Source organism: Bacteroides intestinalis, assembly GCF_003464595.1.
Classification (GTDB): Bacteria; Bacteroidota; Bacteroidia; order Bacteroidales; family Bacteroidaceae; genus Bacteroides; species Bacteroides intestinalis_A.
The window spans coordinates 57,672-164,989 of the sequence record NZ_QRZF01000012.1; the positions used below are offsets into that span (position 1 = coordinate 57,672).

Here is a 107,318-nt window from a genome sequence, read left to right on the forward strand (position 1 = left end):
AGGCTTAGTTACTTTCAGTGTGAGGGTTTCTTTGGTGATACCTTCTTTCCCGTCCGAAACGCGAGTACGGCGTTGTGCTACTTGCTTGCCCACAGCATCGTATAGTGTGGCCGAGAGTTCCAGTTTCTCACGGGTAGCTATATGTTTCTGTACTTCCATATCAACGGCTATGGTGGCTTGTCGGTCAGTCAGAGAAGTAGCATACCAGCCTGTGCCCCATTGTGCAAGATGTATTTCGGGTGCAGCAATAATCCATACGTCACGATATATGCCCGACCCTGTATACCAACGGGAATCAGCATAACGGCTATGGTCTACACGTACGCTCAATACATTGTCACCTTCTTTCAAATACGGGGTCATATCGTAAAGGAACGAGATGTAACCATTGGGGCGTTTACCAAGCAGGTGACCGTTCAGATAAACTTCACTACGGTTGTATACTCCTTCGAAGTAAATGTAATGGCGTGCGGCATCATCCGTAATCTTAAAATGTTTACGATACCAAGCTATTCCACCCGGTAAGTAGCCCGTACAGCTGGCCAGTGAGGGCGACAATTGTCCTTCAATGGACCAGTCGTGCGGCAGCGTAAGTTTGCGCCATTGAGTGTCGTCGAAGGTGGGATTTACGATGGTTGAGTCGTCAGTCAGCCGGAAGAGCCATCCGTCGTTGAACTTAGAGGCGTCACCGAATGAGACTTGCGCCCGAACAGGGCAGGCTACCAGAAAGGCTGCCACGAGAACAGCCAGTGTAAGAGCATTTTTCATGGGGTTATGATTATTTAGATTCATTGTTGCAAATATAAGCGATATCGACCTCTCATGCCTGGCATAAATCATTCAGCTTAGGGGTATAAATCATGCAATACCTGGATTTGTGCATTCGGAATAGAGATTTTATTTCTATTTTTGGCTTGCAATAGAAAGCTGATAGAGATAACGGACCAAGAGTCACACTTTCTGATCTTGTGTTTGGGGTTTGGTTTAGGAAGAGACTGTGTATTCCTCCTGCCTGATCATTTTGCTACCTTGCAGCTTTAATCTGCCGGCCGTATTGCCGAAACCGTAAACTTTGCCAACTTCTTGCCACCGTATTGGCACAATTGTGCCATAAGCGTGGCAATGTTGTGCCAATGCGATGGCAAAGTAGTGCCACTGCGGTGGCAAAAACGTGGGTCTATAGATGGGAGGTGGCCAACCTGTAGATGGGGGAGATTGCTACCATTCGTAGTCTTCTACGTAAGCATCAAACTCTTGTTTTCCGGTTGCACCGCACTGTTTTAAGATTTTCTGTACGTCCCTTTGTTCGGCAGGGCTGAGGAGGCGTTCGCCTTTGCGGATGCGGTAGTAGGTTCTTCGGCTGAAGTATTCTATCAGGTGGATTATGGCGAGTTGTCTTTGTTTGTGGGGCAGGTTATCAAGGATATTCATGCAGCCTTTGGCATATTGCACCTTTTGACTGGAGCGATAATGGGGACATGCACCCTTCAGTTTAGCCTGGTATTTGGGGCTGATGACTACCCAGTATTCCGCACTGTCCGGCACTTCTTGCTCTACCAGTTGCCGCAGGCAGGTAGATGCTTTGGGGCACTGGCGGTTGAGGCATAAGGGATAATTGTAGGGTATGTTCGTAAAATGATGTTCTTCTTCCATAGTTGTGAGTTGTTTTTTCCTTAGTGTGTCTGTTTGTGTGTAATGATTGCTAAGGGATACTGCAAAAGTAGTTATTTTATTCTGATATATTTTACGGGCACTAATATTTTTCTATCTTTGCCTGTACTTAAATCTGGTGGCATGGAATTTTCAGAACAGTTAGTTGTTGAGCAGTTGAAACAAGGTAATGAGGAAGCCTATAGATATCTGTATCGAAATCATTATAGTATGCTATGTCATGTGGCTCGTGAATTTGTGGGAGATGGCTTTCTGGCAGAGACACTTGTAGGTGATGTGATATTCCATATTTGGGAAGTTCGCGAGTTTTTGGATATACAAATCTCTTTACGCAGTTATTTGGTACAGGCGGTCCGTAATCGCTGTAAGGACTACCTGTCCTCTAAAAAAGAACGAAGCGAAGTGACTTTTTCAGCCTTGGCGGATAATGAAGATATCAGAGAACGATATATTATTTCTGAAGAAACGCCTTTGGGTTCATTATTGGAACGGGAATTAGAATATGAAATTTATCGTGCTATTGATGAATTGCCTGAAGAATGCCGGCAGGTTTTTCGAAAAAGCAGGTTCGAAGGAAAAAAATACGAAGAAATCTCACAGGAAACGGGAATCTCTATAAATACCGTTAAATATCATATAAAGAATGCTTTGGCTACCTTGTATGGTAAGCTTGGCAAATATCTGCTGACTATCTTTTTTTTCTTTTTCGGTTGAAATAGTGAGAAAAATTAAATTTAGACTACCCTATCAAATAAAAAAATCGTCATCCTTATAGAGATACCAATATGGAAACAAAAACAGCACATATAGATGAACTGATTTCCACCTTCTTGTCAGAAGGGTTGGAGGCAGATGTTTTGGAAGAATTGAAAGCATGGATTGCCGAATCGGAAGAAAATCGTGTGCACTTTATGAAATGCCAGGAGATCTGGTTCTCTGCAGTGCAGGAACAAGAAGGAAAATATTATGATCAGGAAAAGGCTTTTGAACTGTTTGAGAAACGGGTGGAAAAACAAAAAGCTGAGAAGAGAAAAGCAAGAATCCCGGTGTGGAGAGGCTTGTACAAATATGCGGTAGCAATTTTATTATTCGGTTTTATTTCATATTTCTCATACCAGAAAGGAGAGAACAGTTTGAGAAATGCCTTGGCGGAAATAGAAGTAGAAGCACCATCCGGTTCACAAACTCGTCTCCATTTACCGGATGGCACAACAGTATTACTGAATTCTGATTCTCGTATCACTTATGCACAGGATTTTGGTGTAAATAGCCGTGAAGTGACTCTGCAAGGTGAAGGATATTTTGAAGTAGCACATAATCAGAAGATACCGTTTTATGTCAAGACAGAGGATGTGCAGGTACGAGTTTTGGGAACTAAATTCAACTTTCGTGATTACCCTGAAGACGGGGAAGTTGTTGTATCTCTGATTGAAGGTAAAGTGGCTTTGAAGAATAAAATTCGTCAAGAGGCTGATTTGGTTTTAATGCCTGATGAGCAAATGGTGCTGGACAAGAAGGAGAAAGTGATGAAAAAAGAGTCGATGAATGCTCAGGCAGTATTGCAGTGGGCGGAAGGTTGCCTGTCATTTGATGAAACACCATTGCTGGAAGTCGCTAAAATATTGGAAAGAAGCTATGACGTAGAAATAGAGTTTACTGAAGAATCTTTGAAGGAGCTTAGGTTCTATGGAAACTTTAACCGAACTAAGCAAGGTCTCAATGATATACTAAACGCATTGTCCGCTACCGGAAAAGTGCATTATATGTTGAAAGGAGAAAAAATCGTGTTATATTAATTATTTTGTTAAACCTTAAATATTATTAATAATGAACAGAAGTCCATAAGAGCTAACGAAAAAGGGACATATAGAGTATATATAAGAAAATCGGAAGATGTACGAGACCTCCCGATTTTCACTTCTCGTCCTTCAACTCAGTCAATTAAGTGTAAGGTGCTTTTAAGAAGTGTTACAAAAGTAATGAAAACATTTCTTTAAGAACGCCTTTTATCAGATGTTTTAATCATTAATTTCTAAATTTATGAATTACAGAAAAAAGGCCATTCTTGTGGTCGGGGCTTTGCTATGCCTGAATCTTAGCATGTACTCTCAGGATATATCTCTGAAAATGAGCAATGTATCAGTAAAGAAGGCGATAACGGAGTTACAAACTCAAAGTGGTTATTCATTCGTTTATATTGCAGGAGATATTAATACTGATAGGAAAGTATCAATTGATGCCAGTCAATTGGATGAAGCAGTCAAACAGATACTGAAAGGACAGAATGTTTCCTACGAGATCCAAGGGAAAAATATAATTGTCAGAAAGGGGACTCAGAACCAGAACTCCACAAAAGAACAAAAGAAGCAAAAGATTAAAGGTACAGTGACCGATGTGGAAGGTGAACCGGTAATCGGGGCGACAGTCACCGAAGAAGGCAATCCTTCAAATGGTACGATTACTGATATAGATGGAAATTTTACTCTGGAGATATCTACTGGCAGTACACTGTGTGTATCGTATATTGGTTACAAAGAACTACGTGTGGTCCCTGTAGGTGAGAAACCATTAGCAGTGACTTTAAAAGAAGATACTCAAACTTTGGATGAAGTGGTGGTTATAGGTTTTGGAACGCAGAAAAAAGTGAACCTGACCGGTGCTGTCAGTACGGTAGATGCAGAAACATTTGAAGCACGTCCTGTAGCAACTGCTACTCAGGCTTTGCAAGGGGTCGTTCCAGGCTTACAAATTTCTACCAGTACCGGTGAACTGGATCAGAATATGAACATCAATATTCGCGGTGTGGGTACCATCGGTGATGGTTCAAGTGGGAGTCCACTGATTTTAATTGATGGTATGGAGGGAGATATTAACACTGTCAATCCACAAGATATTGAGAATATTTCTGTGCTGAAAGATGCGGCGGCGGCTTCTATTTATGGATCGCGTGCGCCTTTTGGAGTAATCTTGATTACGACTAAAAAAGGGAAGGCTGGAAAGGCTTCTATAAGTTATAACAATAATTTCCGTATAGCAAGCCCCATTAACTTACCTAAAATGATGGATTCTTATACCTTTGCTAACTTTTTTAATGCTGCATCTTTGAATAATGGTGGGGGTATGATTTTCAATGATGATATCATGCAACAAATGATTGATTATCAGTCTGGGAAGATTGATGGCGGAGTGCCGTCTTCATCAAATGGGCAATGGGGTAAACCGGATTATGACCCTTTTACGAATGCCTATGCGAATACAGACTGGTATAAAGAAGTATATGAAGATAATGTGTTCTCACAAGAACACAACTTAAGTGTGAATGGCGGGGCGGAAAGAGTGGCTTATTATGCTTCTTTTAATTATCTGAATCAAAATGGTTTATTACGTCATGGACATGATGGTATAGAGCGTTATTCAGCTACAGCTAAACTTAATACTACTTTAACCGATTGGTTGAAGTTCAATCTTACTACTCGTTTCGTGAGAAAAGAGAATGAACGTCCTACGGCTTTTAATGGTTGGTTTTATGAATGTTTTGATCGTCTGACATGGCCTAATCTTCCCGTTTATGATCCTAATGGATATTACTTTGATAATAATGCAACAAATCCGGCTATGGTTTTGGCTGAGGGAGGGAATCGTAATACGACTTCTGATCAACATTATTATCAGGCCTCTCTGCTGATAGAGCCAATTAAAGGATGGGTGACTAATATAGATTTTAATTATAGTATATTGGATTACAATATAAAAGAGACAGGTTTGCCAGTCTATAACCATGATGTAAACGGAAATGTGGTTAATACAAATGGTACTTCATACCTGTATAATGAAAATAAAAAAGAGGATTTTTGGAACCTGAACGTCTACAGTACTTATGAACATTCATTTAATGATGTCCATAATTTGAAAGTGATGGCAGGTCTACAAATTGAAGAGATGAAGCAAGAGTATTCTTCGGTTCTGAAAAATGGGCTGATGGTAGACGGTATGCCTCAATTTGATTTGACTACTGGTACGGATGGGAATGGAAAAGAATTAACACCTTCAATCAAAGGTAACTATAATGAATGGGCTACAGCAGGCTTTTTCGGACGAGTGAATTATGACTATAAAGGGCGCTATCTAGCAGAGTTCAATATGCGTTATGATGGAACTTCCCGATTCAGGCGTGGTAGTCGCTGGCAGACTTCTCCTTCGGCTTCTGTGGGATGGAATATTGCTAACGAGGAATTTTGGGAACCATTTAGTAAAACAGTAAATGCACTGAAGTTACGCTTTTCTTATGGTGAGCTTGGCAATCAGAATACCAATTCATGGTATCCGACTTATCGGATGATGTATTTAGGTGCTTATGACGGAGGTTGGATGGAGAATTTGAAAAAGCCCAATACAGCATTAGTAGGCGATTTAGTTAGTACTTCATTGACTTGGGAGACTGTACGTACATGGAATATAGGTTTAGAGTTCGGGATTTTTAATAATCGTTTAACGGGATCATTTGATTATTATACACGATATACAGATAATATGGTAGGTCCTGCTCCTGAATTACCTGGTATTTTGGGTATTAAAGTTCCTAAAACTAATAACTGTGACCTAAAGACCACTGGTTGGGATTTGAATATCAACTGGAGAGATAGGTTGAATAATGGTTTGGGATATGGAGTTGGACTCGTATTGTCAGATGCAAAGACTGTTATAGAAAGTTATCCGGGTAATAGTGCTCACTCTATCGACACTTATATTGCAGGAAGGGAAATTGGTGAAATATGGGGTTTTGAGACTGTAGGGATCGCTAAGAGTGATGCTGAAATGCAGGAACATCTTAACAAAGTGGGTGGTCAAGATGCTTTAGGATTCAATTGGGCTGCAGGTGATATTATGTACAAAGATTTGGATGGTAAACCTGGTATTACTGAAGGAGGACGTACTTTGGAAGATCATGGTGACTTAAGAGTGATTGGTAATAATACACCCCGCTATTTCTTTGGTCTTGATTTGACGGCTGACTGGAAAGGTTTTGATATACGTTGTTTCTTCCAGGGTGTAATGAAACGTGATTATTGGTGTAATGGTGGAACTTTCTGGGGAATCTACACAGGTATGTGGTACTCTATTGGACTTGAAGAGCACAACGATTATTTCCGTGCAGAATCGATCGGCTTACCCGGGCATGAGATTTCCGCTAATTTGGATGCATATTATCCTCGTCCAGTGATGGATAACGGAACAAAGAATCAGAAAGTACAAAGTCGTTATTTACAGGATGCTTCTTATATCCGCTTGAAGAATCTCCAGATAGGCTATTCATTGCCCAAACAATGGATACAGAAGATTGGCTTGAATAAATGCAGGCTTTATGTATCCGGTGAGAATCTTTGGACAGGAACCTCTCTTTCTGCACTGTATGATCCGGAAACAATCAATGGTGGATTTGATAAGCGAGGAAATGCGTATCCACTTTCCAGAACCTGGTCTTTTGGCCTTAATGTAACCTTTTAATAACTTGATAAAATGAAAATAGTAAAAATTATAATGATAAGTGCCGTGGTAACCGGACTTGTCTCTTGTGATGATTTTTTGGACAGGACTCCTCAGTCCAACCTTTCTCCGGAAACTTATTTTACAAACAGCTCTCAACTTAAGGCCTATGCCGACAGAATGTACCCTGATATTCTTCCGTCTCATTCCAATAGTGGTAATAATTATGGAATTTATGGGATAGATGCAGGCACTGATAATCAAACAGGAGCTGAAGCAAGTAATATTTATGCTGATGGACTATGGAAAGTTCCTAATACAGAAAGTAATGACTGGAAGTTTGATTGGATTTATCATACTAATTTTTTTCTTTCGAATGTATTGGTGAAGTATGGTGAAGACTTGAATGGCTCACAGAATACCATAGAAGGAAATATATCAGAAATCAAACACTATATTGGTGAGGTTTACTTCTTGCGTGCTTGCGAATATTTTAAACGTTATTGGAAGTTTGGTGATTTTCCAATTGTAACAGAGCCTTTACCTGACGACAAAGATGTTCTTATTGAAGTTAACAAGCGGATGCCCAGAAATGAGGTAGCACGATTTATTTTGTCCGATTTGGATAAGGCTGCTACTCTTATGAGTGAACAGCAGATGGGTACTAATCGCATTAACAAAGATGTTGCTTTGTTATTGAAGTCAAGGGTTGCGCTATTTGAAGGTACATGGCTGAAGTACTTTAAAGGAACTGCCTTTGTGCCTAATGGTGAAGGATGGCCTGGAAAGAATAAAGAATATAATGCTAATTATCAATATCAGTCGGGAAGTATAGATAATGAAATAACTTATTTCCTTGAGCAGTCTATGGTTGCTGCTAAAGAAGTTGCTGAAAAATATAAAGGAAGTCTGACTGCCAATACGGGTGTGCTACAGCAATCGGCAACTGAACCAGAGAATCCTTATTTTGAAATGTTTGCTAATGAGGATTTATCTTCCTATCCGGAAGTCTTGTTGTGGCGACAATATGGGCGTAGCCTTGTTACCCATGCTGTTGACATTGCAGCTAATCAGGGAAATAATAGAATTGGTGTGACCAGAGGGTTGGTAAATAACTTCTTGATGTCTGACGGAACACCTGTATACAAAAACGGCAGTTATGCTGATGGAAATGAATATTATAAAGGTGATAAAACGATCCATGATGTTCGTCAGAACCGTGATTCAAGATTGGTTGTATTTTTAAAGGAGCCTGGGCAGAAAAGTATTTTGTATGAAAATCCGGAAGGCACAGAAGCATGGATGGAAGAGCCATATCCGTTGATAACCTCCGTAGACGATCAGAGAGGATATCTGACTGGTTATGCTTTGAGGAAAGGAGGCTCTTTTGACCAGTCGAACTATTTGAATATGAACAGTTATTCTGCCTCTATTTGCTATCGGGCAGCTGAGGCATTACTTAACTATATGGAGGCATGTTATGAGAAGAATAGTTCTCTGGATAATCTGGCTAAAGAATATTGGCAGATTATTCGTGAACGTGCTCATGTAGATAGTAATTTTGAAAAGACAATATCACAGACCGATATGAATGAGGAGGCCAAAAACGACTGGGGAGCTTACTCGGGTGGACGCCTAATTGATGCTACCTTGTATAATATCCGCCGGGAGCGTCGGTGTGAGTTGATGGCAGAAGGCTTACGCTATATGGATTTGTGCCGTTGGAGAGCTATGGATCAGATGATAAGTACTCCATATTTTGTAGAAGGAATTCATATTTGGAATACACCAATGGAAAAATGGTATAATGACTTATTGGCTGATGGTTCAGACAAGGCTACTGTATCTTCTCCGACAGTTAGTGAATATCTTCGACCTTATCAGAAAAATAGTAATCAGAAATGTAGTAATGGCTATATGTGGCACATGGCACATTACCTGACCCCTATTATGTATAAGCAATTTTTGGTGACATTGCCAAGTGGTAATAATGTAGAAGATTCTCCTCTTTATCAGAATCCGTATTGGCCATTGGTAGCAGATCAACCAGCAGAAAAGTAATAAAAATATGAGAGGATGTTCGATAATTATATTTATAACTTTTTAATTTCGGACATTCTCTTTTCATAAATATAATTGAAAGAGAAGAATATGAAGAAGTTGATTTTATGGATATTATTTATTTCAATAGGTAAAATTATATATGCACAGCCCAAATTCGATAATGTATTGTACGGTGCTGCTTATTATCATGAATATATGCCATCTGAACGTCTGGACAAAGATATTCAGATGATGAAGGAATGTGGCCTTAATGTGGTGCGTGTTGGTGAATCTGCTTGGGGTTTATTTGAGCCACAAGAAGGGGTTTTTGATTTTAAATGGATGGACCGGATTGTTGATAAAATGTATGCGGCTGGTATTAAAGTTATTTTAGGGACGCCTACTTATTCTATTCCGGCCTGGATGGCAGAAAAGCATCCAGAAGTATTAGCGGTATATCAGAGGGGTGGAAAAGCTCATTATGGTATTAGACAAAATATGGATATTACAAATCCTACTTATCTTTTTTATAGTGAACGCATTATCCGTCGGCTGTTGGAACATTATGCTTCGCATCCTGGTATTATTGGCTATCAAGTAGATAATGAAACTTTAGCGCGTGGAGTTAATAATCAGGATTTCTTTGTGGGATTTCGGAGTTATATAAAACGGAAATTCAATAATAGTCTTGACTCCTTGAACCATGCGTGGGGGCTCAATTATTGGGGAATGAATATACATACATGGGAAGAATTTTATGCCAGAGACGGAGTTACAAATCCTTCTTATAAACTGGAATGGGAACGGTACGGAAGAAAGAAAGTTGCTGATTTTTTAAATTGGCAGGTGGATATTGTGAATGAATATAGGCGAAAGGATCAGTTTGTGACACACTGTTTCATGCCGTTTTTTCATGAAATGGACCAGACAGAGAGTATGCGTCAGATGCAATATCCCGCAATTAATATTTATCATGATGTTCAAGATAAACAAGACGGGCATTTCATAGCTTATGGAGGAGACTTTATGCGTACGGTGTCGAAAGGCAATTATCTTATAACTGAAACCAATGCACAAGGTAGAGGGTGGGATGCAAAAGCACAATATCCTCCTTATGACCGTCAATTACGTCAGAATGTTTATTCCCATTTAGCTTCTGGAGCCAATATGGTGGAATACTGGCATTGGTCAACTCTGCATTATGGACAGGAAATGTATTGGCGGGGAGTGTTGGGGCATGATTTGGTTCCTAATCGTATTTATAAGGAATTTGCTACTGTAGCTGGAGAGTTGAAGAAGATAGGTCAGAAACTTGTAAATCTACGGAAAAAGAATGAAGTCGCCATTTTGTTCAGTCATGATTCATATTATGGCCTACAATTTATGCCTTATACAAATAGAGAAAATTATCCTGTTGAAATGATACATCAAATATTGTTTAATATGAATATAGAGACGGATATTGTTCCATGTGATAATGATGATTGCGATTTCTCTGAATATAAATTGTTGATCATTCCGCCACTGTATGTTGCCTCTGAGTCTCTTTTGAATAAGATTTCGACATTTGTGGAACAGGGTGGCAAAGTAATTATGATGTATAAAAGTGGTTATTGCAATGAATTTGATGCGGCAAGAACAGAGATAGCTCCGGGGCCATTACGTAAAGTATGTGGTTTCTATTATCAGGAGTATTCTACGATAGGGGCGATGAAGTTAAAAGAGAATCCTTGGGGAATAGAATCAAATGCAGCAAGTGAATTTATGGAGTTTATTATTCCGGAGACGGCACAACCATTAGCATATGTTGAGCATTCATTTTTTCAGAAATGGCCAGTTGTGACAAAAAATAATTATGGGAAAGGGAGTTTAGTTTATATTGCTACATATCCTTCTTGGGAACTGTTAGATAAAATCATCTGCCAAGAGACTGAACAAGCTAGATTAAGACATAAAGAGGACTATAAATTTCCAATAATTGTTAGACAGGGTATAAATGATCAGGGAAAGCGGATTCGTTATATATTCAATTATTCTGCTTCTTCCCAGCCTATTAAGTACAATTATAGTAAGAATGGCATTGATCTGCTAAGTAAGAAGACGGTAAAGAAAGATGAACTTATTACTATTGAACCGTGGGACTTACTGATAATCGAAGAAAACTGATTTTAATATAATTATTTGGATAATGGTAAGAAAGATATACTTGCTGGTAGTCTTAGTACTATGTGCAATAACTGGTATGCGGGCACAAGAAGAGCTCTTCCGGATAAATTTAGAAGGTTTATGGCAGTTCAAACTTGATCCGGATGGAGTGGGCATAGCAGAGAATTATGCAGAAAAGAGCTTCACAGAACAGATAATTCTTCCTGGTACAACAGATACAAACAAGAAAGGTAATCCTATAATAAAAAAGGATGAGACAACGAACCTGAGTAGGTTATTCTCTTATGTAGGAAAGGCTTGGTATAAAAAAACAGTCGAAATTCCCCAAAAGTGGAAAGGTAAGTATATTCGGCTTATGTTGGAACGGACGAAGCCAACTTGCGTCTGGATTGATGGAGTAGAGGTAGGGCGGAATGATAATATTTCAACTTGCCAGATTTATGATTTATCTAACCAACTCGTGCCTGGGAAACATGAAATTACTATCATGATTGATAATGGCAAATCTGTACCACCTCAACTGATAGGCTATTCGCATGCATTTACAGAGTCGACACAGACTAATTGGAATGGCATCATTGGCAATATGTATCTGGAAGTAAAAAACAGACTTCGTATAAAGGAGGTGCAGGTATATCCCGATGTGTATAAGAAATCGGTTCGTGTAAGGGTGAATATTGCTTCACCAGAAAAAATAAAAAAGAATACAGAGTTAATTCTATATGCGGAAACTTGGAATACAAAAACAAGGTATAAAACAAAGGCGAAATCATATAGGTTGACAAAAATGCAGGAAGAATACGAATTTGATTATGACTTGGGGAGTGATGCATTATTATGGAGTGAGTTTCATCCTGTTTTATACAAATTACATGTTCAAATAGGTGATGTCGATGAGCAAATAGTTAACTTTGGATTGAGAGAGTTTAAAACTTCCGGTACGCAATTCGCTATAAATGGACATAAGACGTTTTTACGTGGTAAGCATGATGCGTGTGTATTTCCGTTGACAGGTCATACAGTAATGGATGTAGAAACGTGGCAACACTATTTTCGAGTAGCCAAATCATATGGTATTAATCATTATCGTTTTCATTCGTGGTGCCCGCCGGAAGCTTGTTTTCTGGCTGCTGATATGGAAGGTATCTACATCCAGGCTGAATTACCTTTTTGGGGAGCCTTTAACAAAAATGATAAATATCTAAACTCCTTTCTGACTAAAGAGGGAATCAATATACAGAATGAATATGGGAACCATGCATCTTTTGTTATGTTTGCATTGGGTAATGAACTCGGTGGTGATTTGGATGTGATGAAAGATCTCATTAACACTTTCAGGAGCATAGACGATCGGCGACTATACGCTTTTGGTTCTAATAATTATTTAGGGTTTAAGGGGTATTTGCCAGGTGAAGATTTTTTGGTGACGTGTCGCATTGGTGGAGAACAGCCCGGTACTTTCAATACACATGTGCGAGCATCTTTTTCCTTTGCTGATGCTTATGATGGTGGATACCTAAACCATACTTATCCAAATACAACAATGGATTTTTCTTCTGCTATAGCTGGTTGCAAGATTCCTGTAGTCAGCTTTGAAACAGGACAATATCAGATATATCCCAATTATAAGGAAATAGAAAAATATAAAGGTGTACTTTATCCTTATAACATGGAAATCTTCAAAAATAGGTTGGCGGAGGCAGGAATGTTGAAACAGGCTGATAACTTCTTCCGTGCATCAGGAAAATGGGCTGTAGAACTTTATAAGGCAGAGATAGAGATGGATCTGAGAACGGATGGCTTTGGGGGCTTCCATTTGTTGGATCTGCAAGATTATCCTGGGCAAGGTTCAGCTTATGTGGGTATATTGGATGCTTTTATGGATAGCAAAGAACTTATTACGCCAGAGAAATGGAGAGGATTCTGTTGTGAAACTGTGCCATTGTTAATTATAGATAAATTCTGTTGGAGTAGTGACGAACAGATATCAGCAATAATAAAGATTGCTAATTATACAGAAGAATCATTGAATGGAAAATCTGTAATATGGAAATTAAAGTCCTTGCAGGGAAAAATTTTAGATAAAGGTAGCCTGGAGATATCATCGAAAGATGTAGGACTGATAGAAATCGGAAGGATTCATCCTAATATTTCTGATGTGGACAAAGCTCAAAGATTAGATCTGGAAATAAATATAGTGGGAACATCTTATCAAAATACTTACGGACTTTGGATATATCCGTCGAACAATGTAATCAGGCAATTCACGGATATTATTATAACTGATACATTGGGAGAAAAGGTTATAGAAGAACTGAAAAATGGAGGTAAGGTATTGTGGTTTCCCAAGCATAAACTATATGAGAAACAAACTATAGCTGGCCTTTTCCAGACTGACTATTGGAATTATCGAATGTTTAAAACTATTAGTGAAAATAATAAGAAGCCAGTGTCTCCAGGTACATTAGGAATTCTGGTTAATCCAGAGCATCCCCTATTTAATGACTTTCCTACTGATTTTCATACAGATTGGCAATGGTTTTCTATTATTAAACAGAGTTATCCGATGATATTAGATAAATTCCCTTCCCAATATACTCCTATTGTACAGGTTATTGATAACATTGAAAGGAATCATAAATTAGGTTTGCTTTTTGAACTTGCTGTTAATAAAGGAAAGTTGTTGATATGTATGGCTGATTTGAAAACTGTGAAAGATAAACCAGAAGTGAGACAATTTTATAATAGTATACTTCAGTATATGCATTCCGATAGTTTTGATCCTGAATTTCGGTTTGATGTTGATACCTTGATAAATTTACTTCGGAGTGAAACTAAAACTGAGCAGATAGAAATATTAGAAAATAGATCTTATAAATAATTCTTCTTCAGGAAAGATGAATTAAATGGTAAAAAGAATATCTCAAATGGAATTTTGTTATTTAGGAAACAAGTAATTTTTATTTTAGTGTAGTGAAGAATCTACTTCTCTTTTATGAGTAGAGATTCTTCACTATTTTTTATTTTAGTAATTTATTTCTCTTCGAATGTATTGAAAGAGTGCGGTTGAAGTTCAATGTTCAGGTAACGGTCCCGCAACTTCACGGTTACTTTTTTAGCCTCATCATTAAAGTTTCCGGTTATCACTACCTTTTTCTTTTCTGGAGTTTCCACTACCAAGACCGGTGTTCTTCCTTCTGTTGAAGGCTTGTAGGCTATAACGCGTGAACCGGGTGTTACGAACTGGCTATAATGTCTTACAGCATAATACTCCGGTGTAAGAGTTGCCGTACGGGTTTTTGAATCAACATGTATCAAAGCATTCTGTTTCCAACCCCAGGGACTTTCACCGTTATCGCAGAGGGTATTGTTCCAGAAGGTGTACTCTTCGCAGCCATTACCCAGGTAGTGGTTAATCAGATGGAAGGTGTGTTCGCCCGCTCTCCAGTCGAAGGTGCCCCCACCGCATTCGCTTTCTGTCTGCATATACTTGTACTGGGGGTATTTGGCACGTATTTTAGGTAGTATCTGTCCTCCTTCCCACTGAAAGCCAACTCCCTGAACGCTTTGCGGCATGCGTGGATCGGAAAGTATTTTATCAACATAGTCATAGCGGTTGGTATTGAAAGTACCAAGGTAGAGAGCTACTTCCGGATGATGTTTCTTTAATGTGGGCGCCAGATACTCTACGTTGAAACGTACGGTACCCTCAGCTGTCCAGGCACAACCGGGATACGGGGTATAACTGTATGCTTCATTCTGATACATGATCATATCGATGGGAATTCCTTGTTCTTTATAAGCATCAATGAACTTACAGAAGAAGTTGGCATAAGTTTGCAGATAGCGCGGGTCCTGAATCATGTAGTCATTCACTGCCAATTGTTGTGGAAATACGTCATTACGTCTTTCAGTGTTGTCCTCAAAAAGGGCAATGCTGGATTCGGGCGACATCTTGTTTGTCCTGTCACTGCGTACCGGATAATCATTATTTATTTTCATCCAGCTGGGGGGGGACCAAGGAGATGCCCAGAAGGTCATGTTGGGGTTATACTTTTGCGCTGCACGGACAAAAGGAATAATAGCCAGTTTATCACGATTGATATTGAAATACTTCAGTTGGAAGTCGCCTGATACTTCGTCGCAGCTGTACCAGTCGCGGGCATAATCGTTGGCATTCATTGAAATACGGCCTCTTGTGAAGCGTAATTCTCCTTGGGGAGAGAACATTTTTTGTAGAAGATCATCCTGTTCATCGCGAGTAAGCATATTCAGGGCATCCCAACATAGTTCGTTAAAGGTGGTTCCCCATGCTTTGAATGTGGTACCTTCTTCCGTTTCGCTAATATTTAAAAGCGGGGTTTGGTCAGCACTCGATTGTAATTTTACTTTTGCCTGTTTCCAAGTGTTGCCTTCGGTGCTGCTGACCCAATTGAAATTCTGGGCATAGGTATTAGCAGCCAAAGCGGTGAGACAACACAAGAACACTCTTTTGATGTTTTTTTCTCTCATGATAATAGTTTATTTAGGTAATTAATAATATTGCGAATATTGATTGTGATACAATATCAAGCTGGGGGCAAATTACGATAAATAATGAGAAATAATAGGGATACAAAAGAAGCAAAAAGGGATACAAGTCAGCTTTTACCTTGTTTTAGAACAATTGTATCCCTTGATGAAAGCTGTAGAAAGAGCTTCTATCAAGGGGTATAATGAAAAATGTTTTATTATTCTTCTTTTTGCTTCTGATATTCGGTGGGTGTTACATTGAACTCATTTTTGAAACATTTTGTGAAATACTTCGGATTGGTAAATCCTACGGCATAAGCTACTTCTGAGATATTTACAAAAGGTTTTTTAAGTAGTATACAGGCATGCTTTAGCCTGATATTCCGGATGAATTCTATAGATGAAAGGCCAGTCATAACTTTTATTTTTCTGTTTAGGGTAGACTTGGATACGCTGAGTTCCGAAGCAAAAGTATCTATATCAAATTCTGATTCGATTAAATGAGTTTCTATACATTCTACGGCTTTTTTTAAAAACAGTTCATCATTGGTTTGATATTCTAATGCTACGATATTGATTTCAGTGTCTGTCCTGAACTTCTGTTGGCGTTTTTGGTTGGACTTCATTAAGTTGTCAATGCGTGCATAAAGCATCTTTATTTCAAAAGGCTTTGTCAGGTATCCATTTACCCCTGCATTGAAACATTTTACCTGGTCTTCCACCGAACTTTTAGCTGTAAGCATAAGAACGGGAATATGGCTGGTGCTGATGTCTTGTTTGATTGTTTTACAGAGCTCGATACCATCCATTCCGGGCATCATATAGTCAGTGACCATTAAATCTATATCCTTACTTTTCACTGCTTCTAATGCTGCATTTCCATTCGTAGCAGTGAGTATATTATAGTGTGTTGCCAGCTTTCTTTTCATCAGTAGCAAGAATTCTTCATTGTCATCTACCAGCAATATTGTACCTTCTTTCTCTTCTGTTTCCTCTGTTTCTCCATTCGGTACTGTTGATGGCATTTCACTGGTTTCGATAATGTCCTTTATTTCCGGATAGTAATCCCGGTCGATAGGGATTAGAACTGTAAATCTGGAGCCTTCTCCGATGCTGCTTTCTACCTGGATGTCTCCTTTATGCAAGGTCACCAGTTTCTTGGTTAATGAAAGCCCTACACCATTTGATTGAGGCGCATAAGCTGTTTTGTTCACATAGAACGGAGTGAATATCTTGGATATTTCTTTCTGGTCTATGCCTATTCCTTCATCCTGTACCTCTATCCGGAGGAATCGGAAATTATTTTTTAGCAAAGTCGATACATTCAGCTCTACTTTCTTATTGGCAGGTGTATATTTGGCCGCATTCGAGAGTATGTTGTACAGAACCTTGTCTATCTTGTCAAAGTCCATATATCCCCAAATGTCTTTTTCTTCCAGATGAAGACTGAAATGGAGGTTTTTCTTTTCGATGATTGGTCGTATGCCTGTGTGATAGATTTCACGGATAAAGCTGCTGACATTGCCATAGGTAGGGGTGAGTACAAACGAGTCGTTCTCCACTTTCCGGAAATCGAGCACTTGCTGGATTAAGCGTTTTAGGCGGAGCACATTACTCTTCAACATATGTACATCTTCCTGTGGAGAAAACTTTGTTTCTTCTAGGTTGTCCGCTACGCAGCTGATGGTAGTAAGTGGGGTGAGCAGTTCATGGCTTATATGGGTGAAATATTCCAGTTTAGTCTTGGTCAGTTCTTTTTGGAATCTAACCTGGTCGGACTGCCTTACCCTATGCAGGTAATAGAACATGATGGAGTAAAGAATCAGGATGGTGAGAGTTATATAGGTACCATATGCCCACCATGTCTCGTACCAAGCCGGCTTTTTATAGATACGTAGTTCTGTGACGTCGTCTTTCCAATAGCCGTATTCGTCTGTAGAGCGCACTTTGAAAGTATGGTATCCTTTAGGGATTTTATTGTAGAAAGCCGACCGGTTACCGGTTTCGGTGTATACCCACTCCTTGTCCACGCCATCCATCTTGTAGGCGTATCTTATTCTCGATGTTGCTGTAAATTGAAGAGCGGAGAAGAAGATTTCAAGATTGTTATCTTCGGGCTCTAACCAGACGCTTCGGGTTGATAAATCTTTCGACTGGCGCTGGGGATTGAAGAAGAAAGAATTATTGGATACTTTGATATCTGTTATGATGACCGGGTTGGAGTTGATCTTCTTAGATGGGAATTTTGAGGAAGCCATCGATACAAAGCCACCATGCCCACCGGCATAAAGCTTGCCGTTGAACAGGTCTATGACGTCCTTCTTGAACGAGTTTATCTGAACGGATTCGTCTGAATTTGAATAATGAATGTATCTATCTGACTGGATATCGTAGGCAGTCAATTGTCGGTTTGTTAGTATCCAAAGGGTATTCCTGTCATGTTTCATCCCTAAAATAGACTGTCCGGTCATTCCACATGAGTTGCTGAAGTCCTTCATTGTCTCTGAGTTGAGATCCATTTGCAGGATGGAACCTTGAGTAGTGGCAATCCATAGGTGGTTTTCCTGGATGACTATCTTATCAATATTGTTACTGGGTAAGGATGAATTCTGGGTTGAGTATTGTTTAATTGGTTCCAGTTTATCTCCTAAAGAAACCTTATGTAAACCGGAATCTTCGGTTGCCAGCCAGATGTTACCATATCCGTCTTCTGCAATAGATGTAATGTTGGGCAGAGAGAATTCGGGGATAATGAAATCTTTACCGTCCGGTTTTAGATAGAGCTGTCCGGTGGTAGCTACCCATAAATTTCCCTTACTGTCTTCATAGATGGATGTAATGTTGCCTGTAGCACCTTTTGGTGTATATAAGTCTTTTGCCAGTAGGTACTCGATTTCTCTTTTACTGTTTAGTTTTGCTTTGTAGAGAGTGGGCTGGTCTCTGCATCCCAGCCAGAATTCTCCCGGTTGTTTCGAACGCAGGATATATCCTACATTATGCACTCCGGGATTGGTATTCGAATAGTCATAGAATTTGTCCTGCTCTATGTCATACCAGCAGAGTCCCCAACGTTCCTGATTAAACCAGAGTCCATTGTTGGGGTCAATGCCCAGAGTAGTTATATTCGTGTCGAAACCTACATGCTTTTTCAGTTTGGGCAGGAAATTGTTAGTTATGGCAGGATTTCCCATTAGCAAGTGATATCCACTGTCGTAAGCCCCGGCCCAAAGGTTGCCTTCCCTGTCTTTGATGATCTGGCTGAACATTTTATTGTAATCGAACATATACGAGCTGAGATCCACTTTTTTCAGATGTCCGTCCACCACTTTGAAAGCGTAAAGCTCGTGGTAGCCGAATACCCATATATAGCCGTAAACATCATCTTGTACTACACTGAAGAATGCGGTTTCAGGCAAGTGCAGTTTTTCATTGAAGACTTCTTGATGTGTGTACATGTTGTCCTCCGTTGCATCCGGATGAAAGCGGTAGATACCGTCTCCCCAGGTCAATATCCAATATTGGTCATCTTTGTCCTGGAATATTTTAAAAGGAGTATTCTTTGTTCCGAGTGCAGGAAAACTCATGAATGTATCTGTATTTTTGAGATACTTGTATAAGCCTCCTCCCCATGTACATACCCATATATTGCCGAAATGGTCTTCGTATATTGAGTTTATGCCATTGTTGGGAACCGCTGGGATTAAATTTCCGTAGCGCTTCTTCAACGAATAGTCGGAATTGTAGTGAGAAACCTGATTACGGGTACATATCCATAGTTCTTTCCGGCTATCTACCAACATGAAGTTTATCCATGTATTCTGGATTTCTTCATCAGGGAACGGCCGTATCTGATAGTTACTCTTATCCACCAAATTAACTCCCTGTCTTGTTCCTACCAGCAGGCAATTATCATCTTCAGCGAAACACCAGATGAAGTCATCAGTTAATAAATGCGGCTGATTAAAATCTGATTTGAAAGTCTGGAGTTGGTATCCGTCATATCGTCCTAAGCCGTTTTTAGTTCCTAACCAGATGAATCCGTTCTGGTCCTGATGCAAGTCTATTACTTCATTGGAAGGTAGCTGTTCCAGAAAAGGCATTTGTTTGGCTATTATTTGCTGTGCATATGAGGAAATGCTCATTAATAGGAAGATGACAATGAGAAAGGGGGATACATATATCTGAATTTCTGTACGATGAATTCTGTTTTCCATAATGTTACAAGGTATTTTCTTTGGTGGCGATTGCAAAAATAGGGTATTATTGGCAATACTTCAATCAAAATGGCATTTTTGTGAACCTCCCTGTAAAGTATGGGCATAAAAAAAGGAGTACCGCTGTACTCCAACCTTTGTTAACCTTAAATCTAATACTATGAAAAACACAGTGCAAAGATACGGACTTCTGGGATATCTGCAAATAAAACAAATAAAAAAGAGTGTTTTATAACATGTTTTAGTAAAAGTGTTGTTTTTGTTAAGGCTTACTAAGGATTTGAGTCCCCTCAGTACTTGTTTTCTAAAAAAGAATTATCTTTGCATGGCTGCGAAAATAAGCTGCACTTTTGCATATTAATAAATTTATAAAGAACAACTACTGTGAGCGAAGAAGATATTGTCCTTACTCCGATGATGAAACAGTTCTTGGACCTGAAAGCCAAGCATCCTGATGCCGTAATGTTGTTTCGTTGCGGTGACTTCTATGAAACTTATTCTACCGATGCTGTTGTTGCAGCCGAAATCCTGGGAATTACCCTGACTAAGCGTGCCAATGGTAAAGGAAAGACTGTTGAAATGGCAGGATTCCCTCATCATGCATTGGATACGTATCTACCTAAGCTGGTACGTGCCGGGAAGCGTGTGGCCATCTGTGACCAGTTGGAAGACCCGAAGATGACCAAGAAACTGGTGAAGCGGGGTATTACGGAACTGGTAACTCCCGGTGTTTCCATCAATGATAATATACTGAATTACCGGGAGAATAACTTTCTGGCTGCCGTACACTTTGGTAAAGGAGCGTGCGGTGTAGCTTTTCTCGATATATCTACGGGTGAATTCCTCACTGCAGAAGGGCCTTTCGACTATGTAGACAAGCTATTGAATAACTTCGCGCCTAAAGAAGTACTTTTTGAACGTGGTAAGCGGGGGATGTTCGAAGGAAATTTCGGAAGTAAGTTCTTTACTTTTGAACTGGACGACTGGGTATTTACAGAGACCACTGCCCGTGAGAAACTTCTGAAGCATTTTGAAACAAAGAATCTGAAAGGTTTTGGTGTAGAGCATCTCAAGAATGGTATCATTGCTTCAGGCGCTATCTTGCAATATCTTATCATGACGCAACATACCCAGATAGGACATATCACTTCACTGGCACGTATTGAAGAAGACAAATACGTCCGTCTGGATAAATTCACCGTTCGTAGCCTTGAGTTGATAGGTAGCATGAACGATGGAGGCAGCAGTCTGCTGAACGTGATTGATAAAACGATTAGCCCGATGGGAGCCCGCTTACTGAAACGTTGGTTGGTGTTTCCACTGAAAGATGTATTGCCTATTAATGAACGCCTGAACGTAGTGGAATACTTCTTCCGCCAACCGGATTTCAAAGAATTGATTGAAGAACAATTGCATCTGATAGGTGATTTGGAACGTATTATTTCCAAAGTTGCTGTAGGGCGTGTTTCTCCGCGTGAAGTAGTTGCGTTGAAGGTGGCTTTGCAGGCTATCGAACCTATCAAAGAAGCCTGTATGGAGGCGGATAATGCCAGTCTGAACCGTATTGGAGAGCAACTGAATATTTGTAAGTCCATTCGTGATCGTATTGAGAAAGAAATTAATAATGATCCTCCGTTGCTGATAAACAAAGGCGGTGTCATGAAGCCGGGTGTCAGTGATGAATTGGATGAATTACGCCAGATAGCCTATTCCGGTAAGGATTATCTGTTAAAGATACAGCAGCGGGAAAGTGAACTGACGGAAATTCCCAGCTTGAAGATTGGCTACAACAATGTGTTCGGTTATTATATCGAAGTCCGTAATACGCACAAAGATAAAGTTCCGCAGGAGTGGATACGTAAACAAACTCTGGCAAATGCCGAACGTTACATCACACAGGAGCTGAAAGAGTATGAAGAGAAGATACTCGGTGCCGAGGATAAAATATTGATCCTGGAGACTCAGCTTTATACAGAACTTGTGCAGGCTTTAAGTGAGTTTATCCCTGCCATCCAAGTCAATGCAAACCAGATAGCACGTCTGGATTGCCTGCTTTCCTTTGCCAATGTAGCGCGTGAGAATAACTATATACGTCCTGTTATTGAAGATAACGATGTGCTGGATATTCGCCAGGGACGCCATCCGGTTATTGAGAAGCAACTTCCTATAGGGGAAAAATATATTGCCAATGATGTGATGCTGGATAGCAGTTCGCAACAAATCATTATCATTACCGGTCCGAATATGGCTGGTAAGTCTGCATTGTTGAGGCAAACGGCTCTGATAACGCTGTTGGCACAGATCGGTAGCTTCGTACCTGCCGAGAGTGCGCATATCGGTTTGGTGGATAAGATATTCACCCGCGTGGGTGCCAGCGATAATATCTCTGTTGGCGAATCTACGTTTATGGTAGAGATGAATGAGGCTGCGGATATCCTGAATAACCTGTCTCCGCGCAGCCTGGTGCTCTTTGATGAGCTGGGACGAGGTACATCTACCTACGACGGTATTTCTATCGCCTGGGCGATTGTAGAGCATATCCATGAACATCCTAAAGCAAAAGCACGTACATTGTTTGCTACGCATTACCATGAATTGAACGAAATGGAGAAGAGTTTCAAGCGTATCAAGAACTACAATGTTTCCGTTAAGGAGGTGGATAATAAAGTTATCTTCCTGCGTAAACTGGAACGTGGCGGCAGTGAACACTCTTTTGGTATCCATGTAGCAAAGATGGCGGGTATGCCGAAAAGCATTGTAAAACGTGCGAATGACATATTGAAGCAACTGGAAGCGGATAATCGCCAACAAGGTATTGCAAGTAAGCCGATGGCGGAAGTGGGAGAAACGCGTGGCGGCATGCAGCTTAGTTTCTTCCAATTGGAAGATCCGGTCCTTTGCCAGATACGGGATGAGATATTGAATCTGGATGTGAATAATCTGACTCCGCTGGAGGCGTTGAATAAGCTGAATGACATCAAGAGGATTGTGAAAGGAAAGTAACTATCCGCATGGTTTAGCAGATTAGTGCTATTTTCTGATAGAATTGCATCATACGAATCGATAGGTTTCGCCTATTTTTGCATCATATACTTTGTAAATAATACCTTCAATGAATATGATGAAAAGATGTGTGTTCCTATCTTTGTTTTTACTGGCTTCTTCATACCTGTTACATGCCGGTGAAATTGATGACAAAAGTGTTGTAATCAGTAAGCAACCTAAATTATGGCAGACTTTCTGTTTGTCCGAAGTGCGGCTGCTTCCTGGTAGTCCCTTTTACCATGCCATGCTGGTATCCCAGCAGTACTTGCTGGATGCTGATATTGAACGGATGTTGAATGGGCGTAGAAAAGAGGTCGGCATTCCTGAGAAGAAACCTTATCCCGGTTCGAACCAACCACAAGGAACACGTATCACAGACTGGCATCATTATGTTTCCGGTACTTCCCTCATGTATGCGCAGACGGGCGATACACGTTTCCTTGATCGTGTGAACTATTTGATAGATGAGCTGACTATGTTGGATGTCCGCAGGGATTCACTCTATCAGGTTCAGGGAAAAACTCCCGAACTCCCCTATGCAAAACTTATGAAAGGTGAACTGGTTCTTAATAATCCGGATGAGGCAGGATACCCATGGGGTGGGCTATGCTGGATTCCTTTCTATTGGCAGCATAAAGAATTTGCTGCCTATCGTGATGCCTACCTTTATTGTAATAATACGAAAGCGTTACGACTCTGGATTAAACAGGCAGAGCCTGTCACGGAGTTCATTCTAAAAGTTAATCCCGATCTCTTCGAAGGTTTCCTGGATATGGAGAATGGAGGTATAAACGCTGTCTTTGCTGATTTGTATGCTCTCACCGGTGATGAACGTTACATGGCTGCTTCCATGAAGCTCAATCATCAGAAGGTTATCCTGAATATTGCGAATGGGAAGGATGTATTGTATGGACGGCATGCCAACTTTCATTTACCGGCATTCGAAGGCACAGCCCGACAGTATCAGCTTACGGGAGACGAAGTATGCCGGAAAGCTACTCAGAATTTTGCAGAAATCTATTATAAGGACCACATGAATTGTATTGGCGGAAATGGTTGTTATGAACGTTTCGGACGTCCCGGCGAGATAACCAAACGCTTGGGGTCTACTTCCAGCGAGACTTGTAACACCTATAATATGATGAAAATAGCCTTGAATACGTTTGAATCCACAGGTGATTTACGTCATATGGATTACTTTGAACGAGCCATTTACAATCATATACTGGCGTCACAGGACCCTGAAACAGGAGGGGTGACTTATTATACCATGCTATTACCCGGTGGATTTAAATCTTATAGCGATCGTTTCAATATAGAAGGTATCTGGTGCTGTGTAGGTACAGGGATGGAGAACCATTCTAAGTACGGCGAAGGTATCTATTTCAATAATCATCAGTCGCTCTATGTCAATCTCTTTATCCCTTCAGAGTTGAACTGGAAAGAAAAGAACCTACACCTGAAACAAGAAACCGATTTTCCCCAGGGAGATTGTACGACTCTGACTATTCTTGAGAGTGGTTCTTATGATCACCCTATTTATATCCGCTATCCTCATTGGGCAGGCAGGGAAGTAAGTGTCCGGATTAACGGTGAAGAGTATCCGCTACACGCCCGGGCTGGTGAATATATTCGTTTGCAACATCCCTGGAAAACCGGAGACCGGATTCAGGTGGAAATGAAACAAACGTTCAGACTGGAAGCGGCACCGGATGATCCTTTTATGAATGTAATATTCCGTGGTCCTGTTGCCTATGCAGCCCAACTTGGATCCGATCATATACCTAATGATCATATCAAGTTTTCCCGTCAGAATAATGCTTTTCGTCCGTTGGATGATATTCCTCTCTTTATCGTGAATAAGATGGATTTGGAGAGTTGGTTGAAAGCAGACAAAGCTATCCCTCAGGCATACCGCACTCAAAAGGCGGGTATTCTGAATGGCAAACCCAAAGATGTACTCTTACGGCCTTATTATCAGACCCATCATCAACGTTATTCGCTCTATCTGAATATGTATACTCCGGAAGAAATGGCTTATAGAAAGCGGGTAGTAAGTGATGAGTTGCGCACTTCATCGGATACTGATGAGAAAGCACATCGGCTGATGGCAGAAAAGAGCGAGAAAGCACCTCAGGCAGTCCTGTCCAATGTGTGGGAAGCAACGCGGTTGGGACGTATGACGGATACGGACGGATGGTTCTCATATCAGGTAAAGGTTAATCCGGATGCTACGCAGAACTATCTGGTGGTGACTTATTGGGGAACCGGACAAGAAAACCATGATTTTGATATATTGATTGATGGCCAGAAAATAGCTACAGAGTGTTTGATGAATAAACACCCTCTGACTTTCTACGAGGAAATCTATAAAATACCTGCCGATATGACGGATGGAAAAGAAAAGGTCACTGTCCGATTCCAATCACATCCCGGTAAGAAGGCCGGCGCAGTGTTTGCCTTGAAAGTAACGACAGAGCCTGACCTGTTTCCCGGTTATTCGTTTTATCTCTAATAGAAATTATAGTGAAGACTTTTCTATCTTCACACTGTCCTTCTGTTGTTCTCTATACTGCCGGGGCGGCATGCCGAAGCGTGAAGAGAACAACTTATAGAAGGTACCGCGGTTATTGAACCCTGTCCGGTCCATAATCTCTTCAATGGTGAGATTCTTGGTCAGTAACAAACGTTCGGCCATCGTAAGACGATATTCTTTGATGATATCAGCCGGTGACTTTTCTGTTATCGGCTTCAGTTTCCGGTAGAATTGGCGGGTGCTATATCCCAGGTCGCTACTTAGCAATTCAACGGATAAGTCAGGGTTTGTGATATTCTTTTCTATAGTCTCCAGAACCTTATCCAGGAATTCCTGGTCTTCCTTATGGATGCAGTTCCCATTTTCTACGGTGAAAGAGCTGAATATGGAACTGTAATACTCTTTTAAGTCCGATTCGCGCTGAATCAATCGATAGACCACCTTTTCCAGGTATTTCACGTTGAAAGGCTTCGTTACGTATACTTCTGCACCGGCCTCAATGCCTTTCACCTGATCGTCTTCGTGATGAAGCGCGGATAATAAAATAAGTGGAATATGACTCCATAACTTATTCTGCTTGATTTTCTGAGCGAAAGAAAGCCCGTCTGTTTCAGGCATCATCACATCTGAGATAATCAAATCCGGTTGTTTCTGTTCTAAATTAGCCAGAGCCTCTTGGGCGCTGCCGAAAGATAGTACATTGTATTTATCCACAAATATCTCCGATACAAACCACAGCATGGAAGGATCGTCATCAATGATCATAATCGTGTGTTTGGAAGTGTCGAAATCGGTGGTGGTTTGTTCCAACGTCATAGGTTCCGTGAGGGCGCTCACAGGCGTTGTTTCGTATTCTTTCCGGGGGATATCTGTCTCTTGCGTAGCGGGTGATAGTTCCGGTAAAGTAACTGTAAATGTCGTTACTTCGTTTGGGATACTGCTGACATTGATTTCTCCGTTCAACAAAGTAGTCATGCTCTTGCAAATAGCCAATCCGAGACCGTTTCGTGAATTCTTCCCATTCATTTCAAAGGAATCCAATATCTTGTAGCGGTCGAATATCTTCGAAAGGTTTTCTTTCGCTATACCTTTTCCGGAATTGGATATGCTAAGGGTCAGATGTTGATTCTCTGTCTTCAGGCTAACGGTAATAGTGCCTTCTTCCGGAGTATATTTAAAGGCATTGGAGATCAGATTATTGGCTATCTTGTTGAAACAACTGATATCCGTATTCCATTCAATATCCGGTTCGATATCCAATTGATAATTCAGGTTCTTATTCTCAGCCAGTTCACAGAATGATTCTGCAATATTCCGGAGCTTGTCTGATACCAGTAACCTTTGGATGGAAAGTGCCTTATGGCCGGTTTCCAGCCTACGGAATTCAAGCAATTCCAGAATCAAGCTATTCAGTTTCTCCGTATTCTGCTGTATCATCTTTCCGTACTTGCGGATATATGAGTCTGATTGCGGGTAAGCAAGTATCTTTTCGCATGGGCCGTAAATCAATGTGAGCGGTGTACAGAACTCGTGTGTAATGTTAGTAAAGAAGCGAAGTTTGGATTCGTAAACTTCTTCTTTCTTTTCCCGGTTCAGCTTTTCGATGATGCGGTGTTGTTTCCGACGGTATTGACCGATAATCCTGTAGACAGCAAGAATACAGAGCAAAGCTATGATTATGAAATAGAAGATATATGCCCAGATACTTAAATACCACGGTGGAGTGATCTGAATCAGAAGAGTCTGAGGTTCAGACTCTTTTCCATTCATGTTATTTCTGTATTTTATTAACAGCGTATATTGTCCGGGTGGAAGATTGGAAAATACGGCACTGGCTGACGTTCCACTTTCTATCCACTGGTTACTAACTTCATCCAGTTTGTAAGAATAAGAATAGTTGTTGCCGTTTATGTAATCGACTGCCATAAAATTAATGCAAAAGAAATTCTGACTGTAGTCCAGTTGGAGTATTTCCTTTTCTTTCTTTTTATGAAGAAAGTCATATATATTATATTCTTTTCCGAAGATAGACAATCCTTTCAGGCTTATCTGAGGCATATAATCTGCCATCCTGTATGTATTAGGCTTGATGGTTACAAAGCCGTTTGTACCTCCGAAGAATAAGGTTCCGGTTCGTAAGTCCTTATAAAAAGCTCCGTCACTGAATTCGGTGACTTCCAGGCCGTTTTCCCTGTCGTATGTCTGTCCGGTGTTTGTCTGCGGGTTAAATCTTACTAACCCTTGATTCGTACTGATCCAGAGATTGTTTTGCTGATCCTCTAAAATGCCGTGTACGGTGTTGTTTGAGAACAGGTCTGCCCGGTCATGCCTATGGGAGTAATCCTGATTCAGATGCAGCAATCCTGAACTGGTGCCTAACCAATATCCCTTTTCATTTTTGTAAATAGCGAATATATCATTGGCAGTCTGACTTTTCACAACATCATCAAACTTGTAGGGAGTCATTGCTCCGGTCTCTACATTGAGCCGGTAAGCACCGTAGCCACGATTACCAAACCAGAGTATGGAGTCACTTTCCTGGAAAGAGGTAAAGAAGTAATTGGATGCCATGCGCCCTTTATCCAGAACAATCCTGGTGGCTGATTTAACGGCTGGCGAGCTTCCGTTATTATTCAGAATTACCTTTACGATACCCTCACCAACGGTAGATACCCATAAAGTAGTATCATTCAGTTCATTGATGGAATGTACGTATTTCACTTTCTTATTGTCGGCAACGACTGGGAACTCTTTTAGTTGTTTGCTTTTGTACGAATAATAATTAATGCCGTTTTCGGTACCTATCCATAGTTTGCCTGTAGTGCTGGGAGCAAAGCAATAGACGGCATTATCAGTCAGCGTACTGTTGGCGGTAAAAATACGGTCGAAAGAAGTTAGTGCCTCCTTATCAGGAGAATAATTATTGATACGTACTATGCCACCTCCTTTAGTTCCTATCCATAATGTTTGTTCCTCGTCACAGTAAAGTGCGCGTATGGGGTTGCTAATCTGGTAAACAGGGGTATCCAGCAGCGTGTTTGTTATGGAAAAAGCATCGTTAAAGTACATATACACGCCTTGACCGTCTGTTCCTATCCATATGATATCCTGAAACTTATCTTTCATCAGACAGAAGATTCCCGAATGTATTTCGGTGGATTGCATCTGGTACTTCACTTTCTGGTCGGCCATGTATTTTAATAGAATCAGTCCGCTGCTTTTGAAGCCGATGTAATAGTCGTTCTGTTGCTTGATAATAGAAGATACCTCTCCACGTAATTCGATTTCGGTTTTAAGATCGGCTATATAGTACTCTTGTTGGTTGTTGAAATTATATTCGTATAACGAGTAAGTATCGTCAATGAAATAGACTAAGTGATCTTCTGCAAAAGCCCATAGCAGTTTTCCGGCATGCTTGAACAGATTGTTAGGAGCCAGGGTTACTCCCTGCTCTGTTTTATGAATCTGGTAGCTACGGGTATCATGATCTGATGTGAAGATCCAGAGAATATTATTTTCATCGACAATCGTAGATAATACATGTTCAAAAGCAACTGGCGGAACCTCCAACTTCCGGAAAGCTTGTTTTTCCCGTTGGTAATGATAAAGATATCCGTCATCTTTCACGATGAAGAGTTCGTTATCGTCACTCTTGGTGATGTAGTTATTGTCTTTGAAGTCCGGGAAACTTTGGCAGATTTGCTGTTTGGTGTCCAACCTGTCCAATCCGTAATTGGTTTGTATCCACAATACATTCTCTTCGGCTTCCATGATATGGTTGATCAGATTTCCCGAAAGCAATGTTTCTGAAGAATAGACTGGGGTATATACCTGTATGCGGGTGCCATCGAAAACATTCAGACCGTCACATGAACCGATCCAGATGACTCCTTGATGATCTTGGTAAAGAGACAGGATAGCACTATTGGATAGTCCGTTTTTATTGGAGAACTGTCGTAGGCTATATGCGTAATTCGCCAAAGGGAAACAACATATAAAGCATGAAAGCAACCATATAAACCGGAATACTTTGTGGATGTTTCTCATATTCATATATTCGTTAGACGTCACAAAGATAAGGAATAATGGCAGGATATTGTCTTATAGTCGGACTTTTATGTCCGAAGTCTGTATATCTTTTCTTCTGGAGAACGCTTAATTTTGCATCTGAAAATTAGTAGTATAAATTTAGAAAACAGATCGATATGATAAGAGTCTCTTTGGGAGTGGCAATGATTTTATTGCTGGCATCGACTGCTGTATGCAAAGCAGGGGATTTCAGAAAGGAAACAAATCAGGCATTTGGGTATACTCAGAAAGAAGTCTGGATGGCTTATGACGGATTTAATAAAACCTTTCTGGATTCAAACAAATACATCTATAAAACAGATACCTCCTTCGAACAGGCTGTTGACCGCGGTAATGGTGCCGCAGCTATCTGGTGTCAGCCCATTTATTGGGAGATGGCTATGAATGCATATAAGCTGGCTAAATCGGAGAAAGATAAAAGGAGAACTAAAGAGATGAGAAAGCTTTGTGAGAAGATTTTTGCTGGAAACAAAGCACATTATGCACATTTTGATTTTGATGATAATAATGAGAACACAGGTTGGTTCATTTATGATGATATAATGTGGTGGACTATTGCTCTGTCGCGTGCTTATAAACTATTTGGGGAGGAAGAATATCTTCGACTGGCAGAAGCCAGTTTTAAGCGGGTATGGTATGGTTCGGATAAGGTAGGAGACACAGGATCTTATGACGAAGAGAATGGAGGTATGTTCTGGCAATGGCAACCTATACGGAATCCGAATCCCAATAAACCCGGAGATGGAAAGATGGCCTGTATCAATTTTCCTACTGTAGTAGCCGCCCTGACTCTCTATAACAATGTACCGGAAGGAAGACCGGAGCAAACCGGACAAATTCCGGAATGCCAGTCCAGGAGCCAATATCTGGCGAAGGGCAAAGAGATTTATGAATGGGGAGTTGAGAATCTGTTGGATCAGAAAACAGGTCGTATTGCCGATAGCCGTCATGGTAAGGGTGCTCCGAATTGGAAAGCACATGTTTATAATCAGGCTACTTTTATCGGAGCCTCCGTTTTATTGTATAAAGCTATAGGTGAAAAACGCTATCTGGATCATGCGCTTCTGGCAGCTGATTATACTTTCAATGAGATGTCTTCTGCGGAACATATACTACCTTTTGAGCGTGGAATCGAGCAAGGTATTTATACTGCTATTTTTGCCCAGTACATTGCTATGTTGGTATATGATTGCGGGCAGACTCAATATCTTCCATATCTGCACCGCAATATTTGTTCCGGTTGGTCCAACAGGGATAAAATACGTGGCATTTGTGGTGGTGAGTATACCCAAGCACTGTCAACCGATGTAGTGGTTGACAGTTATTCTGCTTCGGGCATACCGGCACTGATGCTTTTGTTTCCTGCTATTCGATAATAGCAGCGAAACCACCATTCCGTACAAGACGTATGCTGATTTTCTCTCCCTTTTTCAGCGTACGTTCTTTTTTGCGATAATCCATAGCCTGATGACCGGCATTGATTCCATCTTCAAAAGAAGTCATACGATATGTTTTTCCTCCTTTTAGGAAGCTGAAGTCCAAATCGAAAGTTCTTTCTTTCTGTTGGTTATTAGTCATGCCGCCAATGTACCATTTGTCTCCTTTACGTTTGGCAACGATGGCGTATTCACCGGCTTTAGCTTCCAGGGCGATGGTTTCGTCCCAAGTCTGTGGAACCTGAGTAATGAACCGGGTACATTCTTCGTTACGGTAATAAAGTGTCGGATTGTCTGCCATCATCTGGAGTCCGCTTTCAAAGATGACGAACAGGGCCATCTGATAAGCGCGTGTACCTATGCTGGCGGAATTAGGACGTTCGCAGCGATATACTTCCGGCTGCATGCTGAACATGGCTCCGGGGGTATAATCCATCGGACCCACTGCATTTCTCATGAAAGGCAGGTAAACACTGTTATCCGGTTTACATCCGCCCATTTGCTCCATACCTCTTACGCCTTCATATGACAGTACGTTAGGATACTTATATTCTAATCCGGCCGGTTTGAATGAACCATGGAAATCAACAAATAAATGATGTTTTGCGGCTTCCTTAGCCACTTTTTCATAGTAGTTAACCATCCATTGGTCACTCCGATCCATAAAGTCGATTTTGACGCCTTTTATTCCCCAATTTTCAAAGGTTTCAAAAAGCTCGAAGTTATTCTCTACTGCCAGCCAGGTCAGCCAGAGTACAATGCCCACATTTTTCTCTTTGCCATAGCGGATAAGTTCGTGCAGGTCTACGTCCGGGTTGGGAGTATACGGATCTTTTGTACTTTTCGCCCACCCTTCGTCCATGATGATATAGGGCACTTTGTAGTGGGAGGCAAAGTCGATGAAGTATTTGTAGGTATCCAGATTACATCCGGCTACAAAGTTTACGTCCGGACCGTAAGGAGTGGCACCATTCCACCATTCCCAACTGGCTAATCCGGGTTTAATCCAGGATGTGTCTTCCAGTAGATTCTTGTCTGCCAGCTTATAGGTCATCGTATTTTCTATCAGTTGTCTGTCATCCTTGCAGATGACGAAGTAACGCCAGGGGAAATCACGTTTTCCATTCGTTTTGGCTATATAATCCGCTTCTTTGAGAATTTTCAGGCTACGGTCTCCGTCTTCTCCAAATTCAACCGGTACCTTCGGAAATACGGAATACATTCCATTGTTATTATTGCTTTTGAGGAATAGGGCAGGATAGTCCGTCAGATTCGATTCACTGATCAGGATCTTATAGCCTTTTTGTGTATCGATCAGGATGGGCAATAAAGCCATCTTGTCGGTTTCTTTCCAATCTTTGCTTTGTATATGTTGATATGATTCTTCATAAGCTGTTTTGAAGCTGCCCGGCTGTTGGGTATGGAGTAAGTAATTCTCCGGGAAATGCACTTGGAATGTCTCATTCTTTACCTCAACAATTCCTTTTTTGTTGGTGATGAAACGATAGGCAAGTCCGTCATTGAAAGCACGGAATTCCACAGAATAATCTCCCTTGAACTTCAATACAAGCTGATTGTAATTATTGGAGACGGTTGAGTACTTAAGTGGTACAATAGGGGTTAATTCTTCCTGAGTGCTTTTAGAGATTGCTTTTAACAGTTTGGGGTTAGCTCCCAATTGCAGGTTGCCTATTTCCATTTGCAGGCTACCTTTTTCCAGTAATGTTTCATTCTGGTAGGTAATGTCGTAGTCGATTTTATCCGAAAGACTTATGGATATACCAATATTCTTATCCGGGGATGACAACTTATATATCTTTTGGCTATGACCATATAAAGATACACAAAATGCACAAAGTAATAACAGGTGTTTTTTCATGGTAAATAATTGTTTTATGTTTCGGCGTAAAAGTACTGCGTTGTGTAGATTATCCTTTATGTATTTGTGACATTTATGTGTTTTTTTTGCGACATTCGGGCTTTATATACAATAATGTCATATATCCGTATACCGGATGACCTCATGACGCCCTATCTTTACCTCACACTAAAAACATTAAATGCGAATGCTATGAATTTGAAACAATCTCTTATGGTATGTGGTGCTTTTCTGGCACTGACAAACGGAGTCGTTTCAGCCCAGACTACTGCTACGAAAACAGCAAAAGTATATACTGTGGCTGATGCTCACCTGGATACCCAATGGAATTGGGATGTGCAAACCACCATTAAAGAATATGTGTGGAACACATTAAACCAGAACCTGCTTCTACTGAAGCAATATCCCAATTATATTTTTAATTTTGAAGGAGGTGTAAAGTATGCCTGGATGAAGGAATTTTATCCCCGGGAATACGAATTGATGAAGGAGTATATCAAAGAAGGACGTTGGCACATTTCCGGTAGTAGCTGGGATGCCAATGATGCTTTAGTACCTTCGACCGAATCCTTCATCCGTAATATTATGCTGGGACAGGAATACTATCGGAAGGAATTCGGGGTGGAGAGTACCGATATTTTTCTTCCCGACTGTTTCGGTTTCGGCTGGACTTTGCCCACTATTGCCGCTCATTGTAGCTTGATAGGTTTCTCCTCTCAAAAGCTGGACTGGCGTGTACATCCTTTCTTTGGAAAGAGCAAACATCCTTTCACCATTGGAGTATGGAAAGGAATAGATGGTTCTTCTATCATGCTGGCTCATGGTTACGATTATGGAAAAAGATGGAATGATGTAGATTTATCTGAAAATAAAGAACTGATGGAGTTAGCGGAGCGTACTCCTCTGAAAACTGTTTACCGTTATTATGGAACAGGCGACATTGGCGGTTCACCTACTGTCGGTTCCGTACGTTCCGTAGAGAAGGGGGTGAAGGGTAATGGTCCATTGCAAATCATAAGTGCTACGAGCGACCAGCTGTTCAAGGATTATCAGCCTTACAAAGAACATCCTGAACTTCCTGTATACGATGGTGAACTATTGATGGACGTACATGGTACAGGATGTTATACCTCGCAAGCAGCTATGAAACTCTATAACCGCCAGAACGAACTTCTGGGTGATGCAGCCGAACGTGCGGCAGTGGGTGCCGAGTGGCTGAATCTTGCAGATTACCCCGGTACTTTCCTGTCTGATGCCTGGAAGCGTTTTATATATCATCAGTTTCATGACGACCTGACGGGAACCAGTATTCCCCGCGCCTATGAATTCTCCTGGAATGATGAATTAATTTCTCTTTCTCAATTCTCAGATGTGCTGACATCCTCGGTACGCGGCGTTGCCAGCCAACTGGATACTCGCGTAAAAGGCATTCCTGTAGTACTTTACAATCCGTTGGGCTTCTCTGCAAAGAGTGTGGTGGAAGTGGAAGTCAGTATGCCGCGCGCTCCCAAAGGCGTATCTGTTTTTGACGAGGCCGGAAAGAAAGTAGCTTCCCAGTTACTTTCCTATCAAAATGGAAAAGCAAATCTGCTGATCGATGCTGTGGTACCTCCCGTAGGTTACGCTGTATATGATGTCCGTACTTCCGGTGAGAAGGCTACAGAGCTCTCTGCACCGGTCCGTGAAGGCGAGAACTACCGGGTAGAAAACTCCGTATACAGTATGAAGCTGGATGCTAACGGAGATATCATTTCTTTGCTGGACAAGAAAAACGATAAAGAGATTGTGAAGCCCGGAAAGGCTATCCGTCTGGCTCTCTTTACGGAGAACAAATCTTATAGCTGGCCGGCTTGGGAAATTCTGAAAGAAACCATAGACAAAGAACCTATTTCCATTACGGATAAGAATACTGAGATTACACTGGTGGAAAACGGTCCGCTACGTAAAACAATTCGTATCAAGAAGCAGCATGATGAATCGGTTTTCTGCCAATACATCCGGCTTTATGAAGGAAGTCAGGCACCTCGTATCGATTTCTATAATGAAATAGAATGGCAGAGTACCAACGCCCTGCTGAAAGCAGAATTTCCTCTGAACGTTTCTAATGAGAAAGCGACCTATGATTTGGGTATCGGTAGCATACAGAGAGGCAATAATGTCCCTACAGCCTATGAAGTATATGCACATTATTGGACTGACCTGACCGACAAGAATGAAAGTTATGGAGTTTCCATATTGAATGACAGCAAATACGGATGGGATAAGCCCAATGACAATACAATTCGTCTCACGCTATTGCACACACCGGAAACAAAGCGAAACTATGCTTATCAGAATCGTCAGGATTTTGGTTTCCATAGCTTTACTTATAGCTTGATAGGTCATGACGGTAAGCTGGATAAAGCGGAAACCGTTCAGCAAGGAGAATTGTTGAATCAACGCCTGAAGGCTTTCCAGACTGATAGTCATAAAGGTACATTAGGTAAGACTTTCTCTTTCGCTTCATCTGATAATCGGAATGTACTGCTTAAAGCATTGAAGAAAGCTGAAAGTTCTGATGAATATGTGGTACGTGTGTACGAAACTGAGGGTAAGCAGGAACAGAAAGCTACTCTGACCTTTGCCGGAGAGATAACTGCTGCCTGTGAAGCAGACGGAACAGAGAAGAAGATAGGTAATGCTTCATTCGCAGGAAACACTTTGCAGGTTTCTTTAAAACCCTATTCTGTCAAGACATTCAAAATCAAATTGAAACCTTCCGGTTCAGTGGCTGCCACATTGGATTCCGAATATCTTGCGTTGAATTATAACCGTAAGTGTGCTTCATGGAACGAATTCCGTAATGAGGGAAATTTTGAATCCGGCTATTCCTATGCAGCCGAACTGCTTCCTGAATTATTGACTGTGAATCAGATTCCTTTCAAGCTGGGTGAGAAAGATGCTGCCAACGGCATGACTTGTAACGGAGATACCCTGCAAATTCCTGTAGGCAAGGGATATAACCGTATCTATTTCCTTGCTGCCGCCACCGATGCAGATTATGAAGCTACCTTTACCACCGGTAAAACACAGCAGAAAGCCTTTGTTCCCTGCTATACCGGATTTATCGGTCAGTGGGGACATACGAATCATACGGAAGGGTATTTAAAAGAAGCTGAAATAGCCTATGTAGGTACTCACCGCCATGGAGCTACCGAAGATCTTCCTTATGAATTTACCTATATGTTTAAGATAGGCGTAGATATTCCTAAGGGTGCAACTACGGTTATATTGCCTGCAAACGAGAAGATCGTTCTTTTTGCCGCTACTGCTGTAAAAGAAACAATGGAACCGGTGGAAGTAGCTACCCAATTATTCAGGACTGCCGTGAAAGGTTCAGTTACTGTCAAGGAAGCTACCGTTCCCAAGGAGAACATCCTGAAAGAAGCCCATGTGATGGGTTGGTCAGGATATACACGTGAAGGTGAACATCCCCGTTTAATGGTGGATGGAAATAGTGAAACAAAGTGGTGTGATACCAGTATATTACCCAACTACGTGGATTTCGATCTGGGTGAAAACAAGACGATCAGCGGCTGGAAATTACTTAATGCCGGACAGGAAAGCCAATCCTGGATTACAAGTGACTGCTTCCTACAGGTGAAAAATGCTGTTAACGAAGAGTGGAAGACGGTAGACGGAATATTTGGTAACTCAAGTAACGAAGTATCCAGAAATCTTTCTCAGCCGGTAGAAGCACGCTATGTGCGTCTGTTGGTAACCAGACCGACACAAAGCAAAAATGGAAATGCAGTGCGTATCTATGAATTTAATGTGTATTAGATAAAGGCGTTTTAATTGAAGAATCCCCGGTATCCTGCCATGAAGAAGGATATCGGGGATTTTTTATTAGGTGTAGGGGATATTTATTTCTCCTGCATTTTATCCATCAGTACCTTTATCCAGTAACCGCCGATTACAGAACGAGCCTTGAAACCTACCCAAGTACCTGTATCGGTATAGTGCCAGTCGTTCATGGGTACGCGGGAAATTGTTTCATTGGCATATTTATAAACGGGATCAATGAACTTTTCAAATGTAGCCTGATCGGAAGCCATGGTGGCTGTCCACATAATCCAGTCGGATTTGCTATAAGTCTTGCGGTTATCCAGCGGCAGACCGTAAGCATTCTGTTTGGTCAGGTAATATTTGATTTCCTTTTCAGCAACACCGGGGAACAGGTTCAGATTCCACATCTTGTCCCATATCATATTATACTTCTGGCTCCAGGTGTTTTCACGGTCGAAAGCCAGACGGTAGTGGTCACCTTCGCGTGCCATTTCTTCCCATTTTACGGCCATCTTCTTTGCGGTTGCTGCATATCGGTCGGCGACATCATTCATGCCAAGCATACGGGCCATTTCGCTATAGGCAGCGACGCCCATGATTGCTTTTACGGACAGGTTGGCATTGTGTGCCCAGTGTCCGGCAAAGTCATCCGTACATAATTGGTTTTCAGGGTCCTGACCGTATTCTGCAAGGTAGTCAGTCCAGATAGTCAATATATCCCAGTACTGTTTGGCATAATTGGCATTGCCTTCTGCTTTGGCGATGGCTGCTGTCAGAATCACCATGTTACCCCCTTCTTCAAGCGGCATGTCGCCACCGTATACCTGACCATTGGCTACGGGATAGGTACCCAGGTCGTGGGCAGGGAACGGTTTATTCCAGCGTCCGCTTGCACTGTATTCGAAGATACTGGTCATCATGCCTTTCAGGAGGTCGGGATTATATACCAGGAACAAGGGAGCGGAAGGATAGGTCAGATCGACTGTATTGATACATCCATTACTATTGTTTTCTTTAGAGAAGAACAGCAAGTTACCTTTCTCATCTTTAAATAGCTTGTGGGCAGCAATCACCTGGCGATAAGCTAATGCACAAATTTCGGCATATTTGCGACCACCAGCCTGTTCGGCATCATTCAGAATCATGGCATCGTAGGCACGGCAGCGTTGCATTACACTTTCATAATTCTCTTTGGCACGTTCGAATGCATCGAAGATACTCACTTTACCATCGTGTTTCCAGTAAGCCATACGGCGCTGGTACATGTATTCGATGGAATAAATGTCGTCGTAACCTACCATCATGAATCCGGACTTTCCGGTTGCAGATACCATTCCGAGGTTATCGGTATATGCCATGGCGGGCATTTGCTTTGCCTGGCGCGTAGTGATTTCAGCCCGTGTAGGAAGTAACTTTCCACTTGAAGCGAACGTTGCTTTCATCTCGTTGTAGTCGCCCAGGCTGACTGCTGATGTAGCATTGATACTGCCTGCAATGTAAGCGTATCCCCAGTCAATGCAGATATGATCGCCTTTGTGGGCGGTGATGGCCTGGTCGATGCTTCCTGCCTGTAGATAGTTTAAACCGTTGCGACGGATTACTTTGGCGATTGTAGGCTGTATAGGTTTGTTTACTGCCAGTTGCGGAGTGGTTTCTATATATACCTGTACATCGTGCTGTTTCTTGTCGATGGAGCGCACCTGATATGAAATGTAATTGACCGGAGTAGAGATAAGATCCAGATCATCCAGCATCAGGGGTGCTGTAAACACGACATTCAGTTCTACAGGACCACAAGCGAATGTGTAATACGTCTGTGTGGGCAACACGGAGACTGATTTCTGTACAGCAATATTTTCAAAGGCAGTTGTTTTGTTGTTAGGTACGAATAACCCAAAATCTACATAGGCACCTCCGGTCGTATTGTGGCAGTGGGCGGCAATTACATTTTTACCTTTGCGAAGCTTCTTTTTGGTTTCGGCGGTCAGTTCCAGGAGTACGTTGTCTCTCCAGCAATAATCTGTTGCTACCAGGCGTTCGCCATTCAGATAGAGTTCAAAGACATCATCATGCGAGTATTTCAGGTAGAGTGGACGGTTGCTCAGATCTTCGTTCAGATTGAACTCACGACGTACCCAAATGTCCGGTTCTTCTTTCCAGGGTGTACCGATCTGGGATCTCTCGGAACTTCCGAAAGCAGCTTTTCCGGTTTTCCAACCGGTGGCATTGTATTCGATGTCTGTCCAGTTTCCGGCGGGTTGTTGGAAGGTGTAGGTACCTTCCCATATTTCTTCTTCAACCATTGGAAGCATAGCCTCCAACGTTTGTTTTCCCATAAAACGATATACTTTTCCGTCTACGCGTACAGCTCCGATAAGCGGATGCTCTGTTCCGGTCCAATGCTCGGTGCTTCCTTCATTCAGCTTGTCATAGGGCGACCAGATGGAAAGGTATGGATCGGAAGTAATCAGCGGTACGGATGGTGCACGAAGTTCTGTTTTTTGTACAGGTGTGAATAAATCGGCTGCTTGTGATTGGCAGAACAGGCCGATTGCCAACATCGTTGTAAATAGACTTTTCATTTGTTTTTGTATCTTGTTTTTAAATGCTATTTAGTAAATCCAGTTTTCCTTCGTTTACCAGTTTTAGAATCAACTCTCCGAAGAGTGTGTTTTGCCAGGCAAACCAGGCGCGGGTGAAGTTTGCCGGATCGTCTTTATGGAAGGATTCGTGCATGAAACCTGTACCGGCATCTGTGTTTATCAGCATCCGGACGCATTCTTTGATTTCCTGGTCATCCTGACTGGTGAATGCTTTCATCATGATACTCATGGGCCATACCATATTATAACCGATGTGCGGGCCACCGATTCCTTCGCCTGCTTTTCCTTTGAAGAAATACGGATTGCTTTCACTCCATACGAAACGGCGGGTGTTCTGATAGATGGGATCGTTAACATCGACATCACCCAGATAAGGCATAGCGAGCAGGCTCGGTACATTGGCATCGTCCATCAGCATGTGATTGCCGAAGCCATCCACTTCGAAAGCATAAATAGTACCGAATTCCGGGTGGTTGTAAGTCGCATATTTCTTCAGTGCGGTTTCCACTTCATCGGCCAGTGCTGTACATTCCTGCGATAAACTACTGTTCTTGTTTACCGTTGAAAGAATTTCGGCCGCTTTTCTTAGAGAAGATACGGCAAAGAAGTTCGATGGAACCAGATATTGGAAAGTGGTTGCATCATCTGAAGGACGGAAGCAGGACACAATTAGTCCGACAGGATTGACAGGAGCACCCAGACCATCGTTGTTCAGGGTATCGAGAGCACGTTCCGTCTTGCGTTGGAACTTATAAGGACCTACACCATCCTTGCGTTGCTGTTCCTTGAACGTTTTCAGGATATTGGTAATCGCTTCGATCCAGGCTTGATCGAAGACACTGGCATCACCGGTTTCTTTCCAGTACTGATAGGCCAGACGAAGTGGGTAACAAAGTGAATCGATCTCCCACTTGCGTTCATGGAGTTCGGGCTTCATGTCTGTCAGGTCCGACATCCAGCTGCCACCTACCGGACCATCATTATAAGCATTGGCATAAGGATCGATGTTGATGCACATAAACTGCCGGCGGACTACACCTTCCAGCATCTTCTTCAGTTCCGGGTCCTGGTTGGCAAGTTGTACGTAAGGCCACACTTGTGCACCGGAATCACGTAACCACATGGCATGGATGTCACCGGTGTAGACAAAAGTATCCGGTTTGCCATTCAGGAGGCGATAGTGCACGGTGGTATCCAATGTGTTGGGGAAACAGTTTTCGAACATCCATGCCAGCTTGGCATTGGTCAGTAACTTCTTTACCCGCAGGATTTCTGCTTCTACTGCTTGGGACGTGTAGAGGCGTTTTTTTACTGCCGGACGATTTGTTTTGTAGGCAGCGGTTATTTGAGCATGATTCACTACTTTCGTGTTATCTTGCTTCAGAGCAGGCAGTGCTGCTTTGGCAGTGCCACTCATACATAATAGGGCAACTGCGCATAGGCCAATATTCTTCTTTTTCATATTCTTGAAGTATTAATATTTTATTGGTATGATTATTATTGGATAGCTGCGAGACGAGCGTACATTTCTACCATGGCAGCTTGTGTGAGAAGCCATTTCCGTTCGTTCCGGTTATTGCCGGTGAAGTCGGTGTTGAAAAGACCTTTCTCATCGCGAGCATGTTCCCAGGCGTGGTCCAGACTCTTATTGAAAGAATCCAGATAGGTTTTATTGTGGTCTATATGATAAAGTTCGATGAACCCTCTCAGCATGACGGCGGTAAACCATACATCTCCCTGTTTGATCATTCTGAATGCTTCGCCATGTTCCGGGGTATAGTCCGTAAAGAAGTAATTATGGCATGCCTGAGCTATATTTTGTGCATCGGTCAGATACTCCTCTTTCCCGGTGAGTTGATACAGTAAAGAGGCGGATTGCATCATTTGTCCGCTGTTGTAGGCAAACTTGGCTTTACCTATTTTCCCATTCAGGGATATATTGTCAAAGTACAGGTAGTCTGTAGAATCTTGTAGTTGGGCTTGGGTCCATTTGTATAGTTGTTCCCCTTGCTTCAGGTAAGCACTATCCTGGGTAGCCTTAAAGAGTTTCAATGCGAAGACTGAGCCGGGAGCATTGGAACAGGTATTCTTGGAACCTTTCTTTTGTTCGCACCAGTAGATTCCACCACCTAAGTTGTCATCCGTGCCGCTTTCTATAAACTTCCAGATGAGTTTTGCTTTCTGAAGGTATTTATCTTCTTTAGTTGCTGAATAGGTGTCCGTGAAATCAATGCCCAGCCACACATTATCATCGTAGAAACGGTCGGATTGGGGGGCTGTGCGGATGTAGGAAGCGTAAGCTTCGGGTGCTCTCTGGGTATCGAAATACTCTTCCAAGCCTACTAATACCTTCTTGTCGAGCAGTGATTTGTAGAGGGTATCTTGTGTGACTTCATATAAAGCGCTTACTGCGGAGAAGGTGCCGGAATAAGGCCATAAGTAGGAGTATTGGTTGGGCATATTCTTTTGTTCTTCGGATGCCAGATAGGTTGCGGTGTAGTCACCGACATTCGAAGGATAATTTTCGCGAAGCAGGCATGTGCCGGGAGCAGAGTAGTTCTGGTATAGGGAATCCAATGTTTGCTTGGCCCGTGTCAGGGAGAGTTCATTGCCTACGGCTACCTGTTTCCGGGTGTCACAACTGGTCAGTGCGGCTATGCATACCAATAGCCCGAAGAATACTTGTTTTGAGTTCATCATTCTTAATTTAGATTGTTATTTGGTTAATATTTTTGTTTCAGTCGGCAAAGCTTTTTCTTGATATGCAAAGTTACTCGCCGACCTGTAAAACGATATACGATTTCGCGACATTAATGTATTAGAGAGGGGGAATGACACAAAAGGAGATAGATGTGTCATAAAAGCGTAAAGGAAAGGATGACGTTTTAGAGAAAGCATTGCAGACTCTTAAAAGATAGCAATACGTGCATTTGAGTGAACATAAAGATAGATTTAAGCAAGCTTTGCTAACAGACAGTTGAATGAAATTTACTCTTCCAGCAGAGTAAATAGTCTTTTCCGTTGAAAGGAACTATCTATTTGAGATAAATACATAGTCCATTTACCCCAAATAGACTATGTATTTACTCAAAACAAACGGTCTTTTGTATCAAAACAGATAATGTTATTTATGATAAGGCTACACCTTTTGCTCTATAGGGTGTAGCCATCTTGCCAAAAGGGTGATACTAGCCTGTCAAAAGGGTGTAGCCTTGCGGAAAACCTACTTCTTTTTCTTCTAGTTGAACTTTTCTCCAGATTACCTATACTTCTCCGTTTTGTTAGACTTTCGTTCGCTTTGAAGCTTTAAAGCATGGAGACGAGAACTATTAGCTTCATTCTGTTTACTTATAAAGCAAATAGTCCTCATTGTGTATTTCTATAAAATAAAATCCCTGCGATTTTCTTCTTTGCCTTTCCTTCAGTCTGGAAAGAAAGTACTCTCGTGCAATAGGATTATCAAATTGACAAACGGCAAAATAATTATATTACTAAAGTTTAATGGGGAAGTTCGAAGGAAAAGAATTTAATGAGTTTATCTATCAATTCAAATAAATACTCTATTTTTGTTGTGTTCAATGATTTGATGAAGATTTATGAGTAATTACAGATATACATTATCCGATTATCATGCGATTAAAGAAGCAGATATTGCTATTAATGGCATAACTGTGCTTGCCGGAGAAAATGGATGTGGAAAAAGTACACTGTCCCGTTGGCTTTATTACTTGATTAATGGTTTTAACAGGTTTGATGAGTTTGCTTATAACGACTTGTTGAAGCAGATACAAGATTGCTTGCGTAAACCGGATCGAGTGCGTAGGGATATAGTGAATCGAGGAGATGAGAATATCAATGTTACCTATAGCCGCTTGCTGGAGACCAGAGTTGTATATGGTGATATTGAAAGTCTTTTTCATGAGAGTTTGGATGTGTTAGCCTCTTTCCGGAAAGAGTTAGTAAGTTATATGAATAGTGGTGACGAGGGGAATAAAAATCGAATTCTGACATATCTTGCTATACCGTTGGATGGAGGTATTACTTTGGATGATTACTGTGATGACTTGGAGAATGATGTTACAGCTGCATACGTCAATGTTTTAGATGACTTAAAGATGCATCCGGTTGGGAGATTACAAGGGTATATCTATGAATATCTGATTGAAGAAGGAATCTTTGATCCTCCTGCTTCTATTCAGTTATATGAAGACCAAATTCCTCTTTTGGCAGAACGGTGTTTCAGTATGCCTTATATGTTGCATAGAGCAATATATATTGATACCCCTATGGCATTAGCAGCAGAAGGATCAGAGTTAAATCATTGGAAAGAGTTGGCGAATATGATGCTTAGCTCTACAGGAACTAATATACCGGAGCGGAATAGACTTCTTTTAGCCCGGATAATGCGTTCCATTAATGGTAAGATTTCAGTGGATAAGGGATGGTTTAAGAATGAAGAACTGCATTATCATCGTGCTGACGGACTGGATATCACGCTTGCATCTACAGCCACCGGAATCAAGTCATTCGCTTACTTGCAACGTTTGCTTGAAAATGGATACTTGAATGAAGAGTCTCTTTTACTTATTGATGAACCTGAGGCGCATCTTCATCCTCAATGGATTGTAGAATTTGCTCGTTTACTGGTATTGCTTCATAAACAAGTGGGACTCAAAATAATGGTTGCAAGCCATAATCCTGATATGGTATCTGCTATTCAGTCAATAGCTCGTAAAGAGGGCGTATTGCAGAATACCTGTTTCTATCAGGCAGAGAGAGCTTCAGAAGATTCCATGCAGTATGTCTATAAGAACTTAGGCAGCGATATAAGTGAAATCTTTAAGTCATTCAATATTGCTATTTCACGCATACAGGATTATGGTTCAACTGGTTTGTCAGAATGATATTATAGTCAGCCACCCTTTTGCTTGTCATTGTCAAGCCACTTTAGACGATGTTGCTGCAAAAGATTATCAGAGAACGGGATGGTTCGATCCACGTATCACTTGCCTTTCACTGGATGATTATGAGGCTAAAGTACTTAAAGGGAATAATGACTGTACAATGGATGCTGCCATTGGAATAGGTAATTATGCGAATAATCGTGTTACTACTTCCCGGTTGATGCTGGTAGAGTTGAGAATGGGGTATGATAATGTAGATAATTTAAGTGCATCTTCATTGGAGAATAAGATAAGCCATTCTGAAAATCTATTATCGGGCCATCATATAGACAAGAATAACTACTTTATCTTTAAAGACGAAGTGGCGGCTCAGGCTAAAAGCTGGGCTGAGCGAAAAAAGAAAGAAGGAGGAGTATGTCATGTATGGGTTGTCTTGTCTGTAGATGAGTTTAATCACCTGATTCAGTTTGTAGAAGATATGCCTTATGTACCAAAGAATGATTTAGCGCAGATAAGCAAAAGGCTGACAGATTGTATCCTTAATAAGGATTGGGGTGGTTTATGTAAAGAAACGGACTACTGGCGAGAAAAGGCACTTTACTACAAATATAGATATGAATTGGCTGAGTTTGAAGCTATTCGTACTTTGTTGTTAGATACATGGTATGTTATTGAACCCGATCAACTGGGTTTAAATCTACTGTCGGATGATTACTGCTTTTTATGTATAGTCAAGGAAGATCTTTCTTGTTTGAATTCTTAGTAATGATAATAAGCTTATTTTTCCGGTAATCAACTGAAACTACTAAATTCGGTTGATTACCGGAATTACTTCTTATTTACTCTTTACTACCTTACTTTTCCAGATATGGTACGTCCACTCCGCATGGCTGCTGCCCGAAGGTTGTACATCGGGGGCTGCCTTACTGACCGTAAAGTAGAATTCCGGTTCTTCCCAGTCTTGCAGGTGGCCGAAATTATCCCTCAGCAAAGTGGCATTGTGGTTTCTCGGATAGCCGGTATCATCCGGGGTGATCCGGTAAATCGGTGTCCAGTTACCTCTTTGATTGGTGAAGTCAGAAAGGTTCATGTAGTCTATTTCCAATGAAGAATTCAGGTAATTGGGATAATCACTGGGCATAGGCTGTACCGGACGTATCATGACGATTTTATCCGCATCCTTGTCAATTGCAAATTCCGAGTTACAGGTATAATCCCTTGACTGGTTGTCGATGGCCTTTAAACCTGTCTGTACAATTGTTTGCGGGGTACTGATGGAATATGTATCCATATTACTGAAATCCGCTTCGGCCCAGACGATGCGTGTACCACCGATATCACCTACGGTATATGTCAGCAGTAGCTTACCTTTTCCGTCCAGAGATAAGACAGAAGGCTGGCCTACTCCCCATGACTTACCGCCGCCACCTATTTCCTGGTCACCTTCGCTCGACCATGTTTTCTTCACAATCTGCTGCGGATACTTCACCCAGCTATCTGCATCAAGGTCGTTGCTGAACGCGACACCGATTTCATTGTAATATACCCCGTACATATTACTCAGGAAGAACATGGCATACTTGTAGGTAGTATTCTTCCAAGTGAAGCTACCTTCGATAACAGAAGGGTCACAGGTATGATGATCGTCCCATGAACCTGATACACCAGGCTGCAATACACTTTTGGCAGCAGTCTGTGTACCATCCGGATTGATCTTGATATGGAAGATATTATCGACCATGATCAGGTTTTCCGGATTGCCGCAGAAGTATAGGTAAACGGTCCCATCAGCTTGTTTCAAGGCACTTGGGCAGTAAGAGTACTTGCTTTGGCCTTGGAAGCCGAATACGAATTCCGGTTTTGTGATGGTTACGGTAGGTGTAGGTGTTGGCGGGTCTATCGGAGGGGTTTCTCCGGGGTCGGTGTCCGAGCAGGAACACATGAGCCATAAACTTATGAGACCCAATAGATATTTAGTCATAATGCTTATTATTTATTGAAGTGAGCCGGTTGCTTGGTCAGTAACTGGACGAAATGTTGTTTGATATTCTCAGCCTGAATGGAATCTACTGTCAGGTAGTAACGGTTTCCTGCGGCATCGGGAGTAAATTCAGTAGCACCTTGGTCCGTTACGTTTATTTTACCTGCCGGAGAAACGTTGAAATAGGACGGACCTTCAACAGAATACAATACGGAAGTCAGGTCCCATGTAGGACGGTCGTAAGGCATCTGCTGGTAGCTTTTATATGCTTCTACCATTGGGTGCATAGGAGCCCATCCGAAATCGTTTTCAATGCTGCTGCCGGGATAGTTGATGGCGATACCTACTTCGAAAGGAGAGGTCACCAGTGTGGTAGGCCATTCGGAGAATATCTTCTTTGCCGCCGGAATGTCTTTCACTACGTTATATTCAAACAGGTTGGGATTGTTGAAGCAGCCTGCCATGGTACACAGCAGTTTTACTTTTTGGGCAACAAGCTCTTTTCCGGTCAGCGGAGATACATCGTCAGCCGGAGTATCCAACAGGCGTGCAAGGTTCGTGGAGAAACCTACGGAGATGATGGTAACGGAACTGTCCGGTTGCTGTGCCAATAGCTTACGATAGAGGGCAGGCGCTTCCGACAGTTGGTTATAGTCACCTTTCAGTGAGCGCTTGAAAGCCGGTTCACCATTATCCTTCTGGATGAGGCATACGGCTTTGGCATAGTTTGTAGCATCGTTCTCACAGTCGGCTCCGTTGTGTATGATTCCGATAGGGATTTGAGGATAGCCGTACCAGGTATTCATGATGTCGGTGTATTCGGCCGGATAGGTTCCTTCTTTGTTGATGGTGATGCCTAATAAGTCGATATCTCCTGCGTCCAGATACTTGTAAAGCATATCCAGTGCCAATGCATCGTCCACGTCGTTACCTATATCCGTTTCCAGAATAATTTTGGGTACATTCGGGGTGACTTCCGCAGTTTGTTGTTTCTTGGAAGTGCAGCTTGATAGAGCCAATACTAACAAGCCAATCAAATAAAGTTTGCTCTTTCTCATGACGGTATATTTAAAAAATTAGTGACTGGGTGAAATGGATATATAGAGTTCGGGAATCACCTGTTGGAGTGCTTTCTCGTTCTCGTCAAGGTCCGGACGATAGTAAATCTCTTTATCGTTCAGGTCTACATCGGGCAGTCCGAAGCCCATAATGAGGTCCATGTTATCTCCCGGGTCCTGATACGGATGATACAAGTCGGTGATTACCACTACGGGAATCTTTTTGTATTGCCCTGATGCCTTCCCACAGGGGAAGGCAAGAATAAGAGCAATGCATACTATTTGCAGGATTGTTTTATTCATTTGAAATAGTTTTTGAGATTAAACGTAGCCGAATATAGGTCGTATGACCATAGCCAGTTTTCGCCTGTCATGGCGGGAGTTAAGTACATCACCAGTTCATCGTCATTAAGCATGTAACCTTTCGTATCCGTCAGGATACCCGGATTGTGATTTCTCGGGAATCCTGTTTCTTCCGGTCCTGCATGGCCTATTTCAATCCATCCGTCTTCTTCGGTGAAAAAACCTTCTGTTCTTGGTTTGTATGCCAGCCGGCAGACATCCCCTACCCAGGTCGGTATCTCCTTGATGGGGGATACACGGGTTTCCGAAACCATATATATATTCTTGTCGGACATGGCAGGATAGCTGTTGGCGCTCAGGAAAGGAATCGCTTTCTCTTCGCCCAATATGATATTATCCAGATCATTCAATTTTATTTCGCGCATGCAGAAAGGTCCGTTCTCCGTAGTCGAATGATAGAATAATTGTATGGTCGTAGAGTCTTTGACGATTGTTGTACTTTGCCCCACACCCCATTTGGTGGTATCTTCGTAAGCCACCAGCGGATTCCGGTCGAACTTGATATACGGGCCTTCGATGTTCTTGGAAATGGCCAGCCCTATCTGGTTGTGGTTACAGTCCCAGCGGTCTACGCCCAGGTAGGTCATAATCCAGTTGTAAGTTTCTCCTTTATAAGTCGTTTTAAACTCACGTACGTCCGGGTCGCAGATGTGGCAGTTATCCCAACCTGTTTCGGAAGGTTCGATGATCTGTGTGCCGGGTTGCCATACATAGCCTTTTTCCGTGGGGATTCCTTTGTATAGATAAACATAGTCCACAATCTTGAACGGATCACGATTCTCACATACAAAGCCGTACCGGATGCCGTACTGGTCTTCTATAATACTCGGAGCATAGTTATAATGCCCGGCACCGCCGCTGAATTCATACCGGATTTGCGGTGTGAGTGTCTGGGGTTCATTGCCGTCATTGCCCTTGCAACCCAAGAGTGTGAGCAAGGCAAGGTATATATAGGTCTTATAGCTTTTCATCTCTTTAGATTTAGTTCGTTAATAATTGAGTTGTCGGGTATATATATCCAATCTGTCGGATCTATATATCGGACGCGCTGGATCTATATATCCAACGTGCTGGATATATATGTCCTGCACATTGGGTATATAGATGCTGTAAATCAATCCTCGACTTGTATGTTTTTGACAGGCCGGATCATGGCTGCACGTGCTTTTTGTCCGTCGCCCCAACCCCATGTGTCGCGGTAACCACCGGAGTCTCCCAATGACATGCCGCCGTGGGTAGGACTTAATGAATTTCCGCTGCGAACGGCGCAGAGCCAGGTGCGGTCCATCATTCCGGTTTCATTTCTCCAACCGCTTTGGGGCAGGAAGAGGCAACCGAGTTGTTTCAGGTTATCTTTAGTGGCACGTTTGGCAGTAGCCTCGTCAACACCGATAATGATACCGTCGGTCTTAAATCCGGTCTGGGATGCTGTAACCCATGTTGCTCCTTTTGTCCAGAGAGCTGCCATCTCTTCCGTGGTAGGCACACGCCAGCCTTCGGGAGAAGGGTCGTTTTCGGTAGTCCAGTTGGTGCCGTCGTTTGTATAGCTGGAAGGCCAGTTAGCCGGTACCGGATCGTCCTGCGGGCCAGCCGGATAACCTACTTTGCGGTTAAACTGATATAGTTGTCCTATATCATCGGGAGAGGTTGCGAAAGTTCCCGGAGTGCCTACATTCTTGGTAGACCATATAAGGCCGTTTATCAGCACTTCGTCTTCACCCAGTACCATTGTCTCCTGCAATACCTTTGACTTTAATATCCGGGTACCGGAGCTTACTTCAACGATGACCGAACGGTTCTTTACAAAAGAGGTGGTCGGCTTTACAGTAACGGTGATTACTTTTCTGCCGCTTCCTGACGTTTCACTCAGTGTGCACCAGCCCTGGGCTGAGCTATTGGAATTGGTCAGTTCGGCTGTCCACGACTCATTGCCGTTGACCGTCAGTTCATAAGTTCCGCCATCAGCGCTTACAGGTATGGCTACCGGAAATATGGCGAACTCATTGGGATTGCTTTCGATGACATAATCGGAATCGTTTCCGCATCCCCATAACGTCAGCAGTATAATGACTGCTCCTATTAAGTATTTTGTATTGATCATAGCTCAAATGTCTTCAATTAGTATTGGTCATTCTGGTTCAAATTCGGATTGTTGTCCACTTCGCTTTGCGGGATTGGCATGCGGATGGATTTATCGATTATAAAGTTATTGAAGTCGCTGTCGCGTGCTTTCAATTCGTCCAATGTGGCCTGGTCGTTGATACCCCAACGTTTCAGGTCGACCCAACGCACGCACTCCATGGCAAGCTCCAGGGCGCGTTCTATCTTCAGGTGTTCGCGGAAAGCATCCTTGTTGGTGCTGATCTGGGAACCGTTGTAGTATTTGCTATCCTCTATTTTGGGCAGATTGACGCGGTTGCGTACGCGGTTGAGGCATTCAATGGCTTTTGAAGGCGGTGTGGCATTCAGTTCGTTGAGTGCTTCGGCATACAGTAACAGCATATCGGCATAACGCAAGGAACGGAAGTTATTATCATTCCAGTAGTACAGTGGGGAGGCATCTGTGCTATATTTCTTGATGAAAACGCGGTTGCCCCAGTCGCTGTTCCATGGAGAGCCGTATATCAACTGGTTGGGATATTCGGGGAAGTCGGAGGCTGCACCGTCATACCACAGTGTGTAGAACAAGCGGGAATCGTTCTTTCCATCCGTTGTTTGTTCGCGCTTGTAGTAGTCCACCAGCCAGCGTCTTGCTTCGATGTTGTTCCAGCCGATTCCGGTAGGAGCCTGGTTCATTTCAATCTGTGTACCCAGTTGCGCATTCGGGTCCAGGTAGTTGTCTGTCTGGTCGAAGCCCACCTTGTTGGTCAGAGAGAAGTGAATCTCATACAGTGACTCTTTGTTATCTTCCGTATAGTTGCTGAAGTTGTCAGCCCAATTGGGTACCAGTGTGTAGTAGTTCTTTCCTTCGCCATCAACGAGCCATTCGAGGCATCTTTTGGCATCTTCCCATTTGTGATGCTGTGCATAAGCTTTGGCCAGTAATCCGTAAGCGGCGCCTTTCGTTGGGCGGCCGTAGTTATTGGCGTCACGTGTGGAGGGGAGCTTGGTGATGGCATCTTCCAGGTCTTCTTCTATCTGGGTTAAGATTCCATCGGCAGTGGCCTGCATAGGCTTATCGGCAGCTGAAGAAGTGTTTAACACGAGAGGTACATTGTCCCACAAGGCAGTAAGATAGAAGTAATAGAAAGCACGCAGGAACTTAGTTTGTCCAATGAGGTCATCCCTGTGTGTTTCATTGCTGAACGGTACATTGCCAATGTTGTCCAGTACCTGGTTGGCACGGAAAATGGCTGTATAGTGTTCCCGCCATATCTTGGCGTTGACTTCTGAGAAGTTATAATCGGTAAAGATGAACTTGGTGTACTCGTTCAATTCGGTCCATCCGGCATAACTTACGCCTTCGTCCGCCATACCTATCATCTGTGTATAGATATTACGTGTCCAGGTTCCCTGACGGTAGAACATTCCGTATACGGCTACTACACCGGCTTCAACGTCAGATTCCGTCTTCCAGTATACGCCTGTACTCAGGGTATTTTCATTTTGCAGATCGAGCAAAGAAGGGTCGCACGACGTAAATAATGCCGTGACACCGCATAATATATAAAGAGCTATTTTTTTCATTTCAGCAGTATTTAGAAGGTGAATGATAATGCAAACTGAACAGCGCGTGGGTTAGGGAACGAACAATAATCTGCTCCCATAGTGAAGATGCCGCTGTCTGCAAATTCAGGATCCAGACCGGAGTATCCGGTAAAGGTCACCAGGTTCTGTAAAGTAACCGATGCACGGAGTCTTTCCAATCCAATCTTCTTAATGTAACGGGTAGGTACTGTATAACCTAACGTAATATCGCTCAGGCGGAAGAATGAACCGTTTTCCAACCAGCGGTCCTGATCGCTTCGACTGTTGCGGGAGTCTCCGTATACAATACGTGGACGATCGTTGACCGGGTGCTCTTGTGTCCAGGGGATAATACCGTTGAAGTTGTTCTGGTTGTTGGCAAAGTCACCGGCTGCTGCTGCCGAACCGTTCCACACTTTCTGTCCGAAGCGACCGTAACCGTTGATGTTCAGGTCGAAGCCTTTGTAGGATGCACCGAGACTTATTCCTAATTCAAGTTTGGGCCAGGGGCTACCTACTATCTGACGGTCTTCGGATGATATGTTACCGTCGCCGTTATAGTCGTCATACTTAATATCACCCGGCAAAGCATTAGGTTGTATGATCTTACCTTCTGAGTTTACGTAGTTCCGTACTTCTTCTTCTGACTGGAAGATACCATTCATCTTGTAGAGATACCACATACCGAGCGGTTCACCAATTACGGTTTTGGCAAGAGTCGTATTGTAGACTGTTTGTCCGTATCCCAAATCAAGTACTTTATTCTTAATATGCGAAATGTTCAGTGAAGCGGAGTAGGCAAAGTCGCGAATCTGATCGTTCCAGCCGATTTCCATTTCGAATCCTTTATTTTCCAGGCTGCCGGCATTTACGGCAGGTGCACCACCTTCATTACCCGAACTCATCAGGATGGGGAGGTAAACCAAGAGGTCTTTACTCTTTGAATAGAAATACTCAGCACTTAAACGGAAACGGTTATTGAATGCAACCAGGTCGAAACCGACGTTAGCAGTTGTCTTCTTCTCCCAAACCAGGTCGTTGTTGGTTAATTGAGATTGAGTCATACCAATCAATATGTTTTCCGGGCTTCCGAATACGGCACGCGGAGCTGTATTGATAACCGACTGGTAGTCCCAATAACCGATACTACTGTTACCGAGAGTACCGTAATTGGCACGTATTTTCAGGTCATCAATCCAGGGTACATTGAAGAACTTCTCGCCACTGATGCGCCAGCCCAATGAAACGGAAAGGAAGTTTCCCCAACGGTCATTCTTAGGGAGGCGGGAAGTACCGTCACGACGGGCTGTTACTTGTGCCAGGTATTTGTCGGCATAGGAGTAGTTGATACGTCCGAGATAGGATATCAGTGCTGATTCGCCATAGCTACCGCCTGCGGTGGTATTTCCGGTGGCAGCATCCAGAGATGTGATGTACTTGTCGCCTATCATCAATGGATCGAGTTTGGTAATCCAACGCTTTTCTTCGTGGAACTTATTGTAAGTGATACCAAACAGCGCATTCACATCATGTTTACCGAATTTATGTTTAAAATTGTAGGTTTGCTCAATCAGTATATCATGATTCTTGGCACTATCGTAACCCAGATGCGCGGCATCGTCACCTTGTCCCATAACCCAATTACCTTTCTTGCGCAGGGAGTTCGTAACGCCCATATAACTTTTATAGGCAACATTCAGCTTGGCATCGAACATTCCAAAGAGTGAAATCTGTCCGTAGATGTTTCCGGTCAGGTATTCTTCTTCATTGTTTCGTATATACAAGTCCTGCATGGCTACTGAGTTCAGTCCGTAAGAGTTGGCACGGTCTACATCGCCGTATCCGTATCCGCCGACATGTGATTCGTCATATACCGGAATGGTAGGGGACATACCGATGAAGTCGCTCCAGGGATTACCGTTCAGTATCTTCCTGTCGGATTTGGTGTAGTAGAAATTCTCACCGTATGAGAAAATACCTTTCTGCCCGCTGGTATTGATACGGAAGCCGTATTTGTCGTAACCGGTACGGTAGAGAGCACCGTCATCGACCATGCGATTCAGAGATGCGTAATACTTCACAGTTTTGGAACCTCCGGAAAGGGATACATTGTAGTTCTGCAATACACCTGTACCCAACATTTCATCTTGCCAGTCTGTATTTCCATCATAGTGGTTCTGGCGTTTTGTAACGCCTGAAACTCCCGCCAGGATGGCTTCGTCATAAGCACGGTCGTTATAAATCTTGTAAGTCTCTGCATCCATCAGGTCGTAGCGGGGGAGCCAGCTCAGTGTCAGTTGTGAGTCAAACTTCACTTTCAGGTCACCTTCTTTACCTTGCTTGGTAGTGATGATTACAACTCCATTTGCTGCACGTGAACCATAGATGGCTGCTGATGAGGCATCTTTCAATACTTGAATAGACTCAATGTCTTCTACATTGACGCCCAAATCACTGCCACCATAGGCACCGTCGATGATGAATAACGGGTTGTTGTTGGTCAAACTACCCAGACCACGAATGTTGATGGTGGCACTGGAACCCGGTTGTCCACTACTTGTAATCTTTACGCCCGAAGTAAGTCCGCGCATGGCTTCCACCACATTGCCCGAAACACGTTCGGCCAAAGCGTCTTCCTTTACCGTAGAAATGGAACCGAGCAGGTCTTTCTTCTTGACGGAGCCGTAACCAATTACAACTACTTCATCCAACATTTCATTTTCAGGCTCTAATGTGATGTTAATGACATTGTTAGTGCCTACTTTCACCTTTTGCTTGGTAAATCCGATAAAGCTGAATTCAAGGGTAGCACCCTGGTTCACTTTGATTTCATATCTACCGTTGATGTCGGTGGTGGTTCCAAAGGTACGGTCACCGTCCTTCGCCAGAATGGATACTCCGGGGAGGCTTTCCCCGGTATTATCGTTTACAGTGCCCGTGACGCTGACTTGTGCGTACAAATTGAGCGAGCACATGCACAGACAGAATACTATTATTTGAATCGGTCTCATGTATTAAAATTTTAGAGGTTGAACGAAAAATATATTTTAGTTCAGGCAATTCTCTTCTCCTTTTTCACTCCGTGAGAAGTAGAAAAAGAAAGCGTTTATTAATAAGAGTGAGGAGCCGGTTAATTGGCTCCGGAGATGATAATTGCTCCTAAACCGGATATAAACAGAACGAACATGCAAGCCAGAAGAATATTTACCGCGCGGGAAGAACCTTTGAATTCTTTCCAGATAAATATGCCCCACAGGGCTGCGATCATGGGAGCTCCTTGTCCTAATGCGTAAGAGATAGCTGCACCGGCTTTTCCTGCTGCAATATAACTGAGAGCCGTACCCAATCCCCAAATAGCTCCTCCCAGCACTCCGACCATGTGTGTGCTGAACTTGCCTTGGAAATACTCCTTATAGCTCACCGGAGTACCTACAAACGGTTTTTTCATCACGATGGTATTGATAATGAAATTACTTATGAAGATACCTATTGCGAATATAAAGAATGCTGAATACGGAGTAGCCATTGTGGGGGTAGGTGACTCAAAATTGTTCAAGTCCATGGCGGCAGCAACAAACCGATAGAAGAAAGACATCAGTACACCGGCTATAATGGCAATGATAATCCCTTTCTTATTGATGCTGCTTCCTTTCTGATTCATCTTTCCGGCAGCTATGGCATTAAATATGATAGCCAATACGACGAGTGCCACACCACTGAACAGGATTACTGCATCGCCTTTAGGTTCACCGAAATAATTGACGAAAACACCTAATACCAAGGCTATGCCGACTCCTAACGGGAATGCTACCGTAAGCCCTGCCATAGAGACGGAAGCTGACAAAAGGATGTTGGACAGATTGAATATGACGCCCCCTGCAAAAGCACTTGCATAGTTCTCCATACTGATCTGCTTCAAATCTTCAACAAAACCGCGTCCGGCATCTCCCGTGCTGCCCAGGGTGAAACCTAAGAGGAGAGAGAAGGCAAGGATACCGATTACGTAATCCCAGTAGAACAATTCGTAACGCCAGGTTTTCCCGGCAAGTTTCTGTGTATTACCCCACGAACCCCAACAGAGCATCGTGACAACGCAGAAAATAACTGCTAATGAATAACTGTCGACTATAAACATGGTATTAGATTTTTAAATTACTATTTATAAAACATCAATTTCTTTACGATAGGGTAGGGAGGGCTGGGCTCCCATTCGGGTCACAGTGATGGACGCACATTTATTTGCGAATTTAACTGCATCCAACACATCTACATCTTCGGATAAAGCAACGCACAATGCACCACAGAAAGTATCTCCCGCTGCTGTTGTGTCTACGGCTTTGACTTTGGGTACGGGTACTTCATGGAATGTATCTTTTTCTTTGATTAATGCTCCTTTGGAACCAAGGGTGATAACTACGATGTCCACTCCTTTGGCACTGATGATATCCGCAGCCTTGCGTGCGCTTTCCCAATCGGTTACTTTGATACCTGAGAGGATTTCAGCTTCCGTCTCATTGGGAATGATCATGTACAGGTTCTGTAGTAGTTTATTGGAGAGTGCGCGGGCAGGTGCAGGGTTCAGTATCACCTTGATACCTTGTTCGCTGGCTATCTGGGCGGCATATTCCACTGTTTCAATAGGGATTTCCAATTGCATCAGCAGGATATCGCCTTTTTCTATGGTAGGCTGTGCCTTCCGGATGTCTTCGGGACTCAATGAACCATTGGCTCCGGAAGCGATGGCAATGCTGTTTTCTCCGTTCATATCCACCATAATTAATGCTACGCCCGAGGGGAGTGTGGGGTCTGAATAGATATTCTCAACATGAATACCTTCGTCTTCGTACTGTTCTATGGAACGTTTGCCGAACAAGTCATTTCCGGTTTTGGCTATGAAATGCACATTTCCTTTCAATCTGGCAGCGGCTACAGCCTGGTTGGCTCCTTTGCCTCCGGGATTCATCATGAAACTACCGCCTATGATTGTTTCTCCTGGTACAGGAAGACGGTCAGCTTTGATGACCATATCCGTATTACAACTGCCTATTACAATGATATTTTTGCTCATGGTTACTTTATTAGTTTTAAGATTAAATAATTGAATATTGGATACTGTGCTTTCTTTTTCTATTCCAAAAGTATGCGATACTTAGTACATAAGCAAACAAAAAACAATGATTTTTAATACTGGTAAAATGAATATAATTATAAATTAATACATTTAAATGATTGATATATAAATATATAATAAATAGTTGGTTGTGGCGATTATGATATTAGTAATATTGATAAAGCCTATATTATTCCGTGAAAATATTGCTTGCTTTCATTTTTTTCTCTACCTTGCTATCGTAAAAGATGTGTATCTAAAAAAATCTGCTAATACTATGCTAAAGTCCGAATCCCTCATTCATCTGATTAATAATCTCACTAAACAGGAGAAGAAAGAATTCTCCCTGTATATCTCTAATAAGCCGGAGAAGGATTATATCTTTCTTTTCAGGTTGATTGATGATAAGAAGATAAGTGATCCCGAAGAATTGAAGATGGCTTTTCTGGCAGCCAAACCTGCTTCTTCATTCAATACGGTAGTCATTTATTTATTTGATTTGTTGATAGACATATTGACCCGGTTGCGGACAGAACAGGATAGTTATTATCTCTTGTTCAATGAATTGCTGCACGCAAGGGTTTTGTATGAGAAATCCATGTATCAGGAATGTTTCCAAGTATTGAAAAAGGTAAAAGAGAAAGCGGTGTATTATGAGAATCACTTTGCGTTGCTGGTAGCGCAAAGGCTGGAGCTGAACTATCTTCTGACATTGGATTTTGAAGATATGGATGAACAGAAGCTGCTGAATAAGCAATATAAGATGAATAATACATTGAAAAGTATCCGCCAACTGAATGAGCAGTCTTCACTGTACGAGCTCTTGAAGTATAGAATGATAAACAGAGGGGCTTCACGGTCACTTGAGGAAACTCAGAAGTTGGATGACTTGGTAACCAGTGAAATCAGTATTGTAGCAAGTGCAGGCGTTGAGAACTTTGAAATAAAAAAGAATCATCAGCTGTTCCAAGCGAATTACTTTATCACAGTAGGGGATTACAAAGCGGCATTTAACTCGTTTGTAGAATTGAACAAGCTCTTTGAAGAGAACAGTCATTTATGGAATAACCCTCCGGTCTATTACCTGATGACGGTGGAAGGTATGCTGGAAAGTCTGCGTATCATGCACAATTATGAGGGCATGAATTACTTCATTGAAAAACTGGCTAAGCTGTCTTCGCCATCATCCAGTTTCCAGCTGAATGTTACGTATGTGATCTTTATCTATCGGCTGTTTTCGTTTATTGATGCAGGTGACTTCGATAAAGCAGGAATATGGATTGCTGAACATCAAGCTTCGTTGATTGATAAGATGTTACTGCTGAAGGAGCAACAACAGGCGGAAATGTCATTGTATATTGCTCTGATCCATTTGGGAAATGGAGAGTATAGGAAAGCCCGGAAGCGGCTGAGTGCAACTATCGGGAGAGGTCATCTATATTCTCTTCCGTTGTTTCGTACCATTAGGATCGTGAATGTGATGATTCATTATGAATTGGGGGATGTAGACTATATTCAGTCTGAAATTCGCTCTATCAAGCGGGAAATGTCCAAAAACAAGGGATATAATCTGAAGGTGGAATCCTTTTTGCTTAAGTTCCTGAATTATTCTTTCGCTGATACGAATCGGAAAAAGCGTGCGGAGATATGGGAAAGTATGGCGGAAGAAGTCCATGCCTTGTATGCAGATAAATATGAAACTCAGATTCTGCGTAAGTTCGACTTTGTGGCATGGGTTGAGGCTAAGATATTTGAGGTGCCTTTGAGTGATATTCTGAAGCGGGAGCACGCTTCAAAGAGTAAATGGCAGCATAAATAGTATGAATAAGGATGTACAAAATAAGATTTGTACATCCTCATTCATGTTATTTTTATGCTTTCTTCTTTCCGTAGAAGAACATGAAGTACACGCCTATAATCACGAACGGAACGCTGAGCCATTGTCCCATATTCAGTGACATGCTATTCTCGAAATCTACCTGGTTCTCTTTCAGGAATTCCACGAAGAAACGGAATACGAATATCTCTGTGAGGCACAAGCCGAAGAAAAAGCCGCGATGTAACTTCTTGCCATAATTCTTATACAAGAAAATCATCAGCAGGAAGAAGATGAAGTAGGCGATGGCCTCGTAAAGCTGTGCCGGATGACGGGGGAGCATATCTACCCGTTCGAATACGAAAGCCCAGGGTACATCGGTTGCTTTACCTATGATTTCGGAGTTCATGAGATTGGCAAGACGGATGAAGCAGGCGCAGATAGGGGTAGCTACGGCTATCATGTCCAGCACATCCATATAGTGCATCTTCATCTTACGGCAGTACATCCACAGAGCTATCATCAGTCCCAGTGTACCTCCATGACTGGCAAGACCTGCATAACCGGTCCATTTCCAACCACCTTCGGCAGGGAATTGTATAGGCAGTATCATTTCCCAGAAATGATGCAGGTAATATTCCGGCTGATAGAACAGGCAATGCCCTAATCGCGCTCCGATGAGAATACCGAAGAAGCAATAGAAGAACAGCGGTTCGAACTTGTCGTCACCGATTTTTTTGTCTTTATACTGATAACGGACTACAAAATAGGAGCATGCGATGCCAATGACCCACAACAGGCCGTAGTAACGGACGGGTACATGACCGAACAGGTTGAACAGTTCGGGGTTGGGGTTCCAGTTGATGGTTAGTAATGAGAGCATATTTTCAATATATTTGGTTTACAAATGAGTTTATTTACTTTTTATAGCTTGTTTTTTTCCCATAAAAGAGCATGAAGTATATTCCGATGATAACGAACGGAATGCTGAGCCATTGCCCCATGTTAAGAGTCATTGTATTCTCGAAATCCACTTGGTTTTCTTTCAGAAACTCCACAAAGAAGCGGAAGACGAATATCTCTGTCAGGCAAAGCCCGAAGAAGAAGCCTCGGTGCAGCTTTTGGCCGTGGTCTGATTTCTTATATAAGTAAATCATTCCCAGGAAGAAGATAAAGTAGGCGATTGCTTCGTAAAGCTGTGCCGGATGGCGGGGGAGCATATCTATTTGTTCGAATACAAAGGCCCAGGGCATATCGGTTGGCTTGCCAATGATTTCGGAGTTCATCAGGTTGGCAAGGCGGATGAAACAAGCGCAGATAGGGGTGGCTACGGCTATCATATCCAGTACATCCATGTAGTGCATCTTGGTTTTGCGGCAATATAGCCACAGGGCGATGATTAGTCCGAGGGTGCCGCCATGACTGGCAAGCCCTCGATAGCCTATCCATTTCCAGCCTTCGTTCGGAAACTGCTTAACGGGGAGTATCATCTCTATGAGATGATTCTGATAATAACTCCAATCGTAGAAGATGCAGTGCCCTAACCTTGCTCCGAGAGTGATGCCGATTACGCAATAGAAAAAGAGCGGGGTGAACTTGTCCTCACTGATTTTCCTGTCGCGGTATTGGCGCTGGACTATGATGCAGGCAAGTACAATGCCAATGCCCCACAATAGCCCGTAGTAGCGAATGGGGAAACTTCCGAAGAGGTTGAACAGTTCGGGATCGGGATTCCAGCTGATGGTTAGCAGTGATGGCATAAATGTAGCTGATTATATGGTTTATTGTTTCGGTTTTACAAAGCCGATAGGGTTTCTGGGACTGTCCGCCAGTCTTTTCTGGGCTTGCAGCTCGGCAAGGGTTCGGTTGATTAGCTCCAGTTGCATACGAGTGTCTTCGTTGATGTCGTTGTAGTCGGTGAAGACTTCTTCGATGTAGGATTTGAGTTCTCTCAGTTCGTTTTGCAGCTCGGATACTCTGTCAACTGGCGGATTAGCTATAAATCGGCGGACGGCGACGAAAGCACGCATGATATTGATGTTGATTTCAATGGCGGTATCGCTGTTAAGAACACCGGATAGCATAGCAATGCCTTGTTCGGTAAAAGCGTAAGGCAAGTATTTGGGGTATTTTCCCCTTCCTTTGTCTAAGCTTCCAATTTGGAATCTTAGAGACTCCCATTCTTCTGTTGTTAGTTGAAACATAAAATCAGATGGAAACCTTTTGAGGTTTCTTTTAACAGCTTTATTTAAGTTTCCGGTTGCTACTTGGTAGAGTTCCGCTAAATCTTTATCAAGCATCACTTGTTGCCCTCTAACTTCATATATTTTACTTTGTATGATTACTGTTAGTTCCATGTTCATATACTTTTTTATTATTTCAAGGTCACAAATCGTGATCTTGAACGATTACTATTTGAACTTTTCCGCCACCATCCTGTACGTCGGAATATCAATTCCCTGTTCTTCTGCGGCAGCAATCATGTCAAAGAGCAATCCTTGCACTTCACTTTCGTGTCCCTTAGCCATATCCTTCTGCATGGAAGCGGTGCTTTCCGGGTCCAGCTTATCGATAACTTTGAGATTATATTCTACAATGTCTTCCTTGAATTCAATGCCGAGTTTTGCACCCAATGCGGCACTTTCGCGGGACAACCCGATAAACGTATCGCGCACCTCTCCGGGCTTCTGTACTTCGCCCATAGGCACGTCGTAGTAGGCTCCGGTGACAGCCATAGCGGAGATAAAAGACCACTTCACGAAAGTGTCCCGGTTGATGTCGGGAGATATCTCGGCTTTGATGCCGCTTTCCTGCAAATCCTGTTGGATAGTTTCCAACGTTCCACGGGGAACAACCGTGCCTTTGTGTGCACCGTAAACCAGACGGAATATCTTGCCCATTTGCGTGATTTCCCCTTTACCGGACACGAAGCCGACAATGTAGATGCAGCCGTCCAGGACCGTCACTCCGGGCACAAGGCGCTGGATGCGGGGACCTGTACCGTAGACATTGAGAATAGGGATTACAACTGTGTCCTTATGGGCGGAGCGCTTTATCAACTCCGTTATCGAGTCTACGGAATAGCCTTTGACACATACAAAGATGACGTCGGCTTTACCTGTATATTCTTCGGCAGTATAGGCTTTTATGGGTAGTGTGTGTGCGCCTTTCAAGTCGGAGTGCAGACGCAATCCGTGTTCGCGTATAGCAGCCAGATGTTCACCACGGGCAATGCAGGTCACATCTTTTCCGGTAAGGGACAGAAAGGCGGCGATACTGCCTCCCACACCGCCTGTACCGGCTATAAGGTATTTCATATTATTGTTCTCCATTTTGGAATATACTATTTTATGTAGGTTTCTTTTTCCATATAATAAAGTCCTTCGCCGCGGTCACCGTTCTCCAGGTCTTCCAGTTCTACCTTGAAAACACGGTAAGGGAGTCCTGTCTTTGGATGCTTGGGGAGGTCTACGGTCAGTAGATAGGCATTGGCATATTCGTTGGCATTAAAGTACTCTTTTATTTCCTGCTTCATCAATATCTTAACTTCTTCGCCATCTATCCAGACGGTGGTTTTCAGTTGCTCAGGACGGGGTGCCCATTGCGATTCTTTCGCATCTTTGCTTTGGCTTTCTTGTTTAATGTTGCCAAGAGTTTCACCGTGTAATATGGATTCGGGCTTGTTCTCTTTCATCCATTGGTAAAAACGTGTCAGACTCATGGGGCGAACATATATCTGGTAGGCAGGCATAGCACCAGGGATACGGAAAGCATGCAGCCCATAGACCTCCATGCGGTTGTAACGAATATCAAGCGTGGTATCACGGTCGGCGATAAAATTCCATGCCCAGAACTCCAGGCGGTGTTCCGTTTCGGGCAGGCCGTTTTTCATGGCGACGTGTGCATAAGAGGGAAGGTAGATAGAAGCAACTTTTTGATAGTTGCCTTTGAGCACGCGGGCGGTATAGTGTCCGTTTTTGTCAGTGATAGCCTCTATGACATTATTGGATTGTGGATTTTGCCACCAAACACAAGCACTGTCTATCGGTTGTCCGCCATAGTCTGTTACGCGACCGGAGATGGTCACTGAGTCTTGTTGCTGTGCATAGGCGACACTGCACAGAAGCATGAGGAATAGGGTAGGGAAGAATTGCTTCATGGTTGGTTTGCAGTATTATTCTGTGATTAAATCGCCCGCCATTCGGCGGACGATTTATAATGAGTTCCGTAAATCAGACGTTGAACCGGAAGTGCATGATGTCTCCATCCTGCACTACGTATTCTTTGCCTTCCACGCCCAGCTTTCCGGCTTCGCGTACGGCGGCCTCGCTGCCATACTGGATGAAGTCTTCGTACTTGATAACTTCGGCACGGATGAATCCTTTTTCGAAGTCGGTGTGGATAACTCCGGCGCATTGCGGAGCTTTCCAACCTTTCTGATAGGTCCATGCTCTCACTTCCATTTCTCCGGCGGTGATGAAGGTTTCCAGATTCAGCAGTTTGTAGGCCGATTTAATCAGGCGGCTCACACCGGATTCCTTTAATCCTACTTCTTCGAGGAACATCTGGCGGTCTTCATACGTTTCCAGCTCGGCGATGTCGGCTTCGGTCTTGGCGGCTACAATCAGGATTTCGGCATTTTCGTCCTTTACCGCTTCGCGCACCATTTCCACATACTTATTACCGTTCACTGCGCTTGCCTCGTCCACATTACAAACGTACATCACCGGTTTGCTGGTCAGAAGGAAAAGTTCTTTGGCTATTTTCTGTTCGTCTTTGGTTTCAAACTGTACGGTACGTGCACTCTTGCCTTGTTCCAGTGCATCTTTATATTGTATCAGTACGTCGTAAGCCAGCTTGGCAGCTTTGTCTCCACCGGTCTGTGCTTGTTTCTGTACTTTTTGGATGCGGCTTTCAATGGTTTCCAGGTCTTTCAGTTGCAACTCGTAGTCGATGATTTCCTTGTCGCGCACCGGGTTGATGCTTCCGTCTACGTGTGTCACATTTTCATCGTCGAAACAACGCAGCACGTGGATGATAGCATCCGTTTCACGAATATTCGCAAGGAATTTGTTACCCAGTCCTTCACCTTTGCTGGCACCCTTTACGAGTCCGGCAATGTCCACGATTTCCACCGTAGTGGGTACGATGCGCCCCGGGTGTACCAATTCAGCGAGCTTCGTCAGGCGCTCATCGGGCACGGTGATTACACCTACATTCGGTTCTATTGTACAAAAAGGGAAGTTTGCCGCCTGCGCTTTTGCGTTGGACAAACAGTTGAAAAGCGTCGACTTGCCTACATTCGGCAAACCGACAATACCACATTGTAAAGCCATTATCTATTTCGTTATTACTTTGTTTTCTGTCTGCAAAGATAGGTATTCTTCTGTTTATTGCCTTATGGATTGTACATTTTTACCATTGGGAGGTATTTGTTTTCCTCTGGGAGTTAGTGATAAATGCGGGTAGGTTCGTTTTGAGGGAACGGGAATAGAACTTTATCAGTGAAATCCATATCTAAAATATATTTATAATCCGTGTAGAAATGAGTTAAAGACTACTGATGGACTTTTTTATTAGTTTGCTGATAATCAACGGATAGTATTTACCGACTGTTTACTGCAAGATGTAAAAGCATTTACCGCTGCATGTAACGTCCTTTACCCCTTATTGTAACGCCCTTTACCTCGGTATGTAACGCCCTTTACCTCGGCGTGTAAATGGAGTTACCGTGTGGGGGGAACAAAGTTATCATTTGGGGTAAACGGAATTTCCACGAAAGGGGAATGTATACTTAAAGGGGAAGAAAGGTGATTCATATTCCGTCAGTAATAAATCAGACCGGCTAATCATGAGTGATTTAAAATAAAAATATGGCAAAATGAATCAAGGTAAATAATTTATAACTATATTTGCCCCATGTTCACTATAGCGTAGTGAGCTTGTTATATTTAACAAAAGCGTTATTGAAATTATCTTCATACATCAAACTTCGCAACTTTGATTAACACTCGAAGATAATAACAACAACGCTCACGTCTTTGTTATATACCTGCATCTTCTTCCACGAGGGGAGGGGTGCGTCTATATACATAATTGACGTGAGTAGCTGTTGTTTATCCGAGTGTAAGGCATTGCGAAGGCCTGATGTATGGGTAAACAGATACAGCGACTCACGTTTTTTTATGTTAAACTTTAAACAATTAAGTGTATGACAACAGACAAACAAACCCAGAAAGAGACCTACAAAGCCCCTTCCATGGAAGTAATCAAAATGGAGAATGAAGGTGTAATCGCGGCAAGCGGCGAAGGTTACAACCCCGTTCAAACGAAATCTTACTCTAACAGAACTTCTACAGGCAACTATGGCTCTGCATCAAGCAGTGATTTGGAAGATTTAATTAATGACATTCTCACCATAGAAAATTAAGGAGGAACTTTATTATGTTAAGACTACGAAAACTCATGCAAGTTGCCTGCACGGCAACTGCTGCTTTGACCGTATTCAGTTGCAGTCAGGATGAATTTGAAATGACCAATGGGAAAGGGAACACTGCCGCCATTACGGCAACTTTTGAAGGCGTAGGCAGCAATACCCGTACCACGGTAAATGACCAATACCAGATTGTATGGCAAGAGTCCGATGCATTGGCATTGTTCTGTACAGACAATTCTAAAACGTCGCTTAGTTATCAAGATGGTAAGGGAACAACCTCTGCGACTTTCACCGGAAGTGTAGAAAGTGGCAAGACCGCATCTTTCTCCGTCTATCCTGACCAAGAGAATATGAGTGTAAGCAACAATACACTGACCATGACTTTACCCGCTACTCTTGAAAAATATGCCGGTTCAAGCAACGGCCCGATGTATGCAAAAGTAACGGATGCTGATAATTTAAGTGCTCTTTCTTTCAAGCATATGGCAGCCTTGATTAAGCTGACGGTAAATAAAATACCGGCAGATGCCACGACTTTCAAGGTTACTGCATCCAATAATATCGCGGGAACTTGTACGGCGGATTTAAGTGCGGATTACCCTGTGTTAATAGTAAAGGATGAAGGTGCCAGCAAAACAATTACCGCTACTTTTACTGCTTCATCAAGTGTCACTTCGCGTAGTTTCTATATTCCGTTACCTGTGGGTACTTACCAGTTCATCACTGCCGAGCTGACGAATGGAAACGATAAGGTGTACTTTACCAAGACTTTGAATAACAAGACGCTTAACCGTAGAGATTTGTTGGAAGTTCCGGCTTTGGACTGTGTTACGGTAGAGGCAACTACACCAACTGCTCTCAATGAAGCTTTAGAAAGTAGCGATAACCTCCCGCAGACAGCACCAGAGGACAAAATCACTACAGATATAGCAATAACAGGAGACTTTGCCACAGCATCAGAAAACGCTGAAATCAAAATACCTGTAGTAGCAAATTCAGATATTAATCTGGCTTTCCAATCAGTTCCTGCTACGAGCGGTGGAGCATTGCAACTGACGGATAAAAATAAAGAAAATCAAACGACTCCTGCTGAAACCGCTACCAATAAAGTTTCATTGGCAATTCCGGAAGTAAGTGATGACGGAACTTCTGCCCCCTCTGTTGCCATTGATATGCCGCGAACAACCGTTACACTTAGTGCTGTAGGTGCAAAAGCTACCTACAACGAGGTAACTGTCACCACCGCCAAGCAAACATTAGTGGTAAATGCCGGCGTTACTGTTAAGAAACTAATCATCAAAGGCGGTAACGTAGAAATTTACGGAATAGTAGAAGAGTTGGTACGTGAAAATGGTAACGTAGAAATTGTAGAAGTAGCCTCTTTTGAAGCTGCAAGCATCAAAACAGTGACTAATCCTGAGCACTTTAAATTCACTTCTACCTGGGATGGAATATCTCAGATAGAAGCTACAAACGGTAATATCTATACGGCTGCACAATTGGCATATTATCAATCGAAGATAGCCCCCAATAATGTTAATTATCAATCGCTTCCGGTTACATTGACTGCTGGAACAACTACTCTGTATGCTGATGTTGACCTTGCCAATAAACCGTGGCTGGGTATGGTAATCAATGGAAATACATTCGATGGAAACAATCATACCATTAAGAATCTGAACATGGGCCAGTATATTATGAACCAACAGGAAACAAAATATACTCCCCAAGCTTGTATCGGTCTGTTTGCTGTTGTATATGGTGCTGCTACCATCAAGGATATTACACTGGATAAAGTAACCATTCATCCCGATGCTTCAGTTTCTCCCAAATGGGTAGGTGCACTGGTGGGTTATTCAAGAGGTAACGTTACCAAGTATGAAAACTGTGTTGCCCGAAATGTGGACATCTTTACTCATGGTGCAACATCTTACCGTGTAGGTGGTCTGATTGGCTATATCGAAGCATGCGGAGCAGCAAATAATACTGCTACAGCCACGCTGAAAAGCTGTAAGGTAGAGAATGCGACTATAGCAGCATCCTTCGGATATGGAGGGCTGGTAGGTTCCATGTATGACAGTGTGACGTTTGAGGATTGTTCTACAAAAGATATCACTCTGAGTCTGAACGGTGAATGTGATAACACTTACGGATATGTATCCGGCTTTATCGGAGATATCGCTAATAGTGGCACTAAGGCACGGACCATTATCATCAAAAACTGTACTGCGGATGCTTTAACCAATGAAACTGCTTTAAAGGTTCCGATGGGTGGTTGTAAATGGTGTGGTATTGTAGAGCCTGAATCTGTTCCTAACTTTACTATCAAAGTAACGGATAATAACGAATCTGAAAAAACTTTAGTTGCTGGTACGGACTTTAATAAAGTCTATAACATACCATGGGATGGCAGCAGTTCCTTTGAGCCGAAATATGAAAACAATACTTATACCATCACCGCTCCCAGTGAGCTGGCATGGATAGCCAAACAAGTAGAAAAAGGCAATACATTTGAAGGAAAGAATATTCTACTGTCCGCAGATCTGGATATGGGTAATAAGAACTGGAAACCAATAGGTGATAATTCAGCACATAAAACGATTAACATGGATAAACAAGAGGCTGAATACGTGAAAACCGTGAAATACTTCAAAGGTACTTTCGACGGCAACAATAAGACCATCAGTAATCTTATGGTCAATCACAAATATCCTGGAGCTGGTCTGTTTGGTAATGTGCAAAATGCAATTATCAAGAATCTGAATGTCACTAATGCCACTATTAATGGAAGCTCCAAATGGACAGCTGTTATAATAGGCTTCTCCAATGGAAGTCTGACAGTAGAAAACGTAAAGGTCAGCAATTCTGAGATAAACATGGGAAGTGATACGGATGGTGCTGTAAAGCTGGCAGGTATTGTATCTTATATGAATGGAAACAATACTGAAGACATTCATTTGAAAGGATGTTCTGTTTCTGATTTTACAATTGACGGTGGAAGTTATAACATTGCCGGATTGGCGGGGTATATTATTAAAGCCAAATCATTCATAATAGAAAATTGCCAGACAAGCAATATAACACTAAAGGTGTCTGATGCTAAATATGCCAATCGGGTGAACTATAGTTCTGCATTCTTTGGTTGCTTTGGCGTTACAGCAAGTAAGCAAGCCTCTTCTGTTGTATTCAAGAATAATACAGTCAGTGGGACGTACACATATGATGGTACTGCAGTCAACTTGGGTAGTTTCACTATCAGTGATGCTGGCAAGGCAGATGACAGCGATTACAATACTTTTGTCTGTGCTCCACTATTCGGAGATTGTGATGCAACAAGCATGGACATTACTATTGATGATAAAGTTTATACTTATAACAATGGGAAGTACATTCAGAAACAAAACTAAAATTATTTCCTAACAGTTGGGAAGGAGCCTCAAAAGCTCCTTCTCTTTTCAAGCTCCTTTTCCTGTAATTTCTATTTCCTATTTTTCTTGTTTTTCTTCAACAAACAACTGCTGAAAGATATGCTTCAACTGTGCCTCGTCTGCGATAATCTTTTGTAGTTCTTTCAGTCGTTCCGCATTTTTAGAGTTTGGAAACCAAAGTTTCAGATATCCTCCGGGCGCATATTTGTCCATCAGATGTTGATGAAAACGCTGATAGTGCCATTCTTTATCTGCTTCCGGTTGTTGTTTCAGTCCGTATTGTACAGTACGACGCAGAGTGATAGTAGGGTCTATCACACGATCTGCTTCTGCGACTATTCTTCCGTAGATGCTTCGTGGCTCGTGATCCGTAGATGCCCGATGATCTTCCACCGCCTCTCTCATGGTTTCTATTTCTTCTTCATTGAACCATTGGCGGAGAGTGATATCCTGTTTCAGGATCTCTCCTGAGATGAGATGATGTGTGGCACGATCCCGGCAAAGCCCTGTATCATGGTATGCGGCAATGGTATATGCCATGCTTTCGTTCACATTATATTCCTTGGCAAGTGCGAGGCTTTCTTCTATAACGGTATGTACGTGTGAGAGGTTGTGCGCCTTGTCAAAGTGCTCGTAACGGGGAATAATCTCTGTTTCAATGTAGTGGGTTAGGGTAGCGGGTATCATAAATAGGTTTTGTTTAGGCAGGCAAAGTTATGAAAAAAGCCGAAATACATCACGTATTCCGGCTTTCACTTAGTGTACAAAACTTATAAAGGTTTCGGTTTGTTCAATTTGTTTGTTAGAATTTTAAGAGAGTATCTGTCGTTTTTACAGATTTGGATTGTCCATTGTAACCGTCATTTCGGGAACAAGAACATATGCTTTTTGTTTGTTATTCCATTTATAATAAGTGGTAGTGAGAGTTTTTCCCTGATAAGCGTAGCAAACACGAAGGTTATTTTCCCAAGCGTTCTTTCCGCTGTTCCATTTCATAGTCTCGCTTTCAGTCATACGTTTTTGGTCATCATACTTATAACTATGCTTCATATAGTTGGCTAAAGTTCCACCGTCCATTTTGTAAACGGTCTGTCCAACCATCACTCCATCTTTCTCTTCCGAATTGTAAATGAGGTTGTTTTTGTTAGCTGCAGAAGCTGCAATGCTACCAAATAGAATAACTGCTGATAATGCAACTGTTTTTAAAAATACTTTTGTTTTCATGGTTCTATATGTTTTTAAGTTATCTCTTACTATATTCTATCATTATGTCATTAAATTCGCCGCAAAGGTACGGATTAAATTGACATAATCGTGATAAATAGATTAAATATAGTCAAAATGTTAGCATCGGTGAGTTTGTAATGCTTTCTTTTTGCCAATATTGATGACAAAAAAATATCCGGCAGTGATGTTGCCGGATATTCTGGTGAGCAAACTGTATTTTGAATAGATTACTTCAGTTGCTTTCTGATTGTAAGTTAAATAAAGTTATAGTTGGATTTAGTGGGCCTTTAACCAGTTCTTTCCCCATCCACAATCGGCTCTCAGGGGCACGTGCATGCGATATGCGCGTTCCATCTCTTCGATTACAATTTGTTGCACAAACTCTTTTTCAGCCTCTGGAACGCTGAAATTTAGTTCGTCATGGACCTGTAAAATCATCTTAGCTTTCAATTTGTAACTTTGGAAGCGCTCATAGATGCGTGCCATGGCAACTTTGATGATATCGGCAGCGCTTCCTTGAATAGGTGCGTTGATAGCATTGCGCTCTGCATATCCGCGTACGGTTGCATTTCGCGAGTTGATATCAGGTAAGAAGCGTTTGCGATGGAAAATGGTTTCCACATACCCTTGCTCACGCGCCACTTGGATACTTTTATCCATATATTCGCGTACCTGCGGGTAAGTTTCAAAGTATCCGTCAATCAGTTCCTTAGCCTCTTTGCGGTCCACGTTCATACGTTCTGCCAGGCCAAAGATAGAAATACCATAGATGATACCGAAATTGGCGGTCTTTGCCTTGCGGCGCATGTCGGAGGTGACGTCTTTGATATCTATTTTATATATTTTAGCGGCGGTGGCGGCATGAATATCATAACCGCTAAGGAAAGCGTCAATCATATTCTTATCTTCGCTTAGATGCGCCATAATGCGCAATTCTATTTGCGAATAGTCGGCAGAGAAGAACTCGCAACCATCATCCGGAATAAAAGCCTTGCGGATTTCCTTTCCATCCTCGTCACGGATGGGGATGTTCTGCAGGTTCGGATTGCTGGAACTGAGGCGTCCGGTAGCTGTGACTGCCTGGTTAAAGGAAGTATGGATGCGTCCGGTACGTGGATTGATTAATAGAGGAAGAGCATCCACATAGGTTCCCAGTAATTTCTTCAGTCCACGGTATTCGAGTATCTTTCCAATGACCTCATGTTTATTGCGCAGGCTTTCCAGCACTTCTTCCGAAGTAACATATTGACCAGTCTTTGTCTTTTTTGCTTTATCTATAATCTTTAGCTTGTCAAACAGGATCTCACCTACCTGTTTAGGTGAGGCGATGTTGAATGTTTCACCTGCCAGCTCATAAATTTCTTTTTCGATCTCTTGCAGGCGGGCAGTGAAGTGTTCGGACGTTTGCTTCAGTGCTTCGGTATCAATACGCACTCCGTTGCTTTCCATGTTGGCAAGCACACGTACAAGTGGCATCTCTATTTCATAGAAGAGGTGTTCCACGCCTTGTTTCTTTAATTCTTCCTCAAGAACGTTTTTAAGTTTCAGGGTAATGTCTGCATCTTCGCAAGCATATTTGTAAACTTCCTCCGGTGGGAGGTCGCGCATGTTCTTTTGATTCTTTCCCTTCGGTCCGATAAGCTCGTCGATATGGATAGTTTGATAGTGCAGATAAATTTCTGCCAGATAATCCATATTATGGCGAAGTTCGGGTTGCAATACATAATGTGCAAGCATGGTGTCGAAAAGTTCACCTTTCACCTCCACTCCATAATTTTGAAGAACCAGAATATCGTACTTGATATTTTGTCCGACTTTCATTGAATTCTCATTTTCGTAGAGTGCTCGGAATTCATTTACTATTTTTGACGCTTCTTCCCGTTCGGGTGGAACCGGAACATAATAGGCCTGATTTTCGGTGTCGCTGAAACTCATTCCTACCAATTCTGCCTCCATTGGCTCAGCAGAGGTGGTTTCGGTATCTATTGAGAGAATTTTCGTTGTAAGTAACTTTTTAATAATTTCAGATCTTTTCTCTTCTGTATCAACGAGTTGGTAGTCGAAATCGCTGGTTTCTAAACGCGCGAGATTCGATTTTTTTTCATCATCCGGTCGGTCGCCCGCAAATTCTTCAAACAAATTGCCTTGAACCGGGCCATTATTTTGGGCAAAAAGCGGACCTGGTGAAAAAAGATCGGGAGCAGCGGAAGAAGGAGAGGGGGCATTGCTTTTTTTGAGTACGCGATCAATGAGTGTACGAAATTCCATCTCTTCGAAAATTTTCCGAAGTTCTTCTTCGTTGGGTTCTTCACGAACGAGTGCTTTCATATCAAGTTTGATGGGAACATCAATTTTGATAGTTGCAAGAAATTTGGAGAAGGTAATCATTTCGCGATTGTTTTCGACTTTAGTCTTCAAGGCACCTTTCAGTTGGTCGGTGTGTTCCAGAAGGTTTTCGATGCTGCCGAATTCGCTGATTAACTTTTGTGCGGTTTTCTCTCCTACGCCGGGACAGCCGGGTATGTTATCGGATGCGTCACCCATTAATCCCAACATGTCAATGACCTGCTGGGTCGATTGGATATCAAACTTAGCTTTTACCTGTTCTATACCCATGACCTCGAAACCACCTGTATGTTTGGGGCGGTACATGAATACATTTTCAGATACCAGTTGTCCATAGTCTTTATCCGGTGTCATCATATAAGTTGTGATGCCTTGGCGGCCTGCCTCAGTAGCAAGCGTGCCGATAACGTCGTCCGCTTCATAGCCCGCTACTTCCAGGATAGGGATGCGATAGGCACGAATAATATCTTTTATAATAGGTACGGAGAGACGAATTGCTTCCGGGGTTTCTTCCCGCTGTGCTTTATACTGTTCGTAGGCCTCGTGCCGGAAAGTAGGACCTGCCGGGTCGAAAGCCACACCAATATGGGATGGATTTTCTTTTTTGAGTACTTCTTCAAGGGTATTTACGAACCCCAGAATGGCAGAAGTGTTGAAACCTTTGGAGTTAATCCGTGGACTCTTGATGAACGCGTAATAGGCGCGATATATCAATGCATAAGCATCGAGAAGAAACAATTTATCGTCAGAATTCATATATTTATCCTTTTTTTCATGGTAAAAGTACAAAAAAATACCGTATTAAGTGTTTTATTACTATTTTTGTCGGAAAATAGCGATGCATGGACACCTCATCACTCATAAAAACTCCGATAGCGGCAGAACTGGATGACTTTAAGAAACTGTTCGACAGCACACTTTCCAGTTCCAACTTTTTGTTGAATGAAGTTATATCTCATATTCGACAAAAGAATGGGAAGATGATGCGTCCGATGTTGCTGTTGCTTATGGCAAAGCTGTATGGCAGGATCTGTCCTGAAACACTTCATGCAGCAGTATCCCTTGAACTATTGCATACGGCCAGTTTGGTCCATGACGATGTGGTGGATGAAAGCACCGAACGTCGTGGTCAGTTATCGGTAAATGCAATCTATAATAATAAGGTAGCAGTGTTGGTAGGCGATTATTTGTTGGCAACTTCACTTGTGCAAGTAGGCAAAACACATAATTATGCTATTATTGAGGTGGTTTCCCGTCTGGGACAGAATTTATCAGAAGGGGAGCTTCTCCAACTTTCCAATGTGAGCAGTCTCCAGTTTTCCGAAGATATTTATTTTGATGTAATTCGTAAGAAGACGGCTGTTCTTTTTGCTGCATGCACTAAATCCGGGGCTCTTTCAGTAGGGGTGACCGATGAGCAGGCTGAATTTGCACGTCAGTTCGGCGAATATATCGGTCTTTGTTTTCAGATTAAAGACGATATTTTTGATTACTACGATAGCAAGAAGATAGGTAAGCCGACAGGAAATGATATGTTAGAGGGAAAATTGACTCTTCCTGTTCTTTATGCTCTGAATTCAACCAAAGATAAAGTTGCCGAAGAAATAGCCGTAAAGGTGAAGAGTGGTTCGGCTACTACCGATGAAATCGACTATTTAATTGAGTTTGCCAAGCAGCAGGGTGGTATTGAGTATGCTGTGCAGACGATGCTTGCTTTTAAAGAAAAAGCGCTTTCATTATTGGCGTCCTTACCCGATTCTGATGTGAAAACCGGTCTTACTGCCTATCTGGATTACGTGGTAGATCGTGATAAATAGTTGGAGAATAACCCTAATAATATAAGAAAAAGCCTGATAGAATAACTCTATTAGGCTTTTTCTTATAGTTTTACTTCTATTCTAGAAGAATTTCATTTCTTCGCCTTTAATTTCGGAAAGTAAAAGATTTGCTAAACGACTGGTACCTAAACGGAACCATTGGTTATCCAACCATTCTTCTCCGAGTATTTCTTTGACGATCGTATAGTAAATAACTGCGTCATTTACGGTGTTGATTCCTCCGGCAGGCTTGAAGCCTACTTTGTTGCCAGTCTTGTCATAATATTCTTTAATGGCCTGGCACATTACGTAAGCGGCCTCCGGGGTAGCGGCAGGTTGCTGTTTTCCAGTAGAGGTTTTGATGAAATCTGCTCCTGAATACATGGATAGGATAGAGGCTTTCATGATGTTGGAAGCGCTTTTCAGTGCTCCTGTTTCCAAAATAACCTTCATGTGATGTTCTTTGCAGACATCTTTCAGTTCCTGAATTTCTTCGCACATGCTCTCGTAGTCTCCACTCAGGAATTTACCTACAGAGATAACAATATCTATTTCGTCTGCACCTTCCATCAATGCCATAGCAGTTTCTGCTACCTTTACTTCCGTAAAAGTCTGCGAGGAGGGGAAGCCAGCCGAAACACAAGCTATTTTTACGTCTTCCACTTCCAAGGTATCCTTTACGATTTCTGCAAAATTGGGATAGACGCAAATGGCAGCTACATTCTTTAAATCGGGGAATTCATTGTCGAATTGATTCACTTTTTGCGTAAATTTCATTACGCTTTCATCGCTGTCCGTGGTATTCAGCGTGGTGAGATCAATGCAGTGAAACAAGAACTTCTTAACTTCTTCCGTATGGTTTCCGGGTACTTTTTCTGCGATGAGCTTGGCTACTTTTGCGGCAATATCTGCATCATCCAGTTGTGTGTTATACTTTGCCAAAGCGGCATCATACTTGTTCTGCGTAGGTTCATTCTTCTCCATGGTCTTGCAATTTAGGATTATTGATATGTCGGGCACTATCCCGTTGGGTTTTCTTCTCCAGATTCCGGGCAAACGCTTCAGTGACGTTTACGCCTGTTTGATTGGCAATGCAGAGGAGTACCCACAGGACATCTGCTATCTCGTCGTCAATATTATCTTTTTCTCCTTCTTTAAAGGATTGGTCACCGTATTTACGGGACATCACTCGGGCCAGTTCTCCGACTTCTTCGGTAAGGACAGCCATATTGGTGAGTTCGCTGAAGTAGCGTACTCCATACTTCTTAATCCAGCAATCTACCTGATGCTGAGCCTCTTCTAATGTCATCATTCCTTGTTTTTTGTATCCATACAGATGGTCACAGGACCATCGTTCAATAATTCTACCTTCATATCGGCGCCAAATTCTCCGGTGCCTATCTCTTTACCTAAAGAAGAACTCAATTCCCTGCAAAACTGTTCATACAAAGGGATTGAAATTTCAGGTTTTGCCGCCCGTATATAGGAGGGACGGTTCCCCTTCTTTGTTGAGGCATGCAGAGTGAACTGGCTGATTACCAGTATCTCACCGCTAATATCAAGAATCGATTTGTTCATAACTCCGTTCTCGTCATCGAAGACACGCAGATTGACAATTTTTTTGCAAAGCCAGTCAATGTCTTCCTGTCCGTCTGTTTCCTCAATACCTACCAATATTAAAAGTCCTTTTCCTATAGCGGATTTACACGTTCCGTCAATAGTAACAGAAGCGTGTCCGGTACGTTGTATGACTACTCTCATGTTCTTTTATCCTAATCTTTTTAATCTTTTCCGGTGTGCAAAGTTACGAATAAATTCGTGATTGCCTGTAATTTGAGCGTATGATTCATTTTTAATCGGCAGAAGATTTAGCTTGTAGCCTGTCCGAAGTGTTCTTTAATAACTCTTGCTTTTGCTTCTCCTGTTACCTTTGCAAGTGCTTCCAAAGATGCTTCTTTAATGCGTTTTACGCTCTTGAACTCTTTTAGCAGGGCTGCTTTTGTTTTCTCTCCGATACCTTTTATCTCATCCAATTCAGACGCTATCTGCCGTTTACTGCGTTTATCTCGATGGAAAGTAATGGCAAATCGGTGTACCTCGTCCTGTATCTGTGTCAGAAGACGGAAGAGGGGAGTGTTTTGCTTCAGTCCGATAGTCTGTGGCGGAAAACCATATAGTAACTCTGATGTGCGGTGCTTGCCGTCTTTAGCAAGTCCGGCAATAGGTATGTTCAGATTTAGTTCGTTCAGGACTTCTTTTACGGCGCTCATTTGCCCTTTTCCGCCATCGGTGATAAGGAGGTCGGGCAGGGAGGAGTTCTCTTCAATGGCGCGCTGGTAACGGCGTCTTACAACTTCTTTCATGGAAGCATAGTCGTCTGCACCTACTACGGTTTTGATATTGTACTTCCGATAGTCCTGTTTAGAGGGTTTGGCTTTCTTGAAAACTACACAGGCAGCAACGGGATCGGAGCCTTGGATATTTGAGTTATCAAAACATTCTATTTGTATGGGCAGGCGGTCGAGGTGCAGCTCATCCTGTATTTCTTTCATCAGGCGGACGTTCCGTTGTTCAGGATTCAACTTCTCAGCCTGCTTCATACGATCTGCCTTATACTGTTTTACATTTAGAATAGAAAGATCCAGCAGTTTCTTCTTGTCTCCTCGCTGGGGAATTGTGAAGACCACATCCTTTAGTTCCATATCGACCTCAAACGGCACGATAATTTCGCGTGAAAGGCTCTTGTATCGTTCTCTCATCTCGATGATACCCAGTTCGAGAAGTTCTTCTTTGGTCTCGTTAAGGCGTTTCTTATACTCAAATGTAAATGCTTGGTTGATAGCTCCGTTCGTAATATGCAGGTAGTTGATGAATGCAGACTTACCGTCGCTGTCTTCTTCTATGGTGAATACATCGATATTGTGCAGTATATTGCTTACAACTTCTGATTTAGCGCGATAATTCTCAATCAGCATATACTTTTCTTTCACCTTCTGTGCTTCTTCAAACTTCATATCGGTTGCCAATTCCTGCATTTGCTGGAATAAATGGCGTTGTATTTCCTGCGTGTTTCCTTTGAGGATTTCCTTGATTTCACCGATATTTTTCAAGTAATCATCCAATGATTGTTTTCCGATGCAAGGACCGGCGCAGTTCTTGATGTGATACTCCAGGCATACGTTGAATTTGCCTGCATTGATATTCTCGGGCGAAAGATTCAGACTACAGGTGCGCAACGGATATAAATGCTTGATCAAGTCGAGCAATGCATTCATGGAAGGTACATGGCTATAAGGACCATAGTAGGAGGAGCCGTTGCGTATAATCTTGCGAGTCTTAAATACACGGGGAAAATATTCGTTTTGAACGCAAATGGATGGATATGTCTTATCATCCTTCAATAAAACGTTGTATCGCGGTCTATATTTCTTTATCAGATTGTTTTCTAACAGCAATGCATCCTCTTCTGTATTTACTACGATATAACGTATATCTGCTATCTTGCTGACGAGTACTCTTGTTTTTCCCGGCTCATGCTCTTTGTTGAAATAGGAGGAAACCCGGCGTTTCAGGTTCTTTGCTTTACCTACGTATATAATAACTCCTTCGGTATTCAGATATTGATAAATACCGGGGCTTTCGGGAAGGTTCAATACGATCCCTTTCAAATATTCGCTGGTTTTAAGTTCCGGGTTATTCTCCATATATTACTTGAGACTATTCTATTTGTTTATAGAGAAAGTACTGATTGTACATCTACATCTTTATTGAATAAATCTTTTCCGTGCAATTCTTTCAACTCGATAATGAAGTTAACATGAATTCTTTTCGGATTCATCTTCTGTACTAACTTGCAAGCAGCCTCCATTGTTCCACCTGTAGCCAATAAATCGTCGTGGAGCAGAACCACGTCGTTCTCGTTCAAAGCATCCTTATGTATCTGAATTGTGTCTTTCCCGTATTCCTTATCGTAGCTTTCTTCGATGGTTTCTGCCGGAAGTTTCCCCGGCTTGCGGATAGGAATGAAACCTGCGCCCAAGCGGGTGGCGAGGATAGGGCCCATAATGAAGCCTCTTGATTCGATACCTACAACTTTTGTGATACCTTTGTCTTTGTACATCTCGTACAATGTGTCCGAAAGTTCCTGTAGTCTTGCAGGATCTTTGAACAATGTAGTCACGTCGTAAAATAAGATCCCCGGTATTGGGAAATCGGGAATCTCCCGAATGCTTTTAGCAAGAGTTTCTTTGCTCATAATCAGTATTTTTAATGCGTTTATTGAATTCTTTTGTTTCACGTGGAACGTTCCGCGTTATCTGCCCGAAAGCACCAGCAGGACGTTAATGTCGCTTGGAGACACTCCCGGAATTCGGCTTGCTTGAGCAATGGTTTCCGGGTCAATCTTTACCAACTTCTGTCTTGCTTCGGTGGAAAGGGATTGAATGGAATTATAGTCAAACTTCCCTTTGATTTTTATACTTTCCAGACGGGCAAGCTTATCTGCTATAATTCGTTCCCGTCCGATATAGCCTTCATATTTAATAAGGATCTCGGCAGCCTCGATGATTTCCTCTTTTCTTTCGGTAACCTTATTCAGCTCCCGACGGAAAGCGTCGACGTGTTCCGCCATATTTTCAAGAGTGACTTGCGGACGGTTTATCAAATCTATTAATTTGCATCCCTGACGCAGGGGAGTAGTTCCTAACTGTTCGAGTACCGGATTTATTAATGCCGGTTTCATCGAATAGTTTCGGGTAAATTCTACAATGTTACTGATAGCTTCACGTTTCCGCTTCAGTAGTTCATAGCGGTCTTCTTTCACTAATCCGAGTTTCCATGCTTTTTCAGTGAGTCGCATGTCCGCGTCGTCCATGCGTAGCAAGATTCTATATTCCGCACGTGAAGTAAACATACGATAAGGCTCATCCACACCTTTTGTAACCAAATCATCGATCAATACGCCGATATATGCTTCATCGCGTGCCAGCGTAAAAGGTTCTCCGCCATGGCAATTAATATGTGCATTGATGCCGGCAATAATTCCTTGTCCGGCAGCTTCTTCGTATCCGGTGGTTCCATTAACTTGTCCGGCAAAGAATAAGTTCTTGATTTTTTTCGATTCCAACGTATGTTTAAGTTGGGTAGGATCGAAGTAATCATACTCAATGGCATACCCCGGACGGTAAATCACCAGATCTTTAAATGCAGGGACTTTCTTTAAAGCTTCTATTTGTATGCTCATCGGAAGTGATGAAGAGAAACCATTCAAGTAAAGTTCCTGGGTTGTCTCTCCTTCCGGTTCCAGGAAAAGCTGATGTTGTTCCTTATCAGGAAAGGTCACAATCTTGGTCTCAATGCTGGGGCAATAGCGGGGGCCTATACTTTGAATCTGTCCGTTGAAAAGGGGAGAATCCGGTAGGCCCTCACGTAGCACACGATGCACTTCTTCGTTCGTAAAGCAAGTCCAGCATGGAAGTTGTTTCAGGTGACGCACACTGGTATCCATGAACGAAAATTTGTGGAAGTCACATTCTCCATCCTGGGTTTCCATATATTCATAGTGTACACTTCGTCCGTCTATGCGTACAGGGGTACCGGTTTTCATGCGTCCGTATTCGATGCCATGTCTTGCGATGGATTCAGTTAATTCGTAGGATGCAGGCTCTGCCATACGTCCACCTGCAAGCTGTGTACGTCCTATATGCATTAACCCGTTCAGGAAAGTTCCAGCTGTTAATATAATACACTTGGCTCGGAAAGTCACATCAAGGAAAGTAGTCAGCCCGGTAATTTCTCCGTTTTCAACGAGAATTTTGCGTACAGTATCTTGCCAGATGTGTAGGTTAGGAATGTTTTCTAATATTTCGCGCCATGCCCAGATGAATTTATTGCGATCGCATTGTGCACGCGGGCTCCACATGGCAGGACCTTTGGAACGATTCAATATACGGAACTGGATAGCGGTTTGATCGGTTACTAATCCCATGTATCCGCCTAAAGCATCTACTTCGCGTACAATTTGTCCTTTGGCAATACCGCCTATGGCAGGGTTACAACTCATTTGACCTATCTTATTCATGTCCATGGTGATAAGACAGGTTTTTGAACCCAGATTTGCCGCAGCCGCAGCTGCTTCACAACCGGCATGTCCGGCTCCAATCACGATAACGTCGTATTTAAACTCCATTCATTCAATGTATTTAAAACTGTGCAAAGTTACGAAAAAAACTGCTACTCGTCCAGTTTTTCTTTTTCTTATCATTGTTTAAGGTAAGGCAAGATGTAGGAAAAACCTTAAATACGTTTTGGTCAGAAACACTTCTGAACTATACCAACTCTGTATCAACTCCGTGTTTTCTCCACTCCTATACGGAGATGAAAGAAGTGGAGTTGGTGTGGACTTGGTATGGAGTTGGTACGGCTTTGATACGGAGTTGGTCCTTTTTTGTTCCATTTTTCGTCTACAAAAGAATACTCCCGATATTTTGTAGCTATCTGTTGTTATTTCTTTTTATTTTTGTTTTCTTTGTTGACAAATAACCGAATAGCTTTATGTTAAACCGATTGAAAGGCTTACTCTCTGTTTTTTGTTTGATTCTGATTCTTGCTTCTTGTAGTAAAAAAGTGGAGAATAAGCAATTGTTGCGTGCTGAAATATTAATGCATTCTTCTGTCGATAGTAGTTACCAGATTCTACAATCCATCTCTCCGGATATTCTGACCAAATCCGAACAAATGCATTATGGATTGCTTTTGGCAGAAACTATGGATAAGAAATATCTTTCTCTGTTATCTTGCGATTCTTTGCTTAATGAGGCTATTCATTACTATGGTAGTGGCATCAACCGTGCTAAGGCTTTAATGTATAAAGGACGCCTTCAGCTTCGTATGAATATGTATAAAGAAGCTATTGAGAGCGATTTTGCTGCTTTGAAAGAGCTTGGTGATACGGATGCTGAAGAGTTAAGGGTAAAAGGAATGATTTATGAAGATCTGGGTAATTTGTATGTTTCGCAGGTTCTCATAGATAAAGGAATGGATATGTTCCTAAAGTCGAAGGATTGCTTTATAAGTTGCGATTATAAAAAGGGATTGTGTTTTGTTTCTAATGATATAGGCTGGGGGTATTTATTGAAAGGTGATACTCTGCGTGCCCGTGATAATATGCAGTGTGCTTTGGGGCTGGCTTTGGAAGAAAATGATTCAATGATCGTATCAATGACTAATCATAATCTGAGTTGTACCTATGAGGAAGTCGACTCTATGCTTTTTTACGGGAAACAGTCTTTGGCGTTTGGTAAAAGAATGGCTTCCAAGGCAGCAATTATGGTAGGCTATGCATTTATGAACCATGAACAATTGGATTCTGCTGATTACTATTTCAAACAGGCATTACAGGATACGGTGATAGAGACAAAAGCTTTAGCTTTTTATGGTTTGAAAGATGTGATGGAGATGAAAGGAGACTATCAGCAGGCATTAGGTTATCTGGATAACTACTCTGTGACTATGAACTCCATTTTCGATAAGCAAAATCCCGAAGTGGAGCAGAAGATTTATGAATATGAGGCCAAAATGAAAGTTTATAAAGAAAAAGTGCAGATGCAGATACTGTTCATTGGACTGGCTGTTTTGTGTTTGCTCGTTATTCTTTCTATGGTTTGGTATATTCAGCGAATAAGACGTCGGAGAGACTTTTTTGAATTGGAACATAAGTATGATAGGGCTTTATTGGAGGTAGATATAGTAGGACTGCAATATTATGTCTCTTCGTTGCGGAGGGAGCAGGAAGAGGATAAAAAGAAGATTTCTCAAAAAGAATGCGAAATCAGAAAATTAGCCGATGAAAAGGCGGAATTATGCAATGTTATTTTTAAAGAGACCTCCATTTATAAGAAAATAGAACAGCTTAGTCATCAGGAAAAGACTAAGAATAAACAGGAACTGCGTATTTTGTTGGAAGATGAACAGAAGCAGCTTCGCACCACTGTTATGGAAATATACAAGGGTTATATAGACTATTTGTATCAAACCTATCCTAAATATACCGAGAATGATTGTCTTTTCTCATGCCTTTCACTTTGTGGGTTAGATGATTTTACAATTGCCCTTTGCTTTGGGAATGTGAACAAGCAAATTGTGGCTCAAAGGCGACACCGGATAAAATTGAAGACTGCTAATTAGCCTTTTACAGAAAGAATGTTATCTGTTTATTATTTAAACACTTGATATGCAGCGTGTTGCTGTAATTAGATGTTATCGTTTTTATTCTGTTTTTTGCTTTTATGTCACTAACTTCGTCACATTATTAATCTCTAATAAGTGTGAGACATATGAAAGCATTATCGTTTGTTCTATTCAGTGGTTTATTTATCATGCAGCCGCTTTGTATATCTTTAAATGCATCAGCTGAATCTGCATCTGTTCCTACAGAAAAGAAGGAAATCAAAAGACCGATTAATATTCATTTATTAAAAGGGAATGGATCAGTTCGTTCCGTATATCCTATAATTCCGGGTTATATTCAGGATAATCAACTTTATATCTGTTTCGAGACTTCTATCGACAATCAATGCTTGGTAGTTAAAGATGCTGGTTCCGGTGAAATCGTGTATTCTGGCACTTTTACCGGTAATACTCTTGTTGTAGCCTTGGCCAATTCGGGTGAATCTTATACAGTGGAACTTGTGTAGGGAAGTGCTATGGCTGAACGCATCACTATCAGGTTTTATCCGACAGAACTACCTAAAAGGAAGAAAGGTTTTTTTGTCCGCCTATTCAATCGCATAAAAACAGTGATTAGGAAATTTCTGAGTTTTAGTTAACTTTTTTAATAACTTCTTCAAAACACATTAGTATGGATACAAATTTATTGTCAATGTCGCAGCAGTTCTCCGGGCTGCCAATGGAAAGTTTAATCGGAGGTCCTTTGAATGCAGCCGCTAAAGCGAATTCTGCAATGGCTCTTACTCAAACAAGATTTATGTTGGACACTTGTTTTAACAGAAAGGAAGTTAGTACAACCGAACCGAAGAGTTATCAGTATGAACCTATTATGATCGATATGATTCTCACCAGGAGTGTTATTGGTCCGGGAGCTACTGAGGGCGCCGATCCTGTTATTAAACCAGCTTCAACCAAATTTACTTTGCCTCTGCTTACAATTCTTCCTATTAACTCCCTAGCTGTTGAAACTGTGGATATTAATTTTGAAATGGAAGTGAAATCAAGTTTCTCAGAAGATGACAATAAGGCAAAAGAATCTGAGAGTAAAGGAGAGGGTAGTTTTGAAACAAAATTAGGTTGGGGGCCGCTGTCAGTCACTATTAAGGGATCGGCCAGCTATTCTTCAAAGGATTCTGAGACTCATAATACGCATTATGAGAAGAGTAATTCTGCTAAGTATACTGTTAATGTACATGCAGGTCAGCTTCCACTTCCTAAAGGAGTAAATACTATCATCGAAGCATTTACAAAAGCAATTCAACCGATAGAGTTGAAGAGCCCTAGTGCACAACCGTAAAGAATAGGATTATTCCTGCTACTAAGTAAATAGGATAAGATATTTGATATCAAGTAAAAAGAAAAAATTATGGCTGAAAACGAGCAAGGTACATTCAAACCTCAATTTGGGGCAGAACTTAACATTGAGTCGATCATTGGTGCTCCTTTGGTAGCGGCATCCAAGGCCAATGTTATGATGCTGACCGGGCAGGCTCAATTTTTGCTTGATTATTGCTTCACAAAGGAGGAGGGAAGTGACTTGCGTCAGCCTCTTATGATAGAGATGATACTGAGTCAGCCGGTTGTTGATCATACAAAGCAACCGACTGATCCAGGATACATCTCTATCAATAAAATGGCTTTTCAGGTTCCTTTACTGTGTTTATTGCCTTTAAATTCTCTTGCAATAGATAAGATCAATGTAGACTTTGATCTGGAGATTACGTCGGTGGGTTCTTATAATTATGAATCAAAAGTGAATGCGGATGTACAACTTGTAGAGAGGAAGGCGGTTTTGAACGGAAGAATTGCTCCGGCCAAACAGGAGTATAGGAGGAATTCGCATGAGCAATATGATAGTACTTTGTCAAGCCGCCTTAAAGTAAATATTCATGCAGGCAGATTGCCTTTGCCCAAAGGAGTATTGACTATACTTGATTTGTATACGAAATCAATACAGCCCATACAGAAAATAGATAAACAGTCAGAAAAAGAATAAAAGTATGATAGATCAGTATATTCCGTGTCCGGTATGCAAAACTCAGATACCCATTGATTTGCATTTGTTAGTTCAAGGTGTGCAATTTTCATGTCCTAATTGTCAGGCAGCCATTGGATTGAGTGCAGAGAGCCGTCCGATAGTGAATGAGGCTGTTGATAATTTTGAAAAACTGAAAAGATTATCTCCTCAGAAAGAGTGAAATGGTATAGCGTCGAATCATTAAATTTATTGATATGATTAGTTTTAAATTGTTTGTGGAAGCCATCCACCATGCCATTGTTAGTGCCAGTGACTCACTGATGGACAAGAATGAAGGCTTGCTGGATAAGTATTTTGAGAAGCCGGCTGTCGGGGCAGGAAAAGATAAAGGAGCATTGATTCCGAAGATAGTGCAACTTGAATATCCTACTTTGGATGATGCCGGGGCAGTAACCACTACAATGGTTCAGGTTCCCTTAATTACATTGGTGCCCGTCACAGCCTCTAAAATAGAGAAAGCTACAGTGACGGCAGAGTTTGCATTGGAGGTTATAAACAATGAATTGCAAATCAGTTTTCCCAATAATAAATCATCGGAGAATGCTACGGTTGGGAAGCTGGAAATTGTGATTTCGCCACAAGAATTGACGGACGGGCTGGAATTGATTATTGAAGGATATGCCAATGCTTTGAAGAGGCAGATTACCTGATAGAATTTCTCAATTATTCATTTTAATAATTGAAGCTACTATGAGTGTTTATAAATGTAAGTACTTCAAAATTCAGGAATTAGTCTGTAATCATGTGATGCAGAGCTATTCGGAAGAACAGATATGGTCTTTCCTGGATGAAGATTTAAAGAAGACATTAGATATTATCCGTGAAATACTGGGTGTTCCTCTTACAATTAATCAGCCCAAGATGAAAGTGTATCAAAGGGGGCTAAGATGTCATTTATGCAATCTTGTTCATAGTAATAAGACTCCCTATATTACGACTCATATACAAGGTAAAGCCGTCGATATCCTGTTACCGGCAGATTGTGGAATGACAGCAGAAAGTGCAAGACATAAAATTCAGGAGTCTGCTGATAAACTACCTTGCAATATCCGCTTTGAACATCTGCAAAAAGGAGTTCCTATCTCATGGATACATGTGGATGTAAGAGATAATGAAAAGGATGAAAAAGTATATTGGTTTAATGTCTGAATATTCCTGAAAGTTCTGTTTTTGCAAGGCATTGACTTCTTGCAGGCAAACAAATAATGTGTTGCCTGCAAGAAGTCAATTTTGTTATTGATCTGATTAGAAGGCTGTAGTTGCAGCTTTCTAAGTTCCTACTATTATCTTGGCAGATTGATTATTTCTTTCTACATTTAGTTATTAAATGATAAGATTCTTGCATTTATTGAACCAATTGCGTTATTTTGAAAATGAATTAGTGGCTAACTTTGCTTCCAAACATTTAGAATAGTTACATACCATGAAGAAATTATTTATTGCGTTATCTTTGGTAACGTTTTTTAGTTTGGAGAGTTCGGCACAATGGAAACCGGCCGGAGATAAGATTAAAACAGAATGGGCGGAGCAAATTGATCCTTCAAATGTATTGCCCGAGTATCCAAGACCCATTATGCAGCGTAATGATTGGAAAAACCTGAATGGGCTGTGGGATTACGCCATTATTGATAAAGGTGGGCATATTCCGGCTGATTTTGAAGGTAAAATACTTGTGCCGTTTGCTGTGGAATCTTCTTTGTCGGGAGTTGGCAAGAGGATAAACGAAAAGCAGGAATTGGTATATCAACGTAGTTTTGAAGTTCCATCGGCTTGGAGAGGAAAGCGGATTCTGCTGCATTTCGGTGCTGTAGACTGGAAAACAGATGTATGGGTGAATGATGTTAAGGTGGGAAGCCATACCGGAGGATTCACTCCATTTTCTTTTGATATTACCCCGGCTTTATCAGCTAAAGGCAGTAACCGTTTAGTTGTAAAGGTTTGGGACCCCACGGATAGAGGACCTCAGCCGCGTGGTAAGCAAGTCAGCAGACCGGAGGGTATCTGGTATACTCCTGTTACTGGTATCTGGCAGACTGTATGGCTGGAGCCTGTTAGTGGAAAACATATTGAAAACCTTCGCATCACTCCTGATATTGATCGTAATTTGTTGACAGTAAAGGCTGAACTGAATGCCAATTGTGCAACAGACCTTGTTGAAGTGAATGTGTATGATGGCAATCAGCTGGTAGCTGCCGGTAAAAGTATCAATGGAGAAGCTGTAGAGGTAGCGATGCCCGAAAATGCTAAATTATGGAGCCCTGATTCTCCTTTCCTTTATACCTTGAAAGTAAGTTTGAAGGATGGAAATAAAATTGTGGACAAGGTGGATAGTTATGCTGCTATGCGTAAATATTCTACTCGCCGGGATGCTAACGGTATTGTACGCCTGGAATTGAATAATGAAGCGTTGTTCCAGTTCGGACCGCTTGATCAGGGTTGGTGGCCTGATGGTTTGTATACAGCTCCTACGGATGAGGCTTTGCTGTATGACATCCAGAAGACGAAAGATTTTGGTTTTAATATGATTCGCAAGCATATTAAAGTTGAGCCTGCTCGTTGGTATACCTATTGTGATCAGCTTGGAATTATTGTATGGCAAGATATGCCGAGTGGTGACCGCAATCCACAATGGCAGATGCGTCAATATTTTAATGGTACGGAAATGAAGCGTTCTGCTGAATCTGAAGGTTATTATCGCAAAGAATGGAAGGAAATCATAGATTGTCTGTATTCTTATCCTTGTATTGGTACCTGGGTGCCGTTCAACGAAGCTTGGGGACAGTTTAAAACGGTAGAAATAGCTGAATGGACAAAGCAATATGATCCGACCCGTCTGGTGAATCCGGCAAGTGGTGGTAACCATTATCCTTGTGGTGATATGCTTGACCTGCACCATTATCCTGCACCGGAAATGTTTTTGTATGACGGTCAGCGTGCAACGGTTTTAGGTGAATATGGCGGCATAGGTCTGGTATTGAAAGATCACCTTTGGGAACCGAACCGTAACTGGGGTTATGTACAGTTCAATTCTTCTAAAGAGGCTACGGATGAATATGTGAAGTATGCCGATATGTTATATCGGATGATTGACAGAGGATTCTCGGCAGCTGTTTATACGCAGACTACTGACGTAGAAGTGGAAGTGAATGGTTTTATAACTTATGACCGTAAAGTAATCAAGTTGGATGAAAAGCGTGTGAAAGAAATTAATACACGTATTTGTAATTCATTAAAGAAATAATCTTTCCTAAAAAAGGAGGGAACTATGAATCGAACTATTATAAAGCTTTTCTTCTGTTTGTGCATAGTGACGGCATTGCCGTCCTATGCCTATAATACCGTTCACTATTATTTCAGAACGGTAGATATCAGAAATGGTCTTTCACAGAACTCTGTGAACAGGATTTTTCAGGACAAGAAAGGCTTTATGTGGTTTGGTACTAAAGATGGTTTGAGCCGCTACGATGGCTTGTCTTTCCGTATCTATAACAATGAAAATTCAAATCTGGGCAGGAATTTCATAACGGTACTTTATGAAGATAGTAAAGGGAATATATGGGTAGGTACTGATGGCGGACTTTATATCTATAACCCTATACTTGACTCTTTTACTGAATTCAATTTAGTAAGTGATAAAGGAACCGTTATTCGGGATTTTGTGACGATGATAAGGTGTGATGAGCACTCAAATATTTGGATATCAGTTGAAAACCAGGGGTTGTTCTGTTATAATAGTGATGAAAACAAATTACGGAATTACCTTCATGATGCAGGACTGGCCAATGTTCATCGCTTTTGGTTAAATGGGAATACCTGTTGGCTGGCATTGTATGGAGATAATCTTTACTATACAAAGGCTGGCTTTGAATCGCCTTTGCAGCCTTTTAAAGATGCAAATGGTAATGAAATATTTAAAGGTGACATCATCAATTGTGAGGTTGTCGGTCCTCATAATTACACTTATATAGCATCATCCAACGGATTGACTGAAGTTAATTTTGTGACAGGCAAATCCCGTAGGATTTTGGATGCTTTTGCACGTACGTTGGAATTTAAATCCGATGATGAATTATGGGTAGGGACGGAAAAGGGATTGTATATCTATAATTTGACGACTAACAAGATCACACATCTGACAGTACCCGATCAAGATGATTCCTATGCGCTATCAGACAATGCTATTTATTCTATTTATCGCGATAGGGAGAATGGAATGTGGGTAGGTTCTTATTTTGGTGGCGTGAATTATTATCCGTATCAATGGACCTATTTTGAGAAGTTTTATCCGAGAGAGGAGATTAAGTTTTTTGGCCGTCGGGTGCGTGAAATATGTGAAGGTAATGATGGTACTTTATGGATAGGTACCGAAGATAAAGGATTGTTTAATTTTAATCCTGAGACAGAAGAGATGGTGCCATTTGAGCACCCGGATATATATAAAAACGTTCATGCCCTTTGTCTGGATGGAGATGATTTATGGGTAGGTACTTTTTCCAGGGGGCTGAATAAGGTGAATTTACGCACAAGGCAAGTGAAGCATTACTCCAGAGATAAGGGTGAGAATTCGTTGACTGCCAGTGATGCTTTCACTGTTTGTAAGACAACTGCCGAAGATATCTGGATAGGAACGACATCCGGTTTGTTCAAATACAACCGCTCTCTTGATAATTTTACTCATATTCCACAATTAGGAAGTTTGTTTGTTTATGATATTTTGGAAGACTTTGAGGGGAATTTGTGGTTTGCTACTTTCTCGAATGGGGTATTCTCTTATAATACTCAGACTCAGCAATGGAAGAGTTATCTTTCAAATGAAAAAGATTCGACCTCACTCTCTTATAATAAAGTGATTTCTATTTACGAGGATAGTAAGAAGCGTTTATGGTTTATGACGATGGGGAAGGGGTTCTGCCGTTATAATCGGGAAACGGATAACTTTACACGTTATGACACGTCAAAAGGGCTTCCTAACAATACCGTTTACAAGATGGTTGAAGACAGACGGGGAAATCTGTGGGTTACGAGTAATTATGGGCTTACCTGTTTTAATCCGGATACTGAGGCCATGCATGTGTACACTACGGCAAATGGATTGCTGAGTAATCAGTTTAATTTCCAGTCTGGATATTGTGACAAAAAGGGGCGCATTTATTTTGGCAGTATTAATGGGTTTGTCATATTTGATCCGGATAATTTTGTCGAGAATACTTTTCTTCCTCCAGTGGTCATTACTGACTTTTATCTGTTTAATAAACGCCTTTCTGTGGATACTCCGGGATCCCCTCTACAGCAGAATATAACTTATGCTGACAATATAGAGCTTGATGCAGACCAGAATTCTTTTGCTTTCCAGGTGGCTGCTTTAAGCTATCAGGCACCAGAGATGAACCGACTGATGTATAAGCTAGAAGGTTTTGATCAGGAATGGTATATGTTGGGGCGAAACTCTATGATTACTTATTCTAATCTACCCTATGGAAGTTATACATTGCGCATAAAAGGATCTAATGGTGATGGAAAGTGGAACGATGCGGAACGGGTACTCAATGTACGTATTCATCCTCCTTTTTATTTGTCAGTGTGGGCATACGTTATTTATGTTATCTTGGTTCTGTGTTCATTGGTTGCCACTATTTTATATTTCAAAAGACGGACGCAACAAAGACATCGGTTGGCAATGGAGAAATTTGAACGGAAAAAGGAACGTGAACTTTACTCTGCGAAAATCGATTTCTTTACGAATGTAGCGCATGAGATACGCACTCCGCTCACATTGATAAAAAGTCCGCTTGAGAATGTCCTGCTTTCTAAGGAGGTTTCTGACGAGATCAGGGACGATTTGGAAGTGATGGATCTGAATACAAACCGTTTGCTTGATTTAGTGAATCAATTGCTTGATTTCCGTAAAACGGAGACGCAAGGATTTCAATTGAACTTTGTGGAATATGACGTTGTAGATATATTGCAAAAGACCTATAAGCGTTTTAAGCCTTTGGCACGTGAGAAGGGGCTGAAACTTACCATTGATTCTCCGGAAAGTCTATATGCCTCGGTGGATAGGGAAGGACTGACCAAGATCATCAGTAATTTGATGACAAATGGCGTGAAATATTCGGAAACATATATCCGCATTAAACTGTACGTTGAGGGGGATCAGATGTTGCTCCTGGCATGTAATGACGGACGTGTGGTTCCGATGGAGATGCGCGAAGAGATATTTAAACCGTTCGTTCAATACAAAGCCGGAGTGTTACATTCTGTTTCCGGTACGGGTATAGGGTTGCCTTTGGCGCGTTCGCTTGCCGAACTTCATGGAGGGACTTTGTGTATGGTGGATTCCATGGAAAACAATCAGTTCTTGCTCTCACTTCCGATAAAACATGCCCATACAATACAGACAAAAGAGCAAGTTGTTCATGAAGAGTCTATTGAAAGGCAGGAGGTTGACGAAGAACCTGATTTGCAAAATCGTTATACATTGCTTGTTGTAGAGGATAGTTTGGAAATGCAGGCGTTCATCGTGAAACAATTATCAGCGAAATACCGGGTTTTGACAGCATTGAATGGTGTGGAAGCCTTGAAAGTATTGGAAGAACATACCGTCAATCTGGTTATTTCGGATGTCATGATGCCTGAAATGGATGGATTGGAATTATGTGAGCATTTAAAGTCTGCGGTTGATTATAGTCATATTCCTGTGATTCTATTGACGGCTAAGACCACTCTTCAGGCTAAGATAGAAGGCATGAAGCTTGGAGCGGATGTTTATATAGAGAAACCTTTTTCTGTGGAATATCTTAAGGTTTGTGTTTCTAATTTGCTAAGTAACCGTGAGAAACTTCGTGTTGCTTTCGTCCATTCTCCTTTTGAACAGGTCAACAGTATGGCAATGACTAAAGCGGATGAAACTTTTTTAAAGACATTGAAAGAAGTAGTAGTTGCAAATATGCAGGATCCGGACTTTAATTTGGATGATATGGCAAGCCAGCTGAACATGAGCCGTTCGAGCCTTAACAGGAAAATAAAAGGTATATTGGATATGACTCCGAATGATTACATTCGTTTGGAGCGTTTAAAGAAAGCGGTGCAATTACTCAAAGAGGGGGAATGTCGGATAAATGAGGTTTGTTACATGATCGGTTTTAATACCCCTTCTTATTTTGCCAAATGCTTCCAGAAACAGTTTGGCGTTCTGCCTAAGGACTTTATAAAATAGCGATGGGGAGCGTTTGGAACTATTTTTGCATTGTTTGAGTAGATTTTTATATTTTATATCTTAAGATTTCACTACTTTTGGGCTGTTATTTTTATATGGATATTCTGCCCGAAAAAAGAAAGGAGTATATTCGGATTTTATTTTAAAGACCATATTATGAAAGATACATTAATCAACAGAAGAGAATTCCTTAAAAATATAGGGGTGCTTGGAGCCGGGGTGTTGTTGTCAGCAAGTCCTTGGCTTTCTGCTTTTTCGGAAGTTAAGGAAACTTCCAATGAAAAATGCCGTTTGGCTGTTATTGGGCCGGGATCACGGGGACGCTTTTTGATGAGTTTCCTGGTGCAGAACCCTAAAGTGGATATTGTGGCATTGTGTGATATTTACCAGCCTTCCATTGATGAGGGGTTGAAACTTGCTCCGAAAGCGAAGGTTTATGATGACTACCGGAGAATACTGGAGGACAAAACGATTGACGCGGTATTGGTGGCTACTCCCCTTAATTCCCATTGCCAGATTGTACTGGATGCTTTTGACGCCGGTAAACATGTGTTCTGTGAAAAGACCATAGGCTTTACGATGGAAGAGTGCTACCGTATCTATCAGAAGCACATCAGTACGGGCAAGATATTCTTCACCGGTCAGCAGCGCCTTTTCGACCCGCGATATATAAAAGTGATGGAGATGGTACACGCCGGTACATTTGGCGAGATCAATGCCATCCGTACTTTCTGGAACCGAAATGGAGATTGGAGACGGGAAGTTCCTTCGCCTGAATTGGAGCGTTTGATAAACTGGCGTTTGTATCGCGAATATTCCAAGGGTTTGATGACTGAATTGGCCTGTCATCAGCTACAAATCGGAAGCTGGGCTTTGCAAAAGCTTCCTGAGAAGGTGATGGGACATGGAGCTATCACTTACTGGAAAGATGGCCGGGAAGTGTATGACAACGTAAGTTGTATATATGTGTTTGATAATGGAGTGAAGATGACGTTCGATTCTGTCATATCCAATAAATTCTATGGCCTGGAAGAGCAAATCATGGGTAATCTGGGAACAGTAGAGCCTGAAAAGGGTAAGTATTATTTTGAGAGTGTAGCCCCTGCACCCGGATTCCTGCAGATGATCAATGATTGGGAGAATAAAGTCTTTGATTCTTTGCCTTTTGCCGGTACCAGCTGGGCACCGGAAACTGCCAACGAAAACAAGGGAGAATTTATTTTAGGAGAACGTCCCAAATCAGATGGTACTTCTTTGCTGCTGGAGGCTTTTGTCGAGGCCGTTATTACCCGCAAGCAGCCGAAACGTATAGCCGAAGAGGGTTATTATGCAAGTATGCTGTGCTTATTGGGCGATCAGGCTTTGCAGGAAGAAAAAGTACTTTACTTCCCCGATGAGTATAAAATAGATTATCTGAATCATAAAGCTAAAACAATAGAAGCCGTATGAAAAATACAGTTATTACCGCTCGCCGGAAAAAGATAGAATTGCTGACCTTGCTGGCATGTTTCATTATCGGAAACCTGGCCAATTTGTATGCAATAATTTCCTATAAAACCCCTTTCTCGGAGATGCTGACCTCTATTTTCTATGTCCTGGCATTTTCGTGTGTGCTTTATGCCTTTTGGACCCTATTGCGGCTTTTATTCTATGGAATAAGAAATCTGCTCCTTAAAAAGAAAATTGAAGTATAGAGATGATTGAAATAGAATTACTTAATTAATACCAAATTAATACCAATGAGATAATGACAACACGAAGAGATTTTTTGAAGACCATGACTATGGCTTCTGCCGGATTGGCATTGGGTGCTGGTGATGTACTGGCAAATCCCACCTTTGCATCGCAAAGAAAGATAACAGATAAGGTGAAGATTGCCTATATAGGCATTGGCAATCGTGGCGAACAGATTATTGGGGATTTTGCCCGTACCGGTATGGTGGAGGTTGTGGCTTTGTGTGATGTTGATATGGGAGCCCCCCATACGCAAAAGGTAATGAACCTGTATCCTAAGGCAAAGCGTTTCCGTGATTTTCGCCAGATGTTCGATAAGGCAGGCGATGAGTTTGATGCTGTAGCTATAGCAACGCCTGACCATTCCCATTTCCCTATTAGTATGCTGGCTCTGGCATCAGGTAAACATGTATACGTAGAGAAGCCTCTTGCGCGTACTTTCTATGAAGGTGAGTTGTTGATGCAGGCTGCATTGAAACGGCCTAATCTGGTTACCCAGGTGGGTAATCAGGGTCACTCTGAGGCTAACTACTTCCAGTTTAAGGCATGGATGGATGCCGGTATCATCAAAGATGTAACGGCTGTAACGGCACATATGAATAACCCCCGTCGTTGGCACAAGTGGGATACAAACATCTATAAGCTTCCTGCAGGACAACAATTGCCGAAGGATATGGAATGGGATCCTTGGTTGGGAGTAACTCCTTATCATGAATATAACAAGGACTATCATTTGGGTCAGTGGCGTTGCTGGTACGATTTCGGTATGGGCTGTCTGGGCGACTGGGGTGCACATATCCTGGATACGGTTCATGAGTTCCTGGAACTGGGCTTGCCGTACGAAGTGACTATGCAATATGCCAACGGGCATAATGATTTCTTCTTCCCTTATTCTTCCACGATCCTGTTCCGCTTCCCTCAACGTAAGGGTATGCCGCCGGTTGACATAACCTGGTACGATGGTTTGGATAATCTTCCTCCTATCCCTGCCGGTTATGGTGTATCCGGTCTGGATCCTAATATTCCTACAACAAACCAGGGAGATGCTCCGGCTGCGAAGTTGAATCCTGGAAAGATTATTTATTCAAAAGAACTTACCTTTAAGGGTGGAAGCCATGGTAGTACGCTTTCTATCATTCCGGAAGAAAAGGCAAAGGAAATGGCCGGTAAGTTACCGGAAGTGCCTAAGAGTCCGTCCAATCACTTTGAGAATTTCCTGTTAGCTTGTATGGGTCAGGAAAAGACTCGTTCTCCGTTTGAAATTAACGGTGTCCTGGGTCAGGTATTCTCATTGGGAGTAATGGCTCAGCGCCTCAATACGCAGTTGTTCTTTGATCCTCGCACGAAGCAGATTACGAATAATGAATTTGCTAATGCTATGTTGGCCGGAGTACCGCCACGTAAGGGATGGGATGAGTTTTATAAAATGTAATAGCATCATATTAAAATAATTAATAGAAGAGATATCAATATGAAAAAGAATTATTTGTTGCTTCTGTTTGTGTTTTGTGCCTCTATGGTTTCAGCACAGAACTGGGAGCCTCTTTTCAATGGAAAGAATCTGAGTGGCTGGAAGAAGCTGAATGGTAAAGCCGAATACAAAGTAGTGGATGGCGCTATTGTGGGCGTTTCAAAGATGAATACTCCTAATACCTTCTTGGCTACCAAGAAAAACTATGGTGACTTTATCCTGGAATTTGATTTTAAGATAGACGATGGATTGAATTCTGGCGTACAAGTACGTAGTGAAAGCAAGAAAGACTATCAGAAGGGCCGTGTACATGGCTATCAGTTTGAAATAGACCCTTCAAAGCGTGCATGGTCGGGTGGTATCTATGATGAGGCTCGACGTAACTGGCTGTATCCTTTGACACAGAATCCGGCAGCTAAAACAGCTTTCAAAAATAATGAGTGGAACAAGGCTCGTATTGAGGCTGTAGGCAATTCTATTGCTACCTGGATTAATGGAGTACCTTGTGCTAATATTTGGGATGATATGACTCCTGTAGGCTTTATTGCTTTGCAAGTACATGCTATCGGTAATGCTGCTGATGAAGGAAAGACTGTTAGCTGGAAGAATATCCGCATTTGTACTACAGATGTAGAACGTTACCAGACAGCTCAGAAAGCACCGGAAATAAATGTTATTCCTAATACAATTTCTCCGAACGAAGCCAAAGAAGGTTGGGCACTCCTTTGGGATGGAAAAACTTCCGAAGGCTGGAGAGGAGCCCGATTGAACTCTTTCCCGGAAAAGGGCTGGAAGATGGAAGACGGCATCCTGAAAGTAATGAAGAGCGGTGGTGCGGAATCTGCTAACGGTGGTGATATCGTAACAACTAAAAAGTACAAGAATTTTATTTTGAAAGTAGATTTCAAGATTACTGAAGGTGCTAATAGTGGTGTGAAGTATTTTGTTAGTCCTGATATGAATAAGGGAGCCGGTTCAGCTATCGGTTGCGAGTTCCAGATTCTTGATGATGACAAGCACCCGGATGCTAAGCTAGGCGTAAAGGGTAACCGTAAATTGGGTTCGCTTTACGATTTGATTCCTGCTCCGGCAAACAAACCTTTCAATAAGAAAGACTTTAATACAGCTATGATTGTTGTGAAAGGTGACCATGTAGAACATTGGTTGAATGGTGTGAAGCTCATTGAATACACACGCCAGAATGAAATGTGGGATGCATTGGTTGCTTATAGTAAATACAGAGATTGGCCTAATTTCGGAAATCATGAGTCCGGAAATATCCTTTTGCAAGATCATGGAGATGAAGTTTGGTTTAAGAATGTAAAGATCAAAGAATTGTAATTAATATTATGTCTTCGAAAAGGGCAAGTTGCAGCATTGTGGCTTGCCTTTTTCATTTTTTCTCTAAGAAACACAGACTTGAAAATGCCGAATGTTATTCAACATCTTTATAAATTCTCGTCTTTACACGGTGGATTGCTTTATGCTTGGTTTCCATCGATGCATACACGCGTTGATATAGTGCTGTGCGGCAGGCAAGGCGAAGAGGCCTTGATGCTGGTGGTCGGTGCTATCCATGAAATGCTTTGCCATTTGGAAAAGATGGCAAATTATTATGATGCAGAGAGTGAACTGGCATATTTGAACCGTACAGCAGCCACGGGACCGCAACCGGTCAGTAAGGAGCTTTATGATATGCTTGCTTTCTGTGTAGAATGTTACACTCGAACTGATGGATGTTTCGATGTTACTATTCATTCGGCTAATTATACACGTAATTCTATTCATAGTATTCAACTGTCACCTCAGGAACATACTCTCTTCTTCTTGCAGCCTGGAGTGACTATCAATCTTTCCGGTTTTTTGAAAGGATATGCTTTGGAGAAGATACGGGAGTTACTTCAACAATATGAAGTAGAGAATGCATTGGTTAATATGGGGAATAGCTCTGTATTGGCTTTGGGTCATCATCCGTTGGCTGATGGGTGGAAGGTTAACTTCGGACAAAGTGCTATTGCGCAAGAAAAAGAATGGCCGGAAATATTTCTTAAAAATGAATGTCTCACAACTTCGGGTAATGATTCGCATGAGCGGAAACATATTATCGATCCTCAGAGTGGAAAACTGATAGAGGGGAAAAGGGAAGTAGCAGTTGTTACAGCTAATGGAGCTGTAGGTGAGGTGTTGTCGACTAGCTTATTCGTAGCTGATGCTCGTCAGCGGGAACTTTTGAAGGTAGAATTCTGTCCGCGTTTGATTCTTGATCTTTAAAATCCTTCATCGCTTTGATATATATTATGCTATTTCTATATAGTATAAAAGACATGACAAACAAAAATGGTGGAATAAGAAGAGAAATGTATACTCTGAAAAGTAAGGATTGCGTCAGAAAAAGTAATTATCCAGTCAAGGAGGCATCCTAAGATACAATTGACGTAATTATTCCATACGTTGAATCTTTTCTGTTATCTTGTGTGTTTTCGATTCTCTACTTTTGTATCACCATGAAAACATCAATTTTATGAAAACACATTTAATACTTTTCTTATTGTTTTTTATATGGACGTCTTGTGGAAATTCTACAAAGCCGTCTGCTTCTACATCAACAGATGACGATTTTGAAGTTCTGGAAGAACGTTTGCCTATAGCAGACCCGTATGTACTCTTTTATGAGGATTGCTATTATGCATATGGAACAAATGTCCGGGGATTCGAAGTTTATACTTCTACCGATTTAAAACATTGGCATCGGAACCGCAATTTAGCTTTGTCACCCGAAGATTCTTGGGGAAATAAAGGCTATTGGGCTCCTGAAGTTTATTATGTAGAGTCGTTGAAGAAGTTTTATATGTTCTATACAGTAAACGAGCAAGTTTGTGTTGCTACTTCCGATTCGCCTGAAGGACCGTTTGTGCAGGATGTGAAGCAGCCTCTCTTTGGTAGTGAAAAGAATATTGATCCTTCTCTTTTTATAGATTCCGATGGTAAAGCATATCTCTATTTTGTCCGTTTCACGGGTGGAAACGTCATTTGGTGTGCGGAAATGAATTCTGATCTGAAAAGCTTGAAAGAGGAAACATTGACGAAATGTATTGAAGCACAGGATGAGTGGGAGCGTAAACAAGCTACTGTAGCTGAGGGACCTTCCATATTGAAGCAGAATGGAGTTTATTATTTGCTTTACTCAGCCAATCATTTTGAAAGTAAGGATTATGCTGTAGGTTATGCCACCTCGGATTCTCCTTTCGGACCTTGGGAGAAATATAGTGGAAATCCTATTCTCAGGAGAGATATGGATCAGACTGCGAGGTTGTCGGGTACTGGCCATGGTGCTCCTTTTATCTGCGAAGACGGAAGCTATAAATACATATTTCATGCTCATGCCAGTGAAGAGAAGGTACAACCTCGTTCTTCCTATATCAAGGATCTTACTCTGTCGGATAAGGGGATAGTCTCTATTCATGGAACAGTTATCCGACCTGTAGTTGTGAAGTAACTAATGAATAATTAAGATAAACTTTTGGATTTTATGAAACGATTGATGACGCTATTGCTGGGATTTGCTGCCCTGGCGGGATGTACCTCACCCCAATCTGAGCAGCATGTGAAGAATGAATTGCGTGCGCCTGCCTATCCGTTGGTTACTATTGACCCTTATACAAGTGCGTGGGCTTTTCAAGATAACTTGTATGATGGTGCAGTGAAACATTGGACCGGCAAGAGCTTCCCTCTGATTGGCGTAGCTAAAGTAGACGGACAAACTTACCGTTTCATGGGAGCGGAAGAACTCGAATTGAATTCTGTGGTTCCCAATTCGGAGCAGGAAGACTGGGTAGCGAAATATACAGTGGTACAACCGGCTGAAGGGTGGCAGAATATGGACTTTAATGATAGCCGCTGGAAAGAAGGCAAAGCTGCTTTTGGAACCATGGAGAATGAGCATACTGCCAAGACGCAATGGAGTGAAAAGTATATTTGGGTACGCAGAACTATAGACCTTCAGGAAGATTTGGCTGGTAGGAGTGTATACCTTGATTATTCACATGATGATGACGTAATTATTTATATCAATGGTGTCAAAGTGGTGGATACGGGTAATGCTTGTAAGAAGCATGCCCAGGTGAAGCTTTCGGATGAAGTGGCCGCTTCTTTGAAGAAAGGGAAGAACTTGATAGCTGCATATTGCTACAATCGTGTGGGAAATGCCTTGCTGGACTTTGGACTATTGGTTGAACAGGAAAACTATCATTGCTTTGAACAGACTGCCGAGCAAACTTCGGTAGATGTACAAGCTATGCAAACCTATTATACATTTATTTGTGGGCCAGTTGATTTGAAACTGACTTTTACTGCTCCTTTGTTTATGGATAATCTGGATTTAATGACTCGTCCGGTTAATTATCTCTCGTATGAAGTTGCTTCTAGAGATGGTAAAAAGCATCAGGTGGATTTGTATTTCGAAGCCTCTCCGCAATGGGCGGTTGATGTACCTCATCAGAAATCTATAGCTGGTAGTTTTGAAGAAGGCGATTTGCTGCTTTTACGTACCGGAAGCCAGAGTCAGGAGATTCTGAAAAAGAGAGGGGATGATGTCCGGATTGACTGGGGTTATTTTTATTTAGCTGGTAAAAAGGATAATGCGACTTATGGTATCGGTGATGGCAAGATTTTGCGTAAGAGCTTTTTGGAGAACAAATTAGATGCACCGGCTACTGATGGTTATGATAAACTGGCTTTGGTATGTTCGTTAGGTGAAACAAAAAATGCTGATGGTTATCTGATGCTGGGATATGATGATATTTATTCCATCCAATATTTCGGTGACAATTTGCGCCCTTATTGGAATCGTTCTGGGAAAGAAACGATTGTATCTCAGTTCCAGAAAGCTGCGGTTGACTATCAGAAACTGATGAAAGATTGTGCTGCTTTTGATAAGAAATTGATGGAAGAAGCTACCGCAGTGGGCGGTTGTAAGTATGCTGAACTTTGTGCATTAGCTTATCGTCAATCTATAGCTGCCCATAAACTTGTAGAAGCTCCGAACGGTGAATTATTGTTCCTTTCTAAGGAAAACTTCAGTAACGGTTCTATTGGAACTGTTGATATTACATATCCTTCGTCTCCTTTATATTTACTTTACAATCCGGAATTGGCCAAAGGGTTACTTAATCATATTTTCTACTACAGTGAAAGTGGTAAGTGGACTAAACCGTTTGCTGCCCATGACGTAGGTACATATCCGCTGGCTAACGGACAGACATACGGTGGTGATATGCCTTTGGAAGAAAGTGGAAATATGCTGTTGGTGACTGCTGCCATTGCTGCCATAGAGGGAAATGCGGACTATGCAAACCGTCACTGGGCTACATTGACCACTTGGACTGATTATCTGGTGGAATATGGTCAAGACCCGGGAAATCAACTCTGTACAGATGATTTTGCAGGACACTTTGCTCACAATGCCAATCTTTCTATAAAAGCTATATTGGGTGTTGCTTCTTATGGTTATTTGGCTAATATGTTGGGAAAGACTGAAGTCGCTGAGAAATATACAAATAAAGCAAAAGAAATGGCTGCCCAATGGGTAGAGATGGCCGATGATGGCGACCACTACCGTCTGACATTTGACAAGGCAGGTACTTGGAGTCAGAAGTATAATTTAGTATGGGATAAACTGATGAATTGGCAGATATTCCCGGAGAAAGTGGCTGAAACGGAAATTGCATACTATCTGACCAAGCAAAATCGTTATGGTTTGCCGCTTGACAGTCGTGAAACATATACCAAGACTGACTGGATTATCTGGACTGCTACTATGGCTAAGGATAAGGCTACTTTTGAAAGTTTTGTTGATCCGGTTTATAGCTTTATGAATGAGACCGTTGACCGTATTCCAATGTCTGATTGGGTCTTTACAGACAGTCCGAAACAACGAGGCTTCCAAGCTCGTTCGGTGGTGGGCGGATATTTCATTAAGATGCTTGAAGAGAAACTGCATACTAAATAGTATGCAGTTTTATCAAAAGTTTCGCTATATAGAAAATATATATTATAATCTTGCCGAGAAATATCTGTAGGGGCATATTTTGGCTTTATAATTGCATTTCTTGAAAAGATAGTTCTATCGTTATTTCTTGTAAAGAGATAATTTTGCTTCGTGAAAAACAGAAATTTCGTTTAATGTTAAATCTAATAATAAGCCTATGGTATAAAGAGAAACAATTTTTGATTAATCTAATTTGCTAGCTAAAAATTTGCTTGCAAGACACTGTATTAATAAAAAATACGGAATATTCATCTTCCGTAGTATTTCTAATCTAATATCTATAAAACATGTCTAAGAAAATCTTATTTTTATTTTTTTGCGTGTTTGCACTTGCAGCACATTCTCAGAATGTTGTAATAAAGGGTTCTGTAACGGATGTTAATAAGGAACCTTTGTTGGGTGTGAATATTAAGGTAAAGGGAACTTCTACAGGTACCATTACCGATATCGATGGTAACTTCTCGATAAATGGGCCAAAGGGTGCTACACTTGTAATTTCTTATATTGGTATGGTGACCCAAGAAGTGGAGTATAAAGGACAGCCTCTGAATGTTGTATTGAAAGACGATTCCCAAGCTCTGGAAGAGGTGGTAGTTGTAGGTTATGGTTCGATGCGTAAGAAAGACCTTACGGGGTCCGTAGTACAAGTACGTCCGGACAAGATAGCTAATGATAACCCCAAGACAGTACAGGATATCTTACGCGGTACACCAGGTTTGACAGTAGGATATGGTGAAGGTGATGCCGGTGCTAAAGGTGGTGGCTCAATGAAGATTCGTGGTCAGCGTTCTGTTTATACCGATGGTGGGCACAATGACCCGTTACTTATCCTTGATGGAATGTTTTTTTATGGTGAGCTTTCTGAAATTAACCCGGATGACATCGCACAGATTGATGTGTTGAAGGATGCTTCTGCTGCTGCTGTTTATGGTGCACGTGCTGCGAATGGTGTTGTCATCATCTCAACGAAAAAGGGTAAGCAAGGCAAGCCGACAATTAACTTTACAGCCAGTGTCGGATTGACTCAAAAGGCTGCTTATCGCGACAGATGGCAGAGTCCGGAAGCATATCTGCAACATTATGTAGACTGGAAAGAAAAGAATACGTATGGTGTAAATGCAGAAACCGGTGAATATGCCGCTTATTCAAGAGCGGGTAATGAATATACTTCAAAGCCGGGTTACTTCCGCAATCCTAACAACCTTGACGATGTGTCTTTGGAAGCATGGAGAGGTTATACTACTAATGATGAAGGAGAATCAGATTTGAGCATTTGGGCAAGACGTTTGGGCTTTAGACCTAATACAGCTTTGATGGATAATCTTTTATCTGGTAAAGTAATGGACTGGCAGGACAAAGCATTTCGTTTGGGTTTCAATCAGGATTATAATGCCAGTATCAGTGGTGCCGGTGAGAAGATTGACTACTATATGTCATTGGGTTTCTTGCGTAATGAGGGCGCTTTTGTAGACGATACTTATCGTGCTATTCGTGCAAATTTTAAATTGAATGCAAAGGTAACAGACTGGTTTGAAATCGGCGCTAATATCAATTTTCAAGACCGTACGGATGGTGAAATCGGTATGAATAAAGGTGGTTTCATGGAGAACAGTCCCTATGCTGTGTTTAAGGATGATGAGGGCAATTATGTACAAGACCCATTGATGTTCCAGTATGACCGTAATAATCTGACAAACTGGTATTATGAAAAACAGTTCTTGGAATTGCAGAAAGGATATACTACATTCAATACGATTTTCAATGCGAAATTGAAATTGCCGTTTGGCATTACTTATACATTCAATGCCGCTCCGCGTTTGCAGTATTTCCATGATCGTTACTTCATGTCTGCCGAACGACCGAATTCTAATCCGAATGACCGTGGAGCAAATCGTGAGCAAGCTAAACGTTTCGATTGGTCTTTGAATAATACCATCACTTGGGACAAAATGTTTGCCGATAAGCATCATGTTATTGTGACTTTGGCTCAGGAAGCGGAAGAACTTCAATATTGGAAAGACCGTATTGAAGCTCGCAACATCTTACCGTCTGATGTACTTGGATTCCATAATACGCAAAATGGTGACAAGTCGGTTAGTAGTTTTGAAAGTAACGATACACATCAGACTGCTGATGGTTTGATGGCTCGTTTATTCTACTCTTATGATGACCGTTATATGGCTACTTTCACTATGCGTCGTGATGGTTATTCGGCTTTCGGCTCTTCTAATCCTTACGCTTACTTCCCTTCTGGTGGTTTGGCTTGGACTTTCTCTAATGAAAAGTTCTTCCAGCCATACAATCATATCATGAGTACTGGTAAGTTGCGTGTATCTTTCGGTAAGAATGGTAACCGTTCGCTTGCTAATCCTTATGAAGCTCTTGCTAACCTCTATCCGGGTGGTGGAAAGATGCAGGGTTATATTACATCTTCTGGCGATTTATACTTGATGCGTTACTTGATGGCTCAACGTATGGAGAATCCGAATCTGCAATGGGAAAAGACACAATCTTGGAACTTTGCTTTGGACTTTGGTTTCTTGAATGACCGCATAACCGGTACGTTGGAATATTACCGCATGAGTACCAAGGATATGATTATGGGACAGCGCTTGCCTAACTTTACAGGTTTTGAGAGTATCACGACCAACTTGGGACAAGTTGATAACAATGGTTTTGAAATCGCTTTGAACACGTTGAACATTGATAATAAGAATTTCCAATGGAGCACAACATTCAGTCTTTCATACAATAAGAATCGCATTAAACATCTATATGGTGATTATGAAGATATATTGGATGCTTCAGGCAATGTGATTGGGAAAAAAGAAGCTGATTACGTGGGTAACGGTTGGTTTATTGACAGACCTATCAGTGCCATTTGGGATTATAAAGTGACCGGTATTTGGCAGAAAGATGAAGTGGATGAAGCAAAGAAATATGGTCAGGTTCCGGGTGATCCAAAGGTATGGAACAATCCGGCTAACGATGAGTATGATGCCGATGGAAATTTGAAGAAGATTATTTATAATAATGATGATAAAGTATTTCAAGGACAAACGGCAGCTCCCGTAACCTGGGCATTGCGTAATGACTTTACTTTGTGGAAAGATTTGACATTGTCCATCAATATTTACTCTCGTATGGGCCATAAGAGCTTGGAAAGTATGTATCTGAACAATGACGATGATGGTGGTGGTATGACTTACCGTTTAGTGAATAAAGAAGCTAAAGAGTATTGGACAGTAGATAATCCAAGCAATAAATATGCACGTATTGAAGCACAAGGTCCTGAAGGTGCTAAGGGAGCCCGCAGACTTTATAACCGTTCTTTTGTTCGTTTGGAAAACATTTCAATCGGTTATACATTGCCCAGACAGTGGACTAAGAGAGTGGATATTGAACGTGTTAAGGTGTATGCTACAGTTCGAAATGCTGCCGTGTGGGGCTCTAAGGACTGGGAATATTATGGTGACCCGGAAACAGGTAATTATGCCTCTCGTATTTGGACACTGGGACTTAACTTAACATTCTAAATCTTTTAACTCAAGAATAAATATGAAAAACTATATTCAAAAATTTATTTGCAAGGGATTTATCCTGATGGCCGGAGCTTCAATGGTGCTGACCGGTTGTAAAGAGAGCTTTTTGGAACCTGATCCGCAAGCCATGTTCAAGCCTAGTGAAGTGTTTACTACAGAAGATGGTCTTAGGTCTGTGTTGGCTATCTGCGATCGTCAACTGAAGAGAAACTATGTGAGTGAAGATTCTCGTGAGATGATGGCGTTGGCTACAGAATACACTTTCTCTGATTTGATGGTACCTGCTGCGACTGATAAATCAGGATTCCTTGATAATGTAGATAATATGTTACGTTCGAATAGCGATCAAAGTACAGAAAAAAACTTAGGTCGTACAAACAGCATATATTTCTTTTGGCGACAAGGGTATGAAGGCATTCGAAATGCTAATACATTGCTTTCGTTTATAGATGATGTCCCTATGGATGAGACGTTGAAGAAAGAGTATATTGGTCGTGCCTATTTCCATCGTGCTTATCGATATTATGCATTAGTATTCCAGTATGGGCATGTACCTTTACTTACCAAATTAGCATCATCTCCTAAATTGAGTTACCATTCTACTCATAGGGATGCAATCTTGGAAAAGATGGCACTTGATATGGAATTTGCTGTTCAGTGGGTACCTGAACAAAAGGATATGGAGTATATTGGTATGGTGAATAAGGGAGCCTGCCGTATGTTGCTTTCCAAGCTATATCTGGCTCTTGGCAGATATGAGGATGCAAAGAAGCAGCTGGATATTCTGATTGATCAGTCCGGTTATTCATTGATGACTAATAATTTTGGTACCTTCTTTGAAGGTGGTGAACCTACTTCCTGGCCTATTACACGTAATGTGATTTGGGATTTACATCGTCCGGAGAATAAACTGATTACTGCTAACAAGGAAGTTATTATGGGTATGCCTAACCGTGGTGTGGCGGCCGAATCGTTTATCCCGATGCTGAGTATGCGTATCATGTATCCTTTCTTCTTTGATGGTAGAATCAAGATGCCCGACGGCAAACAAGCGTTGTATAATCTTGACCGTACTAATAGTAAATACCGTGTAGAGTATGATTATATGCGTGGCTTAGGACGTGGTATTGCAACTTTCCGTACCAGTACTTTCTATCAAGATGGATTGTGGGCTGTAAACGGTAAAATGGATGAAACAGATTTGCGTCATAGTGCAGAAAGCGGAAACTGGATGCATATGGAAGATTTGCGTTGCAATAATGTGGATTCTGAATTTTATGGACAGAACATTATGCTTTATTCCGATAGAGATTTCTACGGTGTAAAAGACGGAAAGCCTGTGCTGATCACCGCAAAGGGACAATTATTGTGTTCCGACACAATTCGACGCTGGTATGATGTGCCTCATTACATCTTCTGTCTGAATGATGTAGTCAACCAAGGTTTGATTAAAAACAATGGTCTTGAAGGAGCAACCGATGGTAGTGTTGCCGATTGGTATCTCTATCGTTTGGCAGAAGCTTACTTACTTCGTGCTGAAGCTAAATTCTACATTAATCCGAGTGATCCGACTATCAAGGATGACCTGAATATCATCAGAAAACGTGCACAATGTTCTGAGCTCTATACTGGCAATGTGACTATCGGTGATATCATGGACGAACGTGCGCGTGAGCTTTTCTATGAAGAGTGGCGTAATGTAGAGTTGACTCGTGTATCTCTCTGCTTGGCTCGCAGTGGAAGACCGGATGAATGGGGCAATACCTATAATGTGGAAACTTTTGACAAACAAACCGGTACAGATCTGGATGGCGGTAGCTATTGGTACCAACGTTGTGTACGCAAAGGTATGTACAACAAGGGTGTAACGATTCGTGTTGATGCCACTAAGACAGACATTAATTTCATTATGGGTAAGCATAATATTTATTGGCCGATTCCTTATAATGCTATTGAGGCTAATAAAAATGCCAAGCTGTGGCAGAATGTAGGTTATACAGAATACGACCCTGCTACTCCTATATGGAATACTTGGGAAGAAGCTGTAGCTGATGAAGATAAAATTTAATCAATCACTTTCGCTGTAGTGCGAAAAGAATATTGGAGGTATATAGGATCGGCAAAGTCAGAATGGTGAATCGCTGTGAGAAATATACCTCCATTTTCTTTTTATCATAAATGTTTGTTCTGATGAAAAAGTTACTTATAATATCGGCCTTATGTTGCCTGACGGCATGCTCTTCATCATCGTCAAAGGTGGAAGATGATCCGGAAGATCAACCGAAGAATGTATATCATAATCCGGTTATAAACTACAGTTTGCCTGATCCTTCTGTTATCAGAGGAGAGGACGACTATTTCTACTTATATGCTACTGAAAATATTCGTAATCTGCCTATTCATCGTTCCAAGAATTTAGTAGATTGGGAATATGTAGGTACGGCTTTTACAAATGATACTCGTCCGGACTTTGAACCCAAAGGAGGATTATGGGCTCCAGATATTAATAAAATAGGCGATAAATACGTGCTTTATTATTCCATGTCCGTTTGGGGAGGAGAGTGGACTTGTGGCATCGGATGTGCTACTGCCGATAAGCCCGAAGGCCCTTTTAAGGATCATGGAAAAATGTTCCGTAGCAATGAAATCAATGTGCAGAATTCTATTGATCCTTTCTATATAGAGGAAGGAGGTCAAAAATATCTGTTTTGGGGCAGTTTCCGAGGCATTTATGCTATCGAGCTATCAGATGATGGACTTTCCCTTAAAGAAGGTGCTACACCCCAAAAAGTGGCAGGAACTGCCTACGAAGGCACTTATATTCATAAGAAGGATGGTTATTACTACTTTTTTGCTTCAATAGGTACTTGCTGTGAAGGATTGAACAGCACATATACAACAGTAGTAGGACGTTCGGAAAATCTTTTCGGCCCTTATGTTGATAAAAAGGGCGGGAATATGCTCGACAATAAACATGAAATCCTGATTCATAAGAATAGTGCTTTTGTAGGCACCGGCCATAATTCTGAGATTGTGACGGATAATGCCGGTAATGATTGGTTTTTCTATCATGCGGTAAGCGTAAAAAATCCTGAAGGACGTATGTTGCTGATGGATAAGATTGAGTGGAAAGATGGATGGCCATCTGTAAAGGGTACTTCTCCATCAATAGAGGCAGAAAAACCAGTATTCTAACAACTATAAAACAAATGCGATTATGAGACTAAAGAGATTGTTTTTTGGAGTAATGCTTTTAGCGGGCATTACAAATGTAGGGGCTATGGAGCATTCTCTGGGAGATGTTTCAACCTCTATTTCCTTAAAAGTTCCGGGTAATGACGCCCAACACTATTCACTGACACTTCA

68 protein-coding genes (1 of these 68 only partly in view) are annotated in these 107,318 nt (G+C 41.9%); 35 read left to right on the plus strand and 33 right to left on the minus strand.

The window, feature by feature from the left end:
* Both DWW10_RS16485 and DWW10_RS16495 read right to left on the minus strand, forming a co-directional pair.
* Nucleotides 1-768: the beginning of a glycoside hydrolase family 2 TIM barrel-domain containing protein gene (locus DWW10_RS16485; protein ID WP_022392475.1), read on the minus strand. Its footprint begins 1,668 nt before the window's first position; the window shows 768 of its 2,436 coding nt (coding positions 1-768); its start codon is at nt 766-768; its stop codon lies beyond the left edge, outside the window.
* Nucleotides 769-1,218: 450 nt separating this feature from the next.
* The gene (locus DWW10_RS16495) at nt 1,219-1,653 is read right to left on the minus strand and encodes a DUF6078 family protein (protein WP_022392474.1); all 435 of its coding nucleotides are present in this window, start codon (nt 1,651-1,653) and stop codon (nt 1,219-1,221) included.
* A 141-nt stretch (nt 1,654-1,794) separates the two neighbouring features.
* On the opposite strand from DWW10_RS16495, the gene DWW10_RS16500 reads away from it, so the two are divergent.
* The 6 genes from DWW10_RS16500 to DWW10_RS16525 all read left to right on the plus strand — a co-directional run bounded on the left by DWW10_RS16500 (nt 1,795) and on the right by DWW10_RS16525 (nt 14,245).
* The gene (locus DWW10_RS16500; RefSeq protein ID WP_026366828.1) at nt 1,795-2,385 is read left to right on the plus strand and encodes an RNA polymerase sigma-70 factor; all 591 of its coding nucleotides are present in this window, start codon (nt 1,795-1,797) and stop codon (nt 2,383-2,385) included.
* Nucleotides 2,386-2,456: 71 nt separating this feature from the next.
* Nucleotides 2,457-3,467: a FecR family protein gene (locus DWW10_RS16505; protein WP_022392472.1), complete on the plus strand. Its 1,011-nt coding sequence runs from the start codon at nt 2,457-2,459 to the stop codon at nt 3,465-3,467.
* Nucleotides 3,468-3,711: 244 nt separating this feature from the next.
* A complete protein-coding gene (locus tag DWW10_RS16510) occupies nt 3,712-7,176 on the plus strand; it encodes a TonB-dependent receptor (RefSeq protein ID WP_022392471.1) in 3,465 nt (1,154 codons plus the stop codon).
* Between the two features lie 12 nt (nt 7,177-7,188).
* Nucleotides 7,189-9,216, plus strand: coding sequence for a RagB/SusD family nutrient uptake outer membrane protein (locus tag DWW10_RS16515; RefSeq protein ID WP_118420715.1), 2,028 nt, complete (start codon nt 7,189-7,191; stop codon nt 9,214-9,216).
* A gap of 90 nt (nt 9,217-9,306) precedes the next feature.
* The gene (locus DWW10_RS16520) at nt 9,307-11,364 is read left to right on the plus strand and encodes a beta-galactosidase (RefSeq protein WP_022392469.1); all 2,058 of its coding nucleotides are present in this window, start codon (nt 9,307-9,309) and stop codon (nt 11,362-11,364) included.
* Between the two features lie 22 nt (nt 11,365-11,386).
* Nucleotides 11,387-14,245: a glycoside hydrolase family 2 gene (locus DWW10_RS16525; protein ID WP_022392468.1), complete on the plus strand. Its 2,859-nt coding sequence runs from the start codon at nt 11,387-11,389 to the stop codon at nt 14,243-14,245.
* A 152-nt stretch (nt 14,246-14,397) separates the two neighbouring features.
* On the opposite strand, the gene DWW10_RS16530 is transcribed toward DWW10_RS16525, so the two are convergent.
* Together DWW10_RS16530 and DWW10_RS16535 are read right to left on the minus strand one after the other, a co-directional pair.
* Nucleotides 14,398-15,876 carry a glycoside hydrolase family 30 protein gene (locus DWW10_RS16530; protein ID WP_022392467.1) on the minus strand — a complete coding sequence of 493 codons (1,479 nt, stop codon included), beginning with the start codon at nt 15,874-15,876 and terminating at the stop codon, nt 14,398-14,400.
* Nucleotides 15,877-16,094: 218 nt separating this feature from the next.
* On the minus strand, nt 16,095-20,090 hold the full coding sequence (locus DWW10_RS16535) for a hybrid sensor histidine kinase/response regulator transcription factor (RefSeq protein WP_118420713.1): 3,996 nt from the start codon (nt 20,088-20,090) through the stop codon (nt 16,095-16,097).
* A 414-nt stretch (nt 20,091-20,504) separates the two neighbouring features.
* Here DWW10_RS16535 and mutS point away from each other — a divergent pair, with 414 nt between their 5' ends.
* Nucleotides 20,505-23,093, plus strand: a complete 2,589-nt coding sequence (mutS, locus tag DWW10_RS16540; RefSeq protein WP_118420712.1) for a DNA mismatch repair protein MutS — start codon at nt 20,505-20,507, stop codon at nt 23,091-23,093.
* Between the two features lie 115 nt (nt 23,094-23,208).
* Nucleotides 23,209-25,650 carry a beta-L-arabinofuranosidase domain-containing protein gene (locus DWW10_RS16545; protein ID WP_220395700.1) on the plus strand — a complete coding sequence of 814 codons (2,442 nt, stop codon included), beginning with the start codon at nt 23,209-23,211 and terminating at the stop codon, nt 25,648-25,650.
* A 6-nt stretch (nt 25,651-25,656) separates the two neighbouring features.
* Here DWW10_RS16545 and DWW10_RS16550 read toward each other — a convergent pair whose 3' ends face one another.
* Nucleotides 25,657-29,718, minus strand: coding sequence for a two-component regulator propeller domain-containing protein (locus tag DWW10_RS16550; protein ID WP_022392463.1), 4,062 nt, complete (start codon nt 29,716-29,718; stop codon nt 25,657-25,659).
* A gap of 158 nt (nt 29,719-29,876) precedes the next feature.
* Here DWW10_RS16550 and DWW10_RS16555 point away from each other — a divergent pair, with 158 nt between their 5' ends.
* Nucleotides 29,877-31,136, plus strand: coding sequence for a glycoside hydrolase family 76 protein (locus DWW10_RS16555; RefSeq protein WP_022392462.1), 1,260 nt, complete (start codon nt 29,877-29,879; stop codon nt 31,134-31,136).
* Here DWW10_RS16555 and DWW10_RS16560 read toward each other — a convergent pair.
* The gene (locus DWW10_RS16560; RefSeq protein WP_022392461.1) at nt 31,126-33,075 is read right to left on the minus strand and encodes a glycoside hydrolase family 97 protein; all 1,950 of its coding nucleotides are present in this window, start codon (nt 33,073-33,075) and stop codon (nt 31,126-31,128) included. The two genes, DWW10_RS16555 and DWW10_RS16560, sit on opposite strands and share 11 nt — an antisense overlap.
* A 198-nt stretch (nt 33,076-33,273) precedes the next feature.
* On the opposite strand from DWW10_RS16560, the gene DWW10_RS16565 reads away from it, so the two are divergent.
* On the plus strand, nt 33,274-36,897 hold the full coding sequence (locus tag DWW10_RS16565) for a glycoside hydrolase family 38 N-terminal domain-containing protein (RefSeq protein ID WP_409012371.1): 3,624 nt from the start codon (nt 33,274-33,276) through the stop codon (nt 36,895-36,897).
* An 83-nt stretch (nt 36,898-36,980) separates the two neighbouring features.
* Here the strand turns inward: DWW10_RS16565 and DWW10_RS16570 are convergent, their stop codons facing one another.
* The 3 genes from DWW10_RS16570 to DWW10_RS16580 are packed head-to-tail and all read right to left on the minus strand — an operon-like array spanning nt 36,981 to nt 42,203.
* Complete coding sequence (locus DWW10_RS16570) at nt 36,981-39,485, minus strand: glutaminase domain-containing protein (RefSeq protein WP_022392459.1); 2,505 nt, start codon at nt 39,483-39,485, stop codon at nt 36,981-36,983.
* Nucleotides 39,486-39,504: 19 nt separating this feature from the next.
* Complete coding sequence (locus DWW10_RS16575) at nt 39,505-40,968, minus strand: glycoside hydrolase family 125 protein (protein WP_022392458.1); 1,464 nt, start codon at nt 40,966-40,968, stop codon at nt 39,505-39,507.
* Nucleotides 40,969-41,003: 35 nt separating this feature from the next.
* On the minus strand, nt 41,004-42,203 hold the full coding sequence (locus DWW10_RS16580; protein WP_118420804.1) for a glycoside hydrolase family 76 protein: 1,200 nt from the start codon (nt 42,201-42,203) through the stop codon (nt 41,004-41,006).
* 899 nt (nt 42,204-43,102) lie between these two features.
* On the opposite strand from DWW10_RS16580, the gene DWW10_RS16585 reads away from it, so the two are divergent.
* Together DWW10_RS16585 and DWW10_RS16590 are read left to right on the plus strand one after the other, a co-directional pair.
* Complete coding sequence (locus tag DWW10_RS16585) at nt 43,103-44,410, plus strand: AAA family ATPase (protein WP_022392456.1); 1,308 nt, start codon at nt 43,103-43,105, stop codon at nt 44,408-44,410.
* The gene (locus DWW10_RS16590; RefSeq protein WP_022392455.1) at nt 44,385-45,173 is read left to right on the plus strand and encodes a hypothetical protein; all 789 of its coding nucleotides are present in this window, start codon (nt 44,385-44,387) and stop codon (nt 45,171-45,173) included. The genes DWW10_RS16585 and DWW10_RS16590 overlap by 26 nt, the downstream gene beginning before the upstream one ends.
* 72 nt (nt 45,174-45,245) lie before the next feature.
* On the opposite strand, the gene DWW10_RS16595 is transcribed toward DWW10_RS16590, so the two are convergent.
* From DWW10_RS16595 to rbsK, 9 genes are all read right to left on the minus strand, one after another.
* A complete protein-coding gene (locus tag DWW10_RS16595; protein WP_022392454.1) occupies nt 45,246-46,391 on the minus strand; it encodes a glycoside hydrolase family protein in 1,146 nt (381 codons plus the stop codon).
* 8 nt (nt 46,392-46,399) lie between these two features.
* Nucleotides 46,400-47,449, minus strand: a complete 1,050-nt coding sequence (locus tag DWW10_RS16600; protein ID WP_022392453.1) for a nucleoside hydrolase — start codon at nt 47,447-47,449, stop codon at nt 46,400-46,402.
* An 18-nt stretch (nt 47,450-47,467) separates the two neighbouring features.
* Nucleotides 47,468-47,752 (minus strand): hypothetical protein, encoded by a 285-nt coding sequence (locus DWW10_RS26485; protein ID WP_022392452.1) that lies wholly within the window; start codon nt 47,750-47,752, stop codon nt 47,468-47,470.
* Nucleotides 47,749-48,783, minus strand: coding sequence for a glycoside hydrolase family protein (locus tag DWW10_RS16610; RefSeq protein WP_022392451.1), 1,035 nt, complete (start codon nt 48,781-48,783; stop codon nt 47,749-47,751). Before DWW10_RS16610 ends, DWW10_RS26485 begins: the two co-directional genes overlap by 4 nt.
* Before the next feature lie 143 nt (nt 48,784-48,926).
* Nucleotides 48,927-49,913: a BACON domain-containing protein gene (locus DWW10_RS16615; protein WP_022392450.1), complete on the minus strand. Its 987-nt coding sequence runs from the start codon at nt 49,911-49,913 to the stop codon at nt 48,927-48,929.
* 17 nt (nt 49,914-49,930) lie between these two features.
* Entirely contained in the window at nt 49,931-51,499 is a 1,569-nt protein-coding gene (locus tag DWW10_RS16620) for a RagB/SusD family nutrient uptake outer membrane protein (protein ID WP_022392449.1), read from the minus strand.
* An 11-nt stretch (nt 51,500-51,510) separates the two neighbouring features.
* Entirely contained in the window at nt 51,511-54,510 is a 3,000-nt protein-coding gene (locus DWW10_RS16625) for a SusC/RagA family TonB-linked outer membrane protein (protein ID WP_022392448.1), read from the minus strand.
* A 119-nt stretch (nt 54,511-54,629) separates the two neighbouring features.
* Nucleotides 54,630-55,634: a GRP family sugar transporter gene (locus DWW10_RS16630; RefSeq protein ID WP_022392447.1), complete on the minus strand. Its 1,005-nt coding sequence runs from the start codon at nt 55,632-55,634 to the stop codon at nt 54,630-54,632.
* A gap of 24 nt (nt 55,635-55,658) precedes the next feature.
* The gene (gene rbsK, locus DWW10_RS16635; protein ID WP_022392446.1) at nt 55,659-56,567 is read right to left on the minus strand and encodes a ribokinase; all 909 of its coding nucleotides are present in this window, start codon (nt 56,565-56,567) and stop codon (nt 55,659-55,661) included.
* A 319-nt stretch (nt 56,568-56,886) separates the two neighbouring features.
* Here rbsK and DWW10_RS16640 point away from each other — a divergent pair, with 319 nt between their 5' ends.
* Nucleotides 56,887-58,428, plus strand: a complete 1,542-nt coding sequence (locus tag DWW10_RS16640; RefSeq protein ID WP_118420803.1) for a hypothetical protein — start codon at nt 56,887-56,889, stop codon at nt 58,426-58,428.
* 52 nt (nt 58,429-58,480) lie between these two features.
* Here the strand turns inward: DWW10_RS16640 and lgt (DWW10_RS16645) are convergent, their stop codons facing one another.
* The 6 genes from lgt (DWW10_RS16645) to ychF form a co-directional block, all read right to left on the minus strand.
* Nucleotides 58,481-59,308 carry a prolipoprotein diacylglyceryl transferase gene (lgt, locus tag DWW10_RS16645; protein ID WP_022392444.1) on the minus strand — a complete coding sequence of 276 codons (828 nt, stop codon included), beginning with the start codon at nt 59,306-59,308 and terminating at the stop codon, nt 58,481-58,483.
* Between the two features lie 34 nt (nt 59,309-59,342).
* Nucleotides 59,343-60,185, minus strand: coding sequence for a prolipoprotein diacylglyceryl transferase (gene lgt / locus DWW10_RS16650; RefSeq protein WP_022392443.1), 843 nt, complete (start codon nt 60,183-60,185; stop codon nt 59,343-59,345).
* Between the two features lie 21 nt (nt 60,186-60,206).
* Complete coding sequence (locus tag DWW10_RS16655; protein WP_022392442.1) at nt 60,207-60,782, minus strand: ORF6N domain-containing protein; 576 nt, start codon at nt 60,780-60,782, stop codon at nt 60,207-60,209.
* A 54-nt stretch (nt 60,783-60,836) separates the two neighbouring features.
* Nucleotides 60,837-61,757: a ketopantoate reductase family protein gene (locus DWW10_RS16660; protein WP_022392441.1), complete on the minus strand. Its 921-nt coding sequence runs from the start codon at nt 61,755-61,757 to the stop codon at nt 60,837-60,839.
* 11 nt (nt 61,758-61,768) lie between these two features.
* On the minus strand, nt 61,769-62,584 hold the full coding sequence (locus tag DWW10_RS16665; protein ID WP_022392440.1) for a carboxypeptidase-like regulatory domain-containing protein: 816 nt from the start codon (nt 62,582-62,584) through the stop codon (nt 61,769-61,771).
* 73 nt (nt 62,585-62,657) lie between these two features.
* Nucleotides 62,658-63,761, minus strand: a complete 1,104-nt coding sequence (gene ychF, locus DWW10_RS16670) for a redox-regulated ATPase YchF (protein ID WP_022392439.1) — start codon at nt 63,759-63,761, stop codon at nt 62,658-62,660.
* 875 nt (nt 63,762-64,636) lie between these two features.
* Between ychF and DWW10_RS16675 the strand changes: the two genes are divergently transcribed.
* Both DWW10_RS16675 and DWW10_RS16680 read left to right on the plus strand, forming a co-directional pair.
* A complete protein-coding gene (locus tag DWW10_RS16675) occupies nt 64,637-64,855 on the plus strand; it encodes a hypothetical protein (protein ID WP_022392438.1) in 219 nt (72 codons plus the stop codon).
* 14 nt (nt 64,856-64,869) lie between these two features.
* A complete protein-coding gene (locus DWW10_RS16680) occupies nt 64,870-68,268 on the plus strand; it encodes a hypothetical protein (protein ID WP_022392437.1) in 3,399 nt (1,132 codons plus the stop codon).
* Between the two features lie 78 nt (nt 68,269-68,346).
* Here DWW10_RS16680 and DWW10_RS16685 read toward each other — a convergent pair whose 3' ends face one another.
* From DWW10_RS16685 to polA, 3 genes are all read right to left on the minus strand, one after another.
* Nucleotides 68,347-68,976, minus strand: coding sequence for an HD domain-containing protein (locus DWW10_RS16685; protein WP_022392436.1), 630 nt, complete (start codon nt 68,974-68,976; stop codon nt 68,347-68,349).
* A gap of 144 nt (nt 68,977-69,120) precedes the next feature.
* Nucleotides 69,121-69,513 (minus strand): DUF3836 domain-containing protein, encoded by a 393-nt coding sequence (locus DWW10_RS16690; protein ID WP_022392435.1) that lies wholly within the window; start codon nt 69,511-69,513, stop codon nt 69,121-69,123.
* Between the two features lie 279 nt (nt 69,514-69,792).
* Nucleotides 69,793-72,618 (minus strand): DNA polymerase I, encoded by a 2,826-nt coding sequence (gene polA / locus DWW10_RS16695; protein ID WP_118420708.1) that lies wholly within the window; start codon nt 72,616-72,618, stop codon nt 69,793-69,795.
* Nucleotides 72,619-72,704: 86 nt separating this feature from the next.
* Between polA and DWW10_RS16700 the strand changes: the two genes are divergently transcribed.
* A complete protein-coding gene (locus tag DWW10_RS16700) occupies nt 72,705-73,679 on the plus strand; it encodes a polyprenyl synthetase family protein (protein WP_022392433.1) in 975 nt (324 codons plus the stop codon).
* 81 nt (nt 73,680-73,760) lie between these two features.
* Here the strand turns inward: DWW10_RS16700 and deoC are convergent, their stop codons facing one another.
* The 6 genes from deoC to mnmG all read right to left on the minus strand — a co-directional run bounded on the left by deoC (nt 73,761) and on the right by mnmG (nt 79,866).
* On the minus strand, nt 73,761-74,663 hold the full coding sequence (deoC, locus tag DWW10_RS16705; RefSeq protein WP_022392432.1) for a deoxyribose-phosphate aldolase: 903 nt from the start codon (nt 74,661-74,663) through the stop codon (nt 73,761-73,763).
* Complete coding sequence (locus tag DWW10_RS16710; protein ID WP_115503763.1) at nt 74,650-74,988, minus strand: nucleotide pyrophosphohydrolase; 339 nt, start codon at nt 74,986-74,988, stop codon at nt 74,650-74,652. The genes deoC and DWW10_RS16710 overlap by 14 nt, the downstream gene beginning before the upstream one ends.
* The gene (gene dtd, locus DWW10_RS16715) at nt 74,988-75,440 is read right to left on the minus strand and encodes a D-aminoacyl-tRNA deacylase (RefSeq protein ID WP_022392430.1); all 453 of its coding nucleotides are present in this window, start codon (nt 75,438-75,440) and stop codon (nt 74,988-74,990) included. Before dtd ends, DWW10_RS16710 begins: the two co-directional genes overlap by 1 nt.
* A gap of 107 nt (nt 75,441-75,547) precedes the next feature.
* On the minus strand, nt 75,548-77,383 hold the full coding sequence (gene uvrC, locus DWW10_RS16720; protein ID WP_022392429.1) for an excinuclease ABC subunit UvrC: 1,836 nt from the start codon (nt 77,381-77,383) through the stop codon (nt 75,548-75,550).
* A 26-nt stretch (nt 77,384-77,409) separates the two neighbouring features.
* Nucleotides 77,410-77,934, minus strand: a complete 525-nt coding sequence (locus tag DWW10_RS16725) for an adenine phosphoribosyltransferase (RefSeq protein WP_022392428.1) — start codon at nt 77,932-77,934, stop codon at nt 77,410-77,412.
* Between the two features lie 57 nt (nt 77,935-77,991).
* On the minus strand, nt 77,992-79,866 hold the full coding sequence (gene mnmG, locus DWW10_RS16730) for a tRNA uridine-5-carboxymethylaminomethyl(34) synthesis enzyme MnmG (protein ID WP_022392427.1): 1,875 nt from the start codon (nt 79,864-79,866) through the stop codon (nt 77,992-77,994).
* 365 nt (nt 79,867-80,231) lie between these two features.
* Here mnmG and DWW10_RS26090 point away from each other — a divergent pair, with 365 nt between their 5' ends.
* The 19 genes from DWW10_RS26090 (at nt 80,232) to DWW10_RS16825 (ending at nt 107,147) form a co-directional block, all read left to right on the plus strand.
* Entirely contained in the window at nt 80,232-81,863 is a 1,632-nt protein-coding gene (locus DWW10_RS26090; RefSeq protein WP_022392426.1) for a hypothetical protein, read from the plus strand.
* A gap of 149 nt (nt 81,864-82,012) precedes the next feature.
* The gene (locus tag DWW10_RS16740) at nt 82,013-82,372 is read left to right on the plus strand and encodes a DUF3244 domain-containing protein (protein WP_022392425.1); all 360 of its coding nucleotides are present in this window, start codon (nt 82,013-82,015) and stop codon (nt 82,370-82,372) included.
* Nucleotides 82,373-82,536: 164 nt separating this feature from the next.
* Nucleotides 82,537-83,202, plus strand: coding sequence for a DUF2589 domain-containing protein (locus DWW10_RS16745; protein WP_022392424.1), 666 nt, complete (start codon nt 82,537-82,539; stop codon nt 83,200-83,202).
* Nucleotides 83,203-83,271: 69 nt separating this feature from the next.
* Entirely contained in the window at nt 83,272-83,901 is a 630-nt protein-coding gene (locus DWW10_RS16750) for a DUF2589 domain-containing protein (protein WP_022392423.1), read from the plus strand.
* Between the two features lie 4 nt (nt 83,902-83,905).
* Nucleotides 83,906-84,103, plus strand: a complete 198-nt coding sequence (locus DWW10_RS16755; RefSeq protein ID WP_022392422.1) for a hypothetical protein — start codon at nt 83,906-83,908, stop codon at nt 84,101-84,103.
* Between the two features lie 34 nt (nt 84,104-84,137).
* A complete protein-coding gene (locus tag DWW10_RS16760) occupies nt 84,138-84,593 on the plus strand; it encodes a DUF2589 domain-containing protein (RefSeq protein ID WP_022392421.1) in 456 nt (151 codons plus the stop codon).
* Between the two features lie 40 nt (nt 84,594-84,633).
* Nucleotides 84,634-85,092, plus strand: coding sequence for a hypothetical protein (locus DWW10_RS16765; RefSeq protein ID WP_022392420.1), 459 nt, complete (start codon nt 84,634-84,636; stop codon nt 85,090-85,092).
* A 274-nt stretch (nt 85,093-85,366) separates the two neighbouring features.
* Nucleotides 85,367-87,184 (plus strand): glycoside hydrolase family 2 protein, encoded by a 1,818-nt coding sequence (locus DWW10_RS16770; protein WP_022392419.1) that lies wholly within the window; start codon nt 85,367-85,369, stop codon nt 87,182-87,184.
* A 24-nt stretch (nt 87,185-87,208) separates the two neighbouring features.
* Nucleotides 87,209-91,159, plus strand: coding sequence for a hybrid sensor histidine kinase/response regulator transcription factor (locus DWW10_RS16775; RefSeq protein ID WP_022392418.1), 3,951 nt, complete (start codon nt 87,209-87,211; stop codon nt 91,157-91,159).
* Nucleotides 91,160-91,315: 156 nt separating this feature from the next.
* Nucleotides 91,316-92,608, plus strand: a complete 1,293-nt coding sequence (locus tag DWW10_RS16780; protein ID WP_022392417.1) for a Gfo/Idh/MocA family protein — start codon at nt 91,316-91,318, stop codon at nt 92,606-92,608.
* A complete protein-coding gene (locus DWW10_RS16785) occupies nt 92,605-92,853 on the plus strand; it encodes a hypothetical protein (protein ID WP_022392416.1) in 249 nt (82 codons plus the stop codon). Before DWW10_RS16780 ends, DWW10_RS16785 begins: the two co-directional genes overlap by 4 nt.
* Nucleotides 92,854-92,906: 53 nt before the next feature.
* Entirely contained in the window at nt 92,907-94,325 is a 1,419-nt protein-coding gene (locus DWW10_RS16790) for a Gfo/Idh/MocA family oxidoreductase (RefSeq protein ID WP_118487135.1), read from the plus strand.
* A 39-nt stretch (nt 94,326-94,364) separates the two neighbouring features.
* The gene (locus tag DWW10_RS16795) at nt 94,365-95,705 is read left to right on the plus strand and encodes a 3-keto-disaccharide hydrolase (protein WP_118420707.1); all 1,341 of its coding nucleotides are present in this window, start codon (nt 94,365-94,367) and stop codon (nt 95,703-95,705) included.
* A gap of 84 nt (nt 95,706-95,789) precedes the next feature.
* Nucleotides 95,790-96,635 carry an FAD:protein FMN transferase gene (locus tag DWW10_RS16800; protein WP_022392413.1) on the plus strand — a complete coding sequence of 282 codons (846 nt, stop codon included), beginning with the start codon at nt 95,790-95,792 and terminating at the stop codon, nt 96,633-96,635.
* A gap of 250 nt (nt 96,636-96,885) precedes the next feature.
* Complete coding sequence (locus DWW10_RS16805) at nt 96,886-97,860, plus strand: glycoside hydrolase family 43 protein (protein WP_118420706.1); 975 nt, start codon at nt 96,886-96,888, stop codon at nt 97,858-97,860.
* Nucleotides 97,861-97,893: 33 nt separating this feature from the next.
* Complete coding sequence (locus DWW10_RS16810) at nt 97,894-100,371, plus strand: glutaminase domain-containing protein (protein ID WP_022392411.1); 2,478 nt, start codon at nt 97,894-97,896, stop codon at nt 100,369-100,371.
* Nucleotides 100,372-100,697: 326 nt separating this feature from the next.
* A complete protein-coding gene (locus DWW10_RS16815; protein WP_022392410.1) occupies nt 100,698-103,946 on the plus strand; it encodes a SusC/RagA family TonB-linked outer membrane protein in 3,249 nt (1,082 codons plus the stop codon).
* Between the two features lie 22 nt (nt 103,947-103,968).
* Nucleotides 103,969-106,020 carry a RagB/SusD family nutrient uptake outer membrane protein gene (locus tag DWW10_RS16820; RefSeq protein WP_022392409.1) on the plus strand — a complete coding sequence of 684 codons (2,052 nt, stop codon included), beginning with the start codon at nt 103,969-103,971 and terminating at the stop codon, nt 106,018-106,020.
* A 122-nt stretch (nt 106,021-106,142) separates the two neighbouring features.
* Nucleotides 106,143-107,147, plus strand: coding sequence for a family 43 glycosylhydrolase (locus DWW10_RS16825; RefSeq protein ID WP_022392408.1), 1,005 nt, complete (start codon nt 106,143-106,145; stop codon nt 107,145-107,147).
* The last annotated feature ends 171 nt before the right edge of the window (nt 107,148-107,318 follow it).

Excerpts from the sequence above, each read along its gene's own strand:
- DWW10_RS16495 (WP_022392474.1), bottom strand. The coding sequence starts at position 1,653 with ATGGAAGAAGAACATCATTTTACGAACATACCCTACAATTATCCCTTA.
- DWW10_RS16500 (WP_026366828.1), top strand. The coding sequence starts at position 1,795 with ATGGAATTTTCAGAACAGTTAGTTGTTGAGCAGTTGAAACAAGGTAAT.
- DWW10_RS16505 (WP_022392472.1), top strand. The coding sequence starts at position 2,457 with ATGGAAACAAAAACAGCACATATAGATGAACTGATTTCCACCTTCTTG.
- DWW10_RS16510 (WP_022392471.1), top strand. The coding sequence starts at position 3,712 with ATGAATTACAGAAAAAAGGCCATTCTTGTGGTCGGGGCTTTGCTATGC.
- DWW10_RS16515 (WP_118420715.1), top strand. The coding sequence starts at position 7,189 with ATGAAAATAGTAAAAATTATAATGATAAGTGCCGTGGTAACCGGACTT.
- DWW10_RS16520 (WP_022392469.1), top strand. The coding sequence starts at position 9,307 with ATGAAGAAGTTGATTTTATGGATATTATTTATTTCAATAGGTAAAATT.
- DWW10_RS16525 (WP_022392468.1), top strand. The coding sequence starts at position 11,387 with ATGGTAAGAAAGATATACTTGCTGGTAGTCTTAGTACTATGTGCAATA.
- DWW10_RS16530 (WP_022392467.1), bottom strand. The coding sequence starts at position 15,876 with ATGAGAGAAAAAAACATCAAAAGAGTGTTCTTGTGTTGTCTCACCGCT.
- DWW10_RS16535 (WP_118420713.1), bottom strand. The coding sequence starts at position 20,090 with ATGGAAAACAGAATTCATCGTACAGAAATTCAGATATATGTATCCCCC.
- mutS (WP_118420712.1), top strand. The coding sequence starts at position 20,505 with ATGATGAAACAGTTCTTGGACCTGAAAGCCAAGCATCCTGATGCCGTA.
- DWW10_RS16545 (WP_220395700.1), top strand. The coding sequence starts at position 23,209 with ATGATGAAAAGATGTGTGTTCCTATCTTTGTTTTTACTGGCTTCTTCA.
- DWW10_RS16550 (WP_022392463.1), bottom strand. The coding sequence starts at position 29,718 with ATGAGAAACATCCACAAAGTATTCCGGTTTATATGGTTGCTTTCATGC.
- DWW10_RS16555 (WP_022392462.1), top strand. The coding sequence starts at position 29,877 with ATGATAAGAGTCTCTTTGGGAGTGGCAATGATTTTATTGCTGGCATCG.
- DWW10_RS16560 (WP_022392461.1), bottom strand. The coding sequence starts at position 33,075 with ATGAAAAAACACCTGTTATTACTTTGTGCATTTTGTGTATCTTTATAT.
- DWW10_RS16570 (WP_022392459.1), bottom strand. The coding sequence starts at position 39,485 with ATGAAAAGTCTATTTACAACGATGTTGGCAATCGGCCTGTTCTGCCAA.
- DWW10_RS16575 (WP_022392458.1), bottom strand. The coding sequence starts at position 40,968 with ATGAAAAAGAAGAATATTGGCCTATGCGCAGTTGCCCTATTATGTATG.
- DWW10_RS16580 (WP_118420804.1), bottom strand. The coding sequence starts at position 42,203 with ATGAACTCAAAACAAGTATTCTTCGGGCTATTGGTATGCATAGCCGCA.
- DWW10_RS16585 (WP_022392456.1), top strand. The coding sequence starts at position 43,103 with ATGAGTAATTACAGATATACATTATCCGATTATCATGCGATTAAAGAA.
- DWW10_RS16590 (WP_022392455.1), top strand. The coding sequence starts at position 44,385 with ATGGTTCAACTGGTTTGTCAGAATGATATTATAGTCAGCCACCCTTTT.
- DWW10_RS16595 (WP_022392454.1), bottom strand. The coding sequence starts at position 46,391 with ATGACTAAATATCTATTGGGTCTCATAAGTTTATGGCTCATGTGTTCC.
- DWW10_RS16600 (WP_022392453.1), bottom strand. The coding sequence starts at position 47,449 with ATGAGAAAGAGCAAACTTTATTTGATTGGCTTGTTAGTATTGGCTCTA.
- DWW10_RS26485 (WP_022392452.1), bottom strand. The coding sequence starts at position 47,752 with ATGAATAAAACAATCCTGCAAATAGTATGCATTGCTCTTATTCTTGCC.
- DWW10_RS16610 (WP_022392451.1), bottom strand. The coding sequence starts at position 48,783 with ATGAAAAGCTATAAGACCTATATATACCTTGCCTTGCTCACACTCTTG.
- DWW10_RS16615 (WP_022392450.1), bottom strand. The coding sequence starts at position 49,913 with ATGATCAATACAAAATACTTAATAGGAGCAGTCATTATACTGCTGACG.
- DWW10_RS16620 (WP_022392449.1), bottom strand. The coding sequence starts at position 51,499 with ATGAAAAAAATAGCTCTTTATATATTATGCGGTGTCACGGCATTATTT.
- DWW10_RS16625 (WP_022392448.1), bottom strand. The coding sequence starts at position 54,510 with ATGAGACCGATTCAAATAATAGTATTCTGTCTGTGCATGTGCTCGCTC.
- DWW10_RS16630 (WP_022392447.1), bottom strand. The coding sequence starts at position 55,634 with ATGTTTATAGTCGACAGTTATTCATTAGCAGTTATTTTCTGCGTTGTC.
- rbsK (WP_022392446.1), bottom strand. The coding sequence starts at position 56,567 with ATGAGCAAAAATATCATTGTAATAGGCAGTTGTAATACGGATATGGTC.
- DWW10_RS16640 (WP_118420803.1), top strand. The coding sequence starts at position 56,887 with ATGCTAAAGTCCGAATCCCTCATTCATCTGATTAATAATCTCACTAAA.
- lgt (WP_022392444.1), bottom strand. The coding sequence starts at position 59,308 with ATGCTCTCATTACTAACCATCAACTGGAACCCCAACCCCGAACTGTTC.
- lgt (WP_022392443.1), bottom strand. The coding sequence starts at position 60,185 with ATGCCATCACTGCTAACCATCAGCTGGAATCCCGATCCCGAACTGTTC.
- DWW10_RS16655 (WP_022392442.1), bottom strand. The coding sequence starts at position 60,782 with ATGGAACTAACAGTAATCATACAAAGTAAAATATATGAAGTTAGAGGG.
- DWW10_RS16660 (WP_022392441.1), bottom strand. The coding sequence starts at position 61,757 with ATGGAGAACAATAATATGAAATACCTTATAGCCGGTACAGGCGGTGTG.
- DWW10_RS16665 (WP_022392440.1), bottom strand. The coding sequence starts at position 62,584 with ATGAAGCAATTCTTCCCTACCCTATTCCTCATGCTTCTGTGCAGTGTC.
- ychF (WP_022392439.1), bottom strand. The coding sequence starts at position 63,761 with ATGGCTTTACAATGTGGTATTGTCGGTTTGCCGAATGTAGGCAAGTCG.
- DWW10_RS16675 (WP_022392438.1), top strand. The coding sequence starts at position 64,637 with ATGACAACAGACAAACAAACCCAGAAAGAGACCTACAAAGCCCCTTCC.
- DWW10_RS16680 (WP_022392437.1), top strand. The coding sequence starts at position 64,870 with ATGTTAAGACTACGAAAACTCATGCAAGTTGCCTGCACGGCAACTGCT.
- DWW10_RS16685 (WP_022392436.1), bottom strand. The coding sequence starts at position 68,976 with ATGATACCCGCTACCCTAACCCACTACATTGAAACAGAGATTATTCCC.
- DWW10_RS16690 (WP_022392435.1), bottom strand. The coding sequence starts at position 69,513 with ATGAAAACAAAAGTATTTTTAAAAACAGTTGCATTATCAGCAGTTATT.
- polA (WP_118420708.1), bottom strand. The coding sequence starts at position 72,618 with ATGAATTCTGACGATAAATTGTTTCTTCTCGATGCTTATGCATTGATA.
- DWW10_RS16700 (WP_022392433.1), top strand. The coding sequence starts at position 72,705 with ATGGACACCTCATCACTCATAAAAACTCCGATAGCGGCAGAACTGGAT.
- deoC (WP_022392432.1), bottom strand. The coding sequence starts at position 74,663 with ATGGAGAAGAATGAACCTACGCAGAACAAGTATGATGCCGCTTTGGCA.
- DWW10_RS16710 (WP_115503763.1), bottom strand. The coding sequence starts at position 74,988 with ATGACATTAGAAGAGGCTCAGCATCAGGTAGATTGCTGGATTAAGAAG.
- dtd (WP_022392430.1), bottom strand. The coding sequence starts at position 75,440 with ATGAGAGTAGTCATACAACGTACCGGACACGCTTCTGTTACTATTGAC.
- uvrC (WP_022392429.1), bottom strand. The coding sequence starts at position 77,383 with ATGGAGAATAACCCGGAACTTAAAACCAGCGAATATTTGAAAGGGATC.
- DWW10_RS16725 (WP_022392428.1), bottom strand. The coding sequence starts at position 77,934 with ATGAGCAAAGAAACTCTTGCTAAAAGCATTCGGGAGATTCCCGATTTC.
- mnmG (WP_022392427.1), bottom strand. The coding sequence starts at position 79,866 with ATGGAGTTTAAATACGACGTTATCGTGATTGGAGCCGGACATGCCGGT.
- DWW10_RS26090 (WP_022392426.1), top strand. The coding sequence starts at position 80,232 with ATGTTAAACCGATTGAAAGGCTTACTCTCTGTTTTTTGTTTGATTCTG.
- DWW10_RS16740 (WP_022392425.1), top strand. The coding sequence starts at position 82,013 with ATGAAAGCATTATCGTTTGTTCTATTCAGTGGTTTATTTATCATGCAG.
- DWW10_RS16745 (WP_022392424.1), top strand. The coding sequence starts at position 82,537 with ATGGATACAAATTTATTGTCAATGTCGCAGCAGTTCTCCGGGCTGCCA.
- DWW10_RS16750 (WP_022392423.1), top strand. The coding sequence starts at position 83,272 with ATGGCTGAAAACGAGCAAGGTACATTCAAACCTCAATTTGGGGCAGAA.
- DWW10_RS16755 (WP_022392422.1), top strand. The coding sequence starts at position 83,906 with ATGATAGATCAGTATATTCCGTGTCCGGTATGCAAAACTCAGATACCC.
- DWW10_RS16760 (WP_022392421.1), top strand. The coding sequence starts at position 84,138 with ATGATTAGTTTTAAATTGTTTGTGGAAGCCATCCACCATGCCATTGTT.
- DWW10_RS16765 (WP_022392420.1), top strand. The coding sequence starts at position 84,634 with ATGAGTGTTTATAAATGTAAGTACTTCAAAATTCAGGAATTAGTCTGT.
- DWW10_RS16770 (WP_022392419.1), top strand. The coding sequence starts at position 85,367 with ATGAAGAAATTATTTATTGCGTTATCTTTGGTAACGTTTTTTAGTTTG.
- DWW10_RS16775 (WP_022392418.1), top strand. The coding sequence starts at position 87,209 with ATGAATCGAACTATTATAAAGCTTTTCTTCTGTTTGTGCATAGTGACG.
- DWW10_RS16780 (WP_022392417.1), top strand. The coding sequence starts at position 91,316 with ATGAAAGATACATTAATCAACAGAAGAGAATTCCTTAAAAATATAGGG.
- DWW10_RS16785 (WP_022392416.1), top strand. The coding sequence starts at position 92,605 with ATGAAAAATACAGTTATTACCGCTCGCCGGAAAAAGATAGAATTGCTG.
- DWW10_RS16790 (WP_118487135.1), top strand. The coding sequence starts at position 92,907 with ATGACAACACGAAGAGATTTTTTGAAGACCATGACTATGGCTTCTGCC.
- DWW10_RS16795 (WP_118420707.1), top strand. The coding sequence starts at position 94,365 with ATGAAAAAGAATTATTTGTTGCTTCTGTTTGTGTTTTGTGCCTCTATG.
- DWW10_RS16800 (WP_022392413.1), top strand. The coding sequence starts at position 95,790 with ATGCCGAATGTTATTCAACATCTTTATAAATTCTCGTCTTTACACGGT.
- DWW10_RS16805 (WP_118420706.1), top strand. The coding sequence starts at position 96,886 with ATGAAAACACATTTAATACTTTTCTTATTGTTTTTTATATGGACGTCT.
- DWW10_RS16810 (WP_022392411.1), top strand. The coding sequence starts at position 97,894 with ATGAAACGATTGATGACGCTATTGCTGGGATTTGCTGCCCTGGCGGGA.
- DWW10_RS16815 (WP_022392410.1), top strand. The coding sequence starts at position 100,698 with ATGTCTAAGAAAATCTTATTTTTATTTTTTTGCGTGTTTGCACTTGCA.
- DWW10_RS16820 (WP_022392409.1), top strand. The coding sequence starts at position 103,969 with ATGAAAAACTATATTCAAAAATTTATTTGCAAGGGATTTATCCTGATG.
- DWW10_RS16825 (WP_022392408.1), top strand. The coding sequence starts at position 106,143 with ATGAAAAAGTTACTTATAATATCGGCCTTATGTTGCCTGACGGCATGC.